At 42.0% G+C, this 115343-nt stretch carries 81 protein-coding genes, 14 tRNA genes and 1 pseudogene (2 of these 96 only partly in view); 37 read left to right on the plus strand and 59 right to left on the minus strand.

Annotation, left to right across the window (positions count from 1 at the left end):
• Positions 1–1855, minus strand: partial view of a PAS domain S-box protein gene (locus tag AAA970_RS09925; RefSeq protein ID WP_338237003.1) — the 5' end (the start) only. Its footprint begins 2522 nt before the window's first position; only the first 1855 of its 4377 coding nucleotides appear in the window; its start codon is at positions 1853–1855; the stop codon falls past the left edge of the window.
• A 518-nt stretch (positions 1856–2373) separates the two neighbouring features.
• Positions 2374–4281 (minus strand): AAA domain-containing protein, encoded by a 1908-nt coding sequence (locus AAA970_RS09930; protein ID WP_338237004.1) that lies wholly within the window; start codon positions 4279–4281, stop codon positions 2374–2376.
• A gap of 137 nt (positions 4282–4418) precedes the next feature.
• Between AAA970_RS09930 and AAA970_RS09935 the strand changes: the two genes are divergently transcribed.
• From AAA970_RS09935 to AAA970_RS09955, 5 genes and pseudogenes are all read left to right on the plus strand, one after another.
• Complete coding sequence (locus AAA970_RS09935; RefSeq protein WP_338237005.1) at positions 4419–5012, plus strand: acyl carrier protein phosphodiesterase; 594 nt, start codon at positions 4419–4421, stop codon at positions 5010–5012.
• A gap of 364 nt (positions 5013–5376) precedes the next feature.
• Positions 5377–5853 (plus strand): annotated as a pseudogene (locus AAA970_RS09940) (AAA family ATPase); the annotation flags it as partial.
• Between the two features lie 600 nt (positions 5854–6453).
• Positions 6454–6804: a PD-(D/E)XK nuclease domain-containing protein gene (locus AAA970_RS09945; RefSeq protein WP_338237716.1), complete on the plus strand. Its 351-nt coding sequence runs from the start codon at positions 6454–6456 to the stop codon at positions 6802–6804.
• Positions 6805–7606: 802 nt separating this feature from the next.
• Positions 7607–8044: a hypothetical protein gene (locus AAA970_RS09950; protein WP_338237006.1), complete on the plus strand. Its 438-nt coding sequence runs from the start codon at positions 7607–7609 to the stop codon at positions 8042–8044.
• Positions 8045–8047: 3 nt separating this feature from the next.
• The gene (locus AAA970_RS09955; protein ID WP_338237007.1) at positions 8048–9442 is read left to right on the plus strand and encodes a voltage-gated chloride channel family protein; all 1395 of its coding nucleotides are present in this window, start codon (positions 8048–8050) and stop codon (positions 9440–9442) included.
• A gap of 299 nt (positions 9443–9741) precedes the next feature.
• Here the strand turns inward: AAA970_RS09955 and AAA970_RS09960 are convergent, their stop codons facing one another.
• Positions 9742–10371 (minus strand): NAD(P)H-dependent oxidoreductase, encoded by a 630-nt coding sequence (locus AAA970_RS09960; RefSeq protein WP_338237008.1) that lies wholly within the window; start codon positions 10369–10371, stop codon positions 9742–9744.
• A 155-nt stretch (positions 10372–10526) separates the two neighbouring features.
• Positions 10527–12983, minus strand: coding sequence for a carboxypeptidase-like regulatory domain-containing protein (locus tag AAA970_RS09965; RefSeq protein ID WP_338237009.1), 2457 nt, complete (start codon positions 12981–12983; stop codon positions 10527–10529).
• A gap of 409 nt (positions 12984–13392) precedes the next feature.
• On the opposite strand from AAA970_RS09965, the gene AAA970_RS09970 reads away from it, so the two are divergent.
• Positions 13393–13683: a hypothetical protein gene (locus AAA970_RS09970; protein ID WP_053405477.1), complete on the plus strand. Its 291-nt coding sequence runs from the start codon at positions 13393–13395 to the stop codon at positions 13681–13683.
• Between the two features lie 66 nt (positions 13684–13749).
• On the opposite strand, the gene AAA970_RS09975 is transcribed toward AAA970_RS09970, so the two are convergent.
• The 5 genes from AAA970_RS09975 to AAA970_RS09995 form a co-directional block, all read right to left on the minus strand.
• The gene (locus tag AAA970_RS09975) at positions 13750–14397 is read right to left on the minus strand and encodes a class I SAM-dependent methyltransferase (protein WP_338237010.1); all 648 of its coding nucleotides are present in this window, start codon (positions 14395–14397) and stop codon (positions 13750–13752) included.
• A gap of 80 nt (positions 14398–14477) precedes the next feature.
• Positions 14478–15677: an aspartate aminotransferase family protein gene (locus tag AAA970_RS09980; protein WP_338237011.1), complete on the minus strand. Its 1200-nt coding sequence runs from the start codon at positions 15675–15677 to the stop codon at positions 14478–14480.
• Positions 15678–16020: 343 nt separating this feature from the next.
• Entirely contained in the window at positions 16021–17463 is a 1443-nt protein-coding gene (gene pyk / locus AAA970_RS09985) for a pyruvate kinase (RefSeq protein WP_338237012.1), read from the minus strand.
• A gap of 1284 nt (positions 17464–18747) precedes the next feature.
• A complete protein-coding gene (locus AAA970_RS09990; RefSeq protein ID WP_053405481.1) occupies positions 18748–19542 on the minus strand; it encodes a thymidylate synthase in 795 nt (264 codons plus the stop codon).
• 498 nt (positions 19543–20040) lie between these two features.
• Complete coding sequence (locus tag AAA970_RS09995) at positions 20041–20709, minus strand: outer membrane beta-barrel protein (protein ID WP_479531369.1); 669 nt, start codon at positions 20707–20709, stop codon at positions 20041–20043.
• A gap of 336 nt (positions 20710–21045) precedes the next feature.
• Between AAA970_RS09995 and AAA970_RS10000 the strand changes: the two genes are divergently transcribed.
• On the plus strand, positions 21046–21633 hold the full coding sequence (locus AAA970_RS10000) for a peroxiredoxin-like family protein (protein ID WP_338237014.1): 588 nt from the start codon (positions 21046–21048) through the stop codon (positions 21631–21633).
• 371 nt (positions 21634–22004) lie between these two features.
• Here the strand turns inward: AAA970_RS10000 and AAA970_RS10005 are convergent, their stop codons facing one another.
• Together AAA970_RS10005 and AAA970_RS10010 are read right to left on the minus strand one after the other, a co-directional pair.
• Positions 22005–22526 (minus strand): hypothetical protein, encoded by a 522-nt coding sequence (locus AAA970_RS10005; protein WP_338237015.1) that lies wholly within the window; start codon positions 22524–22526, stop codon positions 22005–22007.
• Positions 22527–22926: 400 nt separating this feature from the next.
• Positions 22927–23643 (minus strand): tetratricopeptide repeat protein, encoded by a 717-nt coding sequence (locus tag AAA970_RS10010; protein ID WP_338237016.1) that lies wholly within the window; start codon positions 23641–23643, stop codon positions 22927–22929.
• 203 nt (positions 23644–23846) lie between these two features.
• Here AAA970_RS10010 and AAA970_RS10015 point away from each other — a divergent pair, with 203 nt between their 5' ends.
• Positions 23847–24473 carry a histidine phosphatase family protein gene (locus AAA970_RS10015; protein ID WP_338237017.1) on the plus strand — a complete coding sequence of 209 codons (627 nt, stop codon included), beginning with the start codon at positions 23847–23849 and terminating at the stop codon, positions 24471–24473.
• A gap of 284 nt (positions 24474–24757) precedes the next feature.
• Here AAA970_RS10015 and AAA970_RS10020 read toward each other — a convergent pair whose 3' ends face one another.
• A complete protein-coding gene (locus tag AAA970_RS10020) occupies positions 24758–26638 on the minus strand; it encodes a GAF domain-containing protein (RefSeq protein ID WP_338237018.1) in 1881 nt (626 codons plus the stop codon).
• Between the two features lie 880 nt (positions 26639–27518).
• The gene (locus AAA970_RS10025; protein WP_060687494.1) at positions 27519–28508 is read right to left on the minus strand and encodes a beta-ketoacyl-ACP synthase 3; all 990 of its coding nucleotides are present in this window, start codon (positions 28506–28508) and stop codon (positions 27519–27521) included.
• 1046 nt (positions 28509–29554) lie between these two features.
• On the opposite strand from AAA970_RS10025, the gene gyrB reads away from it, so the two are divergent.
• Positions 29555–31507 (plus strand): DNA topoisomerase (ATP-hydrolyzing) subunit B, encoded by a 1953-nt coding sequence (gene gyrB / locus AAA970_RS10030; protein WP_338237019.1) that lies wholly within the window; start codon positions 29555–29557, stop codon positions 31505–31507.
• Positions 31508–33187: 1680 nt separating this feature from the next.
• Here the strand turns inward: gyrB and ppk1 are convergent.
• Positions 33188–35302, minus strand: a complete 2115-nt coding sequence (ppk1, locus tag AAA970_RS10035; RefSeq protein ID WP_338237020.1) for a polyphosphate kinase 1 — start codon at positions 35300–35302, stop codon at positions 33188–33190.
• A 1124-nt stretch (positions 35303–36426) separates the two neighbouring features.
• Here ppk1 and AAA970_RS10040 point away from each other — a divergent pair.
• On the plus strand, positions 36427–37605 hold the full coding sequence (locus AAA970_RS10040) for a DUF6359 domain-containing protein (RefSeq protein WP_338237021.1): 1179 nt from the start codon (positions 36427–36429) through the stop codon (positions 37603–37605).
• 371 nt (positions 37606–37976) lie between these two features.
• Here AAA970_RS10040 and fcl read toward each other — a convergent pair whose 3' ends face one another.
• The 4 genes from fcl to AAA970_RS10060 form a co-directional block, all read right to left on the minus strand.
• Positions 37977–38915: a GDP-L-fucose synthase gene (gene fcl / locus AAA970_RS10045; protein ID WP_338237022.1), complete on the minus strand. Its 939-nt coding sequence runs from the start codon at positions 38913–38915 to the stop codon at positions 37977–37979.
• Positions 38908–40017, minus strand: coding sequence for a GDP-mannose 4,6-dehydratase (gmd, locus tag AAA970_RS10050; protein WP_338237023.1), 1110 nt, complete (start codon positions 40015–40017; stop codon positions 38908–38910). Before gmd ends, fcl begins: the two co-directional genes overlap by 8 nt.
• A gap of 2025 nt (positions 40018–42042) precedes the next feature.
• Positions 42043–43653, minus strand: coding sequence for a hypothetical protein (locus tag AAA970_RS10055; protein ID WP_338237024.1), 1611 nt, complete (start codon positions 43651–43653; stop codon positions 42043–42045).
• Positions 43654–43862: 209 nt separating this feature from the next.
• On the minus strand, positions 43863–45002 hold the full coding sequence (locus tag AAA970_RS10060) for a glycosyltransferase family 4 protein (protein ID WP_338237025.1): 1140 nt from the start codon (positions 45000–45002) through the stop codon (positions 43863–43865).
• Positions 45003–45248: 246 nt separating this feature from the next.
• Between AAA970_RS10060 and AAA970_RS10065 the strand changes: the two genes are divergently transcribed.
• A complete protein-coding gene (locus AAA970_RS10065; protein WP_338237026.1) occupies positions 45249–45797 on the plus strand; it encodes an archaeosortase/exosortase family protein in 549 nt (182 codons plus the stop codon).
• A gap of 552 nt (positions 45798–46349) precedes the next feature.
• Here AAA970_RS10065 and AAA970_RS10070 read toward each other — a convergent pair.
• The 15 genes from AAA970_RS10070 to AAA970_RS10140 all read right to left on the minus strand — a co-directional run bounded on the left by AAA970_RS10070 (position 46350) and on the right by AAA970_RS10140 (position 62136).
• On the minus strand, positions 46350–47525 hold the full coding sequence (locus AAA970_RS10070; protein ID WP_338237027.1) for a glycosyltransferase family 4 protein: 1176 nt from the start codon (positions 47523–47525) through the stop codon (positions 46350–46352).
• A gap of 1 nt (position 47526) precedes the next feature.
• Positions 47527–48372 (minus strand): dTDP-4-dehydrorhamnose reductase family protein, encoded by an 846-nt coding sequence (locus AAA970_RS10075; RefSeq protein WP_338237028.1) that lies wholly within the window; start codon positions 48370–48372, stop codon positions 47527–47529.
• Positions 48360–49475 (minus strand): non-hydrolyzing UDP-N-acetylglucosamine 2-epimerase, encoded by a 1116-nt coding sequence (gene wecB / locus AAA970_RS10080; protein WP_338237029.1) that lies wholly within the window; start codon positions 49473–49475, stop codon positions 48360–48362. The genes AAA970_RS10075 and wecB (AAA970_RS10080) overlap by 13 nt, the downstream gene beginning before the upstream one ends.
• Positions 49462–50487, minus strand: a complete 1026-nt coding sequence (locus AAA970_RS10085; protein ID WP_338237030.1) for a polysaccharide biosynthesis protein — start codon at positions 50485–50487, stop codon at positions 49462–49464. The genes wecB (AAA970_RS10080) and AAA970_RS10085 overlap by 14 nt, the downstream gene beginning before the upstream one ends.
• Before the next feature lies 1 nt (position 50488).
• A complete protein-coding gene (locus AAA970_RS10090) occupies positions 50489–51625 on the minus strand; it encodes a glycosyltransferase family 4 protein (protein WP_338237031.1) in 1137 nt (378 codons plus the stop codon).
• A gap of 6 nt (positions 51626–51631) precedes the next feature.
• Positions 51632–52111: an acyltransferase gene (locus tag AAA970_RS10095; RefSeq protein ID WP_338237032.1), complete on the minus strand. Its 480-nt coding sequence runs from the start codon at positions 52109–52111 to the stop codon at positions 51632–51634.
• The gene (locus tag AAA970_RS10100) at positions 52083–53297 is read right to left on the minus strand and encodes a glycosyltransferase family 4 protein (protein ID WP_338237033.1); all 1215 of its coding nucleotides are present in this window, start codon (positions 53295–53297) and stop codon (positions 52083–52085) included. The genes AAA970_RS10095 and AAA970_RS10100 overlap by 29 nt, the downstream gene beginning before the upstream one ends.
• The gene (locus AAA970_RS10105) at positions 53290–54498 is read right to left on the minus strand and encodes a glycosyltransferase family 4 protein (protein ID WP_338237034.1); all 1209 of its coding nucleotides are present in this window, start codon (positions 54496–54498) and stop codon (positions 53290–53292) included. The genes AAA970_RS10100 and AAA970_RS10105 overlap by 8 nt, the downstream gene beginning before the upstream one ends.
• Complete coding sequence (locus tag AAA970_RS10110) at positions 54473–55744, minus strand: O-antigen ligase family protein (protein ID WP_338237036.1); 1272 nt, start codon at positions 55742–55744, stop codon at positions 54473–54475. Before AAA970_RS10110 ends, AAA970_RS10105 begins: the two co-directional genes overlap by 26 nt.
• Positions 55745–55824: 80 nt before the next feature.
• Positions 55825–56760: a sulfotransferase family protein gene (locus AAA970_RS10115; protein ID WP_338237037.1), complete on the minus strand. Its 936-nt coding sequence runs from the start codon at positions 56758–56760 to the stop codon at positions 55825–55827.
• Positions 56754–58067 (minus strand): flippase, encoded by a 1314-nt coding sequence (locus tag AAA970_RS10120; protein WP_338237038.1) that lies wholly within the window; start codon positions 58065–58067, stop codon positions 56754–56756. The genes AAA970_RS10115 and AAA970_RS10120 overlap by 7 nt, the downstream gene beginning before the upstream one ends.
• Before the next feature lie 60 nt (positions 58068–58127).
• Positions 58128–59333, minus strand: a complete 1206-nt coding sequence (gene wecC / locus AAA970_RS10125; RefSeq protein WP_338237039.1) for a UDP-N-acetyl-D-mannosamine dehydrogenase — start codon at positions 59331–59333, stop codon at positions 58128–58130.
• Positions 59334–59483: 150 nt separating this feature from the next.
• Positions 59484–59840, minus strand: coding sequence for a four helix bundle protein (locus tag AAA970_RS10130; RefSeq protein ID WP_338237040.1), 357 nt, complete (start codon positions 59838–59840; stop codon positions 59484–59486).
• 183 nt (positions 59841–60023) lie between these two features.
• Positions 60024–61142, minus strand: a complete 1119-nt coding sequence (gene wecB / locus AAA970_RS10135; RefSeq protein WP_338237041.1) for a non-hydrolyzing UDP-N-acetylglucosamine 2-epimerase — start codon at positions 61140–61142, stop codon at positions 60024–60026.
• Between the two features lie 4 nt (positions 61143–61146).
• Positions 61147–62136: an SDR family oxidoreductase gene (locus AAA970_RS10140; RefSeq protein WP_338237042.1), complete on the minus strand. Its 990-nt coding sequence runs from the start codon at positions 62134–62136 to the stop codon at positions 61147–61149.
• Positions 62137–62602: 466 nt separating this feature from the next.
• Here AAA970_RS10140 and AAA970_RS10145 point away from each other — a divergent pair, with 466 nt between their 5' ends.
• Positions 62603–62893 carry a GIY-YIG nuclease family protein gene (locus AAA970_RS10145; RefSeq protein ID WP_338237043.1) on the plus strand — a complete coding sequence of 97 codons (291 nt, stop codon included), beginning with the start codon at positions 62603–62605 and terminating at the stop codon, positions 62891–62893.
• A 314-nt stretch (positions 62894–63207) separates the two neighbouring features.
• Here AAA970_RS10145 and AAA970_RS10150 read toward each other — a convergent pair whose 3' ends face one another.
• From AAA970_RS10150 to AAA970_RS10160, 3 genes are all read right to left on the minus strand, one after another.
• The gene (locus tag AAA970_RS10150) at positions 63208–64482 is read right to left on the minus strand and encodes a nucleotide sugar dehydrogenase (protein WP_338237044.1); all 1275 of its coding nucleotides are present in this window, start codon (positions 64480–64482) and stop codon (positions 63208–63210) included.
• A gap of 81 nt (positions 64483–64563) precedes the next feature.
• Complete coding sequence (locus tag AAA970_RS10155; RefSeq protein ID WP_338237045.1) at positions 64564–66903, minus strand: polysaccharide biosynthesis tyrosine autokinase; 2340 nt, start codon at positions 66901–66903, stop codon at positions 64564–64566.
• A gap of 4 nt (positions 66904–66907) precedes the next feature.
• A complete protein-coding gene (locus tag AAA970_RS10160) occupies positions 66908–67837 on the minus strand; it encodes a polysaccharide biosynthesis/export family protein (protein WP_338237046.1) in 930 nt (309 codons plus the stop codon).
• Between the two features lie 944 nt (positions 67838–68781).
• Here AAA970_RS10160 and AAA970_RS10165 point away from each other — a divergent pair.
• Entirely contained in the window at positions 68782–69837 is a 1056-nt protein-coding gene (locus AAA970_RS10165) for an IS110 family RNA-guided transposase (protein ID WP_338237047.1), read from the plus strand.
• Positions 69838–70783: 946 nt separating this feature from the next.
• Here AAA970_RS10165 and AAA970_RS10170 read toward each other — a convergent pair.
• The 7 genes from AAA970_RS10170 to AAA970_RS10200 form a co-directional block, all read right to left on the minus strand.
• On the minus strand, positions 70784–71809 hold the full coding sequence (locus AAA970_RS10170; RefSeq protein ID WP_060688498.1) for an IS110 family RNA-guided transposase: 1026 nt from the start codon (positions 71807–71809) through the stop codon (positions 70784–70786).
• Between the two features lie 466 nt (positions 71810–72275).
• On the minus strand, positions 72276–73562 hold the full coding sequence (locus tag AAA970_RS10175; protein ID WP_338237048.1) for a nucleotide sugar dehydrogenase: 1287 nt from the start codon (positions 73560–73562) through the stop codon (positions 72276–72278).
• Between the two features lie 707 nt (positions 73563–74269).
• Positions 74270–74815, minus strand: coding sequence for a UpxY family transcription antiterminator (locus AAA970_RS10180; protein ID WP_338237049.1), 546 nt, complete (start codon positions 74813–74815; stop codon positions 74270–74272).
• Between the two features lie 37 nt (positions 74816–74852).
• Positions 74853–76967: a T9SS type A sorting domain-containing protein gene (locus AAA970_RS10185; protein WP_338237050.1), complete on the minus strand. Its 2115-nt coding sequence runs from the start codon at positions 76965–76967 to the stop codon at positions 74853–74855.
• Positions 76968–77084: 117 nt separating this feature from the next.
• Positions 77085–77369: a PID-CTERM protein-sorting domain-containing protein gene (locus AAA970_RS10190; RefSeq protein WP_338237051.1), complete on the minus strand. Its 285-nt coding sequence runs from the start codon at positions 77367–77369 to the stop codon at positions 77085–77087.
• Positions 77370–77374: 5 nt separating this feature from the next.
• Complete coding sequence (locus AAA970_RS10195) at positions 77375–79864, minus strand: T9SS type A sorting domain-containing protein (protein ID WP_338237052.1); 2490 nt, start codon at positions 79862–79864, stop codon at positions 77375–77377.
• Between the two features lie 7 nt (positions 79865–79871).
• Entirely contained in the window at positions 79872–80327 is a 456-nt protein-coding gene (locus tag AAA970_RS10200) for a hypothetical protein (RefSeq protein WP_338237053.1), read from the minus strand.
• A 612-nt stretch (positions 80328–80939) separates the two neighbouring features.
• On the opposite strand from AAA970_RS10200, the gene AAA970_RS10205 reads away from it, so the two are divergent.
• The gene (locus AAA970_RS10205; RefSeq protein ID WP_338237054.1) at positions 80940–81557 is read left to right on the plus strand and encodes a low molecular weight phosphatase family protein; all 618 of its coding nucleotides are present in this window, start codon (positions 80940–80942) and stop codon (positions 81555–81557) included.
• Positions 81558–82207: 650 nt separating this feature from the next.
• Here AAA970_RS10205 and AAA970_RS10210 read toward each other — a convergent pair.
• The 11 genes from AAA970_RS10210 to pdxA form a co-directional block, all read right to left on the minus strand.
• Positions 82208–82588, minus strand: a complete 381-nt coding sequence (locus AAA970_RS10210; protein ID WP_338237055.1) for a GxxExxY protein — start codon at positions 82586–82588, stop codon at positions 82208–82210.
• Positions 82589–82749: 161 nt separating this feature from the next.
• Positions 82750–84480, minus strand: coding sequence for a phospho-sugar mutase (locus AAA970_RS10215; RefSeq protein WP_338237056.1), 1731 nt, complete (start codon positions 84478–84480; stop codon positions 82750–82752).
• Positions 84481–85745: 1265 nt separating this feature from the next.
• Entirely contained in the window at positions 85746–86456 is a 711-nt protein-coding gene (locus tag AAA970_RS10220; protein ID WP_338237057.1) for a LytR/AlgR family response regulator transcription factor, read from the minus strand.
• 10 nt (positions 86457–86466) lie between these two features.
• Positions 86467–87558 (minus strand): sensor histidine kinase, encoded by a 1092-nt coding sequence (locus AAA970_RS10225; RefSeq protein WP_338237058.1) that lies wholly within the window; start codon positions 87556–87558, stop codon positions 86467–86469.
• Between the two features lie 566 nt (positions 87559–88124).
• Positions 88125–89474: an acetyl-CoA carboxylase biotin carboxylase subunit gene (gene accC / locus AAA970_RS10230; RefSeq protein WP_053405534.1), complete on the minus strand. Its 1350-nt coding sequence runs from the start codon at positions 89472–89474 to the stop codon at positions 88125–88127.
• A 115-nt stretch (positions 89475–89589) separates the two neighbouring features.
• Positions 89590–90084, minus strand: coding sequence for an acetyl-CoA carboxylase biotin carboxyl carrier protein (gene accB, locus AAA970_RS10235; RefSeq protein WP_338237059.1), 495 nt, complete (start codon positions 90082–90084; stop codon positions 89590–89592).
• Between the two features lie 6 nt (positions 90085–90090).
• Positions 90091–90657: an elongation factor P gene (efp, locus tag AAA970_RS10240; protein WP_053405536.1), complete on the minus strand. Its 567-nt coding sequence runs from the start codon at positions 90655–90657 to the stop codon at positions 90091–90093.
• Positions 90658–90781: 124 nt separating this feature from the next.
• A complete protein-coding gene (locus tag AAA970_RS10245; protein WP_338237060.1) occupies positions 90782–91780 on the minus strand; it encodes a beta-ketoacyl-ACP synthase III in 999 nt (332 codons plus the stop codon).
• A gap of 443 nt (positions 91781–92223) precedes the next feature.
• Positions 92224–92418: a 50S ribosomal protein L32 gene (gene rpmF / locus AAA970_RS10250; RefSeq protein ID WP_071932182.1), complete on the minus strand. Its 195-nt coding sequence runs from the start codon at positions 92416–92418 to the stop codon at positions 92224–92226.
• A gap of 29 nt (positions 92419–92447) precedes the next feature.
• A complete protein-coding gene (locus tag AAA970_RS10255; protein ID WP_053405538.1) occupies positions 92448–93038 on the minus strand; it encodes a YceD family protein in 591 nt (196 codons plus the stop codon).
• Positions 93039–93178: 140 nt separating this feature from the next.
• Complete coding sequence (gene pdxA, locus AAA970_RS10260; RefSeq protein ID WP_053405539.1) at positions 93179–94312, minus strand: 4-hydroxythreonine-4-phosphate dehydrogenase PdxA; 1134 nt, start codon at positions 94310–94312, stop codon at positions 93179–93181.
• A gap of 233 nt (positions 94313–94545) precedes the next feature.
• On the opposite strand from pdxA, the gene rsmA reads away from it, so the two are divergent.
• The 6 genes from rsmA (at position 94546) to AAA970_RS10290 (ending at position 100720) form a co-directional block, all read left to right on the plus strand.
• Positions 94546–95349 (plus strand): 16S rRNA (adenine(1518)-N(6)/adenine(1519)-N(6))-dimethyltransferase RsmA, encoded by an 804-nt coding sequence (gene rsmA, locus AAA970_RS10265; protein WP_338237061.1) that lies wholly within the window; start codon positions 94546–94548, stop codon positions 95347–95349.
• Positions 95322–96683 (plus strand): magnesium transporter, encoded by a 1362-nt coding sequence (gene mgtE, locus AAA970_RS10270; RefSeq protein WP_338237062.1) that lies wholly within the window; start codon positions 95322–95324, stop codon positions 96681–96683. The genes rsmA and mgtE overlap by 28 nt, the downstream gene beginning before the upstream one ends.
• 36 nt (positions 96684–96719) lie before the next feature.
• Positions 96720–97655 carry an NAD(P)-dependent oxidoreductase gene (locus AAA970_RS10275; RefSeq protein WP_338237063.1) on the plus strand — a complete coding sequence of 312 codons (936 nt, stop codon included), beginning with the start codon at positions 96720–96722 and terminating at the stop codon, positions 97653–97655.
• Between the two features lie 261 nt (positions 97656–97916).
• Complete coding sequence (locus AAA970_RS10280; RefSeq protein ID WP_338237064.1) at positions 97917–98816, plus strand: Rpn family recombination-promoting nuclease/putative transposase; 900 nt, start codon at positions 97917–97919, stop codon at positions 98814–98816.
• Positions 98817–98879: 63 nt separating this feature from the next.
• Entirely contained in the window at positions 98880–99773 is an 894-nt protein-coding gene (locus AAA970_RS10285) for an Rpn family recombination-promoting nuclease/putative transposase (protein WP_338237066.1), read from the plus strand.
• Positions 99774–99835: 62 nt separating this feature from the next.
• Complete coding sequence (locus AAA970_RS10290; RefSeq protein ID WP_338237067.1) at positions 99836–100720, plus strand: Rpn family recombination-promoting nuclease/putative transposase; 885 nt, start codon at positions 99836–99838, stop codon at positions 100718–100720.
• 33 nt (positions 100721–100753) lie between these two features.
• Here AAA970_RS10290 and AAA970_RS10295 read toward each other — a convergent pair whose 3' ends face one another.
• Positions 100754–102511, minus strand: coding sequence for a MutS-related protein (locus AAA970_RS10295; RefSeq protein ID WP_338237069.1), 1758 nt, complete (start codon positions 102509–102511; stop codon positions 100754–100756).
• 417 nt (positions 102512–102928) lie between these two features.
• Between AAA970_RS10295 and AAA970_RS10300 the strand changes: the two genes are divergently transcribed.
• The 14 genes from AAA970_RS10300 to AAA970_RS10365 all read left to right on the plus strand — a co-directional run bounded on the left by AAA970_RS10300 (position 102929) and on the right by AAA970_RS10365 (position 104467).
• Positions 102929–103014, plus strand: a tRNA-Tyr gene (locus tag AAA970_RS10300).
• 14 nt (positions 103015–103028) lie between these two features.
• A tRNA-Gly gene (locus AAA970_RS10305) sits at positions 103029–103101 on the plus strand.
• Between the two features lie 67 nt (positions 103102–103168).
• Positions 103169–103254, plus strand: a tRNA-Tyr gene (locus tag AAA970_RS10310).
• Positions 103255–103267: 13 nt separating this feature from the next.
• A tRNA-Gly gene (locus AAA970_RS10315) sits at positions 103268–103340 on the plus strand.
• A gap of 26 nt (positions 103341–103366) precedes the next feature.
• Positions 103367–103438: transfer RNA gene (locus AAA970_RS10320), tRNA-Thr, on the plus strand.
• A gap of 58 nt (positions 103439–103496) precedes the next feature.
• Positions 103497–103582: transfer RNA gene (locus AAA970_RS10325), tRNA-Tyr, on the plus strand.
• 14 nt (positions 103583–103596) lie between these two features.
• Positions 103597–103669, plus strand: a tRNA-Gly gene (locus AAA970_RS10330).
• A gap of 27 nt (positions 103670–103696) precedes the next feature.
• A tRNA-Thr gene (locus AAA970_RS10335) sits at positions 103697–103768 on the plus strand.
• 60 nt (positions 103769–103828) lie between these two features.
• Positions 103829–103914 (plus strand) — tRNA-Tyr (locus AAA970_RS10340).
• 14 nt (positions 103915–103928) lie between these two features.
• Positions 103929–104001 (plus strand) — tRNA-Gly (locus AAA970_RS10345).
• A gap of 26 nt (positions 104002–104027) precedes the next feature.
• Positions 104028–104099 (plus strand) — tRNA-Thr (locus AAA970_RS10350).
• A 60-nt stretch (positions 104100–104159) separates the two neighbouring features.
• Positions 104160–104245, plus strand: a tRNA-Tyr gene (locus tag AAA970_RS10355).
• 13 nt (positions 104246–104258) lie between these two features.
• Positions 104259–104331: transfer RNA gene (locus tag AAA970_RS10360), tRNA-Gly, on the plus strand.
• A gap of 53 nt (positions 104332–104384) precedes the next feature.
• Positions 104385–104467, plus strand: a tRNA-Tyr gene (locus AAA970_RS10365).
• 611 nt (positions 104468–105078) lie between these two features.
• Here AAA970_RS10365 and AAA970_RS10370 read toward each other — a convergent pair.
• The 4 genes from AAA970_RS10370 to tsaD form a co-directional block, all read right to left on the minus strand.
• The gene (locus AAA970_RS10370; protein ID WP_338237071.1) at positions 105079–105963 is read right to left on the minus strand and encodes a cation diffusion facilitator family transporter; all 885 of its coding nucleotides are present in this window, start codon (positions 105961–105963) and stop codon (positions 105079–105081) included.
• Positions 105964–106683, minus strand: coding sequence for a C40 family peptidase (locus AAA970_RS10375; RefSeq protein ID WP_338237072.1), 720 nt, complete (start codon positions 106681–106683; stop codon positions 105964–105966).
• A gap of 64 nt (positions 106684–106747) precedes the next feature.
• Complete coding sequence (gene smpB, locus AAA970_RS10380; protein ID WP_053405556.1) at positions 106748–107224, minus strand: SsrA-binding protein SmpB; 477 nt, start codon at positions 107222–107224, stop codon at positions 106748–106750.
• Between the two features lie 31 nt (positions 107225–107255).
• A complete protein-coding gene (tsaD, locus tag AAA970_RS10385) occupies positions 107256–108278 on the minus strand; it encodes a tRNA (adenosine(37)-N6)-threonylcarbamoyltransferase complex transferase subunit TsaD (protein ID WP_253275670.1) in 1023 nt (340 codons plus the stop codon).
• Positions 108279–108472: 194 nt separating this feature from the next.
• On the opposite strand from tsaD, the gene AAA970_RS10390 reads away from it, so the two are divergent.
• The 3 genes from AAA970_RS10390 to AAA970_RS10400 all read left to right on the plus strand — a co-directional run.
• Entirely contained in the window at positions 108473–113149 is a 4677-nt protein-coding gene (locus tag AAA970_RS10390; protein WP_338237074.1) for a translocation/assembly module TamB domain-containing protein, read from the plus strand.
• A gap of 128 nt (positions 113150–113277) precedes the next feature.
• Positions 113278–114147, plus strand: a complete 870-nt coding sequence (locus AAA970_RS10395; protein WP_338237075.1) for a hypothetical protein — start codon at positions 113278–113280, stop codon at positions 114145–114147.
• A gap of 507 nt (positions 114148–114654) precedes the next feature.
• On the plus strand, positions 114655–115343 hold the 5' portion of the coding sequence (locus AAA970_RS10400; RefSeq protein ID WP_338237077.1) for a CvfB family protein. The gene runs 142 nt beyond the window's last position; only the first 689 of its 831 coding nucleotides appear in the window; the start codon lies at positions 114655–114657; its stop codon lies off the right edge, out of view.

A 115343-nucleotide genomic window follows, 5' to 3' on the forward strand; every position in this document is an offset into this window, starting at 1 on the left:
AAAAATTCGGCGTGACGCTCAATTGTCCGGAAGCAATATCCCATTCCCAGGCACTGGTATTATTAATTTTCAAGGACAAGCGCAGGGTCTGATCATTTTCTCTCAGCTTATTCAGGGCGACTTTGGTATCTGTATTATCCACCAACATCCCCTCAATTATGTCATCCTGCAAGGTGGCATTTAGCATGAGATATCGGATTTCCCCAGCGCGGGTAAAGATCTCCACCTGAAAGTTCTTGACTTCGCCCTCTGCTTTCAGTTCCTGCTGGAAGTCTACAGATCGCTCGCCTTTCACCCAAATACAATAAAAGCAGGGCTGCTCGTCCATTAATTCCTCCGTGGTGGCATAACCACACAGGGTCGCCACTGCATCATTAAGGAATTGAAAATCCCCTTCTTCATTGAGGCGAAACACCCCCACTAATGCATTATCTACCAGGGTTCGATAGCGCTTTTCACTGGTTCGCAATTCCTGCTGCGCATGCTCGCGCATCTTCATCTCCTGTTCCAGGTGCTCTTTATTCTCCTGCAGCTCATCATTTTTCTCTTCTAAATCATGAAGGATATCCTGTAAAGCCTGCGTCCTTTCCTCTACCCGCTTTTCCAGCTGATTATTTAAGGTTGTGACTTGTTGATTCGACTGTTCCAGGCTTTCAAAAGCGGTAATCAATTCTTCCTCCGCCACCAGCTTCTCCTGAACGGCATGGGCCAGCACACCAAAAGACTCCATCATATCCCCAACCTCATCACTGCGTTTTTTACTCCCCAGATCTAATTTATGGGCATCCGGCTCTTTTCCTGAGGCCATGTCCCGCATCATTTTGGAGATGATGATCATGGGGCTCACCATTTGATTGATCATCACTACCAAGCCAACGATTAGAAACACCACCCCTATCAAACACCAAAACAATATCCGGGCTGTAATTCTTTTTGACAAGCCTAAGACCCTTTCCTCGGGCATCAACAATACGAATGACCAGGGATTTTCTCCATAGCCCATTTTGATAGGAGTATAAAACTGATAGGTCTTTTGGCCATCCATCTCCACCAATCGGTCCAATTCCCCGCCCTGATAAACCACCATGGGATCAATCAGGCGTTCCTCATAGGACTGCAAGCGGATGCCAATTTGAGAGGGATCCGAGTCCGCCACGATGGTTCCGTCATTGCCCACCAGCATGGCACGTCCGGTGACAAACTCTCCCATCTCCTCAATCCTTTCCTGCAACCGCTTAAGTTCTACATCAATCCCGATTACTCCCTCGAATTCTCCCAGTTCATCTTTTATGGGAATTACGGCAGAAACCAATAAGGTTTGTTTTCCGGATACTTCGAACCAATAGGGATTCAATACCATGGGCATCCCCACCAGCTTAGGCTGAAGGTACCACAAAGAAGTATCCGGATCTTCATTGGGCAATTCCATAATGATAGAATCCCCGGCTTCATGAAAATAAGGACAGAAACGCCCATTCGCATCGGAGCCAAAGCTTTCGGTATGACGGGCGTCTTTACCATCCACGGCATTAGGCTCCCATATGGTCCAGGCACCAAAGACGGTTTCATCATCCCTAACGGACTTTTCCAATATGGTATTCATCAGTCTTCGGGGACGATCGGAGTTGTTCTGAATTTCTTCAAAAACCTCCTGCAACAAGTCCGCTTTATGCAATGATAAGCTGAGCATCTCTTCTATGTTGAATGCATAACGCTTTGAGATCTGCGTTGCCAAAAACATGGAGGACTCGGCGGTATATTTTCGGGTCATGCTATTGATCCCCCAGGTCAGGGCGCTGATTCCCAAGATGACGATGGTGACCACCAATAGAATGATTTTCTGTTTAATGCCCATGTGTTAAAAGCTCTGTCAAATTAGCACAATTGCTATTTTTTGAAAGATATCATTTATGGGCCATTACTCAAAATTATCCTAAAAGAAGCTGAATCCCCAGGCTCATTAAGGCATGCTAAGCCGGATTATTCATGCTAAATATTAATGGTAGACTCATTTTAACCCGAATTATTTACTACCAGATTAAGTTACTCGCTTTAATCAGCTAACTATCAGCACATTTCATTCGTGTCGACTGATTTTTTAATAGCCCCAATTTGGGCAAGTTTGCTTTCTCCTCATTCCTCTGTTTCGTTGGAAAAAACTCTAAATAGAAAACTATTCCTTCATTTTTCCCGCCTTGCAGCTAAACGAGGATTAAAGCATGAAAATCCGGCTTAAAACTCAAGAAGGCTCCTGTCAAACCCTTGACAAATAGCATTTATGTACAAATTGGCCTCTTTTGGAAATAAGTTGTCGGAATAAAATTAGGTGGATTTAAGGAAATCACTGATGGTCTGACAGGCTCCTGAAGCAGCCTAGCCATCAAAATACTCCGGATCAAACACCGATTGGTATCCTCCAATCTCTTGAACATAAGCCAGCAATCCATCAAAGAAAGTATCGGACGATAGCGTAGCACTGTCTCCGATCATCCATAAATGTTTCCGTGCACGGGTCATGGCGACGTTCATCCGACGCTGATCCTGCAGGAATCCTATTTTATAATCCCCATTGGAACGCACCATGCTCATCAACAAAATATCCCGCTCCTGTCCCTGAAAAGCATCCACGGTATTCACACTGATCTGTCGGTACCAGGGGTGTTCTTTCCATTCCCCATCAATCTCGGCACGCAACCATTCCACCTGCGCTTTATAAGGTGCGATAATACCCACCGAAGGCAATTCCTCATGCGGCATTTCTGCTAAACGTTGGAGATAGTCCAGCAATACCCTTCCCTCTTGTGGGTTAAAACTACTCCGGCTATCCGCCTTTTGCTGCTCGAAATAAGCTGCCCCGGCCGTATCCACCCAAAGCATTGGTGCTAAACCTTCCCACTGATGGTGGCGCACCGTGGGGTGTGCTTTCAATCGGCCCTTGTAAAATTGCTGATTGGAATAACCCATGATCTGCTCATGCATGCGATATTGAATGGTCAGCATCTCATCAGCCTCATTACCATTAATGGCCTTTTCAAATAAGGTGGTGGACAGGCCTTCCCTTGCCGCCTCCAAAGATTTAATGGTGGGAGGCAACTGAAAATGATCCCCTGCCAACACCACCCGGCGGGCTTTCAGGATCGGAATCCAACTCGCCGGTTCCAAAGACTGCCCAGCCTCATCGATGAAGACCGTCTTAAAAGTTTTATCACGCAGCAACTGATGTGATGCCCCCACCAACGTACAGGTAATCACCTGGGCACGGGCCATCAGATCATCTGTTATATAATTTTCCAGCATACGGGCCTCATCGCCCAGTCTGCTGGCTTCCTGATACAATCTTGTTCTTTGCGCCCGTTCTTCCGGCCCAAAGTTACGCTTATATTTCCCGGCCAGTCGCAAATATTCTTCCCGCTGCTTCTTGACTTGCTTCAAATCCCCATAGGCATGATGCTCCACTATCTGCATATCCAACGTATGATGCATAGAAGCCTCGGTCACCCGGGCGGGATGCCCCAGGCGTAACACCTGATGCCCCATTTCGTCCAGCTTATTGGTCAGCAAATCCACGGCCGCATTGGAAGGTGCACAAACCAGTACCTGCTTTTCTTTCTTACAAACCTGTCGGATCGCATATACTAAAGTGGTGGTCTTCCCGGTGCCCGGAGGGCCATGCACTATCGCTACCTCTTCTGCCGTCATGATCTTATGCAGCGCATTATTTTGTGAAGGATTCAGCTGTGGCAATTGCTCCGGGTAAGCCTCCCGAAAACTGGCCAACTTCGGACCAATGAGTACTTCCCGCAATTCCGCCGCCCGGCCACTGGCATTCTCCACAATCCTTAGCGCACGCTCCATTTCCCGATAGGTAGTCTCCTCAAACATCAGCTGCAAACCCAAATGCCCATCATGAATCCAGTCCGGCAGTTCATCCTCCTGCACCACGATGCGCGCCAAATCTTCCCGCACATATTGAATCACCCCCTGCAGCCAATGCTTCCCGGCCTGCCCATTCACATTCACAAAAATGCCTGCCGATTTCCCCGAAGAAAATTGATGGTTCAGTTCCAATCCTTTCGTACGCTCCACTTCAATGACCAAGCGTTCCCCTGTCCCATAAAAATGCTTGTTTAGCTGGATTGGATACCAGCACACACCATCCTTGCGCTTCTTATCAATAGAGGTCTCCATCACCTGCTGCTTAAACAGGCGCAGATCTTCCTCCTTTTCTTTTTTCAACAATTCAGCAGTGTAGCGTATGGCTTTCTTTGTAGCGTCGGACATTTTATAGGAATTAATTTTCGGCGGACAAGATCGCTAATTTGCAGGTAGCGCCGCAAGCAATTACATGAAAAAGCCCAAGCTACGGACAAACTATTAGCGTAAAAAGTTTAGATTGCCGACTCACCATTCCATACTACATGAATTACCTCGCTCATCTGCAGCTGTCCCACCATCAACCCGCACTACTCACGGGCAACTTCATGGGAGATTTTGTCAAAGGAAAAAACTACATGCTATATCCTGAAGAGATCAAAAATGGGGTGCTCCTGCATCGTTTCATCGATCACTTCACGGACACCCATCCCCTTGTACTGGAAGCCAAGCAACTGATCCGCCACCGGCATGGCCACTGGTCAGGCGTGGTGATGGATATGTTCTTTGACCATTTTCTGGCGGCCAACTTTGAACAGTGGGAAGGGGAATCTTTGGAATCCTACACTCAAAAAGCATATGCCTATATCGCCGATCATGAGGAACATTTGCCCGAACGGGCCAGCCATATCTATTATTATATGAGCCGGGACAATTGGCTACTCACCTATGCCACTGAGGTTGGAATCGCTCAAGCGCTTGCCGGTATTAGCAGCCGGGTACGTCATGAAAACCAAATGAATCGCGCATATGAAGACCTGAAAGCACATGGTGAACAACTCCATGGCCTCTTTAATGAGTTCTATCAGGAGCTCACGCAGGCCAGCGATGAAAAAAGACTGGCGCAGGCGGAAGGCTAATGCTGATTGGGGTGTTCTTTCCCCTTGGAGTCAGGCCCTTGCCCTGCAAACCGGGATGGAATAGTCACTTTCTTGGGCGGGCGGATTTACTATTCTCGTCCGGATATCTGAATTACCTAAAAAGGCGCTATTTATACCACTACTTCTCTGCAAGTAAATAAATCAGCGCAGCATTTACCCCTATTGTAAATTCCTCCCTTCCTTGTATCTTTGTTATAAGCGCTCATCAACCAATGGATCCACTGAAATTACCCTTAGGCATACAGACGTTCTCTAAACTTCGCGACAGTAAAACCAATTTCCTGTATGTGGACAAAACGGAAGAAATTCATAATCTAATCTCTTCAGAGGGTTATTTCTTTCACGTCCCAGAAGGTTTGGTAAATCGATGTTACTTTCTACTATTGACGCCATTTTTTCTGGTAAGCAGGAATTGTTCAAGGGGCTTTGGATTTATGACCAATGGGACTGGAGTAAGCAGTTTCCGGTGGTCCGCTTTGACCTGAGTGGTATTGATAACTCCAGCAGAGCGGCCCTGGAACAAGAATTACTCTTAATTATCCGGGCCAATGCTGAACGATTTGGCTTTGATTTTCAGGACATAGAGCGCCCTACCTTAAACGCCACGCTACGTCATTTCCTCATCAGCCTCGAAAAGAAATTCAAAGCCAAGGCCGTTTTGCTGATTGATGAATATGATAAACCCATTCAGAACACTTTGGACAAGGAGGAGCTTCCCATAATCATGCGGGATGCTTTAAGAGATTTTTACAGTGCCATTAAAAGCAGCGATGATCACCTCCAATTCTCCCTGATGACGGGCATCACCAAATTTGGGAAAATGGACTTATTCTCCGGAGCGAATAATTATACGGACATATCACTGAACCCAAAGTATGCCACCATTGTGGGATTTACCCATGAAGAATTACTCCAACAGTTCGGGAATTTGTTTGACGGAGCAGATATGGAAAAAGTCCGGGAATGGTACAATGGCTATAACTTCCTGGGGAACTCCGTTTACAATCCATTTGATATCTTACAGTTTCTGGATGGGGGACATAAATTCAAAAACTATTGGTGGCAGACCGGGCAGACCAATTTCCTGATCAAACTGTTACAGACTGGAAGTTATGATCTCCCTCAGGTAGGCAAAAGTCGGATCACCGAAGAGCAATTGGGTGCATTTGACGTAGAAAACATAAAGCTAGAAGTGCTACTTTTTCAGGCGGGCTACCTTACCATTGAGCGGGAAGTGACTGTTGGGGTCCGGATTGTCTATCAAATGCGCATTCCGAATATGGAAATTGCAGACTCCCTGAACAGTTTATTCTTTCGGGTGCTCAGCCAACTGGATGATGAGCACCTTCATAAAAGAATTACTGCTGCTGAAGCACTCCTTTTTCAGGATATGGAGCTACTGGAAACTTCCCTTCGGACCATGTTCAGTTCCATTGCCCATCAAAATTATACGGGCAACCAATTGCAAAAGCAGGAAGGGTATTATGCCGCTGTGGCTTACACCTATTTCCGGTCCATTGGATTTCGCATCAATGCAGAAGAGGCTTCTGCTCAGGGGCGGGCGGGTTTAGTTATTGACACTGGTCAATCCATTTATGTGATTGAATTTAAGGTGGATGCCAAAAACCCGGAAGAGGCGCTGAGGCAAATTAAAGACCGTGGCTATCATGAACCCTATTTAGGCCAGGGTCTGTCGATTTATCTAATTGGGATTCACTTTAATAGCGAGCAAAAAAATGTAGATGTTTTTGATTGGGAATTAATCAAATAAAATTTACCAATTCCTGCTATCCAATCATTAAAAGAAATTTAGGCCTACAACGCTAACATCGCCTTCTTTAAGCCGAATTATTCACCTTTAGATCTTGAAAATCAACCTAACCCACTCACCAACAGGACAATATTATTTTTCTGATTTTTAAAATAGTCCAAATTGGGGTAAACTTGGTTGCTTTTCATTCATCTGCCTCCTTAGGGCTTTTTCATAAAAAGCTAAATCAGCCATTCAACCATTATATTTAATAATCAATCGTTTTTTTTCATTTTTTCTTGATAAAAAACGAAAAAAAAATCAAGGCTGTGATCAATTCTGGCGAGCCACCGAACCTGCTGCCGGAATCCATCAAGGCGTTATTTGATGATTGGAGCGAATAGAAAAAAATATTGTAGAAATAACGCTGTGATGACTTCTCTTCGACAGCAGAACCCATGGCTACCGCCAATTGATCAAGGCCGAACTGTTGATGTGGAAGATATTGTACTATAAAATCAATATTGTAAAAGATAGTAACCTTTCTAATAAACCAGCACTCAAATCAAATCGATCTTCATTGGGAACTGAATCTTTCCAATAATTTGTAGTTTTGTGAAAAAGGCATGTCTGCCTCCTTATCAAAAACTCCAAACAAGAAAAATTCTTTCATATTTCCCGCCTGCCGGCTAAATGAAGATTTAAGTTTGAATAATCCGGCTTAAACTATGCCCCTAATCCTACCCACATTCATGACGAATGCTTAAATTTGCAGGATTCAAAGTATGAAGGGGAACGCTACTCCCCCGCCTCATTTAATAATATGATTAAAGTATATCCTAAATCGGGTTTGCGCTGGACCCTTTCTCTGCTGGTTTTGGTCAGCTACAGTGCGTTTTTATATAATTTCTACCACGTCGCCAACAGCCCGGAGGTTTCCTTGTTATGGCTGATATCAACGGCTTTTGCCTTTGCATTATCCATAGTCAGTACAGTGCGCTTCCTGATGGAAATGAAAAGCTATACCTTCATCAAAAAAGAATTTGAGGAAACCCGTTTGTTCGGATTACAAAAGACCGTATTTCCTTCCACGGAAATGAAGCTTTGGCTGGAATCCGATATTGAAGTGAAAGGCAAGCCGTTTAAAGAGTTAATCATTGCTTTTCCAAATAAGATGATCCGCCTGAATCCTCAAAAACACACGCATTATAAAGAGGTGCTGCTCTTTTTAGGCAAACATTTCAAGGGCTATAAAAAATAAAGCATGAAGATCAATTTACCTTTTTCCCGTAATCTCAGACACCAACTTCGGCAACTGGCTAAATGGATTGCTATCATTACGCCCCTGGCGATCGTGGTCGGTTCATTGAATGCTTTTTTCCTTTGGCTATTGGGGAAGGCTACAGATTTCAGAATCTCCACCTATGAGCAACATGCCTGGATCATTTACCTCTTACCCCTGGCAGGAGTGGCCATCGTATGGGTTTACCGCAAATTTGGGAAAAACGCTGAAGGGGGGAACAACCTGATCATGGATGAAATTCACAAACCGGGAGGTGGCGTACCGGGACGGATGAGTCCATTTGTTTTATTTTCCACCGTCATCACCCATTTGTTTGGTGGATCTGCCGGCCGTGAGGGTACTGCTGTGCAGATTGGCGGAGCTACTGCACAGCAATTAGGAAATTTATTGAAGCTGGATGAAGATGATACCCGATTAATTTTGACTGCGGGGGTGGCTGCCGGTTTTGGTTCCATCTTCGGAACTCCTTTTACAGGAGCCATTTTCGCTTTAGAGGTACTGACTATCGGAAAGATCAAATTCAATGCAATTATTCCGGCATTATTCGCCTCGGTGATTGGTAATTTTGTCACTACCGCCTGGGGAACACATCACAGTCATAACAAGCTGATCAATATTACGGATAAAATTTCGGTGCAGTTCAATGAAAACCTGCACTACCTGGACATCAGCCTGATCATTGGGAAAATCATCATTGCCGGAATGGCCTTTGGTCTGGCAGGCTACCTTTTTGGTGAGCTTACTCATAAAGTGAAAGATACCCTGAAGGCAAAAGTAAAAAACCCTTACCTGATTCCGGTGATCGGAGGAGTAGTGGTGATCATCGCCGTTAACCTTTTAGGAAATTACGATTACATCGGAATTGGGGTGAAAGCTTATCGAGAAGGTGGTGTTGGGATCAATACGGCCTTTCAGGAAGGCGGAGCCGAATGGTATTCCTGGATCACCAAGCTGGTGCTGACGGCCATTACGCTGGGCTCAGGTTTTAAGGGTGGAGAGGTAACACCGTTATTCTTTGTTGGGGCTACCCTGGGTAATACTATGGCGGGATTGTTAGATGCACCAGTAGCCTTATTTGCCGCCTTAGGATTCATTGGCGTATTTGCCGCAGCGACCAACACCCCATTAGCCTGTACGATCATGGGCGTTGAGCTTTTTGGATCGGAATACTTATTATACTTCGCCATTGCCTGTTATACCGCCTATTATTTCTCCGGACATACCGGCATTTATGCTTCTCAAAAAGTGGCTGTACCTAAACACATTGGCAGTAAAGAACATATTCAGGAAAATCTTGGTGAGTTGCGAAAGCAGGGAAAACATTTGAAACCCCCAAAGGAAGATCGAATGGATTAAGCCGGAATATTCATCCGAAAACCTCAAATAGCTATAAGGCGGAAAAATGAAGGAATTTTTCCTATTTCGAGTTTTTCCCAACGAAGCAGAAGAATGAGGAGAAAGCAAGCTTACCCAATTTTGGGCTATTATAAATCAAAGAAAATAAATTATAATAAGCTAAAAATAAACCAATGCGCTTAGTTCATAAATTTAGTGGTGACCTTTAGTTAAAGAAATGCAAAAGCGCCTTCGGAAACCGAAGGCGCTTTTGTTTTTTTATCAAATGTGCAGCATGCTAGGCACTATGACCTCTGATACTAGATTATTTCAAAAAGATCCGCTTTCGACTTCCTGACTTTAGGCGCTCCTGCGGTTGGATCTTCCTCCGAACGATAACCAATAGTGGCAATCACGGAAGCATTAAGCCCCCGTTCCTGCAAGCCTAAAATCTCATTGAATTTCTCCGGCTCAAAACCTTCCATCGGGCAGGCATCTATACGAAGTGCTGCACAAGCATTCAATAAATAGCCCAAAGCAATATAAGTTTGCCGGGCAGTCCAAACTCCTTGGGCTTCGGGAGAAAATTCTCCCAGCTTGCTTTTCATAAAATCACCATAAGCTTTCAGATCCTCCAACTTCATTCCTTGTGTATCCGCTTTGAGCCGCAGGTATTCATCAATATGCTCCGCCTTCACTGAACTGTAATTACAAAAAACGATCAATTGGCTGGCATCCACAATCTGCGATTGATTCCAGGCTGCCGGTTGCAATTTAGCCCGAAGCTCCGCATCCTCAATCACCAAAATTTTATACAACTGCAATCCATAAGAAATGGCCGACAGCCGGACCGCTTCCAGTATGGTATCCAGATCCTGCGAACTGATTTTTTTGGAGGCATCAAATTTTTTGGTGGCGTATCGCCAGTTGAGATTTTCGATTAATCCCATGAAGTGAGGGGATTAAGTTTAAAAAAGCTTTCAGCTTTCTCTACGAATAGTATAAACTTTAGGACAAGGAAAATCCCTCAAATTAGACATTATCTTCTACAGTATAATAAATTGCTACATCGTTCGCCTTAATGCTACTAGAAATTGGTAATACCTTAAAGACTAATCACCAATCCAACCTTCAAAGCCTGATCATTGGAGCCATAGGACATTTGCTGGTAAGACAAGCGGTGCCAATATTCCACAAAGAAAAACTTAAATATATTATGTACTCCTACCCCTGCGGCCATATAGGGATGCCTACCCAAGCTGTTCAGTGGCTGCCCCTCCGTTAAAAAGACTTCATTATATTGGGCATTTGCCCGAGAGAGCGTACCATAAGCCATTTCAAAATCCATCATGATGCCCGCACCAGTCTGTTCATGCAGCCAGGCCAATCCCGGCACTTTGGACATGAGGGCTCCTCCGAAAAAATGCTGCACAAATAATTCCACATACTGATCGGAAGTAAACTCGAAGCTATTCATCAACTGATGACTTCCAAAAGCATAGACGGGTCCGCCAATCCCCTGATGCATCTTCAGGTAGGGAAAAGGAACATTTCCCAGCACTTTACCGGCATTCAAGCGGTAGGAAGTCTGCCCCCATTTCGAGAATAGCGGAGCAAACTGATGATCCAGCTGTAAATACAGTTGCTGAAAAGCCTGTTCCTGTTGCTGATCATGGACAAATCCTGCTTTCACCCCCAACTTCACTTCCGGAAAGGGCTGTCCGCCTTTTCTTAGCAAGCGATAATTCTTATTGTAAGCGCTTCGGTCTTTGAAAGACCACCGCACTTCCATTTTTGCTGACCGGCTAGCGAAATGGCCTGCCGTCATGGCTTCCTTTCCTAGAAATTGATTGGCATTTCTTAAATCCATCCATTCTCCACCCACAGTAATCGTCCAGTCTCTTCGAAAGCCCTGAGACAGGCTCACCTCCGATTTATTTTGATAAAAAGGCATTTTTTCACTAAGCGCTCCAATTTGTGCTAAGTGGTAATCGGCTTCCAACATTTCACTTTCGAAGCCGATGCTGGATACCGGAATCAAATCGTACTGCGTATTGATGGACAAAATCTGTCGCTGCTGAGGATTGATTAACCATTTTCCAGCGACCTGATATTTCCACTTTTCATCTTCAAGACCAAAACCTATTCCACTTTTTACCCAAATATGATCCGCCCATAGCCGGTCTGAAAGCCCGCTGACGGAAAGTCGGTAGCCTTCCAGATCATTCAATATCAGATAATTCATCGCATGACCAACATCCCATTTTGGCGTTTCCCAATATCCGCTGGCAGCTATGTTAATGGAACGATTAAAATGGGCTGCCCGCGATTTTTGATTCATTTCTTCCAAAAGCTGAATGGAATTTCCCTGGGGAACCTCAGCCAACGGCGGGTTACTTAAAATTTCTTCCGCATTTTTTCTCATGGCCCCTTCCTGAATCTTGTAATATGCCTTTACCTGTCCATAAAGCGGTACATCTTCCAGGCTTTGATGATATTGGGTAATGGCAGGCCAGTTTTCTCCCTTTTCATCCGGTTGCCAATATTGAGTAAGTGCAAAATCCGACCAAAAATTTTGGGACGCTCTTTTGGCCATTTTCATGTTTACCTTGACCAAAGTGCTATCACTGGTATTAAAGTACAAATCTCCCTCAAAGCCCTGCTGACTTTTAGATCTTGGCTCAAAATGAATCATCCAAACATGCTGTCCGTCTTCTTCGATGGGGTTATCCTTCAAATCCCAATCAAAATAGGCCGCAAATCGAAGAGAAAAAGGAGAAGGGAAATTCTTGTCGATCACCACCAGCTGGTTACACATCAAATCGTGGATCAGTAAATCCGGATTCACCAATAACTGTCCGAATATTCCCCGGGCATCGAAGCCCAGCGCCATCTGCTTGACATTTTGATAATGATTTTCCGTCATCCGGCCTTCAGCATAAACCTTTTCCACCTCATATTCCGCAGAAACCACCGGAATAGCCTGCTTTCCATCGACTCCCACTACCCCATAGCGATCCAAATCTTTTTGCATCCATTGCTTCTCCGGGCTGGCCCACCAACTCACCTCTACCTGGCTCTGCCAGGACCCTTCCTGAGCTTTTTGTTGCAGCTGATAGCTGGCCTGATGTTTTCGGATAAATTCAAAAGCGGGGTTCTCTCCTGCTTCAATCACTACCTCGGATAATACCTTTTGATGCTCTTTCAGGTAAAATACTTCCTCAGCCGCTGCTTCCTCCACAGGCATACATAGCGTTTCATAACCCACAAATTGAATTACCAGAGATTCGGAAAGGTATTGCTCATCATATAGTAATTCAAATTTCCCTTCCAAATCGGTTTGACACCCTACACCATAGGCATTCCGAATAGAAATAGTGGCAAATAGCAATGGCTCCCCGGTATCAAGATCCAGCACCAAGCCTTTCAATTTAAGCATGGATTTTTCCGCATGGCTAGGAAGCGGTGAAAACAATACTAAAAGTAACAGCAGTCGTAAAATTTGGGCACAGCAGACCCCGTTCACCATCGCATAATGGGGATCAGATTTATCCTTCTTCATCTATTTATTGATTACCTCAGTTGGAAAACAATCGGCAAAGATCTTTTCAACTATAGGATGCCTGAGGAGTGGAATCCCCCTATTACAGGAAAGAAAATAATAGAAAAAAACAGGAAGGACTAAACTGAAGCTTTTCAAAAAGAGGATTTTAGTTCCAAAAAAAATACAAAAAATGAATAAAAAATATCGAAACCGCACATCAAGAAACAGTACCCTAGCTTCTCCATGTAGTTTGGCATTTTGTATTTTGAAGCTAAATTCAGTTATCTGAACCATATTACCACGCTTAAACCCCTTATCTGGGTTAACAAAAAATTAACTTTGAGTAAAAACTTACTTAAAGAGATCTTGCGTAATTTTTATAAAACAATATTTTTTATCAACTTTTCATGAACATATTTGATCAGTCATGGAGCTTAACGAAATTCAGCAAAACATTTTAGCAGAGTATTATTTCACCGATCTCGCGGGAGCTGCTTTAATTCAGAGCATTGAAACTCACCCCAACAATTCAAAAGCGGTGATCATTAATTTAAATACGCCATGGCGTAACACCTCCAATATCGTCGTCAATTTCATTAACGAGAGCATGGTGGCGCAATTGCCAGAAGGGGATTGTAGATGTTCTTTGGCTAAATATAAAGCCCGAATGGATCATGAACTATTGCTTAGTTTTGCGGAAATGCAAAACTTGAATTAGTGGCTCCTATCAAGCTTAAACCCCATCCATCTGAAGCAAATTCAAATTTAGCGATTTCAACAATCGCTAAATATCCAAACAGTTATTCGCCCTATAAAAAATGGAAGTAACACATTCCTGGAAATTAATAGGTGCATGACCGGAAAAATCAAGTTGTTTGAACCCTGCCTCCCGCAAATGAGCAATGCCCTTTTGGTATTCCTCCCGCTCCGCATTATCCCAAATTATTACACCCCGCGCCGAAAGCGATTTCAATGCTTTTTCAGCACATTTGTTTCTATTGCGTCCATCGACCACAATAATATCGAAGTCTTCCTCCTGCCCGGATAGATAATTGGGATATCCTTCTCTCACATCCTCCCGCAAAGCACACTTTACGTTGGGTAACTGTTCCAATTTTGGGGAGATGAAATTAAAATAGCCTTTATCATGATCTACCGCCACCACCTCTTTTGAACGAGCAGCAAACCAACGGGTGGAATTGCCCATACCAAATTCAAAAACACGATGTTCTTTGGTGATTCGATTGGATAAAAAATGAATCATGGGGTAAGTGAACCATGGAATTGGATCCCCTTCACCGTTAATCGACTGCCCTAAAAAACGGCTTTCCGTCCAGCCTTTAGGCTTTAAATAAAAACGGTTTAAAAAATATATATTCAATGCAGCGGCACTGAATCGATTAGTTCTAAGGATTTTCTTAATGATCGACATAAAAATAAAATTCAATCCTTAAAAATAGGCAAGCCACGGTTAATTCCATGGCTAAACCCTCAAATAAATATCTTTTTGGCCTATTTCTGCCATTCCTCTTCAATCACTTCCAGTATTACGCGACAAGCCTCGCGAATTTCTTCCTCTGTAATGACTAAAGGTGGAGCCAATCGAAAAGCTGTTGGCGTGGACAAAAACCAATAGGTGATCATCCCTCGCTCAATACATTTGGTCACTACCCGGTTCACCAAATCAAAGCTTTCCATATCAATGGCGAACATCAATCCTTTCCGGCGAATTTCTTTTACGGCCGGATGCGACTTTAACAAGTCTTCAATGAGTTGCCCCTTCGCCTCGGAAGCTTCGATCAGGTTTTCTTCCTTCAAAACATTCACGACGGCATTTGCGGCCGCACAGCAAACAGGTTGTCCTCCAAAGGTGGTGATATGCCCCAGTATAGGATCATGCGAAAGCACTTTCATTTTTTCCTGAGAAGAAACGAAGCAGCCCATCGCCATCCCACCGGCCATTCCCTTGGCCATGGTCAGCACATCCGGCACAACGCCAAAGTGTTCAAAGGCGAAAAACTTACCCGTACGGCCAAAGCCCGTCTGGATTTCATCAAAAATCAGGATGGCGCCCACTTCATCACACCTTTTTCGCAACGCCTGCATATATGCGATGGAAGGAATCCGGACACCTGCATCTCCCTGAATAGGCTCTACAATTACACCGGCAGTTTTGGTGGTAATCTTTTGCAGGTCTTCTTCCACATTGAAGTCGATGAAACGTACCTCAGGTAACATGGGACGAAAAGCGTTTTTCTTCACCTCGTTACCCGAAACACTTAAAGAGCCATGGGTATTTCCATGGTAGGAACGATTAAAACTCACCAATTCAGTACGCCCCGTATAGCGTTTGGCCAATTTCAGAGCTGCCTCATTGGCCTCCGTTCCGGAATTTACGAAATAGGTACAGTTCAGCTGCTCCGGCAAAACTGATAACAAGCTTTTAGTCAGCTCCACCTGCGGTTTTTGCACCATTTCCCCATAAACCATCACGAACAGATACTTATCAATCTGATCCTTAATGGCCTGAATTACTTTAGGATGGCGATGCCCCAGATTATTAACTGATATAGCCGAAATCAGATCCATATAGGACTTGCCTTCGGCATCATACATGTATACACCCTCTGCCCTTTCGATCTCAATACCCAGCGGAAAAGGGGAAGTCTGAGCCTGATGCTCAAAGAAAATATCTCGATTACTTTTGTTCATAAAACCTTAGGAATAGACCCTTGAAGGCACAAATTTACCAAGAAAAGCGATATAAGTGATGCGCTTTTGAAAAAAGAAATAACAGAAAATGAAGGAGAAAGGGATGAAGGGCAGGGAATAATTGGCAAAGGGATAGAAGGCTTGCATGAGCTCATTTTTGAGTCCCACCATTGAAGAATGCTCATTGAAATATGGCAGGCAAGTACCGTCTGCGTCTTCAGATTAAAAATCCGACAAAAATAGCGAGGCTGATAGCCCGGGCCGGAGTGTAGCGCAGGCTTGCCCCAAAATAAAAAAAGGAACTCCTGAATCAGAAGCTCCTTATTTTCAATAATATTTTGAATTATTTATTCTCTTCGATAGTTGCGCACTTCAACATATTAGTGCGGTGAACGCCGTCCATTGGGAAGGAAGACACGTGAACAACGGAATCTCCTACTTCCAATACGCCTTCATTCAACAAAGTCTTCTCTTCATGCTCGTGCAATCCGCGAAGGGTGCTGAAAGTTTTTGGCAACAAGAATGGCTGAACACCCCAGATCAGGTTCAACTGAGTAGAAACTGACTTATCGTTAGTAAAGATGAAGATCTTCGCCTTTGGTCTGTAACGAGAGATATTCGTTGCAGTGAAACCGGAAGTGGTGTTACCAATGATGGCTTTTGCGCCGATCGAGCTTGCCAGAATCGTACCTGTACGAACCACTTCTTTCGCCATGAAATGAGCAGAATCTTTCGCCACTTCGTGATCACGATCATACTCATACTGAGCGGAAAGCTCTACGGTGCGGCAGATATCGGCCATAGTCTTTACGGCATCCAATGGGAACTGACCAGCTGCAGACTCTTCAGAAAGCATTACGCCATCTGCCCCGTCCATAACGGCATTCGCCACATCATTGGTCTCTGCACGTGTAGCAATCGGGCTTTTGACCATAGACTCCAACATCTGAGTCGCCACTACTACCGGACGCGCCATTTGGTGACACTTCTTGATGATAGACTTCTGTACCAATGGTACCTCAGCGGCATTGGTTTCGATCGCCAAATCACCACGGGCAACCATAATCGCATCAGATGATTTGATGATTTTATCGATATGCACCAATGCTTCCGGACGCTCAATTTTAGAAATGATACGACATGTACGACCCGCTTCCTGAATCTTCGTACGCAAGAATTCTACATCAGAAGCATTTCGAACGAAAGACAAGGCAATGATGTCTACATTCTGCTCCAAACCGAACTCAAGGTCAATTAAATCTTTATGCGTCAAAGCTGGCTCAGAAATGTTGGTATCCGGTAGGTTGATTCCCTTACGGGATTTCAACAATCCACCTACCAATACTTCAGTCAATACTTCTTTGCCATCAATTGCTTTTACCAACAACTGGATACGGCCATCGTCCATCAAAACTTTCTCTCCGACTTTTACATCTTTTGCAAAATTTTGGTAAACGGTAGATACCTTTTCACTGGTACCTTCGCACTCCTCAGTAGTGATGATCAGATCCTGTCCAGTCTCGATAGGCTGACCGTTATCCTTCATCATCCCAACACGGATTTTTGGGCCTTGTAAATCCTGAAGGATGGAAATGTTGAAGTTGAATTCTTTGTTGATTTCACGGATGTGATTGATCACTTTCAAGTGATCCTCATGCGTGCCATGAGAAAAATTCAAACGCATTACATTCACCCCTGCTACGGCAAATTGTAATAACATTTCTTTAGTGTTACTGGAAGGACCTACGGTCGCAACGATCTTCGTACGCTTTGTCGAAATGGACATCTTAGTCTTGTTGTTTTATTCTAAATAATGCATTCAAAGGTAGGCAATCCGCCCAGCCCCTAATATGACTTAAGTCATATCCCATTCAGGGCAAATAAACAATTACATTATTTACAAAAACGGTAGGGGATAGTTAGCAAAAAGGTAAAATATAATGGAAACTTCCCGATACAATGGCAGAATATCAAATATTCCCTGCTGAATTTATATAAGCCTCTATTTTGCTAATATGACGAATGCCACCATAACTTGTATAAAAAAAGGCTTGCCAGTGAAATCTGAAATAATTGGAGTATTCTGGGTATTTTAGGAAGAGGGACGATTTATAACAAACGTTTGAGGAAAGTATCAATATGCAACAATAAAATGGATCAGGAGGATAGAAGGCTGCCCTTCCACGATTTTAACTTTTAATAAAAAAAGCCCCGACTCAGCAGAAAACAGGAAACTATTGCCTTTACACAGATATTGAATACCGGAATTTGTGGGAAGGATTTAATCATAATGGAAGGACGCTGAATTATTTATGAGCAACGTCTCCCTATCGTGCGACCATTCTCTAAAATTTACATGCTCAGCAGCTCCCCTATTTTGAATCACTTGCATTTACAAAAAAGAGGTCTTGGCCGATGGTATGGAGGGCAAGCAAGCCGCAATTTTTCACCAACAGCCCCCAACAAACCTATCATCCAATTCTTTGCGGTGCGTTATGAATGGATTTGCTATTTTTTTTAATAGCCCCAACATCCGTGAGCTAGCCTCCCCCTTCTTAAACCGGTTTATTTATGCTTAAATCCTCGTTTAGCGGTAAGGCGGAAAAAATGAAGGAATAGTTTCCTCTTTCGAGTTATTTCCAACGAAACAGGTAAATGGGGAGAAAGCAAGCTTGCTAAAATTGGGTTATTACAACTCAAAGAAAATAAATTGTAATGACCTGCAAATAACATACTTGTGCTTATTAATGAATATAGCGGTGAATAATTCGGGTTAAATCTACTTGCTTCGCAAAAACTCAGAATAAGAAAAATGAAAGAAGAATCCCCTATTTCGAGTTATTTCCAACGAAACAGGTAAATGAGGAGAAAGCAAGCGCAGCCAAATTTGGGCTATTGAAGCTTAAGAAAATCACCTGAAACAAACTAAAATTAAGCCTCTTGTACGGGACCATGCATTTGGCGGTGAATAAATCGAAATAAATGGTGATCAATTTAAAAGGACAATGATCCCGCAAGGGCAATCCATTATCCTCCTAAACGAATCTTTCCCCGGTTTTGTCATTAACGGTTAAACAGAAACCTCTGCTTTGATATGCGGATGCGGATTATAATCAGTCAACTCGAAATCCTCGAATTTAAAATCAAAAAGATCTTTTACCTCCGGATTAATTTTCATCTTCGGTAAAGCTCGTGGCTCACGGGACAATTGCAATTCCGCCTGCTCCAAATGATTCAAATATAAATGTGTATCACCGAAGGTATGAACAAATTCTCCGAGTTCCAGCCCGGTAACTTGCGCCATCATCATGGTCAACAAAGCATAGGAGGCGATATTAAAAGGAACACCTAAGAAGAAATCTGCTGAACGCTGGTACAACTGGCAGGACAATTTATTGTCTGCTACATAAAATTGAAACATGGTATGGCATGGTGGGAGGGCCATTTTTTCAATCTCCCCTACATTCCAGGCATTGACAATCATTCGGCGGGAATCCGGGTTGTTTTTCAACTGATCGAGCACCTGCACAATCTGGTCAACAGTACGACCGTCAGCGGTGGGCCATGAGCGCCATTGCGCACCATATACCGGTCCCAAATTCCCGTTTTCATCCGCCCATTCGTCCCAAATACGTACTTTATTTTCTTTCAAGTATGCAATATTGGTTTCCCCTTTCAGGAACCACAATAGTTCATGAATGATCGAACGAAGATGTAGCTTTTTGGTGGTACACAAAGGGAAACCCTCTGCTAAATTAAAGCGCATTTGTCTTCCAAAAACACTGATCGTTCCGGTTCCGGTACGGTCTTCTTTCTTCACCCCATTGTCTAGGATGTCCTGCATCAAATCCAGATATTGCTTCATGCCTGTTAATCAATTAAAAAGGAGTGCCAAACGCCTCCATTTTGAATAAAAATTCCCTAAATTCTAAGCAATTTAGCCAAAATGCCAATGGCAAACAATGCGGGAATTCAACTTAAGCCGGTTTATTTCATGTTAATATCTTTCCCTGACAGCATGGCGGGACTAAGGAAAGAATAGTTTACTTTTTCGAGTTTTCCCAGGGAAGCAGCAGAAGGAGAGAGAGGCAAGGCGGTAATATGAAGGCATTTTTCCTATTTCGAGTTTACCCTAACGATGCAGATGAATGAAGTGAAAGAAAGCTAAAACGAATTTGGAATATTAAAAATCAGCGAACCCAACACAAACCATTAATAACGGATTATTTACAACTAGACACTAAATTTAACGGTTAAAAACTCGGTCTAATCTATAAAACTCAAATGAGGCTTCATTCATTTATCTCCCCAGACCTGAGTTATTTCCTTAGTCACCGATGCGGACTTCGGCGTCACAGGTTTATCAATACATCTGATGATTTGGATTCTTGCGATTGGGCTTTGCCCAGTCGCGTTTCCGTTGCTTTCCGGGCTGACGTCTCAATACTTTTGGTAAACCATCTCTTCTGGAAGTTCCAAAAAAGTAAGACAGCACCAACTGATAATTGTATTGCTTCAGGGTATATTCTTCCTGATTATCTAAATCCCGAAAGCCTGTTTGATAATATAAACCCAATCGCCAGGGACCATAATCACCTCCGGCACCAAAATTAAAACCCATGTCCCAGGGTTGAAAGCTCTCCAATGTTCCTCCCCATTGCAGGGCATTGCCTTGTTCGTCCTTGCCATGCAAGTGAAATTGTCCATAAAAGCCCAAATGAAGAAAAACGGAAGTTCGCTGACTGGTCTCTACCCGAAAACCAAAATTAACCGGGACATTCAATACGCCCATTTTCATCGTCAGCCGATCATCTTTTTGATAATAATGAAATCCCTGCTGCTGATAATCCACGCTGGCATTCCAAATAAAATACCGCCAAAATTGCTGCTCATAGCCCAATCCCGCAATAAAGCCAAAGTTAGGATCGGTAAAGGTCCGTAGATTATCGGCATCCACGGCATAGGCATTACCCACCACGGCGCCTGCTTTAAGCCCAATTCGCTGACCATTAGCCTGCTGCAGTAAGAACACACAGCTTACAGTAAGAAGAATTGATAGGTAGATAGGGGATTTAATTCTCAGCATAACATTCATTTATGACTACAAAAATGAAAAATTCATCTTAAAAACAATATGCTGAGACTGTCTTTTTTAACCCTATTTAGGATAAAAAAAAAGGATAAAATTATATTAATTAGCCAATAGTCGGCAATCTGATCAATGGGACACACCAAAATTTCATCTATAAGTGAAATAATGAAGTTATGTCATCATGATGACGCCACGACTGAGAGATTAAAACTATTATGAATCCGAAAAGATGTAATCAATCATTAACAATAATTATCAACATCAAAAAACCACATCATGAAAACCTTTGCTATAGCACTTCTATTAATTTTGTCTCCTCTTTTCATTTTTGCCCAAGGAGGCCTGAAGGTGGGTGATTCGGCTCCTTCATTTTCAGCAACGGATCAAAATGGTAAACTCATCCGTTCGGAGGATGTACTGGCTAAGGGCGATATGGTTTTGGTTTTCTATCGCGGCACTTGGTGCCCGCATTGTCGTCGTCATATTTCCAATTTACAGAAGGATCTTTTACAAATCACCGAAAAAGGAGCCAATGTGGTAGTGGTAACGCCTGAACAACCGGAATTTATAGAAAAGATGGTTAAAAAATCCGGTGCTACATTTTCTATTTTACATGATGCCTCCTATAAAATCATGTTGGATTATAAGGTGGCTTTTAAACTTGGAAGAGAAATTGTCCCTGCTTCTTTCAAGCAGATGCAAAAAAATGCGAGAAAGCATAACGGTAATCTTGAGGATATGCTGCCAGTTCCTGCTACTTATATTATTTCCCGTGACGGTAATATTCGTTATATTCATTATAATCCGGACTTTACAGAACGTGCCAGTGTTGAGGAGATTGGGGCCCAATTGGTAAATCTATAGTCTACTTTTATAGCCCGAATAAAGCATGCTTTAATCCTCATTTTACTTCATAGTGGAGAAAGAGAAGGAATAATTTCGAGTTTCCCCCAAGGATGCAGCAGAAGGAGGAGAAGGCAAGCGTGCCCAAATTCGGGCTATAATAAACCCAATAAAATAATCATAACCCATTGAATATAGGTCAATTGATTTCAACCAATAAATCAAGCGGTGATTATTATGGTTAACAAACTGAAATCAGGATCATTAGATCGAACGAATGCATTTACCGGTGAATAATTCCGGTTAAAAAAAATACCAGTGTTTATTCACTGGTATAAATATGCTATTACGCGCTCTGGCCACTGGCAAAGCTTTTCCAGCGAAGCATATGGTCAGGAAAAACTTTCCTCCATTTCCACTAATCTTTCAAAGCCCACGGAGGCAATTTTTGGTTCCATCCAAAATCCTACCAGACTATTCCCCACTCTTTTATATAATACCCGACCGGAGTAAGTAGTGGCCTCTTCATCATATTGAAAATCCACACACAGATATTGCCCCAACACTTTTCCTTTGCCCCATTGCAAGGCCGCTTCCAGTCCAATCTGCCACTGCGCTTTCACTTGCAAGCCTATCTTTTCAATGGCAATGATACCGGCATAAAAATTCTGCACAAAGTCCGGATTGTGCCCCTGAACTGCATAGGCTGCTTGTAAGGGCAAGGCTTTGTCCTCTTCATCCTCTAATTCCGTTGGGATTAATCCGTAATGCTGCACATAGCATTCCTGCAAATAGTTAAATAATTTTGCAGCCTCCTCTTCCGTCCCCAAATCGGCAAATCGCTTTTTGTCTTGTCTATAATACCTGATTGAATCCCAAATTGCTCTCAAGCCCATACTTTTCTTATTCCTCAAATTTCCTGCAAGTTAAGTAAAATTTAAGGGATATTATTATTTCGAAAAGCGCAATGGGGCTTCCGCAGCAAATCCTTTTTTTCCATGGGTAGCTACGACAGCCTGAAGCCGGGGTATTCCTGCTTAAATCTTCCTTTAGCTGCCAGGCGTGAAAATAAAGGAATTTGCTATATCGAGTTTTTTACAAGCACGCGGATGAGCGAGGAGCAAGCAAGCTTCGCCAAATTCGGGCTATTACAAAAGCACAAAAACAACCAGACCACCGGACAACCATATGGATGAACCACTCAGACCCAGCTAATAAATCCTGTGATGAATAATTCGGGTAAAAAACCCTAAAAAAAAAGAGCCGCCCGCAGGTGCCCTTTTCTTGTTTTATGTCTTGTAAAAATCCTGTTGCCTAATTACAAAAAGCAGTCAATTTTTCCTTAGCTTCCTCTGATCCCAAATTGGCAGCTCGTCGCCAAAGTTGACAAGCCCGCTCCTGGTTCTCTGCCAAATATTCTATCATCCCTAAAAGAAAGTGAGCTTCCGCATGGCCCTGATCTTTCATTATCACACGCTCCAAATCCTCCCGGGCAGCATCCTCCTGACCCATTTTTAAGGCAACTTGCGCACGATTGTACAAAATCCCGGCATTGTCAGCATTCATTTCCAAAGCAAAATTATAGTCTTTCAGGGCTTGCTCATAGTTTTTCAATTCCACCAAGACAAATGCCCGATTGTTATACAAATCCTCCACATTGGGTTTGAGTTTGATCGCCTCATTATAATCCTCCAGGGCTTTAGTCCAGTTTTGCTGTTCGCGGTAAGCATTTCCCCTGTTATAAAAAGCTTTATATTCCTGCGGCGCCAGTGCAATGGCTTTGGAACAATCCTCTACCGTACGTCCGTATTGCTCTTCCATAAAAAAGGCCACCGCGCGCATATTATAAGCAATAGCGTTTTCGGGATCTTTTTCAATAATGCGATCCAGCCATTTTTTCGCTTCCCCCGTATTTTCTTCATTCAAATACTTTCTGGCTTCTCCCATCATTTCATCGGTGGAAGGACTGCAGGAAGCCAGAAAAATAATGGCAAAAAGATAAGATAATCCGGATAAAAATTGTCGATTCATATTGTGGTTAATTTCTGCCTGAAGGGTTCATTCCCCAAAAAAGGATCCGCTGACAGGCTTTAGGGTAAATGGTTTGTCGTTGATCTCCCTCCTGTAAAGGGAAAGTGAATTTTACGCTACAAATCTAACAGAATCATGGAAAAAGCAGGAAAATAAAGCCGATTATCGTATTTTCGGCCTACCTTTTTACACAAGCATTCGAAATGAAAAAGATCATTTATATTGCCCGCCATGGTCAGACCGATTACAATAAAGCCGATTTGGTTCAGGGGAGAGCCATTGACGCTTCGCTGAATGCCTTCGGACAGGCACAAGGTGATGCCATGGCTCAGGCTTTAATGGAAGTTCCTTTTGATAAAATTTATACTTCTTCCTTACAACGCACCTGGCAAACTGCCCGACTTTTGTTGGAAAAAGGCATTCCGACCGAAAAAAAGGCTGGCCTGGATGAATTACATTATGGCGTTTATGAAAACACCCCGATCTACCGGGACGGTGATAATGTCTGGACGGTCATGAATGCCTGGAAAGAAGGTGATTACGAAGCCAAAGCGGAAGGTGGCGAAAGTCCTTTGGATGTTCAAAAGCGTCAAAAAGAAGCATTGGATGAAATCCTGGCACAGCAGGGGGAAGAAACGGTTTTACTCGTGATGCACAGCCGCGCCATCCGGATTTTAATGTGTACACTTACCAATAAGCCCCTGACTGAAATGCATACTTTTGTGCCTCAGAATACGGGCATCACCCGCTTTGAGTGGGATGCGGAAAGTGGCGATTTCAAATTATTGGAATTTAATAATGCGGATCATCTGGCAACGGTTAAAGCATAAAAATTTACATTGTTGACCTCCAGCAATTTTGGATACGACAAGAGGCTTTCTTCTGATTTTTAAATAGCCCCAATTGGGAAAAGTCTGCTCTCTTATCGCCCAAAGCTTCCTTGGCAAAACGTTCATAAAGGAAAATCAGAGCACTTTCCCCGCCTTACAGCTAAAGAAGCAAGCATGCATTATTCAAGAAATAAGTAAGCATCCTATGAATTAAAAAGCCCTGCAACTCCAAGCAAGTTACAGGGCTTTTTGCTAATATTTTTTTCGTTGCTGGCTCATACTTTTTAAACATTAGCCTCCAATGCCTCATTTACCCGCCGCATTTCCTCCTGGGTGGCCATCATCTCTTCCATATTCTGACGCATCTCTTCTTCCTGAGCCCTCAACTGCTCCGCCTGTAATTGGGTTTCCTCTAATAGTTTTTTCGTATTTTCATTGGTCATTACCGAAACCAGCGTTGAGGCATACGCCTGGCAAATTTTGCTTACTAATTCTCTTTTATAATCCGCTAAAATTTCAAAACCCGCCAACTCCATTACCCCTACTACCTGATCATTATGATTCAAGGGAACCAAATAAAGGTTCGATGGACAGGCCTTCCCTAAACCAGAAGTAATGTGGATATAGTCCGCCGGAAGATCTGTCATGAATATGGCTTCCTTCTCTAAATAACATTGTCCTACTAACCCCTCTCCAGGCGCAATTTCCTTTTCCATATGCTTCTTTCTATTATAGGCGTAGCAGGCTGAAAGTTGAAGCACCTCTTCGTCGGCCGTGGTCTTTACTAAGAAAACAGCCCCCTGATTCAGCCCCAGATATTTAATCATTCTGCTCAACACTAATTCCGAAAGCTCCTGCACTCCCAAATTTTGATTACGCAACAAGTCCGCAAATTGCGCCATCCCCTCATTTCCCCAATTCCTACGCTCCTCTTCTGCCCTATTTTGAGCCAAAGCATTTTTCATGCTTGTCAGGGCTTTCCCCAGGCGATCATTTTCTCCACTTAACTGATAATGGGAAGCCTCTAAATTCCCTTTTGCAATTTGGGCCGCAAATATCGTTGCCTCTGAAATGCTTTTAAAAAACTGATGAAAGCTTTTTTGTAGCATTTCTAGTTCCCGAATAGCAAGATTACTATTTAAAGTCATTTCAGCCTGGCCGGCATTCACATTTTCAACAAACTGAATAAGTTGCTGAATCGCCTGATTGGTACGGCGAATAAAAAAACCAAGCACCGACAAAATAATGATTAAGGCAAGGAAACCGAAACCAAGGATATAAATTAAATCTAACTTTAAATCAGCCAACACTTCCGATGCATGCACCTCCATGACCACATACCAATCAAGGTCCGGCAGTCGCTGCACATAAAACCAGATCTCCTCCTCTTTCCCTTTATCGGCGGAAACAAAGCCCAAGGCACCTGATCGAATGGCATTCGCTAAATTTTGAAAAGCTTTATCCTCAAACAGGTTGCCCGCCGGCATCCTGTTTTCATCATAAACTTTCAACTCTCCCTGCCCGGAAATAATATAATTCCGACCTGATTGGCCCGATTGGTACTGAACAAGGGTAGACACCACTTCCGGAATTTCAATTCCAATACCGCAAAGCCCTAAAAACGCCCCGCTTTCCGGATGGTATATCTTTTTGTTAATGAAAAAAGCATATTGTTGTAAATGATCTAAGTAGCCGATATTGACGGAAAAATCGGAACCCTCATCCGCCACTGTCCGAAAAATCCACTGATCCTCCTCTTCCTCCACGCTCGCCATTTTATAATAACCCCGATCATCAAGGATTGCCCCGCTATTGGCCAGATAGAAATTCATATGGAACAAATCCAAGCCCTCTTTGGTCTGCTGGATTAGCTTTTTAAAGCGAAGGGTATCCAGCTTTTGGGAAGTCATCAACTCCACCACAAAAGGGTTAACCTCCATGGCTTTGCCTAAACCGATAGGCTTGTCAATAGACGACCTTAACTTTTCTTTTAGGCTATTCACCACCAGTGGCATTTTCTCTTCCTTCACAAAATGCTCCGTTTTTTGAGCCTGTTGCCGGTACCATAAAGCAACCACAAGCAACACCAATAAGGTCATCATGGAGCCAAGAGGCAAAAGCAGGGCCCTCTGAAACGAAGGCTTATTCGTCCGCTTTTTATTCATTTTAAAATAGGTCTGTTGTATAAAAAAGATTGCAAATATAGGCTAATGCGTTTTAAAACCACTTTTTGGGATGTAAAACTTGCCCCAAAACGCAAGAACCCGTCTAAATCCCACGACTATTCCCCTTCCCTCATTCACCTGGAAATGCTTACTTCAATTCCAACGCCACCTCAAAGCGGTCTCAAGACAGTGCATTTGCCTATACCCGAAGATGCATGCTTAGGAGCGTGTTTAATAGCACACCATCCGGCTGCAAATTCGAACTATTGGCAGCGATTTCGGATAATTTCACAACAATAGCGGTGTTATTCTCTCAAATAAATCGGGCAACGCTTCCATAATTCTTCAAATTTTCGCTGCGAATTTAGGCTTTTAAACACACTCTAAATCCTCATTTAGCTACAAGCAGGAAAATGAAGAAATTTCCCATATTTCAAGTTTTGGATAATGAAGCAGATAAAGGAGGAGCAAGCAAGCTTACTCAAATTTGAGCTATTAACCCGGATTATTCATGCTTCCATCCTCTTTTAGCTGCAAGGCGGGAAAAATGAAGGAATAGTCTCCTATTTCGAGTTTTTTCCAACGAAGCAGATGAATGAGGAGAAAGCAAGCTTGCCCAAATTTGGGCTATTATAAACTAGAGAAAATAAATTATAATAAACTGAATTCAATTCGCTTACATTTAGTTGGTGAATTTAGCGGTGAATAATTCGGGTTAAATAACCCACGAAACCAACCACAACCCTCTAACATTAAACCACCTGGGGAATCCACTAAATCTTGCGGGAAATGATTCGGGCTAACCATCCAAAAAACACCAAACAAAAAGCCTGTCGCTCAACAGGAACAACAGGCTTTTTCTATTTCAAGGAAGCGCTTTTTAATACGCCCACTTCAAATAAACACTCCCCCAGGTAAATCCTCCTCCAAAAGCGGCCAATACAATATCATCCCCTTTCTTAAACTTATCTTCCCACTCCCACAAACACAGCGGAATCGTTCCGGCCGTGGTATTTCCATAGCGTTCAATATTCACGGTCACTTTATCCATCCCCACCCCTAATCGGTTGGCAATGGCTTCAATGATACGCTTATTGGCCTGGTGTGGAATAAAATAAGCCAGTTGATCGCCACTCAGGTCATTTCGTTCCATGATCTCCACGGAAACATTACTCATATTGGTCACCGCATGCTTGTACACCTGACGACCATCCTGAAAGAAATAATGCTCCTGATTCGCAATTGTATCCATAGTCGCCGGATAGGCAGAACCACCCGCTTTCATGCGGATCATATCCTTGCCGATACCATCACTCTTCAAAATAAAATCCTGAATACCCAAACCTGCTTCATTCGGCTCCAAAAGCACCGCTCCGGCGCCATCCCCAAATAAAATACAGGTGTTGCGGTCTTTATAGTTCATCACGGAAGACATCTTGTCTGCCCCAATGACCAATACCTTTTTATACTGCCCCGTACTAATGAATCCGGCCCCGGTGGCCAAGGCATACACAAACCCACTACAAGCAGCCTGCATATCAAAGGAAAAAGCGTTTTTAATTCCCAGCTCGTGGCACACAATATTGGCCGTTGAGGGAAACAACATGTCGGGAGTCATTGTGGCCACCAATACGGCATCCACTTCCTGCAAGTCCAGACCTGACTTCGCCACCAGATCCTTCACTGCCTCCACCGCCAAAACTGAAGTTCCCTTTCCTGCTCCCTTCAAAATCCGACGTTCCTTAATTCCGGTACGGCTGACAATCCATTCGTCGTTGGTTTCCACCATGGTTTCCAATTCTGCATTGGATAAAACATAGTCCGGGACGTATCCTCCGACGGCAGTAATCGCTGCTTTACGCATGGTTATCATATTAACTATATGGGTTTTTTCTGTTGTCCACTACCTTTTTAGTTTTCAAACATAAGAAAATCCATTCTAATGCCCCAAAGAAACCTTCAGGAAAAAAACAATTTGAAACCTTCTAAGTTTCCACCCTCATTTCCGTCACCAGTTTCCAAATATTGTGAAAAATAAAAAAAATAGTCCTTTTTTAATTGACAGTCTGATAAATTGACAATCTCCTCCCCCTATCTCTTAACAGAAAGGCAAAGTACCATTTCTTCTCCAGCGTCTTCCCAGCCTGAATGCGCAAAAAAAAATGATTTCCCTTTTACACCAAAGGTGATTAAAAGCCAGGGTCGGTGACCTTAACCCAAATTATTCACCGCTAATTTCATCAAATAACCATAAGCACCCCATTTTAAACTTATTACAGTTTGTTTTCTTTGATTTTATAATAGCCCGAATTTGGGCAAGCTTGCTTTCTCCTCCTTCATCTGTTTCGTTGGAAAAAACTCGAATTAGGAAACTATTCCTTCATTTTTTCCGCCTAACAGCTAAACGAGGATTTATGCGTGAATAATCCGGCTTAATTTGACAACTACAACAGCAACTCCCGGCTTCCTACCCAAAGAACCGGCATCAAGGTGGAAAGATTAATCGTAATCAGCGCTCAGCCTTCGAATAGGCGGTTGGAAGTGGTAATTTTCGCCACTACTTTGTCCCAAAATCTAAAATCATTTCAGCACAAACCCTTTCTGACTCCCCCAATTCAAAAAAGGTTTCATCCCAAAGCAAAAAACGTGCAGATTCCCCCTGAAAATGACCTCAAATATTAGATATTTCGTCAGGATTATGTTATTTTTGACAAGTTGTGAAGGCTTCAAAATTGCCCTTACAGCCTTGCGTCACTGCATTTTTTGGAAGCTTTTCAGCAATTTTTAGGAAATGAGCGAGACGCAATTTTTGTTTAACAGTGAAGCATTGATTATCAAGGAGTAAGACCACCAAAAAAGATACAAAAAGTCTCAAAACTTTCCTTTTTGGGTGGTTGAATCGGATTAATTTAAAATATGAGCGAACAAACCAACAAACCAGCAGACTATTCAGCCGGTAATATTCAGGTTTTGGAAGGCTTAGAGGCAGTAAGAAAACGCCCTGCCATGTATATCGGAGATGTTGGCATCAAAGGCTTGCATCACTTGATTTGGGAAGTGGTGGACAACTCTATTGACGAAGCCCTTGCAGGCTTCTGTGACACCATTACCGTTAGCATCCAAGAGAACAATTCCATCACCGTTTCTGATAATGGACGTGGTATTCCGGTAGGTATGCACCCTACTCAGAATAAGTCAGCATTGGAAGTGGTAATGACTGTCCTACACGCCGGAGGTAAATTTGATAAGGATACCTACAAAGTATCCGGAGGTTTGCACGGCGTGGGGGTTTCTTGTGTGAACGCCCTGTCAAAAGACATGAAGGTGACAGTTCACTCTAAAGACGGCAAAATCTACGAGCAATCTTACAAAAAAGGTAGCCCACAAGCCCCTGTTGCTCCCGTAGGAGAAACCGACAAAACGGGAACTACCGTTTGGTTCATGCCCGATGATGAGATTTTCACTCACCACGAATATGTTTGGGATCGCGTAGCGAATCGCTTACGTGAATTGGCCTTTTTGAATGCCGGCATCACCATTGTTCTGGAAGATTTACGGGATGTGGATGAGCAAGGCAATCCTTTATCCGAGACTTTCTATTCCGAAGGCGGAATCAAGGAGTTCGTGGAGTATTTGGATGATTCCAAAGAGAAATTAATTGACGAGGCCGTTTATATCGAGGGAGAGAAAGCCAATATTCCGGTGCAGGTAGCGATGAGCTACAACACTTCCTTCTCCGAGAACGTGGTTTCTTATGTAAACAATATCAACACCCACGAGGGCGGTACCCACGTTTCCGGTTTCCGTCGTGCACTGACCCGTACTTTGAAAAACTATGCCGACAAATCCGGCCTTTTGGACAAAGTAAAGGTAGACATTAGTGGGGATGACTTCCGCGAAGGATTGACTGCTGTAATCTCGGTAAAAGTGGCAGAGCCACAGTTCGAGGGACAGACCAAAACCAAATTGGGTAACTCCGATGCGGTAGGAGCGGTAGATTCAGCGGTATCCGATATGTTGAACACTTATTTGGAAGAAAACCCAAGAAGTGCCAAGCAGATCGTACAGAAAGTAATTCTTGCAGCGCAGGCGCGCCATGCAGCACGTAAGGCACGCGAGATGGTACAGCGTAAGAACGTGATGAGCTCCACTTCCCTTCCGGGTAAGTTGGCCGACTGTTCTTCCAAAGATGCAGCCCTTTCCGAACTATACCTGGTGGAGGGTGACTCTGCAGGTGGATCAGCCAAGCAGGGCCGTGAGCGCGAATACCAGGCGATTTTGCCATTGCGTGGAAAGATTCTGAACGTAGAAAAAGCCCAGGAGCACAAGATTTACGACAACGAAGAGATCAAGAATATGATCACCGCCATGGGCGTTCGTTTTGGTAAAGATGGCGACGAGAAAGCTTTGGATATGGAGAAGTTGCGTTACCACAAGATCGTGATCATGACGGATGCCGATGTGGATGGTTCCCACATTCGTACGTTGATTTTGACCTTCTTCTTCCGTTATATGCGTGACTTGATTGACAATGGCTATGTATACATTGCCCAGCCACCGCTTTATCAGGTGAAGAAAGGCGCGAAACAAAAGTACTGCTGGACAGAGGAAGATCGTTTACTGGCCATTCAGGAAATGGGCGGCGACGAGAATAAAGTTTCCGTACAGCGATACAAAGGTTTGGGAGAGATGAACCCGGAGCAGCTTTGGGAAACCACCATGAACCCGGAGACCCGTACCATGAAATTGGTAACCGTGGAATCTGCAGCCGAGGCAGATCACTTATTCTCCATGCTAATGGGAGATGAAGTACCACCAAGACGCGAGTTCATCGAGAAGCACGCCAAATACGCGAATATCGACATCTAATTAAGATCAGAAATAATAAAAACGCCTTTCGGATTTCGGAAGGCGTTTTTTTATACCCTATTATTATAGGGGGGGACTGCTGCCGCTTAGACGTCAGCACCAGGCTGGCGCGGCTCACCCCATCGGCCTTTTGGGCCGCTGTGGTTTAAACAAACCCGCTTCATCCTTGCCCCAAGCGGGCGATTGCCCGCGTGCATACTCGAGACTCACCGGCAGAGGGATAGAGGCTCTGTGGAGCTCCTTTTTGCAGCCTTAAAGCGTAGCGGCTCGCAAAAAGAGCGACTGCCGAAAGCCCGACCGACGTCAGGAGGGCTGCCCCAAAAAAAAGATAAAACTATAAATAGTCGTAACGCTTCTGGCCTTAGGCACCCGTCTAAGACCCAAAAACCCGAGAGCATCCGCTCCCCATTTTACCACCCCGTTTCATTACAGCAGCAAACACTTTTGTAATAAATGGTCGTAGAAAACCCAACGACCAGAGCTGAGCAATAGCCCCTATTTAAAATATAGCCACCTGCTCAATATGATGCGGGCGCACTCTGAAAAACGCTTTTTGCACACTAAAAGCATTTTCGCCCTCCGCAGGTTTTTTACGCTTATGGTCTTAGGCTCCCATCTAAGACCCAAAATCACGGGAGCGTCCGCTCCCCTTATTGCCACCCCGTTTCATTAGAGCAGCAAACACGCTTGTGATAAATGGTCGTAGAAAACCCTACGACCAGAGCTGAGATAAACTATAAATGGTCGCCTGCTTCTGGTCTTAGGCACCCGTCTAAGACCCAAAAACCCGAGAGCATCCGCTCCCCATTTTACCACCCCGTTTCATTACAGCAGCAAACACTTTTGTAATAAATGGTCGTAGAAAACCCTACGACCAGAGCTGAGCGATAGCCCGTATTTAAAATATAGCCACCTGCTCAATATGATGCGGAGGCATTTTGAAAAACCCGCTTCTGGTCTTAGGCTCCCGCCTAAGACCCAAAATCACGGGAGCGTCCGCTCCCCTTATTACCACGCCATTTCATTACAGTAGCAAGCACTCTTGTGATAAATGGTCGTAGAAAATCATACGACCAGCGATGGAAGGAATTTAAAATATAACCACCCGCCCAATATGATGCGGAGGCATTTTGAAAAACTCGCTTCTGGTCTTAGGCTCCTGTCTAAGACCCAAAATCAAGGGAGCGTCCGCTCCCCTTATTACCACCCTATTTCATTACTGCAGCAAACACTTTTGTAATAAATGGTCGTAGAAAATCATACGACCAGCGATGGAAGGAATTTAAAATATAACCACCCGCCCAATATGATGCGGAGGCATTTTGAAAAACTCGCTTCTGGTCTTAGGCACCCGTCTAAGACCCAAAAACCCGAGAGCATCCGCTCCCCATTTTACCACCCCGTTTCATTACAGCAGCAAACACTTTTGTAATAAATGGTCGCAGGAAACACAACGACCAGAGCTGAGCGATAGCCCGTATTTAAAATATAGCCACCTGCTCAATATGATGCGGAGGCATTTTGAAAAACCCGCTTCTGGTCTTAGGCTCCCGTCTAAGACCCAAAAACCCGGGAGCATCCGCTCCCCTTTTTACCACCCCATTTCATTACAGCAGCAAACACTTTTGTGATAAATGGTCGTAGAAAACCCGACGACCAGAGCTGAGCAATAGCCCGTATTTAAAATATAGCCACCTGCTCAATATGATGCGGGCGCACTCTGAAAAACTCTTTATGCACACTAAAAGCATTTTCGCCCTCCGCAGGTTTTTTACGCGTAAAGGAACCATCCTCGTGCATTTCGTAGGCATTCACATTGTCTTTCATATTGAAATGCAGCAGATTAATAACCTGACGCTTTAACAAATCATCCGTAATCAAATAGAGAGATTCCAGACGGCGATCGAAAGATCGCACCATCACATCGGCCGAACCACTGTACAATAAAGGATCGCCTTCATTATGGAAATAATAGACACGACTATGCTCCAGAAAATCTCCCACAATGGACATCACTTCTATATTTTCAGAAAGCCCTACGCGCTTCGGACGCAGACAGCAAATTCCCCGAACAATCATTTTAATCGGCACACCGGCCTGCGAAGCTTCATAGAGTGCCGTGATAATTTTCTTATCCTGTAAAGAATTCATCTTAAAACAAATACCGGAAGGCTTGCCTTCCCGGGCATTTTTCCCTTCCTGCTCAATCATCTCTATCAGCTGATTACGCATATTATTTGGCGCCGTAATCAGGGATTTAAAACGATGCGGATTCGAATGACCCGTGATCACATTGAAGAATTCCGCCACATCCTTTGCGTATTCACGCTTGGTGGTCAGCATCCCCAGGTCCGTGTATAATTTAGACGTAGACTCATTGTAATTCCCACTGGACATATGCACGTAAGAGGTTATCCCCTCTTCTCCCTTGCGGACAATCAAACACAATTTGGTATGTGTTTTCAGATTGGAAATTCCATAGATTACAAAGCAACCGGCGGCCTGCAACTGCTTGGCCGCTTCAATATTGTTTTCCTCATCGAAACGGGCCTTCACCTCAAACAATACAGAAACGTGCTTGCCATTTTCTGCCGCCTTCAATAAAGCTTCTACTATACGGGACTCCTTAGACAGGCGATAAATCGTCATTTTAATGGACAACACCTTCGGATCTCTGGCCGCCTGATCCAGCAATTCCAGTAAAGGCTCCATATTATTATAAGGGTGATGCAATAGAATGTCCCGTTGCTTCAGGACTTCAAGCATATTCTGCTCTCCTTTTTCCGGCAAACTGATTGGCCTTACCGTACTGTGCTGCTTCGGCAATTTAGACCTCAGCGCCGGATGCCCCACTATTCGCCAAAAGCGGGTATAGTCCACCAAACTTCCCCTATGCATGCGGAAGATATTGTCTTCATCAATCCCGAAACGTTCTTTCAGGATGAGTAACAAATTTGGATCTGGATTATATTCGGTTTCTACCCGCACCACTCGTCCGGTACGACGGGTTTTTAATTTCAGACGCAACTCTTCCAAAAAGTTAGCTTCAATATCATCGGATTCCTCCAATGTAAAGTCGCCATTACGTGTTATGCGGAAAAGCGTCATGGACTCGATTACCACATTGCGGTACAGCTTTTCCATATGGTAGCGGATCACCTCCTCTATCGGAATAAAAACCAACTGATCGCCGCGGTCAATCTCATAGAATTTCGGCAAATTGCTTGGTATCTGCACAAATGACAGGCGATTCTGCCCGCTGCCGTCTTCTACCTGCGTCCAAACCCCGAAAATCAGCAGTTTATTCATCAGCAAGGGGAAGGTGTGGTAATTATCGTGCGCCATGGGCGTAAGCATGGAAAAGATCGTCCGATCGAAATACTCTTCCACTTCTGCCCGCTCATTCACCGTCAGGTTGGTCAGATTACGCTCAATAATAAAGCCTTCGGCTTCAAATTGAGAGGCGAGTAATCCGTACAGCTGCTGCTGATCTTCCACAAACATCTGGGTCTCAGCAAACAATCGTTTCTTGAATTGATATTCTCTTAACTGCGAGTAATCCGTACGTTCTTTGCCGTAATCCAGATAGTTATACAAAGAACCTACCCGAATCATGAAAAATTCATCGAGATTACTGTCTGTAATAGCCAAAAACTTCAACTTCTCCAGTAACGTCCGGTCTTTCTTCGCCTGATCCAATACCCGTTCATTGAACTTCAACCAACTCAGATCCCGACTAATTAGATCACTACTGTTAATCAATTCCGTAATTCGATCCGTTTCCGCTCCAGCCATAAAATTTTTTATTGGGTTTTTCTAATAAAAATTTTGTTAATAGAAACTTAAGGTAAGGAATAATCTTCACTTTCGGAAGCCTCAGCGAGGAATTAACAGAAGTTTGATGTGGACAAAACACGCCCTTCCATTTTATTGAAATTGTATAATTAAAAGACGGTAAAAATGAAATTCAGACCATCAAAATGATTAAAAAATAGTGGGTTTATGTCGTTCAATTGAATAAAAAAGGCAATTTACCGGATTTCTCATGCTTTAACCCTCATTTTGCTGGTAGGTGGGAAAATGAAGGAATTTTTCCTATTTCGTTTTTTTCCAAGGAAGCAGAGAAATGGGAAGAAAGCATGCTTGCTCAAATTTGGGCAAATTAAGAAGCATATAATGAGCTGGTGAAAAACTATTGAATTGAATAAATCAGGGCTTTTTTATTAAAGTTAGATCAGCCATTCAACACCTTATATTTCATATTCAATCGTTTCTTTTTCATTTTTTCTTGATAAAAAACGAAACAAAAAAATCAAGACTGTGATCAATGATGGCGGGCCATGGAACCTGCTGACGGAATCCATCAATGCGACATTTGGAGAAGGCAGGAGACTGGTGAAATATGGCAAAAATGTCGCTGTGATGCCTTCTTGACGCCAGCAGAACCCTTGTCGATCCGCCCATTGATCAAGGCCGGAGGGTTGATGTGGAAGATTTTATACTATAAAGGCAATACTGTAAAAGATATTAAGCTAACTCATAAACAAGCGCTCAAATCAAATAGCCCCTCATTGGGAACTTGATCATTACTATAATTTGCTCATTTGTAGTTTTATAAAAAAGCCATGATCAAAATATTTAGCAGCGAATAATTCGGCTTTTGTTAAAAATTTCCCAATGTAAGATCTTATTCAATCTTATTGGCAAAAGGCCTTTATTTAAAATAAAAAAAGAAGAATAGGAAAACGAAACCATTGCCCTAACTTAAAAATTGCCTGACTGAATAAAGTAAGAAAGTGAGGCGAGTCTTAAAATATTTAAAAAATATCCATCCATCTGGCTTTTTTTATACCTCCTCCCTGGAATAGAGCGGAAACCTCTGCCTGTGAATCCTACTTTGGAAAAGAAAAATTCCTGCTATGCGTTATACCCTATTCCTATTTTCCACCCTACTCCTGACCGCCTGCCTGAAGCATCCGGAAGTCCAACAAGACGAGGCCAACATTACACTTTTTACTACCATAATGGACAACAGCCGCCTCCAGCAAATTGCATATATTGATCATGCCTACCTTGAGCTGACCAATACCAGCACTACAACTCCCCATATCTTTGATAGCCTGGAAGTAATTTTTTCTGAGGGACAGATTCATTGCGAAAGCTTCCTTTTAGCTGCCGGAACTTATCAAATCGATAAGTTCGAATTAAGGGACGCCAATGGAGATCTATTATATTTTGCTCCGGCGCAAGACCATCACTTTTGTGAACTGATCGATCATGCCTGCCTTCCCATCCCTTTTGAAGCTATCGAGGGGATTACCACTCCATTACAGGTAGGGGTGACCAACAATTATACACCCTCGGAAAATGGCCCCTCCGATTATAGCCAGCTGGAAATTGCGATTTATGAAATCACCTCGGTATTTCTTACCGCCTTCCGCTACCACTGTGACTTGCAGGCAATCGAATATTTTCAGGGAGCCCCAATTATTCGGGATCATAACGGAGCAGCCATTCCTTTCATTCGGATTAATGCTGATCCGGAACCCTATCAATACCTATTGTTTCCCAGGGATAGTCTTTATCAGTTTCAAGTAATGTGGCATGAGGAGGAACGCCACATAAGCATCACCCACGAGCAACTCATTGCTTTGGGCAGACAATCCCTCAGTTTTCATTTTGATAGCCTGAATTGTGAAAATATTACAGACTCCATTCCAGACACAGGCACCGACCCGGAACCCGCACCGGAAATCGGAAATGCCCTGACCATCCCCGAGGCGCTGGCCAATGAAGGGCTCAACGATGTGGATGTCGTCGGTTATATCGTCGGTACGACTTCCTCGGGGCCCAACCTTAAACATGACGGCCCTTATACCTCTGCCACCAATATTGCCCTGGCCGATCAGCCTGACATCACTGATGCGGCATTGATCGTTCCGGTACAATTACCCACCGGCGATATTCGGGACGCTTTGAACCTGGTAGATAATCCTGCCAATGAAGGACGTAGAATTATCATCAAAGAGGCAGATTTACAATCGTATTTTTCCACCATTGGCGCAAAGAACCCGAAGGGGTTTGAATGGGTGGAATGATTTTGATGGGATATACCATGCCCCGTAGGGACGCATTGCATGCGTCCCGGCGGGAATGGTATTGCATGCGTTCCGACGGGAATGGTATTGCATACATCCCGGCGGGAAAGGAATTGCACGATATGGAAAAATGCCCCATACCGATGTGTATCGCAGGTAACAATAAATGTAATGCGGAACGGCGCACGGCCTGAACAACGTGCGATGTGGGACGATGCATAAACAACGTGGAACGACGCGTGATCCGTAGCGACATGCAAGCCGTAGCGACGTGCGATCCGTAACGACGTGCGATCCGTAGCGACGCATGCGATGCGTCGCTACGGCAAAAAAATGGCCGTCGGGGTTATCCGGACGGCCATTTTTATTTTTTATGCTTTGACGGGGGGATTTTTGACAAAATCCTCATAAACCGCTGCAATGCCTTCGGGCAATTCGATTTTATGTTTAAAACCCGTGCCGTGTAATTTACTGACATCCATTAATTTTCGTGGCGTTCCGTCCGGTTTGCTGGTATCAAACACCAATTCGCCTTCGAAGCCCACCGTTTCTTTGACCAATAAGGCCAAATCCTTAATGGAAATATCTTCTCCTGTTCCGATGTTGATCAATTCCGGCTCGGAATAGTGATCCATCAGATAAACACAAGCTTCTGCCAAATCATCCGCATGCAGGAATTCCCGCTTAGGAGAACCTGTTCCCCAAATCTCCACAGATGCCTTACCTTCTGCTTTGGCTTCGTGAAACTTACGAATCAAAGCCGGCAAAACGTGGGAATTCTGCAGGTCATAGTTATCATTCGGGCCATAAAGGTTGGTCGGCATGACAGAAATGAAATCACAACCATATTGTGCGCGATAAGCCTCACACATTTTTATCCCCGCAATTTTGGCAATCGCATAGGGTTCGTTGGTAGGCTCTAAAGTGCCGGTCAATAAAGCATCTTCCCGCATCGGCTGTGCTGCAAATTTAGGATAGATACAAGAACTCCCCAGGAACATCAACTTTTGCACGCCATTCATATAGGACTGATGAATCACATGGTTCTGAATCATCATATTGTCGTAAATGAATTCCGCACGGTAGGTATTATTGGCTACAATACCCCCTACCTTAGCCGCTGCCAAAAACACATAATCCGGCTTTTCCTCAGCGAAAAAATCGGCTACCGCCACACCATCGCGCAAATCCAATTCCGCGGAGGTACGGGTAATGATATGCTTAAAGCCTTTGGCCTGCAGGTTACGCACAATGGCAGAACCCACCATTCCGCGGTGACCCGCCACATAGATTTTTGCTTCCTTATTCATATTGGCTGTATACTTTATGACCGCCGTCCATCAAAAACTTATCACGCTTAAAAAGTTCCATATCGGAAGTCACCATGTCTTTTACCAGAGCCGGCAAATCATATTCCAACTCCCAACCTAATTTTTCCTTTGCTTTGGTCGGATCACCAATCAATAGCTCTACCTCTGTAGGGCGGAAATATTTAGGATCTACCTTCACCACTACCTGTCCGACTGGTAATTGGTACTCCCCATTACAAGCGACTACCGTTCCAATTTCCTCCACACCTTCGCCGGTGAATGCTACCTCAACGCCCAATTCCGCAAAAGACATCTTTACAAAATCACGAACCGTAGTAGTAATACCCGTCGCAACTACAAAATCATCAGCCTGCTCCTGCTGTAACATCAACCACATCGCCTTGACATAATCCTTGGCATGACCCCAATCACGTTTGGCATCCAGATTACCCAGATAAATGGTCTCTTCCAGGCCCAAGGCAATCTTACATGCCCCACGCGTAATCTTTCGGGTTACGAAAGTCTCTCCACGCAATGGAGATTCGTGATTGAACAAGATGCCGTTACAAGCATACATATCATAAGCCTCACGGTAATTTACCGTAATCCAATAACCATACATTTTAGCTACTGCATAGGGAGAACGAGGATAGAATGGCGTAGTTTCGCGTTGTGGCACTTCCTGCACCAAACCATAAAGCTCTGAAGTAGAAGCCTGATAGAATTTGGTTTTCTTTTCCAAACCCAACAAACGAATCGCCTCCAAAATACGAACCGTTCCAATACCATCCGCATTGGCGGTGTATTCCGGCGTATCAAAAGAAACCTTCACATGGGACATGGCCCCCAAATTATAGATCTCATCCGGCTGCACCTCCTGAATAATACGGGTCAGGTTCATGGAATCCGTTAAATCCCCATAATGTAATTTGAAACGGATTTTTTCCTCATGCGGATCCTGATACAAGTGATCAATACGATCCGTATTGAATAAGGAACTACGACGCTTGATACCATGTACCTCATAGCCCTTTTCCAATAATAATTCCGCTAAATATGCTCCATCCTGACCGGTGATACCGGTGATCAAAGCTCTTTTCATGCTTAATGACTCTTTTTTGCTCCCTATTGATTCCAAAATTAATAAATTCTACGACCAACTGGCAAGATTTAAATCAATAGGTCAATTAATACCATAATAAATTCCAATTTAGAACGTTTTAATCGAGTTCTTGTGTGGGTTACAGCGCAAACACCCCCGAAAATATGACCAAAACCCCAAATACGCTTTTTGGTCAGATTAGGAATATTTTTCAACACCAATTAAAAATACCGACTATATTCTACCAAAAACGCCTTTTCCCTTAAGGTTTGAATTGACGATGACCCCAGTCCATAGCTCAAAAAATCATGTGATATGTTTGAAATAATACGCGGTTTTTTTTTTAGGGAGGGAGTTTTTTTCTTGGTAAAAGGTCTTAGTCGCCGCGGGGCCTATCGCAGTAAATCAAATAGTATGCATTGCGAAGACTAAGACCAGGATTGTGATTAAGACCAGGATTGTGACTAAGACCAGAGTCCTGCCTATGCCAATAAATTTCCCTGGTCTTCGTGTTACAGCGAGCCGGGCGAGCATCACTAAGACCTCTTAACCGATTTTGCTTCTTAATAATAAGGTCTTAGTCGCCGCGGAGCCTATCGCAGTTAACCGTATAGTGTGCATTGCGAAGACTAAGACCAGGATTGTGATTAAGACCAGTTTCGCGCCTATGCCAATAAATTTCCCTGGTCTTCGTGTTACAGCGAGCCGGGCGAGCATCACTAAGACCTCTTAACCGATTTTGCTTCTTGATAATAAGGTCTTAGTCGCCGCGGAGCCTATCGCGGTTAACCGTTGAATATGCATTGCGAAGACTAAGACCAGGGTCGCGCCTATGCCAATAAAGTTCCCTGATCTTTGTGTTACAGCGAGCCGGGCGAGCATCACTAAGACCTCTTAACCGATTTTGCTTCTTGATAATAAGGTCTTAGTCGCCGCGGAGCCTATCGCGGTTAACCGTTGAATATGCATTGCGAAGACTAAGACCAGGGTCGCGCCTATGGCAATAAATTTCCCTGGTCTTCGTGTTACAGCGAGCCGGGCGAGCATCACTAAGACCTCAAACCGATTTTATTCTTTGCCTAAAGGTCTTAGTCGCCGCGGGGCCTATCGCGGTTAACCGTAGAGTATGCATTGCGAAGACTAAGACCAGGATTTAGGCCTATAGCAATAAACTTTAGAGTTTGCTTTGCGAAGACTAAGACCAGTATTTGGGCCGGGCGAACATCACTAAGACCTCGAACCGAGTTTATTCCAAAACGGTCTTAGTCGCCGCGGGTCCTATTGCAATAAACCGTAAAGTTTGCATTGCGAAGACTAAGACCAGGGTCGGGGACTAAGACCAGTATTGTGATTAAGACCAGTTTCGCGCCTATGCCAATAAATTTCACTGGTCTTCGTGTTACAGCGAGCCGTGCGAGCATCACTAAGACCTCGAAACCGATTTTTTTTTTAATGAAAGGTCTTAGTCGCCGCGGAGCCTATCGCAGTAAACCGTAGAGTATGCATTGCGAAGACTAAGACCAGTATTGTGGTTAAGACCAGTTTCGCGCCTTTGCCAATAAATTTCCCTGGGCTTCGTGTTACAGCGAGCCGGGCGAGCATCACTAAGACCTCTAAACCGATTTTTTTTCTTGATAAAAGGTCTTAGTCGCCGCGGGGCCTATCGCAGTTAACCGGATCGTTTGCATTGCGAAGACTAAGACCAGTATTGTGTTAAACCGTACAATTTACATCGTGAAGACTAAGACTAATATTGCGGCGTTTTGGAATTCACCAAGCCAACAATTTGAAATTTTCAACTCAAACCAATAGACTTCCCCCCAACTATTCCCTCACCCACGAATTTATTCGTGGGATTCAAACAAACCTCACCGATTAAACAAAGCCCCCAAAACCAAAAAAGGACTTAGCCATCGCAATACCTCAACTATTCAAACAAACAGTCAGCATTGCGAGGACCAAGCCCTCTTTCAACAATAATATTCTCTAACCCACGAATTCATTCGTGGGTTTTACACAAACCCATTAATAAAAATCCGCTCGTTTGGCGATATTCATCCGCACCGACAACAAGGCTCCCATATCCGTAAAGGGCGTATCCATTTCCGCATCCACCTTACGCATATAAGCCCGGCCATCAATAAATAAATTATGTCGTAATTGGTAACTGGCCTGAAAATCCAGCATCAGCTGATGGGTGGTGTTTCCCTGGCCGATGGAATTGCCATAGTCCCGCTCCCGGACAAAATAACTTTTCATCGGATCACTCCCCCAATTAGTAAGTTCACCATCCTCTTTTTCATAATCCTGCCCGTATATGACATACTGCCCTTTAGCGGTTAAGCTCAGTCGAGGAAATGGTTGCGCTCTGACTATCCCCAAAACCTCATAGAAATTGCTCCCCAGGGGATGGGCCAGGGATTGCCCGTAATGGGTCATCGAAGACCAGGCATCCCGATGACTATAAGTATAGGGCCGTGCCATATTCCCCTCCACCTGCAAATCCAGATTATCTACCCCGGCCACATTGAAATACTTCAGACCGGCCTGCAGGGCAAATTTATTCGCCCACCAGCCGTTTGCTGCTAAAATCTCATCCAGTTTAAATTCATCCAGCACAAATTGTCCGTACCACTCCAATCCCCGCGTAATGATCCATTTCCAGTCGAAACCTAACTGGACCTTACCATAATATGAGCCGGACTCCAATTCGGCACCTCTCAAAAATATTATAGGATTATAAAACTCTAAGGGCATCGGTATTGATCGCATAGTAGCGGAATCCAATCCACCAAAAATAACGGTTTCGAAAACACCTATATTAGCCTTCTTACCTATATTTAAGCCAAGCCGATGGAAAGAAAAACCTTTAGAAAACTGCTCACTACCTAAATAAGCAGTTGAAGGATAAGCAGCTAATTTGCCCCAAATATTAGTGTATTGTAATCTCCAAACCTGAGTATTTAATTGGGCAAATAAATAATTGTTGGAATGATCAGATAAAACCATGGAGCGGTAACCCTCCCCTATTTTTATTTTATCATAACCGGCTCGTAAATTGACTTCCGGTATAAGATCAAAAGTGAAATAGCCACGACTTGTAAAAAAATCATAACCATTTTCCTTAAATTTTTTTATATAACCCTCTCCGGGTAAAGCTCTGTATTCATCAGTCCGGTGATGAACAAACACTGGAAAAATTGCCTGAGTTGTTCCTATAAAGGTATAAAACCCAAGCCTTCCTCCAATCTGCCCTCTAATTTCCGCGCCCCTTGTGTTTTGAAATAAAGTACGACTCCCGTTTTCCTCCTCTGATAGGCCCCCCGGCTGTTCCATCCCTCCGGCAAAATAAATCACCGGATTGACATGCACATTAAAATCCGGCTCATTGACCATCAGAAAATCGGATTGCTTTTTATAAAAAGTATTCCAAATGGCTTTCTGACTGTTGCCAAACAGACTGTCTCCTTCCACCAGTTCCCAGGAGTCATTCATCAGGTAAGCATAGTTAAAATCATCTATGCGTGACCATTGCTCCTGCGCCAGGCCCTGAAGAAAAGGCACCAGCTGATCCCGCCGGTAGGGCTTTACCCCGGAATGAAAAGTAGCCGCATTCTGCCCAGATAACACCTCCATTCGATCAATTAAATGATAAGTATCCTCATTCAAAGGGAGGGAGGCCGACTGCCCAAATAAAAAACTTTTTTGTAAAAAAATAAAAAACCCAACTAAAGTTACTCTCCTGATCACTTCCATCTACCTATTCTTTTCACCTTGCTAATAGACTAAGGGAAAACTTCAAAATTTAACGAAAACTATCTTCGCTCAATATTTAACAAATTTTGCTATGCCCGCTTTTTCATTTGAGCATGACGATCTAAAACTGCCTCTGATCGATTCACAAACATTCGACCCTTAATAGGCATTTTTAACATCTTCAATGCAAACACATAAAATAGAAAAAGACCTCCAATAAAAACTAAAGACATAGGTACTGATAAAGCCTCCACTACATAGGTAAACAACAATACGTAAGAGATATTAAAAGCACAAATAAGAACAGTGGCCTTCCAATGCACTAGACCTTTATCTAAAAAAATATGATGAATATGGTTTCTATCCGGAAAAAAAGGAGATTTCTTTTGAGATAAACGAACAGAAAAAACCCTCAATGTATCAAACAGGGGAATTGAAAATAATAAAACCGCCATAGAAGGAGCGGAATGAAAGGCATATCGTAAAGCCTCCGGTTGCTCATGTAAGTGAATAAACTGAATATTCAAAACAGCTAAAATAAAACCTAAAAGCAAGGAACCAGTGTCCCCCATAAAAATTTTCTGACCTTTAGAAAAATTAAAACGCAAGAATCCAATTAAGGCTGCGATTAATACTATCGCTAATAAGGCCAAGGAATATTGCCCATTCCAATAAAACCAAGCTCCCAAAAAACTAGTCAAAACAATGCCCATGCCTCCAGCCAAACCGTCAATCCCATCGATCAGGTTTATAGCATTAATCATAACAACATATACAAACAAGCTTAAAACAACTGAAACGGCATAAGGAATGCTTGCAATTCCGAAAATCCCAAACATGGATCCAATACGAATATCAGCTAGTAAAATCACTATAAGCGAGGCCAATATTTGAGCCGCCAATTTTTTCATTGGCGCAATGACTAAGATATCATCTTTAATCCCAATGAAGAAGATAATGACAATCCCAGCAAATATATACTGCATCATGGGGGTAAAAAAATGCCCTCCAAAAAGCAAATAAGGCAAAACTAAACTAATAAAAATAGCTACCCCTCCCAAGGTTGGGGTAACACGCAAATGCGAACTTCTCCCATTAGGCTCATCGAACAAGCCTTTTGCCAAAGAAACTTTAATAATCACAGGGATGGAGACAACAGCCAAAACTAATGCTGCTAAGAAGGCCACAGCGGCTTGTAATTCAAATGGGAAATAAATTTCCAAATCCATAGGTATAATTTTCTACTATCGACTAAAAATGTCCATAGTCTGTTGAGTTTATTCTGCGCTACCCTATGCCCCTCGAAAGAGAATAAGGGAGCATTAGTAAAGCAATATTATTTTGGGCTAAAGCATTACCTAATCGTAAGCTTTATCAACGGTTAATGCCACGAAGTTAAAAAATTAAAACCTCGAAACCATTGCAATGTCAAGATTAAATATCAAAATTTGTGGTAGTTAACGAATATATCTTACATGAAAACCGCATATCTTCATCTATATCAAGAAAATAAAACTGCAATCCATTTCGTTTTAAAGGGTGCTGGGCTGTACGCCATATGGCAAATGATTTACTATGGCTTGCTAACCCCTTATGGAAACCTTGACCCCTGGCTCACCGCGATGGTAGCCGACCACAGCACTGAAATTATAAACAATTTTTTTGATACCATGCCCTTTATGTGCATTTCAGACGGTGCAAATGGTAAAGTAGTCTGTATTGACGATAAAGTTTTTATTCAAATTGCGCACTCCTGTAATGGACAAGTACTATATCCTATATATGCTGGCTTTCTTATTCTATTACCCGGCAAAAACTGGAAAAAGTTAATCCTTATTTTAGGTGGTACTGCGGTTATTTACTTTTCCAATATTGGCCGTGTAATCTCCTTACTTCACATCCAGCTTTACTACCCCCAATATTTAGATATCAGCCATCACTATATTTTCACCATTTTGGTTTACAGTGTAATTTTTATTCTGTGGCTGATGGGGATGAAATGGCTAAAGCTTAATAAGACCTAACTTTTCTGACAGAAAAATTGCAGCAAGCAGCAACAAAAAATAAGGACTCCGAATTATGTTCATGTTGTTAACAGCAAAAGAGCGGATTCCAACCATTTCTGGTAATAATTGACTTATCATGAAAGCTAATAACCCGCTGATTAAAAAGAAAGACAGTAGTATAAGATATAAATAAACATATTTACGCTTCCCTAGGCACCAAACAAATAAAATGCTTGTTAAAGTAATAATACCATTAATGACAATGTAATTTACTCCGATCGGATTATTTCTAATGTAATTCCAGAATCCATCAATTCGATTAGGGGGATTCAAAGATTTAAGTTCCCAAAAGGGAATATACCACCTATTCGGATAAACATTCAAAAAATCATAAACGCCTTCAGAACTTTTCCAGGAAAAAAAGAAATAAAAAAAAAGGAGAAGCAAGCTTCCTCCAATTTTCACCCAATTTAATTGACTTTTCAAAACAGTTGGTTTATCAAATATAACTGGTCAATTTTCACTTATTAATCTAAAAAATACCCTGGCTCAAGGTAGAACAACCACGGCTTAATGGGTTATTTTTTGAGCTGTAACCTGAACATCGAAAAGCTCCAACAGTAATTTTTTACCATTTTCCCCTTTTTGTTTTCGATTTTTAGCAGACAATAATCTCAGCGCATTTTCCTTTAAGGATCCCAAATCTCCACTATCAGAAATATAACCGGCATTCGCTTTGTTAATAACATCCTTTAGATCATTTCCAACATTTACGGCACCAAGAACGGGCTTATTCAAGTTAAAATAACTCAGAACTTTTCCTGGAAAATTATGTGAAGTATGGTTTCTATTAAGGTGAATTAAACCTACATCGGCCTCATTTAACATTTCGAGATAGGTTTTTTGGTCAACCGGTGGAAAAATCAACACATTGGTTAATTTATGCTCTGCCACTAAGCCCTTAAGTAATGGCACTTCATCTCCATCCCCCACAAAAATAAACATAGCTTCGGGATGCCCTCTAAGCTCAAAAGCTAAATCTAAAAGGCATTTCATTTCTTGCGCAAAGCCGATATTTCCACCATAAAAAAAGACAGTCTTATTTTTTAGGTTATATTTATCCCGCCAATAATCATCCTCCCTTTGGTATTCCATTGGTTTTACCCAATTATACAAAACTTCAACTTTCTCTGAAAACTCAGACTCTCGAAAATACCTTTCATTGGAAGGTGACATAATCCCAATTCTATCTGCAACGGAATAATTCTTATTCTCAAAAAACTGAAAATACTTATGAATCAGGGAACCCTCCTTCATAAGCTCGCTATCAATAGCCCATTGAGGGAAAAAATCCCTTAAGATTAAATAGCTTTGGGCATTCCATAACTTTTTTAACCGGGCAACGAGATGGCCAAAAAAAATACTGGGTGAATAAGCTACAATTAAATCCTGGGGGTTGCTTTTGAAAAATTCAGCACAAGACCAATAAGCCCGAAAAGAAAGTAAACTTTCATTTACCGCTCTTCGGATTTTGTTAGTATTCTTTATCTTTCCACTACGAAAATACAAAACACTCACCCCATCTATTTTCTCCAAAGAACACCTTCTCTTCAAAGAAGAAGAAGGTGTTAAAACAGTAACGACATGCCCTTGAGTCATTAACTCTTGCGCTAACTCATGCATCATTTTAGCTGCTACCTTGATACTATGAGGGAGATAATCATCCACAATAAGTAGGATATTCATATTAGCTGTAATCTTCCGAATTGGTAATCCAATTTTTAAGGTGTACAATCATATCCGGATAACTGGGTACCTGATAATTTAATTTAGACTGCGTATCTAAAATACTTTTATCAGCCGCGACCCCATCAACCTTGTGAACTACAATATCCTTTTCAAATACAATTGATATAACTTTCAATAAATCGTATTTAGTAATTCCATCATTATTGGATAAATGAACCAACCCGGTAACCTTATTAATAATGGCAGCCTCAATGGCCTCCGCAAGAATTGGAGTCGTAACCCCTGACCAAATGGATTTAGAATATCCATTAGTTTCACCTTTCTGCTTCATAAACCAGTCAAAAAGACCAATCCCATTATTCTTTAATTCCGGGCCAATAATGGACGTTCTAATAGTCAAATTATCGCCATAAGTCACCTCCCCAAGCGCTTTTGTTTGTGCATAAAAACCGACTCCATCTTTAAAGCTGTCTTCCGTATACTTTCCTTTGGCCCCGGAAAACACACAATCCGTACTGATATGAATAAATTTATAATTCAAAGCAGTACTTTTTTTTGCCAAAAAGTGAGGTAAATAGGAATTAATCAAAATTGCTTCATCCGGATTATTCTCCGCATACTGATTCAAAAGCCCTACCCCATTAATCACGACATCAAAACCCTTTTCAAGGACTTTAGTCAAGGCTTCAAAATCTTTCAGGTCAACTTCAAAATCGGGCTTAATACTATTACAGTTTCTAGCCAACGTAAATACTTTATAGTTTTCTTTTGAACCGAAATACCTGGCGATGACATGGCCAGCCATTCCGGCGGCTCCCAAAACCAAAATTTTTATTTGTTCCATATGGTTCTGTTAACTATACCCACATAACTCTGAATAACGCGTACAATTCTGGTCGAATTGTCAGTAATGGTGTATTCCTTAGCAATTTCATTAAAATTATACTCCATTTTAGCAATTTCGATGGAAGACAAAACACTGTCTTTATCAATTCCACCTAAAACAATTGAACCCGCATCAATCGCTTCCGGGCGTTCAGTACTGGTTCGAATACTCACTGCCGGAAATTCCATCATGGCAGATTCTTCACTAATTGTACCGCTATCGGAAAGCACCACCATCGCATTTTTTTGTAGCTTCACATAATCAAAGAAACCTAATGGCTTGACATTTTGAATAAGTGGGTGAAATTTTATCTGTGATTGCTCAATTCTCTTTGCCGTTCGGGGATGAGTAGAAAAAATCACAGGCATTTGGTACTTTTCCGCAACAGCATTTAATGATTCACAAAGAATTTCAAAATGATTTTTCAAATCTATATTTTCTTCTCTGTGAGCACTCACTACGATATATTTCCCTTCCTCAAGGTTTAATGTATTAAGTACATCGCTATTTTGAATAGCATCGGCATGCTTAATTAAAACCTCTTTTAAGGGAGAGCCCGTCACAAACACATGATCCTTTCGAAAACCCTCACTCAACAAATACCTCCTGCTATTTTCAGTATAACAGAGATTAATATCACTGATATGATCAGAAATCTTTCGGTTAATCTCCTCCGGCACATTTTGATCAAAGCAACGATTACCCGCCTCCATATGGAAAATAGGAATTTTCAGCCTCTTCGCTGCAATCGTACACAAAACGCTGTTCGTATCACCCAGAACAAGTAGGGCATCCGGTTGGATTTCCAAAAGCAAATCAAATGATTTCGCAATCACATTACCCATGGTTTCCCCCAAATTCTTACCCACCACACCGAGATAATAATCCGGCTCACGAAGCTCCAAATCATTAAAAAAAACCTCATTTAAGGAGTAATCGTAGTTCTGGCCGGTATGTACTAAGGTATGATCAAAATACTGATCACATTTCTTAATTATTTCTGCCAGGCGAATAATTTCAGGTCTGGTTCCTAAAATTGTAGTAACTTTAAGCTTCTTCATTTTTCAATTGATTCAATTCCGGGACATAATCCAAACTCATGATTTTATCTATCGTCTGCTCAAGGCTAAGTCTTCGGGTATTATGAGAATGGTACTCACCGGAATCTGATAGCTTTTGATCTCCTTTTTCAAAATATTTTCCGTAATTCAAATCACGGTTATCCGCCGGAACACGATAATAATTTTCTAATTCCTCTGCCTTACCAAATTCTTCCTTAGTCAATAAGGTTTCGTACAGCTTTTCCCCATGACGGGTACCAATTACTTTTATTTCATTCTCCGCATTAAAAATGCTTTTCATAGCCTTAGCGACATCATCCACTGTAGAGGCCGGTGATTTTTGAACAAACAAATCCCCTTGGCGGCCATGCTGAAAGGCATACAACACCAGGTCTACCGCCTCATCCAATGACATCATAAAGCGCGTCATATTCGGGTCAGTAACGGTAATGGCCTGCCCGTTTTTAATTTGTTCAATAAACAAAGGAATCACCGATCCTCTTGAAGCCATCACATTCCCGTAACGTGTCACACAAATCGTAGGCCCATCCTCTCCAATATTCCTGGATTCCGCAATTGCCGTTCTTTCCATGAGGGCTTTGCTCATCCCCATTGCATTTATAGGATAAGCTGCTTTATCCGTACTCAGACAAACCAGGTTTTTTACTTTATTTTGCTTAGCTGCTTTAATTACATTAGCCGTCCCAAAAACATTGGTCTTTGCCGCTTCTAAAGGAAAAAATTCACAGGAAGGCACCTGCTTTAAGGCCGCAGCATGAAAAACGTAATCCACGCCATACATCGCATTATTTACACTATCAAAATCCCTTACGTCGCCAATGTAAAACTTAAGCTTAGGATTCTGATAAATGCGTCGCATATCATCCTGTTTTTTCTCATCACGGGAAAAAATACGGATTTCTTTAAAATCGGAATTAATAAAGCCTTTTAGGACTGTATTTCCAAAAGAACCCGTTCCCCCTGTAATTAATAATACTTTATTTTTAAACATACTATTTATGATTATCGTAGACACGTTTTAAAATGGAGAAACTTTCCTTCGCCGTTTTTTCCCATGAATATTTCTGAACTTCTTCCATATTCCTTTCAGCCATCTCTTTACTGGCCTTTGGGTCTTCCATCAGATTTATCATTGCATTCTTTACCGACATTACATCCAAGGCATCAAAATAATAGCCATTTCCTTTAAGAAACTCTGGCATAGGTTGTTTATCACTACAAGCAATTGGAACTCCAGAAGACATCGCTTCAATTAAAATATTAGGCATATTTTCACAGGTAGAAGAATATACCAATCCATGTGAATTCTTATAATGCTTTTCAATTTCCTCATAGGGTTGATGTTCCAAATACTCAATAAACAAACAAGAGCGATCTACTTTTTTCATAGCTGAAAACATCGCTTTCCCCGCTTTTCTATTAATAATCCCCCCAATAATTCTTAATTTAACAGGAAAGCCTTCTTTCCGTAATTGACCTACAGCCTCAATTAGAGGGACATGATTTTTATAAGTATGAATAGTAGAAACATATGTAAAAACAAATGGTCTTTTGACTGAAAAATCATTTATAGAATCATTACAAGATGGAGAATTAACGAACCTCCGGGACACGCCATGATGAATAACAGTTGACTTACTTGTAGGCAAATTCAATTTATCACTCACATATTGTTGAGCATATTTGGAGATAAAAATAATATGCTTCGCCTTTCGAAATGAGCGCCTTTGACGCAAATAGCCTAAAAAAAACTTAAGCGATTCTTTAGGATTGTTTAAATAATCCCAATGTTCCCGCTCATAGAGCAACATATTCCTTGACATCCCCACCATTGGGGAGAAAGTACCACTATAATCACCTGTAATCGAAAATAGAATGGCCTCTTTTTCACGAAACAGCTCCCGATCAAAATAAACCTTTTGATAAAAAATACGATGAAAAATAGATTTATTTAATAATGGATGAGTTCGCTTTATGACACGATCACCGTCAAGTCTGGCCAGAGTATTTTCAGAGGCATAGACGATTATTTGGGATTCACAGAGGTGTGAATGCTTCAGCAACTCAATCAAATGTGTAACACCTCCGCCCAAACCTATGTTGGTTGCATCAATAACTATTTTACGCATTTGTATTTACAAATTTTTCAATATTTGATTAGGGACCCCTCCAATTAAGACATATTTATTAGGTATAGTTTTATTAAATACAGTACCTGCAGCAACAACACACCCTTCATTTAATACCGTTCCTGGCAAAATTATCGAATTAGTGCCTATCCACGTATTTTTGTGTATAATTACGTCATTTACATTATGACTCCTACCCAAAGAACCCCCTTTTGCAAGATTACCAGTGATGATTTTTGCGTCATATGAAATGGTCACATCATTTTCTATAATAATTTGAGCTCCTTCACAAGACTGCAAAAGCACCCCCTTATTGAGCACAACATTATCTCCAATCTCAATATTTTCACCGCCATATATTTTGACATCCTCATCACATACGAAGTTTTCACCTACTTTCTTGACTTGTCTTCGAACGATGTATGTCCTAAGCTTTCTGGCAAAATACCTTTTTAGCCTAGTTATGACTTTTATCACCAACTTCATACTTTTCAACTATTTTGCGTGCTACCCTACCCCATGTTTGCTCCCAACTCAAATGTGTGGCGACATACACCCTGGCTTCCTTTGCGATTTTTTCACGACTCACTGGTTCCCCCATTAACCAATTTAACTCATTCAAAAAGGAGTTCACGGATTTGGGTTCAAACAACACCCCATTTTCTCCATGCCTAATAACCTCACGATTACATTGGTAATCTGGTGCAATAACGGCTTTTTCAGCTGCCATATACTCCATTATTTTTATTGGGCAAATTATATCCGTAGAGCCCGGCAAAACGGCAATATCAATGGCGCGCAAAATTTCTGGTACTTTCTCTTTGGGCACTCCATCAGAGAATAGAATATTTTCCTGAGGAATACTTAACTCTTTAGCTTTATCTTTACACAAATGATAATCCTTGCCATTCCCTACTAGCCAAAAAAAAACATCCGTTCTTCTTTTAAGTATTTCTGAAAGTGCATCGACCAATAGCTCAGTATTATGATAAAAAGCGTAACTTCCTATATAACCAACTATTAATTTATCTGTAGGAAGATTATATTGAGTAATAATTTCTGAATCTATACCTCTCGCACTAAATTCATCAGTATTAACCGCATTTAAGGCTACATGTATTTTGTCCTCCTCTATACCTTCATTTCTAATTAATTCCTCCTTTAAAACAGTAGATTCTACAACTATATCAGAGGCCTCCAACAACTTTTTCCTCTCAATATACAGAGCCAGAGGTTTGAATAATGACCATTTATAATCAATTAGATGATCCTTCCATTCCAACACAAAAGGAACCCCTATTCTTTTTGCATATCTTAAACCAGCCCAATGTAGGCGGGAACTTCGCTCCCAGACCAATTTATATCGGCCTTTTTTCTTATATAACTCGCTGAAAACTTTTCGATCATGTATTATATCCTTTAACTCTGAAACAGAAATAATTAAAGGTTTTAAAAAGTCATTCCTTTTCAATTTACTAACTTGAGAATCATGATACTTTTGTGCTCCATAAGAGAAAGGTAATGATTTTGTTTTCTCCAAATCCCCCCCAAAAAAAGTATCCAAACGAAAACCAACCAAATTCAAAGTTTCAATCACTTCTGAGATTTTCCTACCAAGGTTATTATTAGTAAAACTACGCCCTCCAATTAAATATAATATATCTTTAATCATATCTATCAATCAGATCATTAAATAAAGCAACCATACGGGATTCGTAATCAAAAGGTGAATGATTATTTACCGCAAAATTTCGACAAGCCTCTCCGAAGGAAGCTCTTAAGGCTTCATCCTCCAAAAGTTTAATAATATATTTTGCCATATGTTCAACATCCCCTGGGGGAAATAAATAGCCATGTTGATCATGATATAACCACTCAGGAATACCACCTATATTACTCCCAATAGCGGGAATACCTTGTGACATTGCCTCAGGTCCAATTAACCCAAACTGCTCATGCCAAATACTGGGCATAAGTAAAAGGTCTCCACTGGCATAGAAATCTTTGATTCTATCCCGCCCAACAAATCCTAGAAATTCAACATTATCTTCAAGATTTAACTCTCTAACTTTTTCCTTAAGACCATTTAAAGCTATCCCTCTTCCTGCAATCCTCAATAATACATTGGGAATTTTAGTCATAACCATTTCCAAAGCTGGCAGCAACAAATCAATCCCTTTGACCTTATTTATTTGCCCAATAAAAAGAATGGTAGGCCGAACATGCTTCGTTTTTACTGGAAGTTCATGTTCCATAAAGAAAGGGTCAATGCCTAGTGGAATATAAATACTATTGGAAAAGCCCAAAGCATTTATTGCATTTTCGATAAACTTTGAGGGGCAATGGAAATAATCTACATTTTTAGACAGACCATCCTCATACCTTTTAGACAATTGCCAATAAAGCAAGGAATCAAGGGCAGAAACACAATTTCTTGAAAAACATTTGGAGCCAATACCCATTTCACATGACTCAGAATTTTTCAAACCACCCCACGAAGATGCACAAAATAAATTTGGGCCATGTAATGTCTGAACAACAGGAATATGCTTTAATTCAGAAATATTATAAACACCTAATGGAAATTTAGAAATAAGATGTATATGGATTAGACTTGGATTAATGTCAGAAATAATCTGTGAAACTTTTTTAGAAATTTCACCTGCATAAACAAACTTATACAACTTCGAGTGAACACGTTTCTGCGGCTCTTCAACAATAAAATTTGAACCATCAAAACTATCGTTCTCACCAAAAGATAAGGTATAAACATCAAAACCCCTTCGCTTCAAAAATTCAATCTCCAAATTTAAAACTGCATCTCCGCCACCTCCAAAATGAGCATGATCATTTAATAGCAGTATTTTTTTCATATGCAGTCGAAGCTATTAATAAAATAATTAACCGTAAAGTATTCATATCATTTGTTGCAAAACCCCTCCACCAAGAATGCGCCGACACACCAGTAATTAATTGAGATATAAAAAAACACAAAACAGAAATCACAAAAAAATAAGTGACAGCATCCGATCTGTTAGCTATCACATTAATTATCAACCCTTTAATAGTGTGAGCAATAAAAGTTAAAAATATTAAAAATCCTACAACTCCTGATTGTTCGAAAACATAGACATAAATATTATGGAACCCATAACCTATACGAAACTTACCATCTCGAGGAGCTACAAAAATCCCGCCTCCAAAAAAAGGTAAAAAATGCCCATTATCATGATACTTAGAAATATCAAACTCATCAATAAGGTTAACTCTGTCTGAAATAGAATTATGTTCATTATTCTCCATGGCAACCATCCGAGAAATAGTATTAGTTTCTAGCAACTTATCAGACCAAGAACTAAATGACACTATTAAGGCAAGGAAGGCAGTGATGAATAAAAAATAAAAATCCTTATTGAATATTGTTATTAAGGCTAATGAAACAAGCAATAATCCAAGGCCTGTACGGGAACCAGTAAAAAGCAATGGAAAAGACAATAAAACAGCGAATAACTTATACAATAATCCATTTTTTTTAGCATAACTATACCCAAATATAACACTTGATAATAATGGAAGATAATTAGCTATTTGAAAATAAGTATTCCCAAAAGGCCCCCAAATAACCCCCATAGGTTTATTGACAAATTTACCAGGGGAAAACTCAACTGAACCATATTCCCCATAAAAAAACTCAAAAACACAATAAACAAACACAAAAACACCACCAACAAAACAGGTTTTTATCACTAGGGGGATTAATTTAAACTCCAATTTTGAAACTAACAAAAGAATAAAATAACCCTGAATATATTTAAAACAATAAAACAAAACATATTGATTTATGCTCCCCGGGAAATCATAAAAAAAAATAGTAATGATAGTTAAAAAGCAAAACCATAAAACCAAGTACTTCCACCAAAGGAGCATTTTAACCGGTCTTTTAGCATCTCCAAACCTAAAATAAAACAACACTCCAAGTATGGATACAATATCGAATAAACGAGGATTAATTCTGTCGATACTTGATAAAAAAAGGATTGGTTTTTGGTAGCAAAACGAAAGTAATAATAGAACGAACCAAATAGAAAGAATTCTAGAATTAGTAATATCATCTTTCATGCACAAAATCTAAATATAACACAAAAAACAAAATTGAAAAACAACCATTTAAATGTTTCAAAACTTACTACAAAGCAACCTCAAATAAAGCCAACTCTCCTTTTCATCCTAACCCTATTAATTAGCTCTGTTTTAATAAAACCTGAAAACCAAAAACGAGTCCTTTCGGTGAATGAGGGAGGTTGAATTTCATAATCACACACTAAAGAATATCCCAGAGTTGACAACATGGATGAACAATAAAATTCAAACAATTCAATATCACGACTACTCAAATTTAATTGCCAAGAGTCAATTCTTTCTGCACTAAATGAGCTTCCAACTAATGAATGTTGTTTTTTTGTATAACTAGGTAAAAAACTAGAATCACCTTTTAACATTTCTTCCTCAAAAGAAATACCCAAAAAACAACATATTTCATTTAATTGGGATTCTGGATTTTTAATCAAATCTTCATAGTAAACCCTCTTCACATCTTTAGATAAACTTAACTCAGCTAAAAAACCAAAGGCTAAATTATTTTTCCATTCCGTAATATTTTCTAAAATATTATTCCCTCCCCAATCTAAGCTCCTTATTGAATTTGCAACAGCCCTACCATCACGGACAATATGAATAAATTTAGCATCTGGAAATTCCTTCTTTAAAAATGTCACTCTATTTATGTTGGCAGGGCTATGTTCTATCCATTTAGTAAAATTAGTTTTTTTATTATTTTGGGAGTAAATCTTAAGAAATTCAGAAACCAATTGCGGGTAACTTTTAAAAGAACAAAGATCTTTCCCTATTCTTTCTACATCTTCATTTCTCAGTTTCCAATGTTTAAATCTAAAATGATTGGTAATATTTTCAAAAATCTTAGATAATGGAATCTTAGCACTTGCACTATAATGAGAAGATAAAAATGGAGATTCAGGTAAAGCTAAACATTTTGAATGCGCACCAATAGCACTACCCAGCATTGTAGTACCACTCCTTGGAGCTCCAATAATAAAAACAGGCGAGGAACTTAACATAATTTTGGATTTTGAAAAATTGTAGTATTAACCCCTAATTTAATCTTTACCATTACTACCAAAATACTATTCCAAGCAACTAAACTTAAGGATGTAGCGACAGCGGCCCCAATTGCGCCCCAAAAAGGGATTAATAAAAAATTTAGTGTAAAATTTATAATCACAGATAAAACCATTCCATAAGCAGCTAAATTTTGGTTATTAGTCATATTCAAAACTAAACCAGACGAACCCATTAAACAACTGAATAAATGCCCGAACATTAAAATAATCAATGGGACATATGATTCCACATATTCGATCCCATAGCTTCTTGATATAATATATTCACCACCAAAAAAGAACGTAATAAAGAATGGCAAAGCCATCGAACTTGCAAATAATACCGATCTGAATAATAATATTTTTAGTTCTGAGTACTTATTTACCGTATACAATTCAGCTATTTTTGGAGCCAATACTGTAGCATTGATTGATAAGAAAAACGTCATAAGCGTTCCAAGTTTACTAGCTACTTCATAAAATGCTACTTCTGAATTTTCTCTTAACCCCCCTAGCATTAAGGTATCCAGTTTACTATTTAAAAAAAAGGCACTTCCACTTATTAAAAAAGGCAACGCTTTTCCTAGCCATACTTTCGTATCATATATTACCTTAGAACTATTAATTCTTAATTTACAAAACTCATAGAAAGCATAAACTAAAGCTACACTTGAAGCCATAAGATTTAACAATAATGCACTTTCCACATTCAAACCTCCCAAAGCCCCAATAATGACCACTACGATAAATAATAAGCCTGGCTTTATTATAAAAATTGGAAGTTGACTCAGGAGAATACGATCATACCCCCTTAAAAAGGACGCCAAAATATTGGTAATTGAAATAATGACTGAAAGCAATAAAACATAGAAAGCAAATGTATTATCAAACTTCCCATATTCAAAAACAAAAAAAAGAATCAGAAAAAAAATCAATGAAATAGTTAAACTTAAACCAAATGCAAAAAAAATGAAACCCTGAATTTTTTCTATTTCATTTTTAACCCGATACTCAGAAGTATACTTAACTATTAAATTTGGCAACCCTGCTGAAATAGGCAAAGAAATTAAAGTAATTACGTTAACTAAATAATTATATTCACCAAAATCATCAACACTTAGTGATCTAGCAAAAAAAACACTAACAAAAAAACTAAGAAAAACTGTAATCACCTTGACCATGGTAGTCCCTAAAAGAGATTTTACCAGAGGAATAGAAATTATTTTTTTTAATTTATCCCCTTCTCTGAAAACTGAATCCCTCATTACTCCTAACTATTGTTAAACCAACAATTAATTTACACAAAGCCATTTTAATAAAAATAATCACACTCCACAAAAATCTAAAACCACCCCACTCTTTTTAAAACTAAGGTTTTTAAACTCCTTATGCGCCACTAAAAACGCTACAATATCAGCCTTCTCTACCGCTTCTTGATAATCCGTTAGCTTAAATACATTATGCTCCGAGACATTCGGTTCCACGATATAATGCTCTTCATTATTGGCATCCTGCAAAACCTTTTGCGCAATATACTTCGCAGGAGATTCTCTTAAATCATCAATATCTGGTTTGAAAGCTAAGCCCATCAAGGCCACGGAAGGCTTCCGTCCATGCTTCAGTTCAAATTCCAACTTGGCATTTTTGATTTTCTCGGCACACCAGAAAGCCTTATAATTATTGATTTCACGGGCTTTACCAATAATCTGAGATTCCATCGGATAATCCGCCACAATAAAATAAGGATCAACCGCAATACAGTGCCCCCCTACTCCACAGCCAGGCTGTAGGATATTCACTCGAGGATGCTTATTCGCCAAATTGATCAATTCTCGGACATTGATATCCGCTTTATCACAGATTAAGGACAGTTCATTGGCAAAGGCAATTTGTACATCTCGCGAAGAATTTTCAACCAATTTACACATCTCTGCCGTACGGGCATTGGTTTTATGCAACTCTCCATCCACGAATCGCGCATAGAAATTCACTGCAGCTTCCGTGGATGCCGCATCAATTCCTCCAATCACCCGGTCATTATTCACCAGCTCAAACATCACATTTCCAGGCAATACGCGTTCCGGGCAATAAGCAATATGAATTTTACCCTCCAATTCCGGCCGTGCCGCAAAAATCAGCTTAGCCATCTTTTCTGTCGTACCAATGGGGGAAGTGGACTCAATGATATACAAGTCCCCTTCTTTCAATAATGGTAAAACTCCTTTTGTGGCTGCTTCTACAAAAGAAATATCTGGTTCATTTTGCCCTTTGAAAGGAGTCGGCACCACAATCAGATAGGCATTAGCTTCTTCCGCCTTTAAGGCTGCTTTCAACGTTCCTTCCGCAACAGCGGTTTCAACGATAGCATCTAATTCCGGCTCTACGATGTGAATGAGGCCTTTATTGATGGTTTCTACTACTTTGGGATTAACATCGACCCCTAAAACTTTTACGCCTTTTAGGGCGATTAGCGCGGAGGTAGGCAATCCGATATAGCCCAACCCAACCGTTACGACTTCTGGCTTAAACATGAAATATTGTTAGTTTTTTATTTAAAATTCGGAAATGGGATGTGAGATGATGATGTGAGATGTGAGATGTTAGATGTGAGATGTGAGATGTTAGATGTTAGATGTTAGATGTGGGATGTGGGATGTGGGATGTGGGATGTATGATGTGGGTTATTTATTCATTTTTAGTTTCTTGATGGTGACTACTAAAATACTGATGAGTTCATTGCATTCTTGTTTTGCGCTTGCAAGAACATCAGTATTCGAGGATAACGCTGCTTTTTCGATAATTTTAAGGGACACCATCGTTTCTCTTAACTCTTTTAGCGCTATTGATAGTTTATGGATATAATCTTTGCGGGATTCCGCCGCTCTTGCTTCTCCATAGTTTAATGCTGGAGAGGTAGCGGATCGAATCATTTGTTTGGCTAACACCTCAGCAGCAAAATCATGCTTCAACGTTCTCACCAGCTGAAAAATCACCACAGAAAAATCCACTAAGCGATCCTCCATCATTTGTTGATTCATAACATTGAATTTGGTTCAATTACAAATTACCACCAACAACCTTAATCAACCAACAAGCTTTTTCCACGATCTTACATCATAAATTTCACCTCAAACACCACACATCTTACATCAGTCTTCACACATTAAACATCAGACATCGTACATTTCACATCACACATCACACATCATACATCACACATCTTACAGCTCTCTCATAAACTCCACCACCCGCTCACACGCCTTCCCATCTCCATAGGGATTATGCAACATGCTCATTTGCTCATAACGCTTAGAGTTATTGATCAGATCCAATGCTTCGAACTGAATCTTTTCTTTATCAGTTCCCACTAAAATAACGGTACCAGCTTCTACCGCTTCCGGACGCTCAGTAGTATCCCGCATCACCAGCACCGGCTTTCCTAGGGATGGTGCCTCTTCCTGCACCCCACCACTATCGGTAATGATCAATTTGGCTTTATCCATTAGCCACACAAAGGCAGGATAAGAAAGCGGATCGATTAAATGCACATTGGGTAATTCTCCCAGCAATTTATAAACCGGCTTCTGTACATTCGGATTCAAATGCACTGGGTAGATGATTTCGGCATCTGACTGCTCACTGATTTTGCGCAATGCTTCGCAGATATTTAAAAAGCCCTGTCCGTGATTTTCCCGGCGGTGACCCGTGACGAGAATAATCTCCTTATCAAAATTGACTTTGGCTTTTACCGACTCTATCTCATGGTGCCCTTCTAATTGGTTCGCTCTTTCCACACTTTCCAAAAGCGCGTCAATCACCGTATTCCCCGTCACCAAAATGCTTTCTGCCGGCACATTTTCCTGCAAAAGATTTTGCTGGGATTTGGTGGTAGGAGCAAAGTGATAATCTGCTATGCGGCCGGTAACCTGACGGTTAATTTCTTCCGGGAAAGGAGCCCGCTTATTGAAAGTACGCAATCCTGCTTCAATATGGCAAACTTTTGCTCCGCTATAAAAACCGGCAATACTAGTGGCCATTGTTGTGGTGGTATCTCCATGCACAAAGACATAATCAGGCTGAAAATCTTCCAGGACCGGCTTCATACCTGTTACAATATCCGCCGTCAGTGAATACAGGTTTTGATTCGGCTTCATTAAGTCCAAATCAAAATCTGCCTGAATATCAAAAAAGGCCAGCACCTGGTCCAGCATTTCTCTGTGCTGAGCAGTAACACAAACCTTCGTTTGAAAATTATGCGTATCTTTCTGGAAAGCCTTTACCAAAGGCGCCATTTTGATCGCCTCAGGGCGAGTTCCAAAAACAAGTAATATTTTTTTCACCTTATTAGTTTTTCAGATTATTATAATACCATTCAGTAGCTTCCCTCATTCCTAATGCCACATCGTGAGACGGCTCATATCCCAAAAATTCTTTGGCCTTAGAGATATCCGCTAAAGAGTGTTTCACATCACCAGCCCGCTCCGGCCCATAAATCACCTTTACCTCATTAATTTTTGGGTCGAATTGAGAGAGGTTCTTTTTCAAAATATCAATCAACTCATTCAAGGAAGTATTCTCTCCCTGAGCCGTATTAAACACCTGGTTTACCCCAGCAGCATTCTCTGTAGTAGCTGCCAATTGGTTCATCTGCACCACATTTTCAATATAGGTGAAGTCACGGGAGTGGGTCCCGTCTCCATTGATCACGGGTGATTCGTGATTAATCAAGGCTTTAACAAATTTTGGAATCACGGCTGCATAAGCTCCATCCGGATCCTGGCGTCTACCGAAAACATTAAAATAACGCAGGCCAATTAACTCCAAACCATAGGTTTTAGCAAAAACATCGGCATATAATTCATTCACATATTTGGTCACCGCATAAGGGGATAATGGTTTGCCTATCTTATCCTCCACTTTGGGTAAGCCCGGATGGTCCCCATAGGTAGAGGAGGAGGCCGCATAGACCATTCGCTTCACACCACAATCACGAGCAGCCACCAGCATATTCAAAAAGCCTGAGACATTGACCTCATTGGAAGTAATAGGGTCATTAATAGAACGCGGCACAGAACCCAAAGCAGCCTGATGTAAAATATAATCAACACCTTCTGCAGCCTGCTTACAAACTTCCAAATTCCGTATATCTCCTTCGATCAGGGTGAAATTCGGATGATCCATAAATGGGGTAATATTTTCCCGCTTTCCGGTGGCAAAATTATCCAACACGATTACCTGATTCCCCTGTGGTAAAAGCGCTTCTACCAAATTGGAGCCAATAAAACCAGCTCCACCAGTCACCAATACTTTGGCGTTTTCTATTATTCTTTTCATTAATGTTTTTGTTTCAATATTGTTGGCTTCGATACGCTGCGCTACTCAGCCACCGTACGTGCTAATCTCATCTTGACTTCGATGATTACTGAGCCTGTCGAAGTTAGGTTGCTGAGCTTGTCGAAGCACGCTACTCAGCCCCCTTTTCCTAAGTAAAAATAGTTCCCACAACAACCGAACCGGTGGTTGAGTACGAGCTTGCGAGTGTATCGAAACCACATCGATGAGCTACTGAGCACGCTCGATATATATTGCCTTCGATACGCTGCGCTACTCAGGCTACATTACAATTAAATTTGGCAAAGCTGGTTATTCAGCTTGTCGAAGTAATACTTGCCATAACCACCGAACCGGTGGGTGAGTACCAGCTTGCTCACTTATCGAAACCACACTACCTCAGAAGTAAAATAACTTTCTATTGCATTACCGTATCAATTATATACCACCCACCCAAATATTAACCGTTATGCCTGGCTATATGTATATCCTTCAATGTGCCGATAAGAGTTATTACACTGGCAGCACAAAAGATTTAAACTTAAGACTCCAACAACACCAACTGGGTGAAGGGGCTAACCATACCAGAAGAAGACTTCCAGTTAAGTTGGTATACTATGAAGTTTATCAACGGATTGAAACTGCATTTCACCGTGAGAAACAAGTTCAGGGATGGAGTCGCAAGAAAAAAGAGGCGCTAATAAAGGGTCAATTTGGCGAATTACCTGCTTTAGCGAAAAAGGTTTTTAGAAAAGCTTGAGGTGTGGCTTCGATGGGTTGCCTTCGGTACGCTTTGCTACTCAGGCAACCCTACAATTCATTTTAGCAAAGTTACTGAGCCTGGCGTAGCAAAACTTACCACACCTACCGAACCGGTGGTTGAGTACGAGCTCGCTCGTGTATCGAAACCACACGCATGCCGGCGAATATCTCCTTTGCCTTCGATATGCTTTGCTACTCAGGCAACCCTACAATTCATTTTAGCAAAGTTACTGAGCCTGGAGTAGTAAAACTTACCACAACAACCGAACCGGTGGTTGAGTACGAGCTTGCTCGTGTATCGAAACCACCCTATTACAAGCGCTTATTCACCTCTTTTTCCGGCAAAATACCTTTCACATCATATACCAATCCATTAGCTTTTTTGTATTGGGACAGATCTAATGTCAAAAATTCTTTATGGGCTACTGCCAAAACAATCACCTCATATTGTTCTAAAGCTGCTTCAGCCTTTAACTCAATCCCAAACTCTACTCCTACTTCCTGACCATCTGCCCATGGATCATAAACATCCACTTCCATACCATAGCTCAAAAGCTCATGGTAAATATCAATGGCACGCGTATTACGAATATCCGGGCAATTCTCTTTAAAGGTTAAGCCCAACATTAAGGCTTTGGCCTTGCGTACAGGCTGATCATTTTTAATCATCATCTTGACGATCTCAGAAGCGACATACTGCCCCATACCATCGTTCAAACGACGGCCTGCTAAGATGATTTCAGGATGATAACCCACCTCTTGTGCCTTTTGTGCCAAATAGTATGGATCAACACCAATACAATGTCCTCCTACTAGCCCTGGTTTGAATGGCAAAAAGTTCCATTTAGTTCCCGCGGCCTCTAAAACAGCTGCGGTATCAATCTCCATTAAATTGAAAATTTTCGCCAGTTCATTAACAAAGGCAATATTGATATCACGCTGGCTATTTTCAATCACCTTGGCCGCTTCAGCAACTCTGATAGTTGGTGCCAAATGCGTTCCTGCAACTATGACGCTTTTATATAAGGCATCCACCTTTTCTGCTACCGCTGGGGTAGATCCGGAAGTCACCTTTAAAATCTTAGTTACGGTATGTTCCTTATCCCCTGGATTAATACGCTCTGGGGAATAGCCCACAAAGAAATCCTTATTGAATGTCATACCTGATACCTGCTCGAGTACCGGCACGCAATCCTCTTCTGTCGCTCCAGGATATACTGTAGATTCGTAAATAACAATATCCCCCTTCTTCAATACCTTTCCCACCGTCTCGGAGGCCTTTACCAAAGGCGTCAATACCGGACGGTTATTTTTATCCGTTGGGGTGGGCACTGTAATCACAAAGACGTTACAGCCTGCTAAATGCTCCAACTGATCGGTAATCTGAAAATCATGATTCTGGATCACTGAGCTTAAATAATCGTCCGCCACTTCAAGGGTATGATCCTTCCCTGAAGCCAGTTCCGCAACACGTTGGGAATTAATATCAAAACCCACAGTTTGATACTTTTGGGCAAATTCCACCGCTAAAGGCAGTCCCACATAGCCCAAACCGATTACGGCAATTTTATCTGTAGATTGATTCATAAAGGATCAAAAAATATATTTCAGTTCTTTTAATTAAAAACAAAGCCAGTACATATCTATATCGAACGCTGTCCAAAGTTTTTAGACCTCTTCGCTATAATACTTCCCCCCATACTTCAGACTGTAATTATAGGAATAATTCGCATCCGCTCCTTTAGGGTTCACATCATTAAAGATGATATAAGTACTTTGGCTGTAAAGATCAGATTTACGTTCCGCGATGGCCTTCAAAGCTGACTTTGGCGTATAATTTTGTCGTGCGACTAATAACTTTACATCCACCTGTTCCAGCAGTGGCAGGGCATCAGAGACAATATGCAGGGGAGCCGTATCAATGACCACCACTTCATAGGTTTGTTTCAAGACTTCCAATAGTCCTGTCATGCGTTCGGACATCAGTAATTCGGAAGGGTTGGGGGGAATCACACCACTCGGCAAGACGGATAAGTTTTCATGCACCTTCAACACCACTTCCTCCTGACTTTTGGAATGGCCGGACAGGAAATTACTCAAACCCGCCTGATTTTGATCTAAATCGAAATAACGTTGCAGGGTAGGCTTGCGCATATCCGCTCCAATCAGGATAGTTTTTTTGCCCGCTAAGGCATTCGCCCAGGCTAAATTAGCAGCCATAAAAGTTTTTCCCTCCCCCGGCATAACGGAGGAAATCAAAATGGTTTGGGCATTTTTTCCCTGAGGTAATAACATCATACTGCCCCGCACTTGGCGGATGGCCTCTGCGACGATACCGGAAGGCTTTTCCACCACGGGTAGTTTTTCCTCTCCTTTAAATACGGTACCTAATAAACCAAGACCGGAAATTCGCTCCACATCTTCCTTGACATTGACCTTGGTTTCCAATAACAATTGCAAATAATAAAAGGCCACAAAAGCTCCCAAAGCCAACACCATGGCCACCAATAGGATCATTTTTTTCTTTGGCGCCACAGGTATAGGATTGATTTTTGGGCGAACCATCACCTCATAATCCGAAGTGGCCCCGGCTCGCATAATGGCAATCTCCATCTTTTTTTGTAAAAGCATGGTGGAGATGTCTTCATTCAATTTATACATGCGATCCATTTTGGACATCAGCTTGGCACTGGTATGCTGATCTCCAAGTCCTGCCAATAATTTCTTGCGCTCTTTATCTAATTCCCCACCCTGATAGGCATACTCCCGGCGCATATTGGCAATATTTTCCAATATACTCAATTCAATACGCTCCACCTGGCGAGCCACCTTATTCACCAAGGGGTTCATCTCATTGGCCTTCACTTTAAAGGCCTTTTGCTCCAATTTCAGCTCTACATACTGCATCACCAGCTCCTGCAATAAAGGAATATCAAGTCCCAAAGCATTAGGCGCAAAAACATCTTCTGCTCTTTTCTCAATCAGATAAGCCTCCAGATAATCAATATAGCGGTTACGCATTTCCAGCTGCATCCGGCTGTACTCCACATCCTTCAGACTGGCCAAATAAGAAGTATCCCCTTGCAGGTACTCCCAATTCTCCAGGGCAAATTGATTGATGGCCTCATCAAAGCGATTTAGGGAATCACTCAGATTGAACAATTGCTGGTCGACAAAGCTCAGTACCTGATTCAAACTAGCATTTTTCTTTTGTATGGAGCTTTCTTCTATTACCTCAAAAAAAGTGGATAGAAAAATCATCTCTTTATAGGGGTTTTGCCCCTGAATGGAGACCCCCAACAAACTGGAGCCTTCTTCCACCCAATTGATCTGCAGTCTTTCTTTATAAACATCCGATAACCAATCCAGCCCATTAATGCAAAAAGCCAGATTTTCGGGCAATTCGGTCATTGCCAGGTTCACGGAGGGACCTTCGATTTTAAATTGAAATTCTCCCAAACGGACCCACTCTCCAAAAGCATAACTTTTCTGGTCTAGTAGTTTTGCCCATTGTTTTAACGGATCCTCCAATTGAAGCGTGAATAGCCCCTGCTTTGTAAAGTCAATTTGAAACAATAAACCATAGGGGCCGATTTCTGGATTATTTTCCGGATGCAATACCACCTGATACAGCTGATTCGGATAAACTTCGGTCTGTTTGATATTCCCCTGGGCATAATAGGCCGTCTGAATATTCATGCGCTGAATGGTGGCTTTCAAATTATCCTCATGGGTAATGAGGGCAATTTCCTTTCGAATATCCACATCCTTCCACAACAATTTGTTCAATTCATTGGGAATAGGCAAAAAACTATTATTCCCTCCTTGTTGCTCCCAGCGTTTACTGACAATCTGGCTATTCACCACATATATTTTGGAGGCATATCGCAAATAAATAAAAGCACACAACAGGCCAATCACCACCAGCCCGGCTCCCACATACCAATTGCGCTTAAGTTTGTTAATTAGGCGTAAAATATCCTGTAATTCCTGACTTTGTTCGGTCATCTTTCTATCGGGCTGAATAAATTAATGCAATAATAGAGACCAAAGAGCTGGTCAGCGCTACGAAGTTCATGGCATCCGGAATACCATATTTGCGGAAAGCCTTGGCGCCCAATGGCGGCACAATGATCACGTCGCCCGGCTGTACATAATAATAAGGAGAAGAAAGAAAACTTTCATCCAATAAGTTCACATAGGCTACTTCTGAAGTACTGCCATCTTCCCGAACTACTTTGATCTTGCTCTTATCGGCAAATTCCGCCGGTGAGCCCGCCATGGCCAGGGCCTCAAATAAATTCGTATTATCTTTATAAGTATTAAATTGGCCTTCATTATTCACTTCTCCCAAAACAATAAAGCTGAAATTCAATAATTGAACGCGAACCTCAGGATTTTCGAAAAAGCCTCCCAACTTACTGTTCACCGCATTCTCCAATTCTAACAGGGTCATATCACGGGCTGAAATGATACCCAAATTAGGTAATTCAATATTACCATCCTTATCCACGACAAACCCAGTTGATTGGGGCTCTCCCACGGCAATCGGTTTTCCCTCATCAGAAAACATATTTTTATTCTCCCCCTGCTGCTGCATCCGGGTATTCACCGCTATTTGATTTCCCCCAGCGGAATTGTTTACATTGGTCTTTGGAGACAGGTATAAAAACTCTCCCATCTGCACGGCATATTGATTGATAAAATCGAACTCTGAATTCGTCAAAGAACCAATCTTGATACTGACCACATCTCCGGGCTTCAGGTGGTATTGATGCTCCTTGCGTTCAAACTCACTGTAGATTTCATCAAAAGTAATGTTCTTCTTTTTATTGTCGCCGGAAGGCTGCAAATAAACCGAATTTCTCCTGGTGACGCAGGAAGAAAATAGTATAGCACAAACCGCCATAAACAGGCTCGCCTGAAGTAATCTTTGCAACATGTATAGGGTTTTTAAATTTTGTAAGGTTGAATAAGCCTGGTAAATAATATTCGAAATCAAAGCCGTCGGGCTACAGCTTCGCCCGCTCAGTCCCATCGCCGAAACCTACCCTGCTTTCCCTTAGGCCATTACCTGATAGAAGTAAAATTATAAGGGGAAAAATCCTATGCAATATTGCACAATGCTTTGGTTTGCACAAGCCCCCTCACTTTATTCGTGCTAAAGTGAAAAAGCCGATTTGTAATAAGTGAAATTTATCACATTAATTTTCAGTGAGTTAAAGTCCTTTATTACCTTATTGTTAATCAACAAATCCTACAAAATTATAAGATTGACTTTGGGGCCTAAAGGAAGGAATTAAAACTAAATGAGGGGTGAACACTGATAAAAATCAAGCTTGGATAGATTTTTCGATAGGGTTTGCTTTTTTCTTTTAAAACTATTCTTCGAAAAAGTAGGATCGGCAAGAGACTGATCGCGCAAGACTATAGGAGTTAAAGCGCAGAGTCTTTGCATGGGTAATAAAATTGAAAAGGTGGTGAATGGAATTGGATGATAGTTGTAGCCACAAATTTCACAAATTTTTAGGATTATTTGGGCGGGAGCGCAATGAACAAAAGGGCACTGGTCTTCCCTTACCCTGGTCGTAGTGTTACAGCGAGCCGTGCGAGCATCACTCATACCTTTGTAATTAATGGAGGGGGCCAAAAATAATGCAATTTTATTATATTAAGTAATGATCATCAAAAAGGAGGAAGGGGCTAGCGCATCAAAGGATGTGATTCGTTGCAATCCAGTGTCGTAGGAACTCCTCTTTTTGACCAAACTTTAGAGTTAGAACAGTACCTAAGGGAGTCGCTTTAATTGCTTCTACCCAGCGTCAAATATGAGACAAAACGAAGAAGGATGGGGATCAAAAAAATGTTAATAAAACCGCAGGAACCATGAAAATCAAGTACGTTGTAGGCATCGACATTAGTAAAGATAAGTTTGATGTTGCTTTTGTTTTGAGTCAATTGGACAAAACACCAAAGGTCATCGCTTCCCGTAAGTTCGACAATAGTAAAAAAGGGCATTTGGAGTTTAAAGATTGGTGTCTGAAGAAACAGAAGGAGGATCTTCCCGTGGAGTTTGTGATGGAAGCCACTGGCGTTTACCATGAAAAATTGGCTTGGTTTCTTTCAGATAATGAGGTGCCGGTGAGCATTGTTTTACCCAATCGTGCAAAGGCCTATATGAAAAGCCTGGGGATTAAAACAAAGAATGATAAGGTGGATGCCAAAGGTTTAGCATTCATGGGAGCTTGTCAGTCCTTGGCTAAATGGAAGCCCATTAGCAAGGCTTTTTACACTTTGAGGGAGCTAACCCGCTTTTTGGAAGACCTTCAAAAAGATCGTACATCGATGGTAAGCAGGCTAAAAGGGCTTAAACACAAAGCAATTGTGTCTGAAAAGGTGATGGAGGGTCTGAAGGCAGTAATTGAAGGGCTTGATGAGCAGATTAGAATATGTGAACAAGAAATAGCCTTAGCGGTAGCAAAGGATCCGGAGTTGAAGAAAAGAATCGGACATATGATGTCAATCAAAGGGGTTGGTTTGCTTACAGCTGTTACGGTGGCGGCTGAAACTAATGGCTTCGCACTAATAGAAAATGAACGACAATTGGTCAGTTATGCTGGATATGATGTGCGCCAGAATCAGTCAGGAAGTAGAGAGGGTAAAACATCAATTACCAAGAAGGGAAATGCGCACATTCGACGAATAATGTTTATGGCGGCCTTCAATATGGTAACTTACGAGCAGGGGCAATTCAAGCCTTTTTATGAAAGGATCCATAATAGGACAAAACAAAGCATGAAGGGTTATGTGGCTGTGCAGTCCAAATTGTTAAGAATTATGTATGCCCTCTGGAAAAATGAAACAGATTTTGACAATAATTATGGGCTAAGAGACAAATCTAATCAATCAAAAAATCAGCTTAAAACAGTGGTAGCTGCCTAAAATTAGACAGCTACGCGAGGTAGGCAAAGCCTCCTCTTTAGGCTTGCAATATATTAAAATATTTCAATCAATAAAATTGCTTTTTATGACAGTACCTACGACCCCATACAAAGCCGCAGAACTTACTGAATGGAGTTGGTCGCGAGATAGAAACCACGAATTCTCTCATGGTAAAGTCAAGCTTTTTCATTTATTTTAGTACAATTTTACTCTATTTTTTTCGAAAGACTCATTTCTCCAAATCATCCAATTATGCCACCTCAGCATTCCTACCCTGGTCGTAGTGTTACAGCGAGCCGTGCGAGCATCACTACGACCCCATACAAAGCCACAGAATGAAGCCTCGAATTTTACTATATGGAAGTTGGTCGCGAGATAGAAGCCACGAATTGCGCGAATTAACACTAATTTTTTTGAAAGGGTTGGGTGGTGGTTGCCACAAATTGCGCAAATTTTTGGGATTAGGTTGGGCAAGAGAGCACTAAACTGGGCGTTGTGTCACAGCGAATTTATACTGGTTGTAGTGTTACAGCGAGCCGTGCGAGCATCACTACGACCCCATACAAAGCCGCAGAACTTACTGAATGGAGTTGGTCGCGAGATAGAAACCACGAATTACGCGAATTAACACTAATTTTTTTGAAGGGTTGGACGGTGGTTGTTGCCACAAATTTCGCAAATTTTTGGGATTATTTGGGCGAGAGGGGTCTAAACTGGGCGTTGTGGCACAGCGATTTATACTGGTCGTAGTGTTACAGCGAGCCGTGCGAGCATCACTACGAACCCATCCAAATCCGCAGAATTTAGCCTCGAATTTTTACTGAATGGAAGTTGGTCGCGAGATAGAAACCACAAATTCTCTCATGGTAAAGTCAAGCTTTTTCATTTATTTTAGTACAATTTTACTCTATTTTTTTCGAAAGACTCATTTCTCCAAATCATCCAATTATGCCACCTCAGCATTCCTCCAATTAGGTTCATATTCCTTACTGTATGGCCGGTCATCCCGAATGACCGCGTACATTTTCCTCACTAGTTTATCAGTTAGAGCGATCATCACAGAATAATGTTCTTTACCTTCTGAAGTCTTTCTTTTATAGTACCTGTATTCCTCTGAGTCCTTTACATTAAGCAGGCTTAGAGCGCCCATAAAAAGCAACGATTTCATCTTCCTGTTGGCTTTGTAGGAAACTTTATTTTTAGACCTTACGCTCGTTCCGGAAGTGTATCTAAAGGGCGCTATTCCGCTATGACAAGCAAATTTTTTTGCGGTTGTAATTTTGGTAAACCCCAAAGTCTCAATAATTACATTCAGTGCTATCTGCAAACCAATGCCTTTTATAGAGGTCAAAAGCTTCAAATACCTCTTTAGCTTTGGATCTTCATGTATTACCTCCTTTATTTCTTGGTCTAGTTGTTTGATTTGGCTATCCAGCAACTTGATCCTTGCCTTGTTTCTTTTCGCTCTTCCTTTATAAATCTCGGGAGAAATAAAATCTTTATGATCCGACTGCTGGGCTTGAAATTTCGCTCTGTCTTTTACCAGTAATCGACGCTCTGAACGCAAATAACGAAGATATTCAATTGACTTTTCCCCTAATTCAATGGGGGAGTACTTATCTCTAAAACGACGTCCGTATTCCGCTATTCGATATGCATCCACCTTGTCATTTTTCCCCCTTTGCAGCCCCTGGCTATGCTTAATTTCATAACCAGATTGTAGCCAAAGGCTCAAGCCTAATTCCGAGCATACCCGAATCAATGGATAGGTGTAAATTCCGGTATGTTCCGCAATAATGAGCGTGTTTTCACCCGACAACTGATAAAGCTTACACAACTCAAACAAACCGGTAGTGATGGCATCATCAGTATTATCAATAGGCTCAAATTCAATCGACTGATCCAGTGAAATAAGATGGAGTTCCAGACTTCCCTTACTTACATCAATACCTAAATAATGGTTAAAATCCATATCAATACAATTTTAGAAACCATGACTCAAATACCACCTAAAAACCTTATCAAATCTGATCTCTCATGCAGGTCCTGTCTGAGTCAAAGGGTTAGTTGTTAGAATTCGTATAGGTCTTACCTGGACGCAAAATGAAGTTCACTAACCCTTATGGTTTCAGGTTCTAGAATTGAAACCAATATCATTAAAGTTATATTTAACTCAAAATCAACCTCTAACATCTGATTGTAAATTACTTGGATTAATCCTACCCGTTTCTGCATTGCAAACCTAAGGTTACGCGAATTAGCACTAATTTTTTTGAAAGCAGTGGGCGGTAGTTGTTGCCACAAATTGCGCAAATTTTTGGGATTATTTGAGCGGGCGCGCAATGATTAAAAAGGGCGCTGCTCTCCCTCCCCCAATACGATATGCTATTCCTAAAATTCCATTCGTGTTAATTTGGGAAGTTTGTGGCAAAAAAAATCTACAACCTCCCATCCACCAAATGCCTGGGCCAGGCGGCCTTCACATCAAAGACAACCGCTACAGCTTGTAAATATTCCTCCACGGGCCAATTCAGTAATTCAGTATGGTTGACCGCAAGTATAACTGCCGCGTACTGCTTGTTGACTTTTTCCAATAGCGCAATATTGAAATTGCGCTTTACCTCCTGCGCATCTACTATTGGGTCAAAAACATCCACTTCTGCGCCAAAATACTTCAGCTCCTGAATGAGATCCACCACTTTAGTATTCCGGATATCCGGGCAGTTTTCTTTAAATGAAATCCCCAAAACCAAAACGGGGGCATCTTTGATCGGAATGCCTTTTTTCACCATCAGTTTGATTACTTTTGAGGCCACGAAGCTCCCCATTTGATCATTGATCCGCCGGCCCGAGAGTATCACGGCTGGGTGATGGCCTAATTCCTCTGCTTTCATGGCCAAATAATAAGGATCTACCGATATGCAATGGCCACCTACCAGGCCAGGGTAGAAAGGCAAAAAATTCCATTTTGTACGGGCAGCAGCCAACACTTCCTGCGTGTCCAACTCCATTTTATCAAAGATTACCGCCAGCTCATTCATGAAGGAAATATTGATATCTCTTTGGCAATTCTCGATAATCTTGGCCGCTTCCGCCACTTTAATGGAGGAAGCCAAATGCGTTCCTGCAGGAATAATTTGCTGATAGAGGGCGTCAATTTTACGGGCAATTTCAGGAGTGGAGCCGGAAGTCACTTTCTTAATCTGCCCCAGCTTTTTATGACCATCTCCCGGCACGATACGTTCCGGGGAATAGCCTACAAAAAAATCCCGATTGAAAGTTAAACCCGAAACCTCCACTAATAAGGGTACGCACTTTTCCTCCGTAGCCCCTGGATACACCGTAGATTCATAAATCACTACATCTCCCACGCTAAGCAGTTGCCCCACCATCCTGCTTGCCTCCAATAAAAAAGAAAAATCAGGTTGATGATGCTGATCCACCGGTGTCGGGACCGTAATGATATAAACATTACAATCCTTCAAAACAGAAAGCTCTTGGCAAAGTTGTAGGTTTTTGGCCTGCTGAATTTGTGCCTGAGGAACCATTTGGGTTTGATCCACGCCCTTTTGAATATCCAATACTCGTTGAGCGTCAATATCAAAACCGATAGTGGGATATTTTGCTGAAAAAGCCACCGCGAGTGGTAGGCCAACATAGCCTAAACCGATAACCCCTATTTTCAAAGGGGCTTCTAGGGAGTTAATATGATGATTACTTTCCACAAGGTAAATTTACCAGGAATGTGATTGATTTGAGCTTTTTTGCCACAAAATTATGGAATTTGGTTGGGCGCGAGAAGGAAACCACGAATCGCGCGAATTAACACGAATTTTTTTGAAAGGGTTGGGCGGTGGTTGCCACAAATTTCGCAAATTTTTGGGATTATTTGGGTGCGAGATTACCCTGGTGGTAGTGTTACAGCGAGCCGTGCGAGGATCACTACGCCCCCATACAAAGCCACAAAATTTAGCCTCGAATTTTACTGAATAAAGTTGGTCGCGAGATAGAAGCCACGAATTACGCGAATTAACACGAATTATTTTAAAGGTTTGGGTGGTGGTGGAAGCCACAAATTTCGCAAATTTTTAGGATTATTTGAGCAGGATAGCACTAAACTGAGCGTTGAATTACCCTGGTCGTAGTGTTACAGCGAGCCGTGCGAGGATCACTACGACCCCATCCAAAGCCGCAGAATGAAGCATCGAATTTTACTGAATGGAAGTTGGGCGCGAGATAGAAGCCACGAATTACCCGAATTAATACTAATTTTTTTAAAGCGGTGGGTGGTGGTTGCCACAAATTGGGCAAATTTTTGGGATTAGGTTGGGCGATGGTTTTAGCAATAAACCTTTCATTTACACCCCACTACCAAACCCCATTTCAAATATTTTATTCGTGAAAATTTGTGGAATTTGTGGCTTAAAACCCATCACATCTTCTTCAAAGCAACTTGCTCCATATTCAACAACAGCCCCTGCCCCAGGTTTTCAATGCGCAGCAATACGCGCTGCCCGCCCTGAATGGCGACAATCTCGGCGGTCAGGTCGCGGAAGGGGCCATATTGAATCAATACTTTTTCGCCCTCAGTAAAGGCCTCTTCGGTGGCCTGGATTTGTTCTTCCTGCCCGATCATATAGCGCATGATGTCAATCTCTTGCTGGGAGACACGCGCAGCATCACCCTGAAATTGCACAAACCAGGAAGCCCCTTTGGTATTCAAAGCCTTTAAATAGGCCTGGTCATCCTCCAGCTTGACGAACACATAGGAGTTAAATAATGGCACCTCCACCCATTTTTTCCGGTCGCTCCATTGGCGTAAAACTTTATGGAGTGGGAGAAAAACCTCTAGCCCAACCTCTTCCAGTCGTTCTGCCACGACTTTTTCTTTTCGGGATTGGGTATAAAGGACATGCCAGCCTGCTTTCATCGGTTTTTTATTATTGTTGTGAAGCGCAATATAAAAAAAGGGAAGCATTTCCGCTTCCCTTTTTTCAAAAACCAAAACCCAGGCCCTATCTGATTATCACTTTTTGCTGCTCCCATTTTCCATTTTTTAAAAGCCGAAGCATAAACACGCCGGCACCCCAACTATTGGACCACTGCAGAGGAACAACACTTACTCCTTCGCCACCCAGATTCCCCTGAGCTACTAGCTGCCCCTGCTGATTCAACAAATGATAAACCACCGCCTGCCCGCCGGTATTCAGCAGCAATTGATCGCTTGCCGGATTAGGAAAGGCCAATACTTCCTTTGCGATTTGTCCATAATCCCAGATCAGCTCCACCCTATATTCATTGAAATCCTGATCCCAAAGGCGGGGCAAGAGCCCGGCTCCTAATAATTCCTGTCCCGCCTGAACATGTTCTAATACAAGCAGTGGCTCTTGAGCATCCACGGCAAGCGGATGCTGAGGTAGGAAAACCATATTGAGGGAATTTTCCTGTTCATTTAAATACCAGAAAGAGGCCTCAGCGGTAGTTAGTCCCAACTGCTGTTGATTTCCATTAAGCTGCCATTGCAGGGCGGAAATTTGCTGATCTCCAAAATCAGCATACACCCCCCAACCATTGGCTACTTTTTTCATGGTAAACTGTAAAAGCGGCTGCTCGGCTTCTCTATTCCCCGATTGTAGCCAATCCCCACTTACATCCCCCATTTGCACCGCCTGAAAATGCCATTCCACATCCTGATTTAGTACTCCTCCCTCCTGCTGCAAGCCTTCATATTGGGCGATGATGGGGAGTGGAGCAGTGGATTGCAAAATATGGGCACGCATCAACACCAAATCCTGCGTACTCAAATTCCCATCTCCGTTGATATCTGCCGCCCAGGCTCCCGAAGTACTCAATGGATTCCCGGTCAATAAGGATCGCCTCGCCAATAAAATATCCAAAGTGGAAACATCCGTACCATAAGCCTCATTAGGCAATTCCATGACTGACCATTGGAACGGACTTCCTTTTGTGTTGCTATAAGTCCAACCACCACTAGCATCGGCCCGCTGTTGTGCACCATTCCAATTAAAAGGAAAATGCGGCACCGGCGTTCCAGTCTCCGCCTTTTCAAAGAATAAATTCGCCTGTACCATTTCCAGCACTTTCACATATCCTCCCAATACTTCCGGCTCAATAAGTTGGTAATCGGCATCAATAATTTCTGCCGGAAAAGATGCTAGTGGAGACACACTGCTGGAATCTCCGGCGGCCAATTGATTCAATCGAAAATTAAGGGTAAGCCAATGATCCCCTACCTGAACAGGGCTTCCGCTATCCCAGCTGATGCGAATCTCCCCATTTTCCTCCGCATAATGATTTTCCGACAGGGGAATATCTCCAGCCGTAATACTTTCCAATACCAAAGCATTGGGATCAAATTGAAAACCGGCCTGAAAGCCTAAAAATTCACCCGAAGGGCCTGTTAAAGGCATGGAAATGCTGCTGTCCGGAGCGACTTGCTGAGAGGTAAGGGTGAGTTGACTCGCTGCGGGTGAGGTGGAATGAGCGAAACGTAATTGGAATCGATTTTCCACCGTTAAAGTATCTGGCTTGTCATTAAAAAAATAATAAACAGACTCTTCAGAAAAAACATGTTGAGTGGAATCCATAAGATCCACTAGCTCGATGGCACCGGCAAAACCTGCAACATTTTCCATTTCAAACCTACATTCACCAACTGCTTTAGCACTATATCCTAAAGGAATATTTAACTCCTCATTTTCTGTAGGCAAAACATTGACCACCAACTTCTCCCCATTCTCCAATAAAGAATATACATTCAGTTGGCCCCCTAATAACTTGGCAGCATCCCAGGAATCTCTACCCTCCAATCCTTGTGAATAGAACCTAAAATACATTTTATCAGAACGTCCATTTTCATGCTTGAGATGAAGCGTAATAATAGCCGTGCTCGCAAAATCATCCGACAGTCTTCCATTTTCTTCCATTATGTAAGAATTATCAGAAAACATATCATTTCCCTGCCCAACTTTTTGAAAATTATCTCTCCCCTCTAAATGACTTGCAGTAAACAATAAGAACAAACAGAGGAAAAACGAAGATAAATGACCCGTAAACACATCCTCTTTTTGAGATTTTAAAACATTAAATAAAGTAAATTGGCTTTTCATTTTTATTGGTGATTTAGAGTACACCTAGCCAACCAACAGAATTTACTTTAGTTAATAATAAAAAATATCAGGATGTCATAAAAAACAAAAAGTGGAAATAAATTCCACTTTATATTTTTATACTTCTTTTTCTTTTCTACGTAGTCTTGCAGCTCCTAATGCTCCGGCTCCTAAAAGTAGAAAGCCTATTCCGCCGTCGATGGGGACATTGAGGTTTGGATCATCAGGAGTCACTCCTCCACCGGGAACCCCTGGTGGGACCCCAAATGTGGTAACATTGGAAGTACTCGTGGCTGGATTCCCACTAGGAGTAGCACTCAAACCATTTTGTCGAATATTACCACTTTGGGCAAATGCTGCTGAACTCGCCACCAACATTGCAAAGCATATTATTTTTTTCATTTTCATTACCTTACCAATATTTTATGACTATAGATCTGGGAACCTACCTTTGATCGAATGATATAAAGACCAGCTTTATTAAGCCAGGAACGGTTTTTAATGATTCCTGAGGAATTTAAAGTAAAGCCATCTACCTTTTGACCTGTCGCATCCACGACCATAATTGATACCTCCTCACTGGTTTTCAGCTCAATTTTTAAAGCTCCATCGGTCACCGGATTAGGAAATACTTTCACTAAGTCAAGTGGAAGTTGATTATCCGTCACTACTTTCTCACGATAAATTCGCAAGGCAAAACGATCAGCAGCAGCACTTCCTTCTTCTTCTGTAAGGGCAAAAGCATAACCCTCCTTTAGTTTTTCAAAGGAGATGAATTCTTCTGTAAATTTATCCCACAATTGAAGTTCACCGGGGAAGGAAAGCTCATAATCAAGTTTCAAAGTAAATTGCCCAGCAGATTCCGATCCATATGAAATCCATAAAGGATACTCTTTTTCAACCTCTTCCTCCAATTCTTCATCGACCTGCACCACGTATTTGAGTGAATCCTGAACAAAAGCCAGATTCAGGCTGGAACCAAAATTCTTAGTCGCTTTATAGTGTACAGGGTCTACACCGGCATTTGCAAAACGGAAATACGCTTTATCCATCTTCCCACTGGCGGACTCAATTTTAAAAGTGGCTAATGCCTGTAAATCATTTTTCACTTTCATGATGGAGGCATCATTAGCATTCGCCTTCATTGATTCAGTGAAATTGATAGCCCCTGAAGTTCCGCTGGTCAACTCTATAAAGAAGGCCTGACCTACTGCAATATTGGCGTCTTCTCCTACATTAATGACTTCATAACGATCGTTACGGCTATCAAAAATCTGAACGACTCCATTGGAGTTAGTGATTCCATTAGCCAATGCCAATGCGGATAAAGGAGCGGGATAAGGATTCCCCACCAAATTAAAACCTGGAGCATTGCCATCCGCTGTTCTTTGCAAAGGCAGGCTAAAATCGCCCACAACATTCCCAGTGTGCTCTAGCGTCCCGCCATCCAATAAAAATTGTTCATATACCCAGGCATTAAAAGCATGGCCCGCGGATTGAGAAACCCCTCGATCACTCGCATCAATTGGCACCCAATCATTCCCTTCCTCATAGGTATAAATACTCGGAACGGCTCCATCCGTCCAAACCGTAAACCCTTTATCATGCATCGCCTGATAAGAATTACCATCAACAGGCATAGCGATATGCGTCCAAAAACCTTCTGAAAAAGGATAATGTACCTGCACATTAACATTCCCAGTGATACTTCCTCCGCCTGTTATCTCTGGAATGATGGCCTGAGAACTTGCTGTAGCAATCAAAGTAACATTCCCACCTGATACCACTGTACCACTACCTACGATTTGTAACTCTTTGGAAATTTGAAGCTCATCCTGAGGGTTTAGGTTGCCTCCGGTCTTATTCACTCTTAAATAATCCCAAACAAAGCCATTACTCGTTATATCCTGATTTTGGGTACTTCCTCCTAAAACAAACGGATTTGATGAAGATGTACCTGTAATAGAAGCCCCTCCATTCACGATGACATCACCATTTACCGTTAATCCTTGACTGATATCCATAGTCCCGGAAGAGAACACCAATTCGTCCTCAATGGTAGTATTTTGGAAAAAGGTCAAATTCGTTCCTGCCATTTCCATGCATGGAATATTTAAAGCAGCATTTAATACTTGCGTTTGTGTTCCTGAAAAAATCAATTTGCTATCTCTTCCAGCAGTAATTACGCCTAAAGCGCTAACATTTAGATCTCCTTCAATACTAAGAGACCGACTTGCTTTCAATACCACCTCGGCATTAAAATTGGTAACACCTGCCCCTTTTAAATAAGTATCATCCTCAAATTGAAGCACGCTATTATTAGTCAACTCTGCTACGGTATAAGTTCCCTTCATTTCCTTCGCATCGCCTTGCAGGGTGACTTTATTATAAGTCAATTGTGGAATTTCATAGATTGAATTTCCACCAAAGATCACTTCCGAACATGCAGAGGGATCAAAAGAATAGCCAGTAGCAAATTCTGGCTCATCCAAAAACTCTTTTACTCCCCCTGAAAGAATGAGGTTTTTAAAAGTTACCCCTTTTGGAATCTGTTGAAGGGCAGTACCAGATAAAGTAACCTCACCTGTAGAAAAAGAAGAATTCCCTTCGTTGGTCCAAACTCCATCAATATAAACCACACCATCCGTTCCAAGAGCGGATTTATCCGTAGTCACATCAGTAAAACGATACTCCCCTTCCCCATTTAATGTAGTGGAAGCGCCAAAGGACACAGGTGAACTAGATGTAATTCCAGCTACATCATATACCCCAGCCATTGTTTTGACAGCTACATCATTGAAATTTAGCTGCGGATAATTTCCTTCAGGAATAGTAAGTGCTCCTTGAAATTCAACAGAGGAAGCAGAAGAAGCATCAAAATCACCTAAGACTTCCAAATCTATATTAATTACTTTCGTAACCTCCCACTAAAAATAAATCTCTGTAAGTAATTGAAGGCAAATATTGATTATCACCTGAAAAAACGATTTTTGAAGGATTATATGAAACAACTTCCCCACCATTAAGATTAAAATTCCCCTCAATAGTTAAGGTTGTCATATTTGTTTGGTCCTTAGAGCCAATATACAAAGTCACATTCTCTCCTAATATCAAATCCTTACAAAAAGCATTCTCCCCTCCAGCAGTTTGAGAATCCTCAATAAAAATTTGGGTTCCAAATTTTCCCCCAACCACATCTGAGATCTCAACATTTTCACTTATTGACGGAACTCTAGATTCATTCCAATTTAGTGGATTTGACCAATCCCATCCATCATCGGCCCCAGTCCAAGTCACAGTCTGCCCCATTCCCACCATCGGCAAACAACAAAATAAAAATAACAGTAGCCTCTTCCCCATAATTATATCAGTCTAGTGTAAAAATACTATGGTATTTGTATCAAATTAAATAAAACATGACGTTATGCGACATCATATAAATGACAAAAAATAAAGTAGATATTACGCTGATTTTCAGCAGGTTTGTTATTAAAAAACAACAAGCAAAACGATTATTAAAGACATCATTAACTATCTTAAAATAACCTTACATACTAAAAAAAGCAAAAAACTTTAAATTTTATCTTTACAAAGAAAAAAGGAAACAAAATGAAAAACAACGAAAAGGCGTGAATATTCATTCGATAAAGTCAATATTTTATTAGAAAAATTGATAAAATTCTTACTGCTTGATTTGATTAAATCCTAACCATTTGAATGCTTTAATATTTGGTAAACGTTCCAAAACCGCAACATTCGGACTGACTAATACCTAGTTACATTAAAAAAAACACCAGAACCACCCTATTAAAGTACATCAATATTACATTGAATTCAGGATAAAATTAAGAAGCGGTTCAGCTTAAGGGATTTCAAATATTATGCTTTAAAAAAGCCTAAAAGTAGTCGACCCTCTTCTTGATTGCTCCCACAAAAAAACTATTTTGCACTGTTAATCCCATTTAAGATTTTATGCTCGAAAAATTCAAATCTCACTGTCAGCAGCAGGCGGCTCAAATCCCACAGGAACGCTTGTCTTTATTGGCCAGCTTGGCCGAAAACATGGTGGAAATGCAGGAAAATGGCAACCTTCACCTCCTTTGGATTGACACCCATAACAGTCGGCGTAGTATCTTTTGTCAGGTGTGGGCGAAGTGCTGGGCAATGCACTATGGACTACGAGGCTTCAAAATGTACAGTGGCGGCACGAAAGTAGAAGCCATTCATACCAATACCCTGGATGCGCTGAATAATGCGGGTTTATTTGTCAACCGGCTGGATGCCCGGGAAAATGCGCACTATCAGCTGTATTATCAGGAGGGAGAAGCACCGGTGGCGGTTTTTTCAAAATTATTGGAGGATGCGCCAAATCCTAAAGATCATTTTTTAGGAATCTATACTTCCGCTACCGCAAAAGAAAGGGTACCGACTATTTCCGGCGCGCGCCTGACTTTCAGCTTGCTTTATCCGGATCCGAAAAGTGCGGATGGAAGCCTGGAGGAAGAAGGGGTGTATGCGGAGCTGAATGAGCAGGTGGCGGTAGAGATGGGAGTGTTGTTTGGAATGGTAGCTGGGAAAATTGGGGTGTAGTATTTTGCCACAAATTTCACAAATTTTTTGGATTGATTTGATCCGACACCTAAATCGAGAGCTATCACTCACTGACTATTAACTTTATTTAAAACAATAATCTGGCTTTACCCCAGACCTCAGTTAACTGTTTTTGGCTATTACATGGGATGGGAGGGTTGGCGGGGAAAGTTGAGGAGTAGTATTTTTGCCACAAATTTCACAAATTTTTTGGATTGATTTGATCCGACACCTAAATCGAGAGCTATCACTCACTGACTACTAACTTTATTTAAAACAACAATCTGGCTTTACCCCAGACCTCAGTTAACTGTTTTTGGCTATTACATGGGATGGGATGGTTGGCGGGGAAAGTTGAGGAGTGTATTTTTGCCACAAATTTCACAAATTTTTAGGATTGATTTGATCCGACACCTAAATCGAAAGCTATCACTCACTGACTACTAACTTTATTTAAAACAACAATCTGGCTTTACCCCAGACCTCAGTTAACTGTTTTTGGCTAATACATGGGATGGGAGGGTTGGCGGGGAAAGTTGAGGAGTGTATTTTTGCCACAAATTTCACAAATTTTTAGGATTGATATAAAAATGGAGTGATTGCAATAGGATCAAAGGAGTCGACACTCCCCTCCAAGTGAATGTAGCACTTCAATGCTTGGGCAAATATCTTTTATATTGCAAACTACTTCCTCCGAAATTTATTAATAGGCCGAGCGGAGAATTGGTCGCTTTTAGATAATTCAGAATTTGAGCCTGATGAGCTTCCGTAATTGAGGAAACACCTTTTAGTTCTACAATAATGTTATCAAAGCAAATAAAATCAGCAATATAGCTTTTCTCCATTTGCTGGTTTTTATAAAATATCGGTAAAGAGACCTCCCTCCGAAACGGAATATTCAGAGCATTTAATTCCATAGCCAAAGCCTCTTGATAAACCGCCTCCAAAAATCCTTGTCCCAATGCTCGATGCACTTCCATCGCAGCACCGATAATCTTATAACATTCCTCCTTGTAAATAAATCGTTGCATTTCGATTATACCCATGGCAATGGGGAAAGTTTAAGTGCTTGTTATTCTACCGTGTACCTTCCCCAAAAGGTCTGATCAATAAAATTCAAAAAATTTGTGAAATTTGTGGCCATAAAAAAGGCAGTCCTCTCGAACTGCCTTCTCATTGCTTCAATCGATCGTTAAACCAATTTCATATCTTTCTTGATCGCTTCGATGCGCGCTTCCAGGGAAGCATAAGTCTCATCAAAAGCGGCTTTAGATGCAAGCGGCGTTTTCACGGAGAAGTAGAACTTGATCTTTGGCTCGGTTCCGGACGGACGAGCAGAGATCTTCGAACCATCTTCGGTGAAGAACTGCAATACATTGGATTTTGGTAAATCAATGGTGGTTGTTGTTCCGGCTACCAGGTCTTTTACGGTAGATTCCTGATAGTCGATCAGTTTCACCAATTTGGATCCGTTGATTTCCTGAGGAGGATTCTGACGGTAAGCGGCCATCATCGCCTGGATTTCTTCGGCGCCGGCTTTTCCTTTTTTGGTCAGGGAGATCAGATTCTCCAGGTACAAGCCATGCTCTTCGTAGATTTCCATCAAGAAATCGAAGACGGTCAAGCCCTGATCTTTGATCCATGCGATCGCTTCTGCTACCATGGCACAAGCCTGAATCGCATCTTTATCACGTACATAATCCCCGAACAGGTAACCGTAAGATTCTTCTCCACCACCGATGAAAGTTTTCTGACCTTCCAGTTCTTTGATTTTCTCACCAATGAATTTAAATCCGGTCAATACGTTGAAGTATTCCACGCCTGCCGCTTTGGACATATCTTCCAAAAGGCCGGTGGTCACTACGGTTGAACAGGTAAATTCCTTACCGGTAATCTTACCCAATTCTTTCCAGCGACGCAACACATAAGCCAATAGCATCGCTCCGGTCTGGTTACCGTTCAATAACTGCCATTCGCCATGATGATTCTTCACCGCAATCCCCACGCGATCCGCATCCGGATCCGTACCCATCAATACTTCTGCATCCAGTTCCTTGGCTTTCGCCAAAGCCATGGACAAAGCTTCCGCCTCTTCCGGATTGGGATAAACCACAGTCGGGAAGTTGCCGTCAATCACCTTTTGCTCCTCTACCACATGGACATTTTCAAAGCCCATCTCTTCCAAAAGGCGTGGGGTCAATGTATTTCCTGTTCCGTGAATTCCGGTGAAGACAATCTTCATGTCTTTCTGGTTGGCAATCGCCTCTGGAGACAATAATCGGTCTTTGATCGCCGCCAGGAAGTCATTGTCTACCTCTTCCAGAATCGGAACAATCAACTCCTCATTCTTATCGAATTTCACATCATCCACAGAAGCGATGCTGTTCACCTCATTCACAATATTTTTATCATGCGGGGCAATCACCTGACAACCGTCATTCCAGTACGCCTTGAAACCATTGTACTCTTTTGGGTTGTGAGAGGCCGTGATCACTACCCCGGACTTACAACCTAAAGAGCGGATTGCGAAAGACAATTCCGGAGTAGGACGCAACTCGCTGAACAAATAACATTTGATGCCATTGGCCGAGAATACCGCCGCGGTGATCTCCGCGAAGAAACGGCTATTGTTCCGAGGGTCATGTGCGACGGCCACACTGATTTCCTCACCAGGATAAGTTTTTAATAAATAATTGGACAGCCCCTGAGTGGCTTTCCCGATGGTGTATTGATTCATGCGGTTGGAGCCCACGCCCATGATGCCACGTAGTCCACCCGTTCCAAATTCAAGATCCTTGTAAAAGGCATCTACCAATTCTGTTTGGTCTTCTGCGGCCAACAATGCCTCAATGGCTGCTTTTGAATCCGCATCAATGTTCATCTGTAACCAGGACTGCGCCTTTTCAATGATTTGCTGTTCCATGATATTTACTATAGGATATAATGTATGGAAAAATATTATTGCTGTGGAAAAATTACTTCAGGCTCCTTTTCACTTGCCTTCCTGCCCAAAGTGGTTTAAAGTTCAAAACTAAGGCTTTGATTGAAAAATAAAATGACGCAGTTATTTATTTAAGGATTTTTGTTGATGAGGTGTTCTTTTTGCCACGAATGACTTTTTTTACTGGAATTTTTTTTGCCACGAATTACACAAATTTTCACGAATGATTTTTAAGAAACAGATGGGGGATAGTCCAGAAATATAGAGTAACACCCTCAAATATCCTCAACCTCAATAACAAAAAACATTGGGGTACATTCGGGTCATTCGTGGCAAATAATCACCTCTCTTCCACTCCAACATTAATCCAAAAAATTTGTGAAATTTGTGGCTACAACAACTTCCTACCCACCAACACCTAAACGTTTCAGCAATAATTGTTAAGAAACAGATGGAAAATCGTCGAAGCATAAAGGGCAACACCCTCAAATATCCTCAACCTCAATAACAAAAAACATTGGGGTACATTCGGGGCATTCGTGGCTAATAATCACCTCGCTTCCACTCCAACATTAATCCAAAAAATTTGTGAAATTTGTAGCCACAACAACTTCCTACCTACCAAACACCTAAACGTTTCAGCAATAATTGTTAAGAAACGGATGGGAAATCGTCGAAGCATAAAGGGCAACACCCTCAAATATCCTCAACCTCAATAACAAAAAACATTTGGGTACATTCGGGTCATTCGTGGCAAATAATCACCTCGCTTCCACTCCAACATTAATCCAAAAAATTTGTGAAATTTGTGGCCACAACAACTTCCTACCCACCAAATACCTAAACGTTTCAGCAATAATTGTTAAGTAACAGATGGGAAATCGTCGAAGCATAAAGGGCAACACCCTCAATAATCCTCAACCCCACTAATAAAAAACATTTGGGTTCATTCGGGTCATTCGTGGCAAATAATCACCTCTCTTCCACTCCAACATTAATCCAAAAAATTTGTGAAATTTGTGGCTACAACAACTTCCTACCCACCAAACACCTAAACGTTTCAGCAATAATTGTTAAGTAACAGATGGGAAATCGTCGAAGCATAAAGGGCAACACCCTCAAATATCCTAAACCTCAATAACAAAAAACATTTGGGTTCATTCGGGTCATTCGTGGCAAATAATCACCTCTCTTCCACTCCAACATTAATCCAAAAAATTTGTGAAATTTGTGGCTACAACAACTTCCTACCCACCAACACCCAAGCGCTTCAACACCCGCTCTTTATGCGTCTTGCCGATCGGTAAATACTGATCCAGCACCTTCAGCTGATTGCCTTCCAGACCAGTGACAAACTGAAAATTCACAATATATGATTTATGTACCCGCATAAAGTCTGCCGCAGGTAATTCAGACTCCAGCTTCGTAAGAGAAGCCAGCGCCATCACTTTTTTCTCGGGCGTATGGTAGCGCACATATTCGCGCATGCCCTCTACATAGGCAATGTCTTTGACTTTGATGCGATGGTAGCGATAATCCTCTTTTACCATCAAATAGACCTCTTCCTCTGCATTGCTATTCGCTGCTTTTCTTCTGAGTTCAATTTGTTCCTTCGCTTTGGCCACCGCCTGCATAAAGCGGGTAAGGGAAAAGGGTTTAAGTAAATAATCCACTGCCTTCACTTCATAACCTTTTATGGCATAATCGGAATAGGCCGTGGTAAAAATCACCAAAGGAGGATCTGCCAGGGTATTGAGCATTTCAAAACCGGTAAGATCCGGCATTTGAATATCCAGCAGGAGCAAATCCACCTCCCGGGCCTTCAAAACCTCGATGGCGTCCAATGGGTTTGCGCAGCAGTCTACTAGCTCCAACTCCGGCATTTTTTTCACATAATCGGTGAGCAGGGTTCTGGCCAATTGCTCATCATCTACGATCAGGCATTTTATTTTTTCCATTTCCATGACGTCAGGCTTTGTTATTTTTCAGTTGTAAACGCACGCGGAAGCGATCTTCCTGCTCCACAATTTCCAATTGGTGGCTTTGAGGGTACAACAATTCCAATCGACGAGCCACATTATGCAGCCCAATCCCGCCGACTTGATCTTTGGTAAAATCTTTTTGCGGGATACTATTTTCCACTTCAAATGCCAGCCCGCTCTCTTTGGGGTGTAATTGAATTTTCACCCATCCATGCTGCCGGTCCTCTATCTTACTATGCTTAAAGGCATTTTCCACAAAAGGAATAAAAATCATGGGGGGCACCATCATTTCCTCAGCAAAAAGGCCAAAATTTACTTCTACATTCAGCGGCTCTTCAGATTTTAATTGCTGCAAGGCAATATAATCCTCTAAATACTGGATTTCCTTACTAATCTCTACCCTTTCCTCTTTGCAGTCATACAATATATAACGCAGCATATCGGACAGTTTCAAAATCAACTCCGGTGCTTTATCCGATTTCAGATAAGCCAGGGTATAAATATTATTCAGGGCATTGAAGAGAAAATGCGGATTGATCTGTGATTTCAGGAAATTCAACTCACTTTGCAGTGTTTCCTCCCGAAGCTTTAAAGCCTCCCGGGCTTTTCCCATGGCAAATTTAGTCATCTCATAGGAGGTGGAAAGCAGAAGCACCAAGGCAAACTGAATGTATTGCCCAAAAAAAGCGAAGCGAAATATTTTGCGCATATGCGGGGGCGGCCCTCCCCGAAACAGGCGTTTTTCCCTACCGGAAAGCTCATCAATATATTGCATCATCAGGTTTCGGTCCATCTTTTCATGAAGGTAGGAAATCAACAAAATCAAAATCACGGTGAGCACAAAGTAAATGGCCCATTTGCCCTTGTGCATATAAGCGGGAATCAGCCAGATCACATTCAGGGCCGTCACCAAGCCCATGGCAATGATGACCATCATGGCCTTTTTATAGGAAAGTTCCCAGGGTAATCTTTGAGAATAGAAGGAGACCAACATCAGACCGTAGCCCAATCCCAGCCCTAAATAAACGAGGATTTCCCACCATCTGAGTTTTTCACTATGCTTGATTGCTAAATTCATGCTTTAAAGATAAGCAGTGGGAGGAGATTGCCCTAAAAAATTCAATCAAAGGGGAGATTCAATCAATGAATGGCGGATTGGAAAGCGTTGGAGTGTTTTTTTGCCACAAATTTCACAAATTTTCACGAATGAAATTAAGCATTAATCCAATTTAAAAATCAACAACAGCTACCTGTTTTTAACTTTGAGACATTTAACCCGATGCAATTTCCATAAAAATATTCGGGCACATTCGGGTCATTCGTGGCTTAAAAACATCGCAAGCCTGTCCGAAAACTTAAATCCAAAAAATCTGTGTTTTCCATGATTTTTTGCCACAAATTTCACAAATTTCCACGAATGAAATTAAGCATTAATCCAATTTAAAATCAACAACAGCTACCTGTCTTTAACTTAGAGACATTAAACCCGATGCAATTTCCATAAAAATATTCGGGCACATTCGGGTCATTCGTGGCTTAAAAACATCGCAAGCCTTACCGAAAACTTAAATCCAAAAAATCTGTGAAATTTGTGGCCAATTAAATCAAAAAAAGCCGAGTCAAAAACCCGGCTTTTCCATTGTATTATTTTTTCAAATCTTCAAAATCAAAATCTTCCAAGAATTTCGTAGTGAAGTGACCAGACTGGAAGGTCGGATCATCCATTAACTTCAGGTGGAATGGAATAGTGGTTTTGATCCCTTCAATCACGAATTCCTGCAAAGCACGCTTCATTCGAATGATAGCGCGGTCACGTGTACGTGCCGTCACGATCAATTTGGCGATCATAGAATCGTAGTTTGGAGGAATGATGTATCCAGCGTAAACATGAGAATCCACACGTACCCCACGACCACCAGGGAAGTGAAGGTTGGTGATTTTTCCGGGTGACGGACGGAAGTCACGTCCCGGATCCTCGGCATTGATACGACACTCAATCGATACGCGCTCAGGATAACGGTCTCCCTCTTTCACAGATTCGCCCCAGGCCATTTTGATCTGATCTTTGATCAAATCAACGCCGGTCACTTCCTCTGTAATCGGGTGCTCCACCTGAATACGGGTATTCATCTCCATGAAGTAAAATGCGCCATGCTTATCCACCAAAAATTCTACCGTTCCTGCTCCTTCGTATTTTACCGCCTCTGCAGCTCGCACTGCAGCAGCTCCCATACGCTCTCGCAAATCCTGATCCAATGCTGGTGAAGGAGTTTCTTCTACCAACTTCTGGTGACGACGCTGAATGGAACAATCACGCTCTGAAAGGTGAATGGCTTTTCCGGAGCTGTCACCCAAAATCTGAATCTCTACGTGACGAGGCTCTTCAATGAACTTCTCCAAATAAAGACCATCGTTTCCAAATGCAGCTGCAGACTCACGGCGGGCATCATGCCAACCTTTTTCAAACTCCTCATCGGTATTGGCCAAACGCATACCACGTCCACCACCACCGGCAGTTGCTTTCAAAATAACCGGATAACCCATCTCCTTCGCCAAGCCCAATCCTTGCTCCAAAGACTCCAACAAGCCTTCTGAACCCGGAATGGTAGGAACTCCCGCAGCTTTCATGGTCGCCTTGGCAGTTGCCTTGTCTCCCATGCCCTGAATCATTTCAGGGGAGGCTCCGATGAATTTAATCTCGTATTCCTTACAAATCTGGCTGAATTCCGCATTCTCCGAAAGGAATCCATAACCAGGGTGAATGGCATCCGCATTGGTAATTTCCGCAGCAGAAATGATATTTGGAATTTTCAGATAAGACTCATTCGATGGTGCCGGACCGATACAAACCGCCTCATCTGCAAATTTCACATGCAAACTATCCTTATCAGCAGTGGAGTAAACCGCTACTGTCTTGATGCCCATTTCCCGACAGGTACGAATCACGCGCATGGCGATTTCCCCACGGTTGGCAATCAGAATTTTTTTAAACACGTTTCTGAAATTTTAGCTAATTAAAAATTATCCAACGAAGGCAAAACCAAAAAATTGATTTTAGTTTCTACACCTAAAAATGAAAAAAGCCCAAACCGTAGTCCGGGCTTCTAAATTATTTCGTCGGATCTACCAGGAAGAGTGGTGTATCGAATTCTACCGGAGTAGCATCGTCAACCAAAATTTCCACAATGGTTCCGCTTACATCTGACTCAATCTCATTGAACAATTTCATTGCCTCAATGATACATACAGTCTGACCTGCCTGAATTTTATCGCCTACATTCGCAAATGCAGGTGCCTCAGGATTGGCAGATTTGTAAAAAGTACCAATCATTGGTGCCTTAACGGTTACCAAGTTGGCATTTGCTGCAGGGGCGGCCTCAGGTGCAGGCGCCGCAGCCGGAGCTGGTGCAGCCACCGGGGCTGGAGCAGCAGGTGCAGCTGGAGCCGCAACTGCCGGAGCAGCAGCAACTGTTTCTACTACACGGGTAGGTTGTTCTGGCTCACGTACGACAGAGATCTTAAACTCCTCTGTTTCAATGTTCACCTCGTTAAGTCCTGACTTAGAGATAAAGTCAATCAGGCTTTTAATCTCTGATGGTTTCATAGGGTATTATTCTTTAACACGTTCCACATACGATCTCGTACGCGTATCGACTTTAATCTTATCACCTTGGTTGATAAACAATGGTACCTGAATTTCGGCACCTGTTTCCATGGTGGCTGGTTTCGTTGCATTAGTGGCGGTATCGCCTTTTACTCCAGGCTCCGTATAAGTCACCTCTAAAGTTACGTGGGCGGCAAGCTCACATAATAAGGCACGCTCTTCCTCGGCATGGAATAATATTTCTACCATCTCCCCCTCTTTCATCAGATCGGCGTTTTCCACCATATCCACAGGTAGATTCACAGATTCCCAAGTGTTGGTATCCATGAAATTCAAACCGAAATCATCGGTGTAAGAATATTGATGTTGACGACGCTCTACGCGAACCGGCTCAATTTTGTGACCAGAGGAGAAAGTGTTGTCGATTACTTTTCCCGTCATCAGGTTTTTCAACTTGGTACGAACAAAAGCAGGACCTTTTCCGGGTTTAACGTGCTGGAAATCAATGATCACATACAATCCAGACTTAAACTTAATGCACAAACCGTTTCTAATATCAGCTGTAGTTGCCATTATCTATATCTTTATTATTTTGAGTAGTTTCTTTTCTAGAATGGAAACTCCTTAAAAATTGCCCACTTTTTTTACGGCGGTCAAAAGTAAGGACTATCCTTTATTTCAACAAAATAGAAGGGAATTATTTTGGGTCGTATGCCCATTTTAGGTAAACCGCCCCCCAGGTAAAGCCTCCACCAAAGGCGGCAAGGATCAGATTATCTCCCTTCTTCAGTTTACTTTCAAAATCCCATAAACACAATGGGATAGTAGCATTAGTGGTGTTGCCGTATTTGGATATATTAATCATCACTTTCTCCTCCGGCAAACCAACACGGCGACGGGTGGCATCAATGATTCTCAAATTGGCCTGATGAGGCACCAAATAAGCGATTTCTTCCGGCGCCAATTCATTACGCTCCACTACCTGTGCTGCTACATCTGCCATTTTGGTCACTGCAAACTTGAATACGGTAGATCCTTCCTGGTAAATAACATGTTCATTAGCATCAATAGTAGCATGACTAGGTGGACGACGGCTTCCACCGGCCTTCATATGCAAATAAGGCTCTCCAATACCATTTGACTGCAGCTCACTGTCCATGATGCCGTAATCCTCAGTAGTAGGCTCCAACATTACCGCTGCAGCACCATCTCCAAACAAAACACAGGTGGTTCTATCTTTGAAATCAATAATGGAGGACATCTTATCGGCCCCCACCACGACTACTTTTTTGTATTTACCGGTTTCGATAAACTGAGAGCCGGTCACTATTCCATAAAGGAAGCCTGAACAAGCGGCATTCATATCATAGCCGAAAGCGTTCGTTGCCCCAACGCCATGCGCAATGATATTGGCAGTAGCAGGGAAAAACATATCCGGTGTAACGGTACAACAAATCACCAAATCCACCTCTTCCGGCTTGGTTCCGGTTTTTTCCAGAAGTCCTTTCACCGCCTCAATACCCATCACAGAAGAACCCTGATCTTCTCCCTTCAGGAAGCGTCTTTCTTTAATTCCGGTTCGGCTGACGATCCACTCATCATTCGTGTCGACGTACTTCGCCCACTCATTATTATCCATTACAAAGTCCGGAACATATCCGTGAACTCCAGTAACTGCTGCTTTTAAGTTTTCCATGCCTGAAGGTAATTCCTAGCGCCTCTTGGCTAAATTTTGCTAATTGATCATTTTTAAAGGGCGGAAAGATACAAATAAATTTTCGCGGCTTTCACCAGCTAGATCATTTTTCGATTTTTCCCTCCCGGATTCGCAAGTCATAAGCAAAAAACAAAAACACCAAAGTATTCTGGCCTTCAGCAAAAAATTCGAAAAGAGACTCTCTCCCTTTCAATCTTTGACTTGCTTAGTTGGCAAATATAGGGCAAAAATTGGCAATTCTTCAAATATTCCTTAACCTCCCATTAATTTGTGTAGATTAATTCCAAGCCGCAAAATTGCACTATTTCACTCTGAATCATCATGCTAAGCCAATACACCCTTTTTGAGTATAGAAAAAGCTTATAAAAAACAAAAGCCCCATCCAACAAAGGAACGGGGCTTCTTTAGTACTATCAACTATATTAGATAGCAGCTTCTGCTTTCTCCATGTAAACCTGACCTTTATAGTAAAGTTTACCTTCGTGCCAGTATGCGCGGTGACGAACGTGCGTTTCGCCAGTAGTTGGGCATACAGACAAAGTTACAGGCTCTGCCTTATAGTGTGTTCTTCTTTTGTCTCTTCTAGTTTTGGAGATCTTTCGTTTAGGATGTGCCATTGCTCTAAATAATTATTAGGATTCACCAATTATTTTTTCTTCAAATTCTTTAATGCCTCCCAGCGTGGGTCAACAGGCTGGTCGTCATTAGTTGCAGAATCATCGGCCTCCTCCTCAGAATCCTCCTCTGCACCCGACTGGTACACCAGTTTGCCATCGTCCCGACGGTCAGGAAGTAGTTCCGCCAATAAATCTTCTTCTTCCTCTTCCTCACGGAATTTCGGATGAAGCCTTTTCATCGGCATCCCCAGGGTCAGAAACTCATAGATGTAGTAGGCCACGTTAATTCGCAGGGTATCTTTTGTGATGACTGCGAACTCCCCGTCATACTCCACCTCTTCGTCTCCATATTTAAAATAAGCGGTGTTTTCCACCGATATTTCCTCTTCAAAAGGCTCCAGTGAACGATCACAGATCAATTCCACCTTGGCCTCTATATCAAAATCCATACTAATATGGCGGGACTCCTTTTTTAAGGTAATCTTCGCCAAACCGCTTCCCTTTTCAATGATGCTATGTTCAAACTCATTGAAGAGCGAATCGTCAAAATCAAGCTCATAATCATAGGATTGTAAGCCTAACTGAAAGATTTCGATGTCAAATTTCTTAAGCGTATTCATCGCCTTTTCTCTAACAAGGACGCAAATTTAAAAATTAATTTTAAAAATCACGCCATCAATTCACGAATTATTTTCAACCTGCTTAAAAAAGCCTTTTGTTGGCCATAATTCTAAAATTTATTCTAAACTATCCGGAATTATTAATCCTTCTCCAGCTCGCTATCAATCTCATCCTGCGGCAGATCTTTTCTGCGCGACATCTTACGATCAAGATCTTCTACCGAAACTTTTGGACGCCTCACCTGTTCTGCATTCTCCACTCTATTTTTACAGATATCTACCGCCATAAATAAAGCTTCCAGGAAAGATTCTGGATCTGCCTTTCCCTTCCCTGCTATATCATAAGCCGTGCCATGATCCGGTGAAGTGCGCACTAATTTCAATCCGGCGGTATAATTTACCCCGGAATCGAAAGAAGCATACTTAAAAGGAATCAATCCCTGATCGTGATACATGGCTAGTACGCCATCAAACTTCTTATGACTGCCGGTACCAAAAAAGCCATCTGCCGGAAATGGGCCATAAACCAAATTCCCATGCTTTTTGAAATCATTTAATACCGGACGAATCACCTCTTCTTCTTCAGACCCTAACAAGCCTTCCTCCCCGGCATGGGGATTCAAGCCCAAAACCGCCAATTTCGGCTTGGAAATTCCAAAGTCACGCTTCAGGCTCTGAATAAAGATATTCATCTTTCTACGAAGCAAATCCTGCGTCAGCGCCTGAGGCACTTTGGCGATCGGCATATGCCCGGTCACCGTACCCACTCGCAGGCCGGCATTATTACAAAGGAGCATTAAAGATTCTCCCTCCCCTGATAGCTGGGTTAAGTATTCGGTATGGCCGGGAAAATCAAAATCCTCTGACTGAATATTGTGTTTATTGATCGGGGCGGTCACCAAGGCATCAATATGCCCGGCTTTTAAATCCTCTCCCGCGGCTTTCAAAGAAGCCCAGGAAAACTGCCCACCTACCTCAGAAGATTTACCTGCGGTAATCTCCAAAGGATCATTCCACACCTGAATCAAGTTCACCTTTCCTTCCTGCAGGCTATTGATATTATCTGCCGGATGGAAGGAAAAACCGTCAATCTTAAATCTTTTACGATAAAATAATACCACCTTCGGGGAGGCATATATCACAGGAAGACAGTAGTTGAGAATACGACTATCCGCCAAAGCCTTTACAATAACTTCCGGCCCGATGCCATTAATATCTCCTATTGAAATACCCACTTTAGGCTTCATATCCGTAGCGGTGGACTCTTTCCTCATTGAATTGACGATTAAGATGAAAAAACCTTCGCCAGCACATGCCTGTCGGATATTAAAGCCGATGCATAGTGCATGGTACAGCGAATTTATCTATTTTTGAGCCTGCAATTTAAAGCTTTTTTTGAAAAATGAAGGATTTCCCACAGGAAAGCCTTAGCAAAGGAGGCATTATTTTTGTACAAACAGATGGCCGCTGATTGGCAAGATTTACCTGATAATCCTTTAAAAATCATATGAATAACGTCAGACCAAAAAAACATTTAGGACAGCACTTCCTGACCGACCTGAATATTGCCCAAAAAATTGCCGATGGCATGACGGCTTATAAGGACTACCAGGAAGTACTGGAAGTAGGGCCCGGCATGGGCGTGTTGACGGACTTTTTGGTAAAACGACAGGACGTTAACACGCACCTGATCGATATTGACAAGGAATCCATTGCCTACCTGCACCAGAAGTATCCGGAGCTTGGAGACCATATTATTGATGGAGATTTCCTGAAAATGGATCTCTCTAAAAGATTTGATGGCAAGGCTTTTGGCCTTATCGGCAACTTCCCTTACAACATTTCGACGCAGATTTATTTTAAAGTGCTGGAAAACCGGGACATCATTCCTGAATGCGTAGGCATGATTCAAAAAGAGGTAGCGGAACGTATTGCCTCCAAACACGGGAATAAGGTGTACGGCATTTTGAGTGTTTTAATCCAGGCATTTTATGAAGTAGAATACTTATTCACAGTTCCTCCGGGGGTTTTCAACCCGCCGCCAAAAGTAGAATCTGCCGTTATTCGATTAAGACGAAATGAGGTAAAAGCTCTGGATTGCGATGAAAAATTATTTTTCCGCGTAGTAAAACAAGGCTTTAATAATAGAAGAAAGACGCTTCGAAATTCTTTAAAACCGCTAAATTTAAGTGATGAGCTAAGAGCCTGGGAGATGCTGGACAAACGTGCAGAGCAGCTTACCGTTGCTGATTTTGTTTTACTCACTCAAAAAATTGAAGCAGATTGGAATTCGCAACCCCATTCGAAATAACCAAAGACTTTGTTCAGCGCCTGGAGCGGGCGGTGGAAGAGCAAGATGAGCGATTCATCATTGAGTCCCTTCGCGGAGTAGAACCTGCCGATGTCTCCCTGGTATTGGAAGAGCTGGACAGTGATGAATCCAAATACATCCTGATGCTACTGGATCAGGAACTGGCGGCAGAAATCCTGTCCAACCTGGATGAAGATGTACTGCTTCCTTTTGTGGCTGAATTCAGCGCTAAAGAACTGGCCGGCATTGTACAGGAGATGGAGTCCGATGATGCCGTGGATTTGCTTTTGGAAATCTCCAATCAGATGCGGGACGAGGTGATTGCCCACATTAATGATGAGGAAGCCCAAAACAACATCATCGACCTTTTGCGCTATGATGAAGACACTGCGGGTGGATTGATGGCCAAAGAGTTAATCAAGGCCAACTATAAATGGAATGTAGTACAAACTATTGAGGCCATTCGTCAGCAGGCGGAGGATGTTGAAAAAATTTACTCCATCTATGTGGTGGATGATTTTGATCGCCTCCTGGGGCGCGTTTCCCTGAAAGAAATGCTACTGGCCAAAGAGCAGACAAAAGTAGGAGACATTTACGTTCCGGAAATCAACACCATCTCTACCGACAGCACGCAGGAAGAGGTTGTTGAAGTGATGCAGCACTACGACCTGGAAGCCCTTCCGGTGGTCAATGCCCGCGGACGTTTGGTCGGAAGAATTACGATTGATGATGTAATTGATGTCATCACGGAAGCTGCAGAGGACGAAAGAAATCTGATGTCCGGGGTCTCGGACAATGTAGAGGAAGATGACTCCATCTGGAAGCTTTCCCGCTCCCGACTACCATGGTTGATCATTGGTATGGGAGGCGGAATGTTGGCGGCAAAATTCATCGGGAATTTTGAAAATGACCTGGCGGTCATCCCTGCTTTGGCGGCATTTATCCCCTTAATTACTGCTACCGGGGGAAATGTAGGACTACAATCCTCCACCTTGGTGGTACAGTCACTGGCCAATCCTCTGGCGATTCGCGAACCTTTAATTGTGAGGCTACTGAAAGTGTTTGGAGTGGCAGCTATCAATGGACTGGTACTGAATGCCATTGTTTTTGGGATTAATATGGGAATGGGTTTGTCATGGAATTTATCCATGGTGGTATGTATTGCACTTTATACAGTGGTGATGTTATCTTCAGTACTGGGCACCCTGACACCAATGGTTTTGGAAAAGCTGGGTATTAACCCCGCCATGGCCTCGGGACCGTTTATCACCATTGCCAATGACCTCTTAGGCCTGACGGTCTACTTCACAGTCGCTCATTTATTATTGTTGTAATTAATTTTCTCCAAAAGGGAGAAGCCGAATTTTTAAATGAAAATACTCATAATCGATCAATTGCACGAGTCCATTCATCCCTTGATGAAAGCGGCAGACCTGCATTATGATTACCGACCCGAAATAAAAAAAGAAGAGGTTTTGGAAATCCTCCCCCAATACGAAGGCATTATGGTGCGCAGTAAGATGCGCTTCGATCAGCCTGAACTGGACAGAGGCACCAAACTCCAATTCATTGCCAGATCCGGTGCTGGCATGGATAATATTGATGATGCCTACGCTACAAAAAAAGGCATTCACCTCATTAATGCTCCGGAAGGCAACCGGGATGCCGTAGGGGAACATACGATCGGCATGCTTTTACTCCTGATGAATAAAATGCACACCGCTGACCTGGAAGTCAGAAAAGGCATTTGGGATCGGGAAGGTAACCGCGGCTGGGAATTAATGGGCAGAACGGTTGGCATCATTGGTTATGGTCATATGGGACAGGCGTTTGCCAAAAGGCTGGCTGGCTTTGGGGTAAAAGTATTGGCTTATGACAAATACCGGCTAGATTATTCGGATCAATACGCCCAGGAAGCAAGTCTGGAAGAAATTTTCAATGATACCGATGTACTGAGCTTCCATACCCCATTGACAGAAGAAACCCGGGCATGGTGTACTTTAGAATTTTTCAAAAAATTCCGAAAACCCATCATCTTCCTCAATGCTGCCCGTGGTGAAATTGCTCCTTTGCATGATTTAAATGAAGCCATTGATCAAAAGTTAATTTTGGCAGCTGGATTGGATGTATTGGAGGTTGAAAAATTTGATAAACTGACCCCAAAACAAAAAGAAGAGCTCAAACAACTTCAGGAACGGGCAAATGTGATTTTTACACCACATGTAGGCGGGTGGACTTTTGAGTCTTACCAAAGGCTGAACGAAGTTATGATTCAAAAAATTCAGGCCTTTTTAGAGGGTACATAAAAGGTGAAATTCATAACGAAAATTAGGATTATTACAGTAGCAATACCCGACTATTTTGAGAGAATAACATCACTATTGTTGAGAATTTAACCGAGATCGCACACGATAATTCGAATTTGAAGTCGGACGGTGCTTAAATTCTTTCTTAGCCTAAAATAAATACTTACCCGACATTTCGTCGGGTTTTGTGTTTTATAGCACATCGGGGACCTTATTGAATCACCAACCAAAGTAATGGCATTCGGTTGATCGCATAAAACGATGGCCTTGCCCAAAGAAATCCACATTGACCCCTTCACTGACTTTGGCTTCAAAAAGCTTTTTGGAGAAGAGGAAAGCAAAGAACACCTCATTGATTTCCTTAACCAGATATTACCAAAAAAAGACCTGATCTCTCACCTGCAATACGGCCAAAACGAACATCTCCCCAAAACAGCGCTGGACAGAAAGGCCATTTTCGATTTGTATTGCACCAATCAGAGCGGGGAGCATTTTATCATCGAACTACAGCGTGCCACCCAAATGCACATCGTTGATCGAAGTATTTATTATAGTTCCTTTCTCATTCAGCAACAAGGCCGAAAAGGCAAAAACTGGAATTATCAACTGCAAAAGGTATATGTCATCTGCATACTGGACTTCCTTTTAGAAGAAAGACTGAAACTGGGTAATAAATTGATTCACCATGGGCAAATAATGGAAATTCACCAACATCAGCCACTATCCAATAAACTCAACTACCTCTTTATCGAAGTCCCCAAATTCAACAAAGCACCTGCCGAATTAAAAAACCGAAAAGATCAATGGCTTTTCCTGCTTAAAAACCTACCCAACCTACAAAAAAGACCTAAAGCGTTACAGGAGAGAATTTTTCAGCGCTTTTTCGATCGCGCGAAAATCGCTAAATTGCCACCGGAAGAAGCTGAAAAATACATCATTGCCAAAGGAAAAATGGGAGATTATAAGAATACACTGGATTATCGGGAAGCGAAGGGGCGAAAGGAAGGGAAAATAGAGGGTAAGCTAGAAGGGAAGTTGGAAGAAAAGGAAAAATTAGCCTTAAAATTACACGGGAAAGGTTTCCCATTAAAAGAAATCGCAGAAATGGTGGAGGTTGATCCGGCGGAAATTGAAAAGTGGCTGAAAAGCTCTAAAAAATAACCTCAGCCAATCCCACCAAAATCAACTGCATATGCTCTATCGGGTTTATGGTAAAAAAATACCATGCCCAAAGAAATCTACATTGACCCTTTCACTGACTTTGGCTTCAAAAAGCTTTTTGGAGAAGAGGAAAGCAAGGAACACCTCATTGATTTCCTCAATCAAATATTACCAAAAGAAGACTTAATCTCTCACCTGCAATACGACCAAAACGAACATCTCCCCAAAACAGCACTGGACAGAAAGGCCATTTTCGATTTGTATTGTACCAATCAAGACGGGGAACATTTTATCATCGAATTACAGCGTGCCACCCAAATGCACATCGTTGATCGAAGTATTTATTACAGTTCCTTTCTCATTCAGCAACAAGGCCGAAAAGGTAAAAACTGGAACTATCAACTGCAAAAAGTATATGTCATCAGCATACTGGACTTCCTTTTAGAAGAAAGACTGAAACTGGGCAATAAATTGATTCACCATGGGCAAATAATGGAAATCCACCAACATCAGCCACTATCCAATAAACTCAATTACCTCTTTATCGAAGTCCCCAAATTCAACAAAGCACCTTCCGAATTAAAAAACCGCAAAGATCAATGGCTTTTCCTGCTCAAAAATCTGCCCAACCTCCAAAAAAGACCTAAAGCGTTACAGGAGAGAATTTTTCAGCGCTTTTTCGATCGCGCAAAAATCGCTAAATTGCCACCGGAAGAAGCTGAAAAATATATCATTGCTAAAGGAAAAATGGGAGATTACAAGAATACACTGGATTATCGGGAAGCGAAGGGAATTGAGAAAGGAATTATTAAAGGAATCGAGAAAGGTAAATTAGAAGAAAAAGAAAACTTAGCCTTAAAATTACACGCAAAAGGATTTCAGTTAAAAGAAATCGCAGAAATGGTGGAGGTTGATCCAGAGCAAATTGAAAAGTGGCTGAAAAGCTCGAAAAAATAACCTCAGCCAATCCCACCAAAATCAACTACATATACTCTTTTGGGTTTATGGTAAAAAATACCATGCCCAAAGATATCTACATTGACCCCTTCACTGACTTTGGTTTCAAAAAGCTTTTTGGAGAAGAGGAAAGCAAGGAACACCTCATTGATTTCCTTAACCAGATACTACCAAAAGAAGACCTGATCTCCTCTCACCTGCAATACGGACAAAACGAACATCTCCCCAAAACAGCCCTGGACCGAAAGGCCATTTTCGATTTGTATTGCACCAATCAGAGCGGGGAACATTTTATCATCGAATTACAGCGTGCCACCCAAATGCACATCGTTGATCGAAGTATTTATTATAGTTCCTTTCTCATTCAGCAACAAGGCCGAAAAGGCAAAAACTGGAATTATCAACTGCAAAAGGTATATGTCATCAGCATACTGGACTTCCTTTTAGAAGAAAGACTGAAACTGGGTAATAAATTGATTCACCATGGGCAAATAATGGAAATCCACCAACATCAGCCACTATCCAATAAACTCAATTACCTCTTTATCGAAGTCCCCAAATTCAACAAAGCACCTGCCGAATTAAAAAACCGAAAAGATCAATGGCTTTTCCTGCTCAAAAATCTGCCCAACCTCCAAAAAAGACCTAAAGCGTTACAGGAGAGAATTTTTCAGCGCTTTTTCGATCGCGCGAAAATCGCTAAATTGCCACCGGAAGAAGCTGAAAAATATATTATTGCCAAAGGAAAAATGGGAGATTACAAGAATACACTGGATTATCGGGAAGCTAAAGGAATAGAAAAAGGAATCGAGAAAGGTAAATTAGAAGAAAAAGAAAACTTAGCCCTAAAATTACATGCGGAAAAATTTCCCCTCACGAAAATCGCGAAAATACTGGAGGTTGATCAGGAGCAAATTGAACAATGGATTAAAGCTTCAAAAGATTAAACCATTGCTCAATACCTATTTCCTGCAAAATAGTTATACAATCCCAAGCTTCTCCATCAGGAAAGTGGCATTTTTATTCTTGGCCTGACCTGACCTAATTTTATAATCAAAACTTAATTCACCACCTGCAATTTGGCTTTCAAAACAAAAATGAACGATATCCTTCCTCCCATGAAAACGTTGACAAAGGGCGGTATCATGAGTCGCTAAGACGGTCAAACCTGCATGATTGCGTAATCGCTCAATTATTCTGGCCGCACCTTCAAACTTATCGTCATTATTTGTTCCGCGCAGAATTTCATCCAATAAGATCAGAGCGGGTTTTTTCTCCGCTTGTTCTACCACGGATTTCAACTTTAATAATTCCGCATAAAAATAAGAGGTATTTTCATGCAGGGAATCATCATGCCGAAGACTGCTCAATAATTGCCAACAAGGCATTTCAAATTTCGTCGCATTAACGACTGTCCCCAATTGCCCCAAAACCATATTCACCCCTAGAGCTCGCAAAAAAGTACTCTTTCCCGCCATATTAGATCCGGTGATAAGGACCAGACGATTTTCCTTATCAAGGGTCCAGTCATTTTTGACACAAACTTCTTCCGACAATAATGGATGCCCCAAAGCCTTAATCACCACCACATCATTCGAAATCTCCATAGGCTTAAAATGCGGATGTAAATATTGCCACCAAGCCAAACTGACCAGGGCATCGATTTCCCCCAGCAATTTCATCTGAGCATTAAAAGTAGCCTGATGCGCTTCCTCCCATTTCCTCAGCCGAACATACCACTGCAAATCCAGCACAAAAATGGAATTAAAAATAAAATAAGCCAGGGCGTTCATCCTTTGATTGGCGATGCCGGAAATGCTTCTCAATTGATTTAAGACCTTTTCTCCTGCTGAAAACCCTTCAATCTTCGAAGCCAGGATCGCATTGCCCTCCAAATGATGTAAAAGACGCATCATTCTGCTATACCGATAATATAAGCTGACTTTCTCCGACAAAAAATAAAAACAAGCCGATAAATCTTTAGAAAATAAGCCTGTAACAATCCAACTCCCTAAAAATACCAAACCGAAAACCTGGGACTGATCAAACAACAGATACTGTAAAACGCCTGCTACTCCCAAAACCGGCCATATAAAAGAGAAATTTTTCCAGAAATTATTCAGCGGCTTTTCCGCCTTAGGTAAATCCACCTGAAGACTTCCGGCTGAATGTAAATCTTCCGCCATTCCCTCCAATAAAAACGCCTCCAGCCATTCCGGCTTTTGCGCCAAAGCGGAAATCTCCGACTGCCTTTGAAGAATCAACTCCTCTGACACCCCTTCTAAACTAAAACGCTTCAATAATGACTTTTGGCCAGCGGGAGTTACTGTTCTGTTCAGCCGATGAAAAAGACTCCCCTCTCCCAGTAAATCTAAATCCAAAGAAAAACCAGCTTTCTCCGCTTCTGCTCCACTATTAAAAATTAGATTTTCCTTCCCGCTGAGCAATCCCAGTTCATTTTTAAAAAATCGTTGCCCGTTATCATGATAATTCAAATGCCGCTTTACTTCGGAAGTCCACCAAAGCAAACTCACAAAGACCAACACCTCAAAAATAACCAAATACAGCATAGGGTAAACCTGCTTACTATACAAAATAGTATACAAGCCATACACCACGGCGAGCACCATCGAAAGGCGCATTGCCCCTAAAACATAAAATTTCCGCTTCCATTCCTTCTTTTTTTGAAGGTGGAAAGCTTTTCTATTCGAAAATTTGGAGAAAAAATCCTGATTCATGATAATCTACTAAGCAAAAGGCACTTATTTCAGCACCCAAATCTCTACACTCAAAAAAGGTAAACTCTTCCCTGCAAAAGTATCAATACCACCGAAAGGAACCCGATTTAAAAGAATAAAAATTTTCAAAAAATCTCCGCCTATCCCTCAACTACTTAGCCACTGAGAGGCTGTAAACGCAATTTTTTTCTTTGCGCAGGGTTTGACTTTTCAAAAAAAGACTGCACCTTTGCAATCCCTTACGGAAAGGAAGTCAACAAAAATGACAGCCACCAGAAAGGAAAAAATAATTTCAAACAATAGGTTTTGAATTAAAAAAAATATCATACCTTTGTGCGCCACAAGCATTTCTTGTTAAGATCATTCGGGCAGCGAATAATTTCAAAAAGAAAATCTTAAAAGCACAAAATATCATTTGGGGAGATTCCAGAGCGGCCAAATGGGACGGACTGTAAATCCGTTGTCTTTCGACTTCGCAGGTTCGAATCCTGCTCTCCCCACCATCTGATGATGATAAGCGGGCGTAGCTCAGTTGGTAGAGCGACAGCCTTCCAAGCTGTAGGTCGCGGGTTCGAGCCTCGTCGCCCGCTCAACAATCCTGACAAAAGGTCGGATTTAAAATTTTATTGAATGATCATTAATGATCAAACCGGTTAAGGGGAGATTCCAGAGCGGCCAAATGGGACGGACTGTAAATCCGTTGTCTTTCGACTTCGCAGGTTCGAATCCTGCTCTCCCCACCATCGATGATGATAAGCGGGCGTAGCTCAGTTGGTAGAGCGACAGCCTTCCAAGCTGTAGGTCGCGGGTTCGAGCCTCGTCGCCCGCTCAATTTCTTCGAGAAAAACATCATCAGCCGAGGTAGCTCAGGGGTAGAGCGCTTCCTTGGTAAGGAAGAGGTCGGGAGTTCAATTCTCCTCCTTGGCTCAAGCAAAACAACCGGTTTTGAAATAATCTAACGATCAGATCTTATTGATCAAATTTTGGGGAGATTCCAGAGCGGCCAAATGGGACGGACTGTAAATCCGTTGTCTTTCGACTTCGCAGGTTCGAATCCTGCTCTCCCCACCATCTGATGATGATAAGCGGGCGTAGCTCAGTTGGTAGAGCGACAGCCTTCCAAGCTGTAGGTCGCGGGTTCGAGCCTCGTCGCCCGCTCATCTTTCTTCGGAAAAAACATCATCAGCCGAGGTAGCTCAGGGGTAGAGCGCTTCCTTGGTAAGGAAGAGGTCGGGAGTTCAATTCTCCTCCTTGGCTCAAGCAAAACGACAGGTTTTGTTTTTAAAATTATTGAATAGATCGTATTGATCACATCTCGGGGAGATTCCAGAGCGGCCAAATGGGACGGACTGTAAATCCGTTGTCTTTCGACTTCGCAGGTTCGAATCCTGCTCTCCCCACCATCTGATGATGACAAGCGGGCGTAGCTCAGTTGGTAGAGCGACAGCCTTCCAAGCTGTAGGTCGCGGGTTCGAGCCTCGTCGCCCGCTCAATTTCTTCGGAAAAAACATCATCAGCCGAGGTAGCTCAGGGGTAGAGCGCTTCCTTGGTAAGGAAGAGGTCGGGAGTTCAATTCTCCTCCTTGGCTCAAGTGAAACGATCGGTTTCAATCACAAAAATACTGTTTCGATAGTCTTTGACTATCTTCGGGGGAATTCCAGAGCGGCCAAATGGGACGGACTGTAAATCCGTTGTCTTTCGACTTCGCAGGTTCGAATCCTGCTTCCCCCACCACTTATAATAATAAGCGGGCGTAGCTCAGTTGGTAGAGCGACAGCCTTCCAAGCTGTAGGTCGCGGGTTCGAGCCTCGTCGCCCGCTCTTATTTAAATAGTATTTGAAAAACATTTTGATTTTGTAGCTTAGCTACAACAGGGGAGATTCCAGAGCGGCCAAATGGGACGGACTGTAAATCCGTTGTCTTTCGACTTCGCAGGTTCGAATCCTGCTCTCCCCACAAAAGCACTTCAGTATTCTGAAGTGCTTTTTTTATGTCCAAATTTTCAGTAGTACAAAATCTGTCGCATATAACCACCCCGTTGTAAGCATTAAAAACTAAGCCAATTACGACATCAGACCCCGCAATACAGGCCATAAACAAGGTTTTAAAAAATTATTGAGCAACTATTTTACAAATAAGCATACTTAACACCAGCCATTCTGACTTCAAACTCGAATTATTAACCCATATTATTCGTGCTTAAATCCTCGTTTAGCTGCAAGGCGGAAAAAATGACGGAATAGTGTCCCATTTAGCGTTTTTTCCAAAGTAGCAGATGAATGAGGAGAAAGCAAGCTTGACCACATTTGGGCTATCAGAAATTCAACAGACTCAACCTTAAAACAACTGAAGAACAGTCTCTTGCATCGAACCTTAAAACTAGCGGTGAATAATTCGGGTTAAACCACTTATGGAGAATCACTAAATTTCGTAGCAAATAATTCGGGTTAAAAATGATTTTGGTAACTCAAGATTGGCCGAGCATATAGTTACAAGAGGATTTAAAAAAATACCGGCCAGAATATTTTAAACCGGATTATTCACGCTTGACTCAGTCTAAGCAATACCTACTCCTCTGCTTTTGACAAATAGGGTTCCATATGGATGGTCGTCTCCACCGCTAACTCCTGGGTTAATGCCACTTCCATTTCAGTAACTAAGTCGTGAGCTTCTATCAGGGATAAATGCTTGGGAAGACGCACGTGCAGTGTCATTTCGCGATGATGCACATAATCATGCACATGCATATGATGCGCATCCACATCCGTCTGCGCTACCCGGTTACAAATTTCTTTGGCTTTGTGCACCCATTCCGGATCCACATCCAGCCCCAGAAAATGATGGATATTTTCTTTTAATATTTTTACTGCGGAATAAAGAATAATTGCGGCCACACCGAGGGCCATCACCCCATCCAGCCAAGGAAAATATTTCCCCAGATAAATCCCGGCTAAAACCGCTAGTGAAGTCATGGCATCGGAACGATGATGCCAGCCATCTGCTCTAAGGGCTTGTGAATCCGTTTTTCCGGCGACCCAAAAGCTTACTTGGGCCATGATTTCCTTCATCAGTACAGAAGCCAAAGTCACCCGGATAGCCCAATTGGAATAGTCAGGTACATCATGCGAATATATAGCTTCTGCCCCCTGCACAACCAATGACAATCCTACAGCCAGCAGCATACCTCCTATCGTTAGGGAAGCCAGTAATTCCGCCCTTCCATGACCAAAAGGATGATCTCCATCAGCTGGCTTGGCCGCAATCCGTACGCATATTAATAAAATAACGGAACTCAGGGAATCTGAAAGGGTATGCCAGGCATCTGCAATCAGAGCGAGGGAATCATCTTCCAAACCCACAAAATATTTCACCAAGAAGAGCAGCACATTTACTCCTATCGATAAAACACCGGCAGCAGTAAGCCACCTTTTCTTTTGAGCCGACTTCGACATTTAGGAAATAATTCTTTTGATGGAATGTAATTGATGGGTCAGTTGGTTTTCTTCCGCACAAAAAATACCATCCGGGCGGAACTGATCAATACGCACTTTACCGGAAGCATGAATAATCCGTTGTTCATCCAAAACAATTCCCACATGGGTCACTCTGCCTTTCACATTCTGAAAAAATGCCAGATCACCTGCCTGGTGGCCTCCAAAAAGTACCTCCACTCCTTCTTTTACCTGCTCACTTGCATCCCTGGGCAATGCCAGGCCTCCGATACGATAAGCCAACTGTGTCAGGCCTGAGCAATCTATGCCCAACATGTTTTTCCCTCCCCATTGGTATGGAGAATCTAACAGGCGATGTGCCCATCCGGCCACCAAATCTGCGGACCATTTTTTATCGACGGGTTTAAACAGGGAAAATAACTGATCGGGAATTTCCTCCACCAAACTACCTGCCAATAACATCCCCTGCTCCAGCCGAATCATCGGTTCTATACAGATATAATTTTGTGCCTTGGCTTCCTCAACCGGAAAATGCTGACGATAATCAATCCAGCCTTCGTAGCCATCCTCTATTGATTTCACCTGTATCCATTTCCCTTCCGTGGCCTCGCCCAAAACCTCGTACCTTTCGCCGTATAATAACTGACTAACCTGTTCATGAGCATCGCCGGCTGATCCTCGTAATGGAATCACGGCTAATTTACACTGTCCTAAATTCATCCTTGGGTCCTGTTTTATCTGTTTACTGAAGATAAAAAAAGGGTGATAAATCACCCCTTAAAATTCAATATTTCATTCTTTGCAAATCGCGCTTCACATCCTTGTCCTTAATGGTCGCCCGCTTGTCAAATAGCTTCTTTCCTCTGGCCAGGGCAATTTCTACTTTGGCCAGTCCTTTACCGGTAAGGAATAGTCGAATCGGAACGATGGTCAGCCCCTTTTCTTCCATCTTTTGCTCCAGCTTGCGTAGCTCACTCTTATTCAGCAATAATTTTCGCTCTCTGGTATCCTGATGGTTTTCAATATTTCCATGGGAATAAGGAGCGATATGCATATGTCGCACCCACAGCTCTTCCCGATGAAACACACAAAAGGCATCTCCTAGGGTCACCTTTCCCTCGCGGATGGATTTGATCTCCGATCCTTTTAATACAATACCTGCCGTGAGCTTCTCAATGAACTCGTATTCGAAGGAAGCTTTCTTATTGCGGATATTGATATTATTACTAAAACGTTCTTTCTTATTTTTTTGCTTTGCCATAAAAAATCATGGATTGGGGGAAAATCCCCTGTTAAATAGCCAAACGTGGATCCGGCGCCACCGTTTGCTCACAAAAATCTTTTGCCAGATATTTATAATGTGCCGCGATGGCAATCATGCCGGCATTATCCGTACAATATTGAAAATCCGGAAAATAAACCGTCCATTTTTGCTTTTCCGCTTCTGCGGCCAGGGTTTCTCGAAGCCCTTTATTGGCAGAAACTCCTCCGGCAATGGCGATATGTCTGATTTTCAATTCACGACTGGCACGCTTCAATTTTTGCATCAGCATTTTAATAAAAGTATACTGAATGCTGGCACAAATGTCCTTTAAATTGTGGGCTACAAAATCAGCATCCTTTCTTTTTTCCTTTTGCAAGAAATAAAGGATGGCAGTCTTAATTCCACTGAAAGAATAATTATAACCTTCCATTTCAGATAAGGGAAATTCGAATCGATGCGGATCTCCCTCCTGTGCATACCGGTCAATCAATGGCCCTCCAGGATAAGGAAGCCCCAACAGCTTGGCCGATTTATCAAAAGCCTCGCCAACAGCGTCGTCCAATGTCTTTCCGACCACTTCCATTTCCAAATGACTTTTCACGACCACCAACTGGGTGTGGCCGCCACTCACCGTCAGGCATAAAAATGGAAAAGGTGGCTTCGGGTCATCAATATAATGCGCCAGAATATGTGCCTGCATATGGTTGACTTCGATCAACGGAATATTCAGCGCTAAAGCCATGGATTTCGCATAAGCGGTACCGACTAACAAAGCACCCAAAAGTCCGGGCCCGCGAGTAAAAGCTATGGCCGAAAGCTCCTTTTTTTCCACCTTTGCTTCTTTCAGCGCCTGTTCTACTACCGGAATAATATTTTGCTGATGCGCACGGGAGGCTAATTCCGGCACCACGCCTCCATATTCTTCATGCACTTTCTGGGTTGCCACTACATTATTCAAAACCACTCCATCCCGAACGACGGAAGCGGAGGTCTCATCACATGAGGATTCTATCGCTAAAATGGTAATATGCGCCATTTTTCCTTTCTCCATTTTCCCTTTTGGATTAATTGCGTTTCCTGCCAGGCAAGAACACTTTGCACCTGCATTATTTTGCAGTTTGCAAAGGTAATCAATGTATTGACTTTTTCATAACCCATAATTGCACAGATGCCGTTTTAAAAATATCGACATAGCCATAAAATCCTCATTTTTTACCTTATTTTTGTGGTTCCCACAAATAGTAAATGGAAGAACCAACGCAAGAAATTAATAAAACCGAAGCTACTCCTAAGCGGAACCGACGATTCCTGAGAATATCTCTCTGGATCGCCGCGGTCATGCTTTTTTCGTGGATTTTAATCGGTTCTCTATTGCGTCTTCCTTTTTTCCAAACATTACTGGCGGATTACTTCCTGGAAAAAGTAGGGGAGAAAATCCACGCTGATATGGAAATTGGCAGAATTGAGTTTTCCTGGGTAGATGAGGCCATATTGCATAATGTTTCGGTAAAAGATTCTTTGGGCCTTCCCGTAATCAATGTCAACCGACTTGACGCCCACTTTGCTTTTTGGAATTTATTATTGAAAGGAGATTTACAATTTGAGCATGCGCATCTGAAAGAAGCCGACGTTCAACTGATTGCCCACGGAGAAAAAGGATACGGCATTAACCAGTGGGTAGATGGCATCAAGGCCATTACGAAAAAAAAAGATCCCAATGACAGCTCACATGTCCATTTCAAAGTAGGCAGCATCACGGTGGAAAACTCCACTTTCCGCATGCAAAATGCGCATATTGACAGCGTTGACTTTGGCTTTGACAATCATAACTTTACGGTGAAAGAAATTTTTGGCGAGGTAGAAAATTTCCGTATTGATTCAGACACCATCTCAATGAAAGTACTCACCATGCAGGCGCATGAACAAACCAGCGACCTGCCTGTTTTGGACTTTCATTCTGATTTTATGATCTGCCGGCACGCCTTGCTAATGGACAAAACCAACCTGTATTTAGGCGAAAGCCGTTTACAGGGAGATCTGCATTTCTTTTATAATGGCTGGGAAGACTATAGTGACTTCATGGAAAAAGTACGGATTGACGCCAAGGTGTCGCAATCCTATCTTACTTCCCGGGATCTGGCCGCTATCCTTCCGTTTTTAAGAGGCTACCTGGACACCTACCGTTTTAAGGGGCACTGGCGGGGACCTATCAGCAATTTCGACATCCGGAATATGGATTTATCCTTTGGGGAAAACTCAGTTTTACGTGGACGAATCAGCTTTAGCGGGCTTCCGGAATTTTATGAATCCTTTATTGATGCCGACTTTAAAAACTCCCGCATCAATGTAAAAGATCTTTACCCTTATATCGGGAATAGTCCACAAAGAGAATTAAAAGAACTAGACAATTTAGAATTCAAGGGGCGATTCACCGGTTTCCCACTTGACTTTGTGGCAAATGGAAAATTTGAAGCACCAGTGGGAACAATCATTTCCGATATTAACTTCAAAATTTTAGAGGGAGGCCTTCCCTACTACAAGGGACATCTGATTACAGAAAATTTTCACCTGGGCAAAGTGATGGATGCCCCGGAGTATATTCAGACCCTGAGCATGGAAGGAGATATTGAAGGACAAGGACTTACCGTAACCACTGCTGACTTTAATCTTAATGCTGAAGCCAGTAAACTTGGAGTAAACGGTTATGACTACCACAATATTGAAACGAAGGGGAGGTTTTCAAAGGAAATATTTATTGGCCAGTTAAATGTAAACGACAGCAGCCTTCAAATGAAAGGTAATGCCGCCGTAAATCTTGGTCACAGAAATCCCTATGTGAAAGTAACGGCCGATGTCCCCTTTGCTGACCTGAACAGCATGAAGGTTACCGATAAAGTGTCTTCTCTTTCCGGAAGCTTAAACATTGATTTCAAGGGACTACATCCGGATGAGCTGGAAGGAACCGCACAAGCCAAAAATTTGGTCCTCAATTATGGTGAGGATACGGTGGCTTTCCAACACATGAGGTTCACCTCCACTATTGAAAAGCGCCATCGGGTTTTGGATTTATATTCTGACTTTGGGCAATTTCGGGTGATTGGAGAATTTAGCCCCTTAAAGTTAGTGGAGGAGGTGCCCATGATGCTCTCTGAATATCTTCTTGCATTGAAAAATGATCCGGAAGAAATTAAAACCTATTACCAGCAAAAGGCACCGGTGGATTTTCAAAATCCCTCCTATGCGCAATTTGATATTCGTTTCTTCGATTTCAATCCGATCATGAATATGTTCAGCCCTGATTTTTACATGACTACGGGCAGTAACATCAGCGGTAAACTCTTAATGGGCTATTCCTACAATTTGGTATTGGATACTTATATGGACTCCCTGCATTGGAATGGAAACTCCCTTTCAGGGGCCGCGCTATCTCTGAAGACCTCCAAATTTGCGAATGATCCGGATCCGCAGGCCATTGTGACCCTGACCGCTGACCGGCAGCGCTTCTTTAACCTGATGAATACCAATAATCTGGTCACGGAAATCAATTGGTTTGAAAAGCATATGGAGTATCTTTTCCAAGTAAAGCAAGACCCAAAACAAAACCATGCTGACCTGACGGGTACTATTGATTTCTCCACAAAATATACGAAAGTAAATATTCAGGCACCTTCGCTTTTCATGCTGGGAGATTATTGGAAACTCAATCCCCAAAACAAAATCACCCTGAAAGATGGCCGACTGCATTTTGAAAAAGTTACGCTAAGTTCAAGTCGACAACGCATTGCCCTGACCGGGGCCATATCTCATAACCCTAAGGAGGAATTTCGACTAATGGTGGAAGACTTTGAGTTAAATCACCTGGAGAACTTCATCGATACGGAGGTAAATGGTATCCTCAATGGGTATTTATCCATGCGGAATTATTACAATACTCCGCTGATTCAAAATAGAATTTTCGTTGATAACTTCAGCTTCAATCATTTGCCACTTGGTCAAATGAAAGGTAATGCTACCTGGGATGCGCCCAATTCCAAGCTGGACATTTTCTTTGAGGGCGATCGGGCAAAAGAGAATATTCTTGCCTTAAATGGTGCCTATTACCCCTATCGGGAGCAGGACAACCTGGACCTGAAATTAGACATTAAGCAAGTACCGCTAGCAGTAGCAGAACCTTTCCTCAAATCTTATGCCTCAGAATTGAAGGGAAACCTGAGCGGCGATATTTCCATAAAGGGAAAATTAAGCCATCCGGAAATGACGGGATTTATGGCGATCGATACGGCTTCGGTAAAAATCGACTATCTCCAGACTACCTACCAGACCAATGGGATCGTGGAGATAGAGCCTGAAAGGTTCGTTTTAAAAAGCCTGACCGTTACCGATGGAGAAGGGAATTATGGAAACGTTAATGGTGCCATTGAACATGAGGGCCTTCAGGATTTTAACTTTGATATCCGGGCGGCTTTCAATAATATGATGGTACTCAACACCACCTCTAAGGACAATGATCTCTACTATGGAAAGGCCTATGCTTCTGGAAATATGCGCTTCTTTGGGCCTTTATCAAAGTTTAATATACAGGCCGAAATGGAAACGAGAAAAAATACGCGTTTTAATATTCCACTGGCCTCCACCTCCGATGAAATAGGTTCTCAGGATTATATTGAATTTATTCAAAAGAAAAATGAGTTCGAATTCCTGAAAGACATTTTCGAAAAAGAAGTGAAAAAAGTAAAAGTAGAAGGCGTCAACTATGACTTCAAATTTAAAGTGACTCCTGATGCATTCGCCCAATTGATATTTGACCTACAAGCAGGGGACATCATTCAGGGCCGTGGAAACGGAGACTTAGAGTTGTTAATAAACCCCCAGGGAGATATGAGTGTATTTGGAGATGTGGTATTTACTGAAGGCTCCTATAATTTTACCCTTTCCAATATTATCAATAAGGAATTCATCATTGAACCCAATTCCAAAATCACCTGGAATGGAGACCCCTATTCTGCTGAATTAAACATTGATGCGGTTTATGATCAGCTCACCAATTTAACTGCCATTGTAGATACCGCCTATGCCGACAGCCCCGAAATAAGAAGGCGTTATCCGGCTAAGGTAATGCTTAACCTGAAAGGCCCCATGATGAGCCCGGAGCTGAATTTTGATATTGACATCGATAAATACCCCAGTACTTTTTCCTATGAAGGAAATGCACTGAGCCTCGACACCTATGTGACTGGATTTAAAAACCAAATTCATGTCAATGAGCAGGAAATGAAACGTCAGGTTTTTTCGCTTATTGTTTTAGGTTCCCTGGCTCCGGCTAACTCTTTCAACACCTCGAATACGGTAGGAAGTAGTTTAAGTGAGTTTGTATCTAACCAATTAAGCTATTGGATCAATCAGGTGGATGATAAATTATCCATCGCGGTGGATCTGGGACAAATGGATGCTGATGCCGTAAACACCTTCCAGCTCCGCTTAGGGTACACCTTCCTTGATGGGCGATTACGCGTAAGCAGAGATGGTGGCTTTACCAATGAACAGTCCAAGGTTGATTTCGCCTCCATTGCGGGGGACTGGTCCGTAGAGTATCTATTGACTGAATCCGGAAAATACAGGGTAAAAATGTACAGTAGAAACAATTTCTCCAGCCTTGATGCAGGTCTTAATCAGGCCAATTCCACCACCACAGGAGTATCATTGTTGCACACCGCTTCCTTTAACTCTTTTAAGGAAATGATTGGTGCTTTTAACCCATTCCGTTCCAAAAAAGAGGATGCTCACAAAGACAAACGGATAAGACACCCTCAAATTGACCCGCTAAAACCTAAAGAACTTAGCCCGGAAGACGATGATATCCCCACCAGTACCATTCGCCAAAAGGAGGCGGACGATTCGAAACAAAAGCAAGAACTTAAATAAAAAAGTAGCTTTTTCTACTATTTTTTTTAATTTTCAATCCCATTCTTACATTTGTATTTAAATTTATTCTAACCGTTAGAAGGTTTTTTTTAATCAAATTCAACCAATACATTAACCCACTTTAATCTATGAAAAAGCAGTTTTTTATACTATTTGCTTTAATCATAAGCACATTCTCTGCATGCGATTTAAAAGAAAAAGTTACATCTGCCACAGATGCTGTATCTGATGGAGGTATTGTAGAGGACACCGAAATGGACCTTTATTTAAATGACGCGGTGGCGGTTTCCGAAATTGAACTCGCCAAACAGGCCGACCCCACCCGCCTGGCCCAAGCCAGTAGTACTGAACCCTGTTATGTAGCGACTTATAATTTAGGCGAAAAAAAATTAACCATTGATTTCGGCGAGGGATGTACCTACAACGGCTTTGAGCGAACAGGTAAAATCATCCTGACCTTAAAAAGTGTAAGCTATCCAATTTTGTTTCCGGTAACCAAAGGAGCTATTTGGGAAATGACTTTCGAAGACTATACAGTAGCCGGATATGCATTAGAAGGAAGCCGTTCTATTAAGAATATTACGGAAGATCCCCTGAATGAAGAAAAAACCTACGAAATCACCCTCAACAATCTTAAAATCACCAAAAATGGAAAGAGCACCCAAAGAAATGGCGTGATTTACGAGAGAACTACGATTTCCGCTTCGGAATTTACCGGTTCAGAAAAAGCTTATTGGGGAACAATCAATGGCATCACCTCAGATGACACCTCCTATACCCATACCACAGAAGAGCAAAATGCCATTATTTATAAAGTGGACTGCATAAGCCAGGGCTTTGTTTTTCCTTCTTCGGGCATTAAAAAAATGGAGTGGAATGGAAATGCAAGAACCATTGACTTTGGATCCGGAGATTGTGACAATACCTTTACAGTAAGTCAGGGATTCGTATCCTTCACCGTAACCTTTGAGAACGGAGAGGTGAAAATATCCCAATAAGAAAACACAATGCATTCAAAAGGGGGCGATGGCCCCTTTTTTTGTTGCTTAGATTCTAAGTAGCATGGCCTTTCGGGAAGCAATTCCGCATCAAATTCCTCATTTGCTAAGCCGGATTATGTATGCTTAAATGCTCGATTAGCTGCAAGGCAGGAAAATGAAGGAATGATGCCTATTTCGGATTCTTTCCATGGAAGCAGATGAAGGAGGAGATAGCAAAATTGCCCTAATTAGGGCTATTAAAAATCAACCAACCCAAACACAACACCCTGACAATAAGCGAACTAAAATTATTCACCGAATATAACCGTGAATAATGCAGGCTAAGCCGGATTTAAGCATATGTAATTTAGGCTATTCCATTTTATTTAAAATATATTGCTATTGGAGTTAATTTGATGGACCGGCACAACCTTCCCCACCTATTTTTGACCCTTTCACAAAATAAATCCTCGTCTAAACTCCCCAAACCTCCTTCCTAACAAAGGAAATGCTTACCTTTGCAGCATGTTAAAAATCGGAGCAACAAATACGCTTAAGATCTTACGACAAATTCCATTTGGACTCATTCTGGATTCTACTGAAGGAGACATTTTGTTACCAAATAAATTTGTAAAATCCGATATGGAAATCGGACAAGAAATTTCTGTATTTATCTACAGAGACTTTAAAGATCGTCTGACCGCCACCACACAAACGCCAAAGGCTGAGGTCGGGGAAATGACCTCCCTAATGTGTGTAGACACCACTAATTTTGGCGCTTTTTTAGACTGGGGACTGGATAAAGACCTATTGGTTCCTAAAAGTGAAATGGATGAGCCCATGGTCAAGGGCAGAAAATATGTCGTGAGAATTCTTCACGATCATAAATCTGACCGCATCATCGCTTCCTCCAAGATCAAAGTATTTTTTGATCGGGAAACTGCTGAACTCGAAAGGGGGCAAAAAGTAGAAATGATGATTTATCGTAAAACCCCACTAGGCTATACCGTTTTAGTTGATGGGAAATATGAAGGCATGCTTTTTGACAATCAGATATTCAAAATGGTTCGCCCTGGAGATACGGTAAATGGTTTTATCAAAGGGGTAAGAGAAGACGGAAAGCTTGACCTCACCCTACAGGAAGAAGGATATCAGGCGGTGGTAAACTCCACGGATGATATTATCGAGAAACTGGAAGAAGCAGGTGGTTTTTT

It is taken from the genome of Persicobacter diffluens, assembly GCF_036244895.1.
Lineage (GTDB): Bacteria > Bacteroidota > Bacteroidia > Cytophagales > Cyclobacteriaceae > Persicobacter > Persicobacter diffluens.

Coding starts and splice junctions, on each gene's coding strand:
- AAA970_RS10210 (WP_338237055.1), bottom strand. CDS start 82,588: ATGCAACGATTTATTTACAAGGAGGAATGTTATAAGATTATCGGTGCT.
- AAA970_RS10020 (WP_338237018.1), bottom strand. CDS start 26,638: ATGAATAAAAAGCGGACGAATAAGCCTTCGTTTCAGAGGGCCCTGCTT.
- AAA970_RS09935 (WP_338237005.1), top strand. CDS start 4,419: ATGAATTACCTCGCTCATCTGCAGCTGTCCCACCATCAACCCGCACTA.
- smpB (WP_053405556.1), bottom strand. CDS start 107,224: ATGGCAAAGCAAAAAAATAAGAAAGAACGTTTTAGTAATAATATCAAT.
- AAA970_RS09990 (WP_053405481.1), bottom strand. CDS start 19,542: ATGAAGCAATATCTGGATTTGATGCAGGACATCCTAGACAATGGGGTG.
- AAA970_RS10000 (WP_338237014.1), top strand. CDS start 21,046: ATGAAAACCTTTGCTATAGCACTTCTATTAATTTTGTCTCCTCTTTTC.
- AAA970_RS09970 (WP_053405477.1), top strand. CDS start 13,393: ATGGAGCTTAACGAAATTCAGCAAAACATTTTAGCAGAGTATTATTTC.
- AAA970_RS10120 (WP_338237038.1), bottom strand. CDS start 58,067: ATGAGGGATTCAGTTTTCAGAGAAGGGGATAAATTAAAAAAAATAATT.
- AAA970_RS10290 (WP_338237067.1), top strand. CDS start 99,836: ATGCCCAAAGATATCTACATTGACCCCTTCACTGACTTTGGTTTCAAA.
- AAA970_RS10255 (WP_053405538.1), bottom strand. CDS start 93,038: ATGAATACGCTTAAGAAATTTGACATCGAAATCTTTCAGTTAGGCTTA.
- pdxA (WP_053405539.1), bottom strand. CDS start 94,312: ATGAGGAAAGAGTCCACCGCTACGGATATGAAGCCTAAAGTGGGTATT.
- AAA970_RS10220 (WP_338237057.1), bottom strand. CDS start 86,456: ATGGAAAAAATAAAATGCCTGATCGTAGATGATGAGCAATTGGCCAGA.
- rpmF (WP_071932182.1), bottom strand. CDS start 92,418: ATGGCACATCCTAAACGAAAGATCTCCAAAACTAGAAGAGACAAAAGA.
- AAA970_RS10215 (WP_338237056.1), bottom strand. CDS start 84,480: ATGGAACAGCAAATCATTGAAAAGGCGCAGTCCTGGTTACAGATGAAC.
- AAA970_RS10040 (WP_338237021.1), top strand. CDS start 36,427: ATGCGTTATACCCTATTCCTATTTTCCACCCTACTCCTGACCGCCTGC.
- rsmA (WP_338237061.1), top strand. CDS start 94,546: ATGAATAACGTCAGACCAAAAAAACATTTAGGACAGCACTTCCTGACC.
- AAA970_RS10205 (WP_338237054.1), top strand. CDS start 80,940: ATGCTCGAAAAATTCAAATCTCACTGTCAGCAGCAGGCGGCTCAAATC.
- AAA970_RS10055 (WP_338237024.1), bottom strand. CDS start 43,653: ATGGAGGTGTTATCTGGGCAGAATGCGGCTACTTTTCATTCCGGGGTA.
- AAA970_RS10185 (WP_338237050.1), bottom strand. CDS start 76,967: ATGAAAAGCCAATTTACTTTATTTAATGTTTTAAAATCTCAAAAAGAG.
- AAA970_RS09975 (WP_338237010.1), bottom strand. CDS start 14,397: ATGTCGATCATTAAGAAAATCCTTAGAACTAATCGATTCAGTGCCGCT.
- AAA970_RS09950 (WP_338237006.1), top strand. CDS start 7,607: ATGATTAAAGTATATCCTAAATCGGGTTTGCGCTGGACCCTTTCTCTG.
- ppk1 (WP_338237020.1), bottom strand. CDS start 35,302: ATGGCTGGAGCGGAAACGGATCGAATTACGGAATTGATTAACAGTAGT.
- AAA970_RS10070 (WP_338237027.1), bottom strand. CDS start 47,525: ATGAATATCCTACTTATTGTGGATGATTATCTCCCTCATAGTATCAAG.
- AAA970_RS10370 (WP_338237071.1), bottom strand. CDS start 105,963: ATGTCGAAGTCGGCTCAAAAGAAAAGGTGGCTTACTGCTGCCGGTGTT.
- AAA970_RS10275 (WP_338237063.1), top strand. CDS start 96,720: ATGAAAATACTCATAATCGATCAATTGCACGAGTCCATTCATCCCTTG.
- AAA970_RS10165 (WP_338237047.1), top strand. CDS start 68,782: ATGAAAATCAAGTACGTTGTAGGCATCGACATTAGTAAAGATAAGTTT.
- wecC (WP_338237039.1), bottom strand. CDS start 59,333: ATGTTTAAGCCAGAAGTCGTAACGGTTGGGTTGGGCTATATCGGATTG.
- AAA970_RS10160 (WP_338237046.1), bottom strand. CDS start 67,837: ATGTTGCAAAGATTACTTCAGGCGAGCCTGTTTATGGCGGTTTGTGCT.
- AAA970_RS10245 (WP_338237060.1), bottom strand. CDS start 91,780: ATGGAAAACTTAAAAGCAGCAGTTACTGGAGTTCACGGATATGTTCCG.
- AAA970_RS10190 (WP_338237051.1), bottom strand. CDS start 77,369: ATGAAAAAAATAATATGCTTTGCAATGTTGGTGGCGAGTTCAGCAGCA.
- AAA970_RS09965 (WP_338237009.1), bottom strand. CDS start 12,983: ATGAAGAAGGATAAATCTGATCCCCATTATGCGATGGTGAACGGGGTC.
- AAA970_RS10075 (WP_338237028.1), bottom strand. CDS start 48,372: ATGGAACAAATAAAAATTTTGGTTTTGGGAGCCGCCGGAATGGCTGGC.
- AAA970_RS09930 (WP_338237004.1), bottom strand. CDS start 4,281: ATGTCCGACGCTACAAAGAAAGCCATACGCTACACTGCTGAATTGTTG.
- AAA970_RS10170 (WP_060688498.1), bottom strand. CDS start 71,809: ATGGATTTTAACCATTATTTAGGTATTGATGTAAGTAAGGGAAGTCTG.
- AAA970_RS10085 (WP_338237030.1), bottom strand. CDS start 50,487: ATGTTTAAAAATAAAGTATTATTAATTACAGGGGGAACGGGTTCTTTT.
- AAA970_RS10180 (WP_338237049.1), bottom strand. CDS start 74,815: ATGCTTCCCTTTTTTTATATTGCGCTTCACAACAATAATAAAAAACCG.
- tsaD (WP_253275670.1), bottom strand. CDS start 108,278: ATGGAGAAAGGAAAAATGGCGCATATTACCATTTTAGCGATAGAATCC.
- AAA970_RS09955 (WP_338237007.1), top strand. CDS start 8,048: ATGAAGATCAATTTACCTTTTTCCCGTAATCTCAGACACCAACTTCGG.
- efp (WP_053405536.1), bottom strand. CDS start 90,657: ATGGCAACTACAGCTGATATTAGAAACGGTTTGTGCATTAAGTTTAAG.
- pyk (WP_338237012.1), bottom strand. CDS start 17,463: ATGTCCATTTCGACAAAGCGTACGAAGATCGTTGCGACCGTAGGTCCT.
- AAA970_RS09980 (WP_338237011.1), bottom strand. CDS start 15,677: ATGAACAAAAGTAATCGAGATATTTTCTTTGAGCATCAGGCTCAGACT.
- AAA970_RS10280 (WP_338237064.1), top strand. CDS start 97,917: ATGGCCTTGCCCAAAGAAATCCACATTGACCCCTTCACTGACTTTGGC.
- gmd (WP_338237023.1), bottom strand. CDS start 40,017: ATGAAAAGAGCTTTGATCACCGGTATCACCGGTCAGGATGGAGCATAT.
- AAA970_RS10065 (WP_338237026.1), top strand. CDS start 45,249: ATGAAAACCGCATATCTTCATCTATATCAAGAAAATAAAACTGCAATC.
- AAA970_RS10090 (WP_338237031.1), bottom strand. CDS start 51,625: ATGCGTAAAATAGTTATTGATGCAACCAACATAGGTTTGGGCGGAGGT.
- AAA970_RS10155 (WP_338237045.1), bottom strand. CDS start 66,903: ATGACCGAACAAAGTCAGGAATTACAGGATATTTTACGCCTAATTAAC.
- AAA970_RS10200 (WP_338237053.1), bottom strand. CDS start 80,327: ATGGGGAAGAGGCTACTGTTATTTTTATTTTGTTGTTTGCCGATGGTG.
- AAA970_RS10390 (WP_338237074.1), top strand. CDS start 108,473: ATGGAAGAACCAACGCAAGAAATTAATAAAACCGAAGCTACTCCTAAG.
- AAA970_RS09960 (WP_338237008.1), bottom strand. CDS start 10,371: ATGGGATTAATCGAAAATCTCAACTGGCGATACGCCACCAAAAAATTT.
- AAA970_RS10110 (WP_338237036.1), bottom strand. CDS start 55,744: ATGAAAGATGATATTACTAATTCTAGAATTCTTTCTATTTGGTTCGTT.
- AAA970_RS10225 (WP_338237058.1), bottom strand. CDS start 87,558: ATGAATTTAGCAATCAAGCATAGTGAAAAACTCAGATGGTGGGAAATC.
- fcl (WP_338237022.1), bottom strand. CDS start 38,915: ATGAATAAGGAAGCAAAAATCTATGTGGCGGGTCACCGCGGAATGGTG.
- AAA970_RS10375 (WP_338237072.1), bottom strand. CDS start 106,683: ATGAATTTAGGACAGTGTAAATTAGCCGTGATTCCATTACGAGGATCA.
- AAA970_RS10100 (WP_338237033.1), bottom strand. CDS start 53,297: ATGATTAAAGATATATTATATTTAATTGGAGGGCGTAGTTTTACTAAT.
- AAA970_RS10145 (WP_338237043.1), top strand. CDS start 62,603: ATGCCTGGCTATATGTATATCCTTCAATGTGCCGATAAGAGTTATTAC.
- AAA970_RS09945 (WP_338237716.1), top strand. CDS start 6,454: ATGTTCAGTTCCATTGCCCATCAAAATTATACGGGCAACCAATTGCAA.
- AAA970_RS10095 (WP_338237032.1), bottom strand. CDS start 52,111: ATGAAGTTGGTGATAAAAGTCATAACTAGGCTAAAAAGGTATTTTGCC.
- AAA970_RS10010 (WP_338237016.1), bottom strand. CDS start 23,643: ATGAATCGACAATTTTTATCCGGATTATCTTATCTTTTTGCCATTATT.
- AAA970_RS10115 (WP_338237037.1), bottom strand. CDS start 56,760: ATGTTAAGTTCCTCGCCTGTTTTTATTATTGGAGCTCCAAGGAGTGGT.
- AAA970_RS10285 (WP_338237066.1), top strand. CDS start 98,880: ATGCCCAAAGAAATCTACATTGACCCTTTCACTGACTTTGGCTTCAAA.
- AAA970_RS10060 (WP_338237025.1), bottom strand. CDS start 45,002: ATGGATTTGGAAATTTATTTCCCATTTGAATTACAAGCCGCTGTGGCC.
- AAA970_RS10150 (WP_338237044.1), bottom strand. CDS start 64,482: ATGAATCAATCTACAGATAAAATTGCCGTAATCGGTTTGGGCTATGTG.
- accB (WP_338237059.1), bottom strand. CDS start 90,084: ATGAAACCATCAGAGATTAAAAGCCTGATTGACTTTATCTCTAAGTCA.
- AAA970_RS10295 (WP_338237069.1), bottom strand. CDS start 102,511: ATGAATCAGGATTTTTTCTCCAAATTTTCGAATAGAAAAGCTTTCCAC.
- AAA970_RS10140 (WP_338237042.1), bottom strand. CDS start 62,136: ATGAAAAGAATAATAGAAAACGCCAAAGTATTGGTGACTGGTGGAGCT.
- gyrB (WP_338237019.1), top strand. CDS start 29,555: ATGAGCGAACAAACCAACAAACCAGCAGACTATTCAGCCGGTAATATT.
- AAA970_RS10395 (WP_338237075.1), top strand. CDS start 113,278: ATGAAAAAGCAGTTTTTTATACTATTTGCTTTAATCATAAGCACATTC.
- AAA970_RS10105 (WP_338237034.1), bottom strand. CDS start 54,498: ATGAAAAAAATACTGCTATTAAATGATCATGCTCATTTTGGAGGTGGC.
- wecB (WP_338237029.1), bottom strand. CDS start 49,475: ATGAAGAAGCTTAAAGTTACTACAATTTTAGGAACCAGACCTGAAATT.
- AAA970_RS10015 (WP_338237017.1), top strand. CDS start 23,847: ATGAAAAAGATCATTTATATTGCCCGCCATGGTCAGACCGATTACAAT.
- AAA970_RS10130 (WP_338237040.1), bottom strand. CDS start 59,840: ATGAATCAACAAATGATGGAGGATCGCTTAGTGGATTTTTCTGTGGTG.